82 protein-coding genes and 1 other RNA gene (1 of these 83 only partly in view) are annotated in these 115,343 nt (G+C 54.1%); 29 read left to right on the forward strand and 54 right to left on the reverse strand.

The features are described 5' to 3' along the window. From K239x_RS09605 to K239x_RS09615, 3 genes are all read left to right on the forward strand, one after another. Window positions 1-261, forward strand: partial view of an ABC transporter ATP-binding protein gene (locus K239x_RS09605; protein WP_145417606.1) — the end only. Its footprint begins 519 nt before the window's first position; only the last 261 of its 780 coding nucleotides appear in the window; the start codon falls outside the window, past its left edge; the stop codon is at window positions 259-261. A 165-nt stretch (window positions 262-426) separates the two neighbouring features. Next, window positions 427-3,339, forward strand: coding sequence for a Gldg family protein (locus tag K239x_RS09610; RefSeq protein ID WP_145417607.1), 2,913 nt, complete (start codon window positions 427-429; stop codon window positions 3,337-3,339). Window positions 3,340-3,475: 136 nt separating this feature from the next. Further along, entirely contained in the window at window positions 3,476-5,614 is a 2,139-nt protein-coding gene (locus tag K239x_RS09615; RefSeq protein ID WP_145417608.1) for a DUF4340 domain-containing protein, read from the forward strand. A gap of 197 nt (window positions 5,615-5,811) precedes the next feature. Here K239x_RS09615 and K239x_RS09620 read toward each other — a convergent pair whose 3' ends face one another. After that, the gene (locus tag K239x_RS09620) at window positions 5,812-7,356 is read right to left on the reverse strand and encodes a UxaA family hydrolase (RefSeq protein ID WP_145417609.1); all 1,545 of its coding nucleotides are present in this window, start codon (window positions 7,354-7,356) and stop codon (window positions 5,812-5,814) included. Between the two features lie 135 nt (window positions 7,357-7,491). Here K239x_RS09620 and sucC point away from each other — a divergent pair, with 135 nt between their 5' ends. Then, the gene (gene sucC, locus K239x_RS09625) at window positions 7,492-8,676 is read left to right on the forward strand and encodes an ADP-forming succinate--CoA ligase subunit beta (RefSeq protein ID WP_145417610.1); all 1,185 of its coding nucleotides are present in this window, start codon (window positions 7,492-7,494) and stop codon (window positions 8,674-8,676) included. A 73-nt stretch (window positions 8,677-8,749) separates the two neighbouring features. Then, the gene (gene sucD / locus K239x_RS09630; RefSeq protein WP_145417611.1) at window positions 8,750-9,622 is read left to right on the forward strand and encodes a succinate--CoA ligase subunit alpha; all 873 of its coding nucleotides are present in this window, start codon (window positions 8,750-8,752) and stop codon (window positions 9,620-9,622) included. 78 nt (window positions 9,623-9,700) lie between these two features. Here sucD and K239x_RS09635 read toward each other — a convergent pair whose 3' ends face one another. The 4 genes from K239x_RS09635 to K239x_RS09650 all read right to left on the reverse strand — a co-directional run bounded on the left by K239x_RS09635 (window position 9,701) and on the right by K239x_RS09650 (window position 14,338). Continuing rightward, window positions 9,701-10,321, reverse strand: a complete 621-nt coding sequence (locus K239x_RS09635) for a hypothetical protein (protein ID WP_145417612.1) — start codon at window positions 10,319-10,321, stop codon at window positions 9,701-9,703. A 186-nt stretch (window positions 10,322-10,507) separates the two neighbouring features. Continuing rightward, window positions 10,508-12,904: an ABC transporter permease gene (locus K239x_RS09640; RefSeq protein ID WP_145417613.1), complete on the reverse strand. Its 2,397-nt coding sequence runs from the start codon at window positions 12,902-12,904 to the stop codon at window positions 10,508-10,510. A gap of 14 nt (window positions 12,905-12,918) precedes the next feature. Then, a complete protein-coding gene (locus K239x_RS09645) occupies window positions 12,919-13,857 on the reverse strand; it encodes an ABC transporter ATP-binding protein (RefSeq protein WP_145417614.1) in 939 nt (312 codons plus the stop codon). 52 nt (window positions 13,858-13,909) lie between these two features. Continuing rightward, window positions 13,910-14,338 (reverse strand): GntR family transcriptional regulator, encoded by a 429-nt coding sequence (locus K239x_RS09650; protein ID WP_145417615.1) that lies wholly within the window; start codon window positions 14,336-14,338, stop codon window positions 13,910-13,912. A gap of 174 nt (window positions 14,339-14,512) precedes the next feature. Here K239x_RS09650 and K239x_RS09655 point away from each other — a divergent pair, with 174 nt between their 5' ends. From K239x_RS09655 to lexA, 4 genes are all read left to right on the forward strand, one after another. After that, a complete protein-coding gene (locus tag K239x_RS09655; protein ID WP_419189879.1) occupies window positions 14,513-16,075 on the forward strand; it encodes a lipopolysaccharide biosynthesis protein in 1,563 nt (520 codons plus the stop codon). Between the two features lie 548 nt (window positions 16,076-16,623). After that, window positions 16,624-17,718 (forward strand): DUF368 domain-containing protein, encoded by a 1,095-nt coding sequence (locus K239x_RS09660; RefSeq protein ID WP_145417616.1) that lies wholly within the window; start codon window positions 16,624-16,626, stop codon window positions 17,716-17,718. Between the two features lie 196 nt (window positions 17,719-17,914). Continuing rightward, window positions 17,915-18,730, forward strand: a complete 816-nt coding sequence (locus tag K239x_RS09665) for an undecaprenyl-diphosphate phosphatase (protein ID WP_145417617.1) — start codon at window positions 17,915-17,917, stop codon at window positions 18,728-18,730. A gap of 126 nt (window positions 18,731-18,856) precedes the next feature. After that, window positions 18,857-19,456: a transcriptional repressor LexA gene (lexA, locus tag K239x_RS09670; RefSeq protein WP_145417618.1), complete on the forward strand. Its 600-nt coding sequence runs from the start codon at window positions 18,857-18,859 to the stop codon at window positions 19,454-19,456. On the opposite strand, the gene K239x_RS09675 is transcribed toward lexA, so the two are convergent. Continuing rightward, complete coding sequence (locus K239x_RS09675; RefSeq protein WP_419189880.1) at window positions 19,416-21,251, reverse strand: ATP-binding protein; 1,836 nt, start codon at window positions 21,249-21,251, stop codon at window positions 19,416-19,418. The genes lexA and K239x_RS09675 overlap by 41 nt on opposite strands. Further along, window positions 21,251-21,466, reverse strand: a complete 216-nt coding sequence (locus tag K239x_RS28410; protein WP_419189881.1) for a hypothetical protein — start codon at window positions 21,464-21,466, stop codon at window positions 21,251-21,253. The genes K239x_RS09675 and K239x_RS28410 overlap by 1 nt, the downstream gene beginning before the upstream one ends. Before the next feature lie 620 nt (window positions 21,467-22,086). Between K239x_RS28410 and fhcD the strand changes: the two genes are divergently transcribed. The 4 genes from fhcD to K239x_RS09695 all read left to right on the forward strand — a co-directional run bounded on the left by fhcD (window position 22,087) and on the right by K239x_RS09695 (window position 28,618). Further along, window positions 22,087-22,971, forward strand: coding sequence for a formylmethanofuran--tetrahydromethanopterin N-formyltransferase (gene fhcD, locus K239x_RS09680; RefSeq protein WP_419189882.1), 885 nt, complete (start codon window positions 22,087-22,089; stop codon window positions 22,969-22,971). Window positions 22,972-23,128: 157 nt separating this feature from the next. Continuing rightward, a complete protein-coding gene (locus K239x_RS09685) occupies window positions 23,129-23,887 on the forward strand; it encodes an exodeoxyribonuclease III (protein WP_145417621.1) in 759 nt (252 codons plus the stop codon). Window positions 23,888-24,031: 144 nt separating this feature from the next. After that, the gene (locus K239x_RS09690) at window positions 24,032-27,202 is read left to right on the forward strand and encodes a PSD1 and planctomycete cytochrome C domain-containing protein (RefSeq protein WP_145417622.1); all 3,171 of its coding nucleotides are present in this window, start codon (window positions 24,032-24,034) and stop codon (window positions 27,200-27,202) included. A 3-nt stretch (window positions 27,203-27,205) separates the two neighbouring features. Next, window positions 27,206-28,618: a DUF1501 domain-containing protein gene (locus tag K239x_RS09695; RefSeq protein ID WP_419189883.1), complete on the forward strand. Its 1,413-nt coding sequence runs from the start codon at window positions 27,206-27,208 to the stop codon at window positions 28,616-28,618. 25 nt (window positions 28,619-28,643) lie between these two features. Here the strand turns inward: K239x_RS09695 and K239x_RS09700 are convergent, their stop codons facing one another. Both K239x_RS09700 and uvrA read right to left on the reverse strand, forming a co-directional pair. After that, window positions 28,644-29,330 (reverse strand): orotidine 5'-phosphate decarboxylase / HUMPS family protein, encoded by a 687-nt coding sequence (locus K239x_RS09700; RefSeq protein ID WP_145417623.1) that lies wholly within the window; start codon window positions 29,328-29,330, stop codon window positions 28,644-28,646. A gap of 177 nt (window positions 29,331-29,507) precedes the next feature. Continuing rightward, window positions 29,508-35,963: an excinuclease ABC subunit UvrA gene (gene uvrA / locus K239x_RS09705; RefSeq protein WP_145417624.1), complete on the reverse strand. Its 6,456-nt coding sequence runs from the start codon at window positions 35,961-35,963 to the stop codon at window positions 29,508-29,510. A 240-nt stretch (window positions 35,964-36,203) separates the two neighbouring features. Here uvrA and K239x_RS09710 point away from each other — a divergent pair, with 240 nt between their 5' ends. Both K239x_RS09710 and polA read left to right on the forward strand, forming a co-directional pair. Continuing rightward, complete coding sequence (locus tag K239x_RS09710; protein WP_145417625.1) at window positions 36,204-37,814, forward strand: outer membrane protein assembly factor BamB family protein; 1,611 nt, start codon at window positions 36,204-36,206, stop codon at window positions 37,812-37,814. 102 nt (window positions 37,815-37,916) lie between these two features. Beyond that, complete coding sequence (gene polA / locus K239x_RS09715) at window positions 37,917-40,763, forward strand: DNA polymerase I (protein ID WP_145417626.1); 2,847 nt, start codon at window positions 37,917-37,919, stop codon at window positions 40,761-40,763. Between the two features lie 37 nt (window positions 40,764-40,800). Here the strand turns inward: polA and K239x_RS09720 are convergent, their stop codons facing one another. Then, window positions 40,801-41,934, reverse strand: a complete 1,134-nt coding sequence (locus K239x_RS09720; RefSeq protein ID WP_145417627.1) for a trypsin-like serine peptidase — start codon at window positions 41,932-41,934, stop codon at window positions 40,801-40,803. Between the two features lie 234 nt (window positions 41,935-42,168). Between K239x_RS09720 and K239x_RS09725 the strand changes: the two genes are divergently transcribed. Beyond that, window positions 42,169-43,437 (forward strand): nucleoside monophosphate kinase, encoded by a 1,269-nt coding sequence (locus K239x_RS09725; RefSeq protein ID WP_145417628.1) that lies wholly within the window; start codon window positions 42,169-42,171, stop codon window positions 43,435-43,437. A gap of 4 nt (window positions 43,438-43,441) precedes the next feature. After that, complete coding sequence (locus K239x_RS09730; RefSeq protein ID WP_145417629.1) at window positions 43,442-43,744, forward strand: P-II family nitrogen regulator; 303 nt, start codon at window positions 43,442-43,444, stop codon at window positions 43,742-43,744. Here K239x_RS09730 and K239x_RS09735 read toward each other — a convergent pair. From K239x_RS09735 to K239x_RS09765, 6 genes are all read right to left on the reverse strand, one after another. Further along, on the reverse strand, window positions 43,741-44,121 hold the full coding sequence (locus K239x_RS09735; RefSeq protein WP_145417630.1) for a VOC family protein: 381 nt from the start codon (window positions 44,119-44,121) through the stop codon (window positions 43,741-43,743). The genes K239x_RS09730 and K239x_RS09735 overlap by 4 nt on opposite strands. Before the next feature lie 160 nt (window positions 44,122-44,281). Then, on the reverse strand, window positions 44,282-45,130 hold the full coding sequence (locus tag K239x_RS28415; RefSeq protein ID WP_419189884.1) for a hypothetical protein: 849 nt from the start codon (window positions 45,128-45,130) through the stop codon (window positions 44,282-44,284). A 483-nt stretch (window positions 45,131-45,613) separates the two neighbouring features. Further along, window positions 45,614-47,407 carry an aspartate kinase gene (locus K239x_RS09750; protein WP_145417632.1) on the reverse strand — a complete coding sequence of 598 codons (1,794 nt, stop codon included), beginning with the start codon at window positions 47,405-47,407 and terminating at the stop codon, window positions 45,614-45,616. 82 nt (window positions 47,408-47,489) lie between these two features. Next, the gene (locus K239x_RS09755; protein ID WP_145422277.1) at window positions 47,490-48,710 is read right to left on the reverse strand and encodes a cofactor-independent phosphoglycerate mutase; all 1,221 of its coding nucleotides are present in this window, start codon (window positions 48,708-48,710) and stop codon (window positions 47,490-47,492) included. A gap of 187 nt (window positions 48,711-48,897) precedes the next feature. Further along, on the reverse strand, window positions 48,898-50,472 hold the full coding sequence (locus K239x_RS09760) for an RNA polymerase sigma factor RpoD/SigA (protein ID WP_145417633.1): 1,575 nt from the start codon (window positions 50,470-50,472) through the stop codon (window positions 48,898-48,900). A gap of 644 nt (window positions 50,473-51,116) precedes the next feature. Further along, a complete protein-coding gene (locus K239x_RS09765) occupies window positions 51,117-52,541 on the reverse strand; it encodes a class II fumarate hydratase (RefSeq protein WP_145417634.1) in 1,425 nt (474 codons plus the stop codon). Between the two features lie 108 nt (window positions 52,542-52,649). On the opposite strand from K239x_RS09765, the gene K239x_RS09770 reads away from it, so the two are divergent. Then, window positions 52,650-52,928 carry a hypothetical protein gene (locus tag K239x_RS09770; RefSeq protein ID WP_145417635.1) on the forward strand — a complete coding sequence of 93 codons (279 nt, stop codon included), beginning with the start codon at window positions 52,650-52,652 and terminating at the stop codon, window positions 52,926-52,928. Between the two features lie 142 nt (window positions 52,929-53,070). Then, window positions 53,071-54,075 carry an AAA family ATPase gene (locus tag K239x_RS09775; RefSeq protein ID WP_145417636.1) on the forward strand — a complete coding sequence of 335 codons (1,005 nt, stop codon included), beginning with the start codon at window positions 53,071-53,073 and terminating at the stop codon, window positions 54,073-54,075. Window positions 54,076-54,101: 26 nt separating this feature from the next. On the opposite strand, the gene K239x_RS09780 is transcribed toward K239x_RS09775, so the two are convergent. The 19 genes from K239x_RS09780 to K239x_RS09870 all read right to left on the reverse strand — a co-directional run bounded on the left by K239x_RS09780 (window position 54,102) and on the right by K239x_RS09870 (window position 82,707). Further along, window positions 54,102-55,448, reverse strand: a complete 1,347-nt coding sequence (locus K239x_RS09780) for an ATPase, T2SS/T4P/T4SS family (protein WP_145417637.1) — start codon at window positions 55,446-55,448, stop codon at window positions 54,102-54,104. Between the two features lie 63 nt (window positions 55,449-55,511). Continuing rightward, the gene (locus K239x_RS09785) at window positions 55,512-56,714 is read right to left on the reverse strand and encodes a type IV pilus twitching motility protein PilT (RefSeq protein WP_145417638.1); all 1,203 of its coding nucleotides are present in this window, start codon (window positions 56,712-56,714) and stop codon (window positions 55,512-55,514) included. 320 nt (window positions 56,715-57,034) lie between these two features. Continuing rightward, a complete protein-coding gene (locus tag K239x_RS09790; RefSeq protein ID WP_419189885.1) occupies window positions 57,035-58,426 on the reverse strand; it encodes a polysaccharide biosynthesis/export family protein in 1,392 nt (463 codons plus the stop codon). 240 nt (window positions 58,427-58,666) lie between these two features. Then, on the reverse strand, window positions 58,667-59,896 hold the full coding sequence (locus tag K239x_RS09795; protein WP_145417639.1) for a hypothetical protein: 1,230 nt from the start codon (window positions 59,894-59,896) through the stop codon (window positions 58,667-58,669). A 330-nt stretch (window positions 59,897-60,226) separates the two neighbouring features. Continuing rightward, window positions 60,227-61,492 (reverse strand): glycosyltransferase family 4 protein, encoded by a 1,266-nt coding sequence (locus tag K239x_RS09800; RefSeq protein WP_145417640.1) that lies wholly within the window; start codon window positions 61,490-61,492, stop codon window positions 60,227-60,229. A gap of 7 nt (window positions 61,493-61,499) precedes the next feature. Further along, window positions 61,500-62,636: a non-hydrolyzing UDP-N-acetylglucosamine 2-epimerase gene (gene wecB, locus K239x_RS09805; protein WP_145417641.1), complete on the reverse strand. Its 1,137-nt coding sequence runs from the start codon at window positions 62,634-62,636 to the stop codon at window positions 61,500-61,502. 61 nt (window positions 62,637-62,697) lie between these two features. Then, window positions 62,698-63,822 carry a polysaccharide biosynthesis C-terminal domain-containing protein gene (locus K239x_RS09810; RefSeq protein ID WP_145417642.1) on the reverse strand — a complete coding sequence of 375 codons (1,125 nt, stop codon included), beginning with the start codon at window positions 63,820-63,822 and terminating at the stop codon, window positions 62,698-62,700. A 48-nt stretch (window positions 63,823-63,870) separates the two neighbouring features. Continuing rightward, window positions 63,871-64,917, reverse strand: a complete 1,047-nt coding sequence (locus K239x_RS09815; protein WP_145417643.1) for an SDR family NAD(P)-dependent oxidoreductase — start codon at window positions 64,915-64,917, stop codon at window positions 63,871-63,873. A gap of 267 nt (window positions 64,918-65,184) precedes the next feature. Continuing rightward, complete coding sequence (locus tag K239x_RS09820; RefSeq protein WP_145417644.1) at window positions 65,185-67,155, reverse strand: hybrid nucleoside-diphosphate sugar epimerase/sugar transferase; 1,971 nt, start codon at window positions 67,153-67,155, stop codon at window positions 65,185-65,187. Window positions 67,156-67,157: 2 nt separating this feature from the next. Continuing rightward, window positions 67,158-68,111: a sulfotransferase domain-containing protein gene (locus tag K239x_RS09825; RefSeq protein WP_145417645.1), complete on the reverse strand. Its 954-nt coding sequence runs from the start codon at window positions 68,109-68,111 to the stop codon at window positions 67,158-67,160. Window positions 68,112-68,197: 86 nt separating this feature from the next. Beyond that, window positions 68,198-69,034 (reverse strand): sulfotransferase domain-containing protein, encoded by an 837-nt coding sequence (locus K239x_RS09830; RefSeq protein ID WP_145417646.1) that lies wholly within the window; start codon window positions 69,032-69,034, stop codon window positions 68,198-68,200. A gap of 64 nt (window positions 69,035-69,098) precedes the next feature. Further along, on the reverse strand, window positions 69,099-70,649 hold the full coding sequence (locus tag K239x_RS09835; RefSeq protein ID WP_145417647.1) for an O-antigen polymerase: 1,551 nt from the start codon (window positions 70,647-70,649) through the stop codon (window positions 69,099-69,101). Continuing rightward, on the reverse strand, window positions 70,646-72,154 hold the full coding sequence (locus K239x_RS09840; RefSeq protein WP_419189886.1) for a lipopolysaccharide biosynthesis protein: 1,509 nt from the start codon (window positions 72,152-72,154) through the stop codon (window positions 70,646-70,648). Before K239x_RS09840 ends, K239x_RS09835 begins: the two co-directional genes overlap by 4 nt. A gap of 49 nt (window positions 72,155-72,203) precedes the next feature. Next, window positions 72,204-74,147 (reverse strand): polysaccharide biosynthesis protein, encoded by a 1,944-nt coding sequence (locus K239x_RS09845; RefSeq protein ID WP_145417649.1) that lies wholly within the window; start codon window positions 74,145-74,147, stop codon window positions 72,204-72,206. A gap of 42 nt (window positions 74,148-74,189) precedes the next feature. Further along, window positions 74,190-76,595, reverse strand: coding sequence for a GumC family protein (locus tag K239x_RS09850; RefSeq protein ID WP_145417650.1), 2,406 nt, complete (start codon window positions 76,593-76,595; stop codon window positions 74,190-74,192). After that, the gene (locus K239x_RS09855; RefSeq protein ID WP_145417651.1) at window positions 76,567-79,311 is read right to left on the reverse strand and encodes an O-antigen ligase family protein; all 2,745 of its coding nucleotides are present in this window, start codon (window positions 79,309-79,311) and stop codon (window positions 76,567-76,569) included. The genes K239x_RS09850 and K239x_RS09855 overlap by 29 nt, the downstream gene beginning before the upstream one ends. A gap of 259 nt (window positions 79,312-79,570) precedes the next feature. Beyond that, window positions 79,571-80,170: a hypothetical protein gene (locus K239x_RS28420; RefSeq protein WP_419189887.1), complete on the reverse strand. Its 600-nt coding sequence runs from the start codon at window positions 80,168-80,170 to the stop codon at window positions 79,571-79,573. Window positions 80,171-80,581: 411 nt separating this feature from the next. Continuing rightward, on the reverse strand, window positions 80,582-81,187 hold the full coding sequence (locus K239x_RS09865; protein WP_145417652.1) for a hypothetical protein: 606 nt from the start codon (window positions 81,185-81,187) through the stop codon (window positions 80,582-80,584). A gap of 254 nt (window positions 81,188-81,441) precedes the next feature. Then, a complete protein-coding gene (locus K239x_RS09870; RefSeq protein ID WP_145417653.1) occupies window positions 81,442-82,707 on the reverse strand; it encodes a MerR family transcriptional regulator in 1,266 nt (421 codons plus the stop codon). Between the two features lie 181 nt (window positions 82,708-82,888). On the opposite strand from K239x_RS09870, the gene rnpB reads away from it, so the two are divergent. Further along, an RNA gene (gene rnpB / locus K239x_RS09875) (RNase P RNA component class A) lies at window positions 82,889-83,337 on the forward strand. Window positions 83,338-83,456: 119 nt separating this feature from the next. On the opposite strand, the gene rfbA is transcribed toward rnpB, so the two are convergent. Genes rfbA through K239x_RS09890 form a run of 3 tightly spaced genes read right to left on the reverse strand, consistent with a single transcriptional unit; the run spans window position 83,457 to window position 86,770 of the window. Then, window positions 83,457-84,320 carry a glucose-1-phosphate thymidylyltransferase RfbA gene (gene rfbA, locus K239x_RS09880; RefSeq protein WP_419189888.1) on the reverse strand — a complete coding sequence of 288 codons (864 nt, stop codon included), beginning with the start codon at window positions 84,318-84,320 and terminating at the stop codon, window positions 83,457-83,459. After that, window positions 84,317-85,402, reverse strand: a complete 1,086-nt coding sequence (gene rfbB / locus K239x_RS09885) for a dTDP-glucose 4,6-dehydratase (RefSeq protein WP_145417654.1) — start codon at window positions 85,400-85,402, stop codon at window positions 84,317-84,319. Before rfbB ends, rfbA begins: the two co-directional genes overlap by 4 nt. Window positions 85,403-85,462: 60 nt before the next feature. Then, window positions 85,463-86,770, reverse strand: coding sequence for a prolipoprotein diacylglyceryl transferase (locus K239x_RS09890; protein ID WP_145417655.1), 1,308 nt, complete (start codon window positions 86,768-86,770; stop codon window positions 85,463-85,465). A 283-nt stretch (window positions 86,771-87,053) separates the two neighbouring features. Here K239x_RS09890 and K239x_RS09895 point away from each other — a divergent pair, with 283 nt between their 5' ends. Beyond that, window positions 87,054-87,809, forward strand: coding sequence for a hypothetical protein (locus K239x_RS09895; RefSeq protein WP_145417656.1), 756 nt, complete (start codon window positions 87,054-87,056; stop codon window positions 87,807-87,809). Between the two features lie 14 nt (window positions 87,810-87,823). On the opposite strand, the gene K239x_RS09900 is transcribed toward K239x_RS09895, so the two are convergent. Further along, complete coding sequence (locus K239x_RS09900; protein WP_145417657.1) at window positions 87,824-88,633, reverse strand: 3-keto-disaccharide hydrolase; 810 nt, start codon at window positions 88,631-88,633, stop codon at window positions 87,824-87,826. 754 nt (window positions 88,634-89,387) lie between these two features. Here K239x_RS09900 and K239x_RS09905 point away from each other — a divergent pair. The 3 genes from K239x_RS09905 to K239x_RS09915 are packed head-to-tail and all read left to right on the forward strand — an operon-like array spanning window position 89,388 to window position 93,921. Further along, on the forward strand, window positions 89,388-90,353 hold the full coding sequence (locus K239x_RS09905) for an AAA family ATPase (protein WP_145417658.1): 966 nt from the start codon (window positions 89,388-89,390) through the stop codon (window positions 90,351-90,353). Further along, on the forward strand, window positions 90,350-91,720 hold the full coding sequence (locus tag K239x_RS09910) for a DUF58 domain-containing protein (RefSeq protein WP_145417659.1): 1,371 nt from the start codon (window positions 90,350-90,352) through the stop codon (window positions 91,718-91,720). Before K239x_RS09905 ends, K239x_RS09910 begins: the two co-directional genes overlap by 4 nt. After that, entirely contained in the window at window positions 91,717-93,921 is a 2,205-nt protein-coding gene (locus tag K239x_RS09915; protein ID WP_145417660.1) for a transglutaminase-like domain-containing protein, read from the forward strand. The genes K239x_RS09910 and K239x_RS09915 overlap by 4 nt, the downstream gene beginning before the upstream one ends. Before the next feature lie 18 nt (window positions 93,922-93,939). Here the strand turns inward: K239x_RS09915 and K239x_RS09920 are convergent, their stop codons facing one another. After that, a complete protein-coding gene (locus tag K239x_RS09920) occupies window positions 93,940-94,449 on the reverse strand; it encodes a PilZ domain-containing protein (protein WP_419189889.1) in 510 nt (169 codons plus the stop codon). Between the two features lie 299 nt (window positions 94,450-94,748). Here K239x_RS09920 and K239x_RS09925 point away from each other — a divergent pair, with 299 nt between their 5' ends. After that, entirely contained in the window at window positions 94,749-95,720 is a 972-nt protein-coding gene (locus K239x_RS09925) for a lysophospholipid acyltransferase family protein (protein ID WP_145417662.1), read from the forward strand. A 55-nt stretch (window positions 95,721-95,775) separates the two neighbouring features. On the opposite strand, the gene K239x_RS09930 is transcribed toward K239x_RS09925, so the two are convergent. Together K239x_RS09930 and K239x_RS09935 are read right to left on the reverse strand one after the other, a co-directional pair. Then, window positions 95,776-96,954 (reverse strand): 3-dehydroquinate synthase, encoded by a 1,179-nt coding sequence (locus tag K239x_RS09930; RefSeq protein ID WP_145417663.1) that lies wholly within the window; start codon window positions 96,952-96,954, stop codon window positions 95,776-95,778. Window positions 96,955-96,971: 17 nt separating this feature from the next. Beyond that, window positions 96,972-97,901, reverse strand: coding sequence for an alpha/beta hydrolase (locus tag K239x_RS09935; protein WP_419189890.1), 930 nt, complete (start codon window positions 97,899-97,901; stop codon window positions 96,972-96,974). A 331-nt stretch (window positions 97,902-98,232) separates the two neighbouring features. Between K239x_RS09935 and K239x_RS09940 the strand changes: the two genes are divergently transcribed. Together K239x_RS09940 and K239x_RS09945 are read left to right on the forward strand one after the other, a co-directional pair. After that, the gene (locus K239x_RS09940; RefSeq protein WP_145417664.1) at window positions 98,233-99,270 is read left to right on the forward strand and encodes an aldo/keto reductase; all 1,038 of its coding nucleotides are present in this window, start codon (window positions 98,233-98,235) and stop codon (window positions 99,268-99,270) included. A gap of 330 nt (window positions 99,271-99,600) precedes the next feature. Beyond that, entirely contained in the window at window positions 99,601-99,789 is a 189-nt protein-coding gene (locus K239x_RS09945) for a hypothetical protein (RefSeq protein WP_145417665.1), read from the forward strand. Between the two features lie 235 nt (window positions 99,790-100,024). Here the strand turns inward: K239x_RS09945 and K239x_RS09950 are convergent, their stop codons facing one another. From K239x_RS09950 to K239x_RS09960, 3 genes are all read right to left on the reverse strand, one after another. Then, window positions 100,025-101,278 (reverse strand): DUF1559 domain-containing protein, encoded by a 1,254-nt coding sequence (locus K239x_RS09950; RefSeq protein ID WP_145417666.1) that lies wholly within the window; start codon window positions 101,276-101,278, stop codon window positions 100,025-100,027. A gap of 417 nt (window positions 101,279-101,695) precedes the next feature. After that, on the reverse strand, window positions 101,696-102,199 hold the full coding sequence (gene coaD, locus K239x_RS09955) for a pantetheine-phosphate adenylyltransferase (RefSeq protein WP_145417667.1): 504 nt from the start codon (window positions 102,197-102,199) through the stop codon (window positions 101,696-101,698). Window positions 102,200-102,247: 48 nt separating this feature from the next. Next, entirely contained in the window at window positions 102,248-103,474 is a 1,227-nt protein-coding gene (locus tag K239x_RS09960; protein WP_419189891.1) for an aminotransferase class V-fold PLP-dependent enzyme, read from the reverse strand. 171 nt (window positions 103,475-103,645) lie between these two features. On the opposite strand from K239x_RS09960, the gene K239x_RS09965 reads away from it, so the two are divergent. After that, window positions 103,646-103,849, forward strand: a complete 204-nt coding sequence (locus K239x_RS09965; protein WP_145417668.1) for a hypothetical protein — start codon at window positions 103,646-103,648, stop codon at window positions 103,847-103,849. A gap of 77 nt (window positions 103,850-103,926) precedes the next feature. Beyond that, complete coding sequence (locus tag K239x_RS09970; protein WP_145417669.1) at window positions 103,927-105,249, forward strand: hypothetical protein; 1,323 nt, start codon at window positions 103,927-103,929, stop codon at window positions 105,247-105,249. Between the two features lie 38 nt (window positions 105,250-105,287). Here the strand turns inward: K239x_RS09970 and K239x_RS09975 are convergent, their stop codons facing one another. The 9 genes from K239x_RS09975 to K239x_RS10015 form a co-directional block, all read right to left on the reverse strand. Then, window positions 105,288-106,805: a peptidase associated/transthyretin-like domain-containing protein gene (locus K239x_RS09975; RefSeq protein WP_145417670.1), complete on the reverse strand. Its 1,518-nt coding sequence runs from the start codon at window positions 106,803-106,805 to the stop codon at window positions 105,288-105,290. A 4-nt stretch (window positions 106,806-106,809) separates the two neighbouring features. Then, the gene (locus tag K239x_RS09980; RefSeq protein ID WP_145417671.1) at window positions 106,810-107,094 is read right to left on the reverse strand and encodes a hypothetical protein; all 285 of its coding nucleotides are present in this window, start codon (window positions 107,092-107,094) and stop codon (window positions 106,810-106,812) included. 276 nt (window positions 107,095-107,370) lie between these two features. After that, the gene (locus K239x_RS09985; protein ID WP_419189892.1) at window positions 107,371-108,660 is read right to left on the reverse strand and encodes an FAD:protein FMN transferase; all 1,290 of its coding nucleotides are present in this window, start codon (window positions 108,658-108,660) and stop codon (window positions 107,371-107,373) included. A gap of 47 nt (window positions 108,661-108,707) precedes the next feature. Continuing rightward, window positions 108,708-109,931: an NADH:ubiquinone reductase (Na(+)-transporting) subunit F gene (nqrF, locus tag K239x_RS09990; protein WP_145417672.1), complete on the reverse strand. Its 1,224-nt coding sequence runs from the start codon at window positions 109,929-109,931 to the stop codon at window positions 108,708-108,710. Between the two features lie 157 nt (window positions 109,932-110,088). After that, complete coding sequence (gene nqrE / locus K239x_RS09995) at window positions 110,089-110,730, reverse strand: NADH:ubiquinone reductase (Na(+)-transporting) subunit E (RefSeq protein ID WP_145417673.1); 642 nt, start codon at window positions 110,728-110,730, stop codon at window positions 110,089-110,091. Window positions 110,731-110,733: 3 nt separating this feature from the next. Continuing rightward, window positions 110,734-111,339 carry an NADH:ubiquinone reductase (Na(+)-transporting) subunit D gene (locus tag K239x_RS10000; RefSeq protein WP_145417674.1) on the reverse strand — a complete coding sequence of 202 codons (606 nt, stop codon included), beginning with the start codon at window positions 111,337-111,339 and terminating at the stop codon, window positions 110,734-110,736. Window position 111,340: 1 nt separating this feature from the next. Further along, the gene (locus K239x_RS10005) at window positions 111,341-112,156 is read right to left on the reverse strand and encodes a Na(+)-translocating NADH-quinone reductase subunit C (protein WP_145417675.1); all 816 of its coding nucleotides are present in this window, start codon (window positions 112,154-112,156) and stop codon (window positions 111,341-111,343) included. Next, window positions 112,146-113,417, reverse strand: coding sequence for an NADH:ubiquinone reductase (Na(+)-transporting) subunit B (locus K239x_RS10010; protein ID WP_145417676.1), 1,272 nt, complete (start codon window positions 113,415-113,417; stop codon window positions 112,146-112,148). The genes K239x_RS10005 and K239x_RS10010 overlap by 11 nt, the downstream gene beginning before the upstream one ends. Window positions 113,418-113,569: 152 nt before the next feature. Then, the gene (locus K239x_RS10015) at window positions 113,570-114,913 is read right to left on the reverse strand and encodes a Na(+)-translocating NADH-quinone reductase subunit A (RefSeq protein ID WP_145417677.1); all 1,344 of its coding nucleotides are present in this window, start codon (window positions 114,911-114,913) and stop codon (window positions 113,570-113,572) included. Window positions 114,914-115,343 lie beyond the last annotated feature (430 nt).

The raw sequence follows: 115,343 nt of genomic DNA on the forward strand, positions 1-115,343 counted from the left end.
CTGATCATGGACGAACCGACTGCGGGATTGGATCCAAACCAAGTTCGGGGCGTTCGCAAAACGATGCGAAAACTTTCCGAAACCAAAACGATTCTCTTGAGCACGCACATCCTGCAAGAAGTCGAAGCGATGGCCAGTCGCGTTGTCATGATTAACGAAGGACGTTTGGTCTACGACGGCGATGTCGCTGGACTACGACAAAAAGGCGACGTCACCTTGGACGACGCTTTTCACACGTTGACCAAGGGCGCTCACATTTAGTGGCGATCATCAAGCGGGAGAAGCAGCCAGCGGGTTGTTTTGATTTAACAACTTAAACGCCTCTCCCGCCTATAGTTCCGCAAGCAAGAAATCTGTTTGCCTGGAATTCTCGACGACATCGTCTCAACCTATCCTCAGCACTCGTAACCACACACTAAAAACACCATGACGCTCAACAACGTCGTTTTTGCACTGCTGAACCTGCTCGTTCTGGACGCCATTTTCCTGTGTGCGTTGGTCGCCATCGTCGCTGTGTTGGCAGGCACCAAACGTGCCGCCTTTGCGGTGATGAAACGCAACTTCTTTGCGTATTTCAGCAACCCGACTGGATACGTGTTTTTGTGTATCTTTGTCTTCCTGACTTCGCTGGCGGCGTTCTGGCCTTACGAATTTTTCAACCAGAATCTGGCGACCTTGGACCAGCTGAACTATTGGTATCCATGGATCATGCTGGTGTTCATTCCAGCGATCACCATGAGTATCTGGGCCGAGGAAAAACGTCAGGGCACGGACGAGTTGTTGCTGACACTACCGGCCGATGACTTTGACATCGTGATCGGTAAATACATGTCCGCGGCGGCGATCTTCACTTCGTCGCTTTTGTTTAGCCAACTAAGCACATTCATCACGCTGGCGATTTTGACCGAAGGCGGGTTGGACACGGGGCTAATCTTTACGACTTACTTGGGCTATTGGTTTGTCGGGTTGACCATGATCGCGATCGGTATGGTTGCATCATTCTTGACGGGCAACTTAACAGTCGGATTTATTCTGGGTGCCCTATTCAACGCTCCGCTTGCCTTCGCTGCCTTGTCGGATTCGGTGATCCCCGAACGGGAAATTTGGGGCATCAACTTTGCCGAGTTGGTCAAGAATAGCGGCATCGCGAGAACGTTCGATGACTTTGGCCGAGGTGTGATCAGTATTTCGTCGGTGGTCTATTTTGTCTTGGTCACCGCGGTCGCGCTCTATGCCTGCATGGTGTTGATCGGCCGACGTCACTGGACCGGTGGGAAGGACGGCAACACGATGGCTTGGCATTACCTAAGCCGAATTTTGGCGTTGGTGTTGGTGACGGGATCCGCCGTGGTGATTTTTCGCAACTGGGATGTCGTGCGTAGTGACATGACCGAAGGAAAAGTCAGTTCGTTGTCGGGTGCGACGGTGCGAATGATCGAAAACTTGGAATCCGATCGCCCCATCAAGATCGATGCGTTTATCAGCAGCGACATGCCCGAGCAGTACGCTCGGACTCGCTACGAATTGATCAACTTGCTGAAAGAATTTAGCAGCAAAGCATCCAGCAAAGGTCGCGATATCGAAGTCAACTTGCACGACAATATCGAACTGTTCAGCGAAGACGCGCAGCTGGCATCCGAACGATTTGGAATCGAGCCGGTGACACGAATGGTTCGTGAACAAGGATCAGACAAGCAGCGGCAAGTCATCTTGGGAGCAGCGTTCCGAGCAGGTTTGGAAAAAGTGACCGTGCCCATCTTTGAATATGGCATTCCGGTCGAATACGAACTGGTTCGTTCGATCAACACAGTCGCACGAGGCACTCGAAAAAGAATCGGGATTGTCAAAACCGACGCCAACATGATGGGCGGTTCGGTGATGCAAGGCATGTCGTTTCAGCAGATTCCCAAAGATCCGATCGTGGACGAGTTGGCGAAACAATACGAAGTCGAAGAAGTCGATTTGATGGCCCCGGTCAAACCAGGCATGTACGACGCTTTGGTCGTTTCGCAGCCTTCGTCATTGGCTCCGCCGCAGTTCGATCGCTTTGTCGAAGCCGTCAAAGCCGGTGTTCCCGTCGCGGTCTTTGAAGACCCATTGCCGTACGCACGCCAAGACATTCCAGGTACAGGCGCTCCCAAGCAAGCCGGTGGTATGGCTGCGATGATGGGCGGTGGCGGTGGACCGCAACCCAAAGGCGATATTCGCCAGTTGTGGGATGTCTTGGAACTGAAATCACCCGGCAAACCTGGCATGCAAGGTTTCTACGAACCAGCTCTGGTTTGGCAGGACTACAACCCCTATCCGAACTTGGAAATGAGCGTCGATCCAATGTGGGTCTTCGTGGATCAAAATGCGCCGGGGGTCGAAAACAACGAAGCCGTCAGTATGGACAGCGAAATCACGTCTGGCCTGAGCCAAGTGATGATGCTTTACGCCGGTGCGATCGAGGCAAAGGAAGACGCCACGCTGAAGCACACGCCGTTGCTGACCACGGGCGAAATGAGCGGCACGTTGGGCATGGATAAAGTCCGCAACGTGTTGGCGGGTCAAGGCACCGTGATGTCCGAGATCAAGGGCATTCAGCCGCGGCAAGTTTTGGCGATGACGATCGAAGGCGAAGCGAGCAAGGCTGCCGCTAGCGAAGACGACGAGGACAAAGAAGCCGCCGATTCAACGCCGGGTATCAAAGTCGTTTATGCGGCTGACACCGATATGATGTTGCCAGTCTTTTTGCAGATCCGTGCCGACCCCAATCGTGCCGCCGACATGCGATTGCAGTTTCAGAATGTGACCTTTTTGCTTAATGCGATCGATTGGTTGACCGGCGAAAACGAATTTATCGAAGTTCGCAAGCATGAGCCGCACTTCGAGAGCTTGCGAATGATCGATTCGGTCAAAGAGGAAGCCAGCACCGCGGTCCGCAAACGTTCGCAGCAGTTCCAAACGGAATTTGACGAAGCAATGCGTGAGGCACAAGAAGACATGGACGCGTCGCTGAAAACGTTGCGAGTCGAAGTCGAAGATTTGCAAAAGGAAAGCCAAGACGGCAGCATTTCACCGCAGTTGCTCCGTGCGAAGATGACGGAGTTTCAAACGATCACTCAACAAAAACAGCGGATGCTGGATGTGAAGCGTGCAAAGTTTGAACGTGAACGCGAACGAAATGTGCAGTCGATTCAACGGGACGCGGATCAGAAAGTGACCACGATCCAGAACAAGGTCAAAGGATTTGCGGTCGCGCTGCCGTGTATTCCCCCTTTGATTGTCGGCATCATTGTGTTTGCATCGCGTCGACTGCGTGAACGCGAAAATATCAGCAAATCGCGGTTGAAATAACGCTGCCCGCGGCGCCGTCACTGGACGGTTCGCCTCGGCTGGGTGGTGACTGCCGCCATTGAAAACAAACGCCGCCGCAAGGCGGTATCCCCACAAGACAACCTTCAAAAAACGTAAACGCAACAAGAGAAATCTGGTGAACGAACTCAAGAAAACCGGCATCTTCTGGGCAGTCACGGCTGTCATGTTGTTAATCGCCACCGTCATCGCTTGGCCGACGTCGGACAACGCAGATCCAAATAGCTTGAGCGAGCTGGTGGGCGAACCACTGATTCCGAAGTTCAAGGATCCGCTGACGGTCGCGAGCATGAAAATCGTCAGCTTTGACGAAGCCGAAGGCACGCTCAGCAACTTTGAAGTCGCCAAGGACACCGAGTCAGGCGACTGGACCATCGTTAGCCGCAAAGGCTACCCGGCCGACGCGGTGGAACAGGTCACCAATGCTGCTAACTCGCTGATCTCGCTGAAAGTGCTGGACGTCGTCCCATGTACTCGCGAAGACCACGATGATTTGGGAGTGGTTGAACCGAAGTTGGAAGAACTGAATGTCGGCGATGAAGGTGTCGGCCGTTTGGTGACGTTCCGCGACACTGACAAGAAAGTTGTCGCTTCGCTGATCATCGGTGACTCCGTGAAGGACGCTCCAGAGCAAATCAATGTTCGCATCCCGGGCCAAGACCCTGTTTACATCGTGGCGCTCGACGACAAACCATTGACGACCCGGTTTCAGGATTGGATCGAAGAAGATCTGCTGAAACTGAGCAGCATCGATGTGGATGCCATGCAAGTGAAGGACTACTCCGCTTCGCTGGGCCAAGGTGGTCAGATCTCGCTGCAACGCAATTATTCAGCGGAGTTTGAAAAAGATGGAGCACAGTGGACGCTGGCAAAACTGCAAGAGTATGACCCCAAACGTCCTACCGCGCCTCCCAAAGATGTCGAGGTGAAAGCTGATCAAAAACTTGATACGGCAAAACTGAATGAAATCCAGAACGCACTGGACGATTTGAAAATCGTCAACGTTTTGCGTAAGCCGGACGGCATGAGTGCAAACTTGCGTGCAAGTGAAGACTTTTTGTCTGATCAAAAGGCCGTGGCTTCGTTGGCTGGTCGCGGGTTTTACCCCGTTCAACTGACACAGGAGAGCGGGACAGAGATCTTGTCTGCCAATGGTGAGTTGTCGGTGGGATTGAAAGACGGAGTCGAGTATGTCCTGCGTTTTGGAAACATCGCAGGGCTCTCCCAAGAAGACCCCGATGCGGAAGCCGAAGTAGGCGAGGAAGGCAAGAAAAGTGTGACGGGTGTGAATCGTTATTTGTTGGTCACGACTCGCGTCAACGAAGAAAAGTTTCCGGTGCCAGTGCTGAAGGAAGTACCACAAGACTTCAAAGACTTGCAGAAACTTGACGACGCCGAAGCAGCAAAGAATCAACTGCCCGTTGAATTGGAGCCCGTCGAACCGGAGTCAGTCAAAGCAGAACCTGCCAAAACGGAGCCCGTCGCCGAAGAGAAGCCAGCTGACGCCGCTAAGAGTGACGATGTGGCTGCGGATAAGGCAGATGCCAGCGAAGAGATGAAGGATGCAAAGCAGCCCGAATCGACCGAAGGTGATAAGGCTGGTGACAAGCCGGCCGATGCCAAAGAAACCAAGAGCGCTGTCGACGGAGAACCAAAATCCGACGATGCGAGCAAGGGCGATGACGCCGAGCCAGCGGTAGACGCAAAGGCCGACGAAAAAACGGGCGAATCGGAAGCCGAAGGTTCGGAATCTGCAACGGCCACCGGCCAGGCTTTTCAGGAAGCTGACGAAGATGACAAGTCAGACGAGAAAGCTGAGGAGCCTGCTGCTGAGGATAAGAAAGAAATAAAGGAAGAGGCGAAGCCAGCCGCAGATGAGAAGGCTGCAGAGAAACCAGCTGCGGGTGAGCCAGCCGCAGAGAAGCCCGCGGATGAAGAACCTGCCGAAGAGCTGGAAGAAACCGAAGAGGAGAAGCAGGAGCGACTCGAGGCGACTCAGGAGAAGATCACGAAAGAAAACCAGCGCAAGATGGATGAGCGAAAAGACAGTTTGTCCAAGGCTCAAAAGCGTGTGCGTGAGCTGAACGCTCGTTTTGCCGATTGGTACTACGTGATTCCCGAAGAAACTTACACCAAGCTGACAATCAAACGCAGCGAGTTATTTGAAAAAGAAGGAGCTGCTTCCGCACCCAATCCCGGAGCTGGCGGCCCCAGTTTTCAAGCTCCTGGTGGTCTACCGTTCGGTCCTGGCAACTAAGCGAACTGGCTTCAGTTTGTAGTTGAAGCCCTGCGACGCCGTTCGCACGGCATTACACTTTGCGTAGTCCTGCGACGCCGTTCGCAGGACTTTACTTTGGTTGCTTGAAAGCACGTTCGATACGTTGCGATTTCTCTTGCGACAGTGTTTCAAGATCAAAGCCAAGCAACGTCTCAGGGCTACAGCGTCGGGCCAGGCTACAGCGTCGGGCCAACCGTCCACGGAATAAACTCATGGTCGCCGACGCCCAGTCGTTCGCTGGCGGTTGTTTCGCCACTGGCAACTTTCAGTGTGAAATCGAAGAAGCGATCTCCGACCGTCTGCAGGTCTTCGCCGTCGATGACGCTGCCCGCGTTGAGGTCCATGTCTTCACGCATGGTTTCGTACATCGGCGAATTCGTAGCGATCTTGATCACCGGTGACGGTTTGCATCCAAAGCAACTTCCGCGACCTGTCGTAAATAGGACCAAGTTGGCGCCGCCGGCGACTTTGCCTGTCACGCTTGCGGGGTCAAATCCGGGAGTATCCATCACACACAATCCTTTCGTGTCGACTCGTTCGGCGTACTTATAAACGGCTTCCAATGCCGTCGAGCCGCTTTTGGAAACGGCGCCCAAGGATTTTTCGGTGATCGTGGTCAGTCCGCCCGCTTTGTTGCCAACCGATGGATTGTTGTCGATTTTGCCGCCGTACATCGCGACGTGTTTTTTCCACCAATCGATTCGGTCAAGTAGTGATTGGCCCACCGTTTCATTGCGGCTGCGCGCGACCAAAAGATGTTCGGCGCCGTAGAGTTCGGTGGTTTCAGAAATGATCGACGTGCCTCCGCAGGCGATGATGCGATCCGAGACGACGCCAACGGCAGGGTTGGCGGTCAAACCTGAGTAACCGTCGCTGCCACCGCATTCCATGGCCAACATCAAATGCGAAGCGTCGGCCGTTTCACGCGTAAATTGATTGGCCTGATCCAGCACTTGTTCAAGCAGCACTTCCGCTTTTTTGATCGTCGCCCGCGTGCCTCCTTCGGTTTGCATGGTCAAAATCGGCACACCGTCGTCGCGGGTCAACTGCTCGCCACCGGGGCCGTAAAGCGAGACCATTTTGTGATGATCGGTCAGGTATCCCGACGTCGTTTGTTCGCATCCGAGCCCGATGACCAATACGCCGCCGACGTTGGGATGCTGTGCGTAGCCAGCCAGTGTCCGGCCAAGCATCTGGTGTTTGATCCCGTTGTATTGCAGGGCACAGCCGGTGGTGTGTGTCGCGGCGAACACACCATCGACGTTGGGCCAACGCTTCATACGTTCTTCGTCGAAAAGCTGGGCCACGCGATGACAGACTGTCGCACTGCAGTTCACGGTCGACAGCAGCAAAACGTAGTTGCGAGTTCCAACGCGACCATCGGGGCGATGGAATCCTAAGAAATCCCGACGGATCGGTGTGGGCGAATCCGGGGGCGAGATAACGCTCAAATCCGACGAAACGACATGTTGGTCGTCGCAATTGTGGCTGTGTACATGTTGGCCAGCACGAATATCGATCGCGGCGACCCCAATGGGCTGGCCGTACTTGGTGATGTTTTCGCCCGCGTGAATATCGCAGAGGGCGACTTTGTGGCCGGGCTGGATGGCATCGATTGCCACGACACGGCACGTTGGCAGCGACATTTCGATTCCCGCCGAGATCGCCCGAGTTGCCACCGCTACGTTGTCACTGGCGGCTAATTGAATCAGCGATGTCATCAAGCGGTTAATCCTTGAATGTTGAGTGTGGTTTCGCGACACGGGCGCCGGGCGTATATTCCCAATTCTACGACGTGAAACGTTTTCTTCCTCGCCGCACGCAAGTGCATCGCAACAAAGGCATCGTCAGAACCGATGAAGATTCACGAATATCAAGGCAAAGAACTGTTCCGCCAAGCAGGCGTGCCTGTGTTGGAAGGAATTGTAGCGTCAAGCGCCGGCGAGGCTGTCGCCGCGTACGAAAAATTGGGCGGCAAGATCGCAGTCGTCAAGTCGCAGATTCATGCGGGTGGACGCGGTAAGGGCACTGTCAAAGACAACCCGGACCAACGCGGCGTGGTCGTGTGCAAGAGTGCTGATGAAGTCAAAGCGGCCGCCGAAGGTTTGCTGGGCAAGACATTGGTCACGATTCAAACCGGCGAAGAAGGCAAAACGGTCAACAAGGTTTTTGTCGAAGCCGGTTGCGATATCGCTCGTGAACTGTACCTCGGCGTCGTGCTTGATCGCGCCGCTGCCAAACCTGTTCTGATGGTCAGCACCGAAGGCGGTGTCGAAATCGAGACGGTTGCGGAAGAAACACCTGAACTAATTTTTAAAGAACATTTCGACCCAGCCATCGGCTTGGAAGCGTTTCAGGTTCGCAAGATCTGCAAGAAAATGGGCATCTCGGGAGCGGCTGCCAAAGCTGCCTTCAAATTTTTGCCAGCGATGTGTCGTTTCTTTGTCGATTACGACTGCGAGATGGCCGAAGTCAATCCGCTCGTGATCACGGGCGACGACCAGATGATCGCGTTGGACGCAAAAATTTCGTTCGACGGCAATGCGCTGTTCCGGCACAAGAATCTGCTCGAGTACCGCGATTTAACCGAAGAAGAGCCCAGCGAAGTACGAGCTAACGACGCCGGCCTGAGCTACGTCAAACTGGACGGCAACATTGGCTGTTTGGTTAACGGCGCGGGACTTGCGATGTCGACCATGGACATCATCAAGTACCACGGTGGCGAACCGGCCAACTTCTTGGACGTCGGCGGAAGCGCCAGTGCCGAACAAGTGGCCGAAGCGTTTGAGATCATTTTGTCGGATCCGAATTGCAAAGGCATCTTGGTCAACATCTTTGGCGGCATTGCCCGCTGCACGACGATCGCGGGAGCGTTGATCGAAGCGAGCAAAAAAATCGGCTTTGATGTTCCGCTTGTCGTTCGCTTGGAAGGAACCGAGGTCGAAGAAGGCCGCAAAATGCTTGAGGAAAGCGACGTTGCCGTCATCAATGCGGTCGACATCACCGACGCAGCTAAAAAGATCGTCGAAGCGGCAGGCTAACACCTCGCGTCGATTCCAATCTGTCATCAACATTCAATTTCAATACGACTGAATTAGTCACGAGCATTCTGCCATGAGCATTCTGGTTGACGAAAACACTAAAGTCATCTGCCAAGGGATTACCGGTAACGCAGGCACATTTCACTCGTTGAAGTGTCGCGAATACGGCACGGCGATGGTCGGAGGCGTGACGCCTGGCAAAGGTGGCCAAGACGTCGAAGGTATGCCGGTATTTGATACCGTCGAAGAAGCCGTCAGTGAAACCGGTGCAAACGCCACGATGATTTTCGTGCCGCCACCGTTCACTGCCGATGCAATCTTAGAAGCGGTCGATGCCGGTATCGGTGTCATTGCGGCGATTACCGAAGGTGTCCCGGTTGTCGACATGGTGCGCGTTTATGAGAAAGTCAAAGCGAGCGACAGCATTTTGATTGGGCCAAACTGTCCCGGTCTAATCACGCCGGGATCTTGCAAGATCGGCATTATGCCCGGCTACATTCACAACGTCGGCAAAGTCGGCGTGATGAGCCGCAGTGGTACGTTGACTTACGAAGCCGTTTGGCAAACCAGCAATCTTGGTCTGGGGCAAAGCACTTGCGTTGGCCTTGGCGGTGATCCCATCGTCGGAACCAGCTTTATCGATCTGTTCAAACTTTATGAACAAGACGATCAAACTGAAGCGATTTTAATGATCGGCGAAATCGGTGGCACGGCGGAAGAGGAAGCTGCTGCGTACGTCAAAGAACACGTCACCAAACCTGTCGCAGCCTTTATCGCCGGTCGCACCGCGCCCCCAGGGAAGCGCATGGGGCATGCTGGTGCAATCATTAGCGGAGGCAAAGGAACGGCCACCGAAAAAGTCGCAGCTTTGGAAGACGCCGGAATCGTCGTCGCTCCCACGCCAGCGGACATGGGTGACGCCGTCGTAAAAGCGATGGCCAAATAAGTGCTGGCCGCGTGCTAAGTCGCTTCAGCATGATGTGCGTGGGGCCCGTGGCTAGCGCCAGCGGCTGATTAGCGATAGCTACTTTTTTTCCGACCGCTTTGCTCGCATTCTTGCTCCGCCTTGGGTTAGCACGCTGATGTCCGGGACTTCTCCGCCTCCGGTGGCGTCGACGATTGCCTTCATGATCTTGGGCCCGTCGACTTGGAGTTGCGGTTGGACGATGGCAAAGTTACCGGTCACCTTGCCTTGGTCGCCGACCAGAACGGTCAGTTGTACGTTGCGATTGAGTCCGTACTTGCCAGGACCTTCTTTCCCATCGGGCGAGAACGCGTAAGTTGTATTGGGCGAGAAATGCTTGGCGACGTTCTTGGTCCACTTTCGCATTTCGGTCGGGTCCTCGGTCAAGAAAACGACTGCCGATTTGATGGCCGGATCTTTTCGAGTGTTGGCAAATTTGGCGATTGCGTTGGTCAGCCCAAACGCGGGCCGAGTCCGTTCGTGAAAAAACACGATCATCATGGGCCCGTCACTAACTTCTTTTATGAAGTCCACCATTTCACCGCGGTTCTTGCCGGACACGGATTCGGCGGAGAAAGCAGGCAGTGGCTCGCCAATTTGCGGGCCCGAAAAAATCGGACGCTCGGCTTGAGACGTCGAAACGAAGGTTGCGATCGTCAGAAGAGTGACGTAGCGAAGCATGACGCGGTTCCTTTTGGATGAGGGCAAGCGCTCCGCGGTCGGTGCAATAACTTTCCAACGGCGGGGCTTTGGCCAGATTGAATGCGGCGTTTACGTTCCGCTCGATCATTGTGGCCTGACTCCTATTGTTGCCGATCCATGGACCCGATGGGGCAGAGTCACGAGAATTGCATCGTATTGAGCTGATCAATCGGCAGTCGTGACCTGTGTGTGTCGTTTTCGCAATTCCTGAAGGTCCATTTCGTGGTTCTTAGTCCAGCCTTGAAGCGTCGATGCTCTCCACCAGTAGCCATAGTACGGAGCGTGGGCTTGTTTCCAAAGCTCGGTGCGGTGTTTGAATTCGGCGGTTCCCGACATCGGCAGTCCATTGTCGAGTTGGTTCCAGGCGACGCGGACGAATTCATCGAGGTAACGATCGGAGCGGCGTCCTTCCACGCCGAGCATTCGGGAGTCAGACAAGAGGATGCCGGCAAAGGTACGAGGAGCAAAGAAGCCAGTTGGGACTTTCATCGCTCGCCGATAGTCAGGTTGGTACCGGCGCCATTCTGACAGGAGGGCAGCGATGCGTGATTCTCGCCGCAATTCGACGGGTGAAATCATGTCGACCAGTTCCGCGACCGATTCGTCGTCGCCAAAGAGTTCTGGCTGATTGCTAAGTAACGCAACGACGCTTAGTTCGGGTATTTCGGCACGAGCTTGGAGGTCGTCCAGGTCAGCTTCGTACTGGATGGCCGCTTCGCGCACGTGTTGAATTCGTTGGAGCACAAGTTCCACCGTCATGTACCGAAGCTCGGCGTGTTCTGCTGGCGACATTTCCCAGCCGGCTTTGTTCGGGTCGAAAATCATCGCGATGTCATCGTTCGTAATCGAACTGGAATAAAGGTCATCCATGTCGTCGCGAATTTTCTTTTGGAGGTCAGCCAAAGAATCGTAGTTTTGCTCCAGGTCAAACACGCCTGATTCTTGTCCCCATTGAAAGCCATACCCAGACGTGTGCCTGAAACTGTAGACCGTTGTTGACTTCGAATTACCTATTCCAGCCGTCGCAGCCATCGCTTTGGCTCGCCAATTGTTGTTCAGTGCAGGCGTGGTTGCGATCCGATGGCCCAGGACGCAGACCATCGGCAGGAGCACGGCGGCAATGCTGATCGCGATCATTCGGACATGAAAGCCGGTGTCGACTTTTCCTTCCAGCCAGCGCCGGCAAATCCACCACGTGGCAAATAGCAGGACTGGTACTAACAGGATCGCGGTCCACGCATAGTCTTGGTAAGCATCGAAAAACAACGACAGCGGAACTGCGCAGAGCATGCCAAACACGGGGGCACCGAATAAGCCAAGGACTGGACGTGAAGCCCACATCGAAACGACTTGTCCGCAGGCAAATGCAATCGGCAGGAACACCCAGAGATATCGCGAGCCTCTCTCGTCATAGAGCAGAACGACAGCCAGCATCGTGAGCACCAGCATGGCAGCAAGCGGTGACAGTATCCGCGTCCACCAAACTTGATTGGGCGATATTCCACGATCCCCAAAAAACGCGCGGCGGTGGTTCAAGTTGTCGCCGTAAAATACGAGAGCGCCCAATCCAACCGCCGCGACTAGTAACGCAAGACCGGCCAAGGGAGTCAACGCGTTGATGGAATTTGTCGCTTCCTCCCAGCGGATCATCAGCAATGCGATCACTCCCATGGTTGTCAGTCCTGCCAATGGCCACCTTGCTTGGCGTAGCTGTTGCCAATGCAAGGCGCGGATCGGCGAGGGGCGTTCGCGACTGGCGATCATCGGCGGGCGGTAAGGTTCTTGGATGCTTTGGGAGATCGATGCGGGCAGCGACATCGCGCCGGCCGGACGAGTTAGCCGGCGTTTGCCCAGCCATCGCTGCGTCACCCACAGTGCAACGAGCAAACTGATTGCCAGTCCGGTCACGAAGATCCACATCGCGGTCGATGCCGGTTCGGAGTAACTCTCTAGTCGCCCCAGAATATCTCGTCGGAACTGATAGCTGAGCAGATACTCGCCTAGGTTCATCGCAAAGAGATAAATGATCGTGATCGATGGAACGAGAGCGAGCAACGCCGTGATGGGGGATCGAAACGTGTAGGCGCACGCAAAGCTAACCGCCAGAAGCAGCCCGCTGAAAAACAGCAGTTTGCTGATCCCTAACACCATCGTCAGCTCAAGGTAGTCGCCTCGCAGTCGAACGACGCCCGACGCCACTAGCAATGCGATCGCCAATGATGCCGCCAGCCAAGTTGCAATCACAGCGACTGCGGAAACTGCAAATTTTGCGTCGACGATGTTCTGCCAGCGAACCGGCAAGGTGCGAAGCCACGCAAGTGTTCCGCTCTCTTCTTCGCCGCCGACCAATAGCGCAGGCGCTCCCAATGCCACCAAGTTGGGCATCAGCACCCAAATCATGATGTAGCCGTCCGCGCGAAGTGGGCTGCCAGCTACGAGGCTTCCGACAAAAACCAGCAGATTGAAAACGACGATGCCAGCACCGGCCATGATCACCAGCGGCATCACTGCTTTGGCGTCCTTCCAGCAAAGGCTGCGAAAAACTGAAATTGGATTGCTCATCAAACGGGCTCCTTTCAAAACAGTTGCGGTTCGGGACGACTGGTTTCTTCATGATCGACCGGGCGAGTCGCTCGGCGATCACAAACGGCGACGAAAATATCTTCCAACGTGGCCGATTCCGATTTCAAATCCTCCACGCCGCTTTCGCAGCTGTACGTTGTCTGCCAGTTGTCCGGCATGTCTTGAACGATCCAACGCATCTGCCGGCCGTTGCGAGACTCGGTCAACACATTGCCCGGCGGCAAAGCGATCGTCGCTGAAGCATCGTCCATCGTGGCCGTCACGATTCGCGTTGACTGTTTTAATGCGTCCAGCGGCTGCACCAATTTCAATTGTCCTTGGTGCATGATCCCCACCCAATCGGCAACCCGTTCGACTTCGCTGATCTGGTGGCTGCTCAACAAAACGGTTCGGCCCAGCGCTGCGCGATCGACCATTGACTCCAAAAACTGCCGGCGAACCATGGGGTCCAATCCGCTAGTCGGTTCATCCAAAATCAACAGCTGCGGATCGTGCGCGGTTGCCAATGCCAGGGCGACTTTGGCACGTTGCCCCTTGCTCATGCTTTTGATGCGAGTGCCCGACGGAATATCGAAGGCGGCCAACAATTCCAGGTACCGATTGGAAAACGCTTCGTCGTAAAACGCTGACGTAAACCATCCAATTTCGTCGGCAGTCATCCAGTCGTAGAGGGCGGGGGCGTCGGAGACGTAGCCAATTTCGCGGCGAATCTCCATCCCGCCTTTGACGCAGTCGTGTCGCAGTACCGTAGCGGTTCCCGAATCAGGCGTTTGAAAGCCCGTCAGGATGCGGATCATGGTCGTTTTGCCCGCGCCATTTTCGCCGAGCAAAGCGAATACGATCCCAGGAGGAATCTCCAAATTGACATCGTCCAATGCCTGTGTGCGACCGAATCGCTTGGAGACATTATGAAGAGTGATCACGGATGACATGCGGTAGTTCCTGATCGGCTGGCGGAAAAGGATGTCTGGGGGAAGAACGCGGCTACGTGGACGTGCCGTTTTCGGAGGCGTTGGCCTGGTTGGACTGAATCAACTGAGACTGCCGGGACAATTCAGCCTCGAACAATTCGCGAAGCTCGTCGGGGGACATGCCACCTGCCAAAGCGTCGGCCAGTGCACGACTAACACCGTCGGCAACAATCGAATTGCGTGCCTTGGTGCAGCGTTTGATCGCGTCGCGTCGTACAACCATTCCGCGTCCACGAAGCGGTTCCAAAACCAAATCGGATTGCAGTTGTTGGTACGCACGAGCGATCGTGTTGGGATTGATTGCCAGTTCGCCGGCAAGCTGGCGAACGCTGGCCACCATTTGGCCACCTACCAGCACTTCGTCGGCGACGGCCAATTTGATTTGCCGAACAATCTGTTCGTAAATCGGGACATCGCCGTTGGGGTCGATGGAAAAGAACATCGGAAACCTCGATGGAAAATCGAATTCGGTCCTGTGTACTGGTGTGATAGTACACCGAGTTCTCTGGGCTGTCAAGCTTGTGATTGGGGCTTTTGTCCGCAGATTCGGAATGACCGGTAAGCGCTTCCAGCGGCGGCAAGTTTTGTTCAGGTGTGAACACGAAACTGAATCAGCGTGCCAATTGCCAAGCAATGGTTGGTTGGTACCTCTTTATCTGTGACTGGAATTCTTCAGCCTGTGGCTCATCTCAGCGAAAAATCGTCAGGCGAAGGAGCTTCTCAGAGCTTTGCCGCCGACTCACTTGCGATGGGCATGTTGGTCATGCTGGCGATGACGATCATCCAGCGTGGCGTGGGGTTCTTTCGCGGCATTTGGATCTGCCGAATGCTGGACGACAGTGTCGTCGGCCAATGGGCGATGGCGTTGGGTTTCATCTTGCTGATCACCCCGGTGATGATGCTTGGGATTCCCGGATCACTGCCGCGTTACACCGAACACTTCCGACTGCGCGGCCACCTCAAAGCGTTCGTTCGCCGACTAGCGATGCTGACGGCGGGCTTTACGGCCCTCTTTTTTGTCGCCGTCGCATTTGTCCCGTCAAAGCTGGCGTGGTTCATATTTCTGGAACCACAAGACACGCAGCTAGTGTATTGCGTAGCCGCGGCGGTCGGCGCTATATCGGCGTTCTACTTTGTCAACGAATTGTTGTCCGGTTTGCGACAGGTTCGAGTCGTTTCGTTGATGCAATTTGTGCAAAGTCTTTCGTTTACTGCGATCGCCTTAGCGGTGTTGTATGGCGGCTACGGATTGCACGCTGTAATTCTTAGTTTTGCGGTTGCGACATCCATTGCACTGATACCCGGACTGTGGGTGTTGTGTCGCGGATGGAGCGGGGTGCCCGTATCCGAAGAACCTTTCAAGGCACCTTCGATGTGGCGCCGTCTGCTGCCGTTTGCCGCGGCACTGTGGGCAGTCAATTTGCTGGGAAACGTCTTTGACCTTTCGGATCGCTACATGATCTTGCATTTCACTCCTGGCGGCGAAGTCATCGGGCAAGCTGCGGTGGGGCAGTACCACAGCGGTCGCATCGTTCCTGTGTTGCTAATCAGTTTGGGCATGTTGATCAGCGGTGTGCTGATGCCGTACCTGTCGGCTGATTGGGAAAATGGCAATCGACAAGCCGTGCGTGATCGGATGCGGCGTGTCCTATTGGCGATGTCCGCCGTGTTCACATTGGGCGGCGCATTTTCATTGTTGATTGCTCCCTGGATGTTCGGCACGCTGTTGCAAGGGCGCTATAACGACGGGCTGACACTGATGCCGATGGCGTTTGTCTTTTGCACTTGGGCTGCGATGGTCATCGTCGCAAACGGTTACCTGTTGGTAATCGAAAAAGGAAAACTGGTCGCCTTGGCAACCGGAATCGGACTGACGGCCAACATTGTGCTCAATGCACTCTTGCTTCCGGTTTGGGGATTGCACGGCGCGGTCGTATCGACGCTCTGTTCGCATGGCATTGTCATGCTGGGCGTCTGGGTCGCGATGTCGCGAACGGACTTTCGTTTTGACCGCACACTGCTGTACGTCAGCATGATGCCTGCGACGTTGCTGGCGGGACCTTGGGTGGCTGCGGCATCGGTTTTGATCTGCATGGCGGCTAGCGAACACGCCAGAGAATGGACACGTGAAGCCATTGATTTAGTTTTGGCAAAACGCCAGCAGCGATCGCTGGCTTAAGGGCTGATACAGGGGTGGCTAAATGTCGACTTGAACCGGCCGCGGCGATTTGATTGCTAAAACACGGGCGTTTTGCTCGGTCGCGAACCTTTCTGCCGCGTTTTCGTCCTTTCTGGCGAGCAGATATCTCTTGCCGGGCACTAGCCGGGCAACGATAATGTTCACGTCGGGTCGCAATGACGCGTTGCGACGGACTGTTTACGCACGTTTCAAGAACTCGCTCTGGTTGGCACCTGAGTTCATGAAGCGTCTAACCAAGAACGAAAGGAAGGTGATCAAAGTGGATTATTGCTGTACTGCCAACGGGGTCGTAACCCGTAGCTGAAAGTCGGCGGGCTGGAGCTTCGGCACTGGCGACCCCCACTCGCGATCATCTTGATAGATATCGTCGAGACATTTGCCCGCTCGTTGAGTTCACCTTGTACTCAGCGAGTGGGTTTTTTTATGCCTGTACTTCCCAGAATCAATCGGGCAATTAGTTTGGCAGCTTCCGAGGAAGTGTACGAACCCTCGCTCAGTATCCGCTCCCTCTGCATCCGAAGCTCAGCGTGAACAACGAAACGAATTCTCATTCCGACGACGCCGATCATTCGCAACCATATGCGGCGGCAAAGCCCGTCGATGAAAGCGGCGCAGTTGACGCTGCGTCTGAGCCCGGCGGTATCCCCGTTGCGCCGAGCGGGCTAGTCACGCGATCGCTTTTTGGCGGTTTTTTGATGGGATTGGCAAATTTGGTGCCTGGCATCAGTGGCGGCACCATGCTGCTGGCGGCAGGTGTTTATCCCCGGTTTATCGAAGCGGTCGCTGACGTGACGCGTTTCCGATTTCGGTTTCGTTCGCTGTTAGTGCTTGGCTGTGTTGTGGGGGCTGCTGGAATCGGAATTCTGCTGCTTGCTGGGACATTAAAAGACCTGGTCGTCGACCACCGCTGGATCATGTACAGCCTTTTCATCGGGCTGACACTCGGCGGGCTGCCTGTTGTTTGGAAGCTCGCACGGCCGATGTCAAAACGTCTGGTCATCGCCGCTGTCGTCTCGTTTGCCGTGATGGTTGCGTTAGCGGTGTTGCAGGCCAAGGGCTACACCGGAAGCGGTGGGTCGAATTTTGTGATGCTATTCGTGGGCGGGCTCGCCGGAGCAAGTGCCATGATTCTGCCTGGAATATCGGGCGGTTACTTGTTGCTGTTGCTGGGCCAGTACGTGCCGATTTTGCGCGGCGTGGATGAATTCAAAGCAGGTTTGAAAGCACGCGACTTTGAAATGCTGATCGAACCCGCACTAACGGTGGTCTTGCCCGTCGGATTGGGGGTCGTGATCGGCGTGGCTTTGGTTGGTAACTTGCTGCAGTGGTTACTGCGTCATCATCGCAAGGCGACGTTGGGAGCTTTGATCGGATTGCTGCTGGGGTCGACTGTTGGGCTATGGCCTTTTCAACAAGCGATTGCGCCAAAGGTTGGCGATGTGATCAAAGGCAGCGAACTGACAGAGAAGACGATCGGCAACGTCGAAACCGATGATTGGCCGACGGTTTACTTTCGCCCAGATCTGTTGACGGTGGCTTCATCGATCGCACTGATTGGTTTGGGGTTTGGAATCACAATGGGAATCGCGCGGATTGGCGGCCAAGATGACGACGCCGCTTAATCCGAATATTCGGCCTGACGCGAACATCCCAATGTAAATCGGCAAACGTTGGTGATAACAACCGTCGTCCGCTTTACGCACCGTCACCAACAACCAAACTGAACACTTCGTCACTCGGTTCCGACTGACGTTCGCTCGAATTGTTGGGCCCAATTGCCTGCGGTTCACGTCCCTTCTCTCGTAAATTCAACTGCACGTGATCAGCGTCGTTATCCTGGCAATCGTACAAGGAATCGCCGAGTTCCTTCCCATCAGTTCTTCGGGGCACTTGGTTATTCTCGGTGCCGTCTTAGACAATATTCCGGCACTCAGTGGACAAACAGCGGCCGTCCAGAGTGACGAACCAACGCTGGAGATCATTCTTCACGCAGGTACCTTGGGTTCGATCCTGTTGATCTATTGGCGAAAGATTCTGGATCTGCTGACACGCGACCGACGTGTGATTTGGATGCTGGTCGTTGGTACGATTCCAGCGGCCATTGTCGGGCTAACGATCAAAAAGAAGTTTCCCGAGATCATGCACAATCCGTTGCTCGCCGGATCAATGTTGCTAGTCACCGGCACACTGCTGATCGTGTTGGGAAGATTGAAGCCTCGCGATGGCGAATACCAATCAATGTCGTTGGTGGGTGCGTTTTGCGTGGGGTGTTTTCAAGCAGTCGCAGTGCTGCCTGGAATCAGTCGGAGCGGTTCCACGATCCTGGGCGGTCGTTTGCTGGGCCTAAAAAATGAAGATTCTGTCACATTTTCTTTTCTTTTGGCCATTCCGGCGATCCTGGGAGCGACCGTGTTGGCTGTCAAAGATCTGGTTGACCAAGTTCAAGACGGAGTTCCGCAAAAACACTCGTTCACCGAACTAGGCGTCGGTGCCTTTTTGGCGTTTATTGTGGGCATATTTGCTCTCAAATGGCTGATTGGATGGAGTCGACAAGACCGTCTGCACCTGTTCGCCTGGTGGTGCATCCCAGTGGGTATACTTACGATCACGTTGGTACTGAAAAACGTCCTTTAGCTTGCGACCCATGCTTTTGGGTGGTCAGTAGCCTCCAATGGTTGTGGACGCACGTTTAGGCTTTGGTACAATCAGAGCAGTTGGATACTGAAACGTGAAAAATTAAAAGGCTAAGAAGGGCTCGCTATGGCACCCGCACAACTGACTGACCGTCAGCAAAACGTATACGACATGATTCGCGAACTGATTGTTGGACGTGGATACGGGCCAACCGTTCGCGAGATCGGCGAGCACTTTGGGATCAAGAGTCCTAACGGCGTGATGTGTCACTTGCGAGCATTGGAACGCAAAGGATTGATCCGCCGGAGTCCCAATAAATCTCGAGCGATCGAATTGACGCAGGTCGCTGACCGAAATGGCAACAGCCTGCCGCTCGCCGGCATGGTTGCAGCAGGCCCTACTTCGCTGGCGTTTGCGAAGAACAATCGCGTTGATTTTAGCGAGATGTTCTTTCAGGATGATCGCTTCATCCTGAGAGTCTCGGGTGATTCGATGATCGATGCGCACATCACCGATGGTGACTATGTGATCATCCAAAAGCAGGAGAAAGCTGATCCCGGCCAATTAGTCGTTGCGCAAACTCCAACTGGCGAAACACTTAAGTATTGGCATCCCGAAGGCGATCGTATCCGATTGCAGCCAGCCAACAAATTGATGGAACCGATCTACGTCAAAGACGCGAAGGTCATCGGCATCGCCGTTGGCGTTGTGCGATCGGGAATGTAGTCTCGCTATTGCCGTTCGGCATCGCTATTGCAAGGCAGGTGCGTTGCCGCAAATGGAATGGCCGGACAGTGTGTTCGCGGAGTGAATCGTTGTCTGCGTGCGTCCGTGGCAGCTGGTAGCGAAGCGGATCGAGTTCGTTCCCGGCTAAGGTGTCAGCAGCTGTTTCTTGCGGATGGCGTCTTGAGCTTTCCGGCGCAGAATCTTTAACCGTTGGCAGTTTCAAGCTGAACATCGCGCCCTTGCCTACCCCGTCGCTGTCGACAGACAGGGACCCGCCCAGTTTCTGTGCCGCTATCGCACACGAGTGCAAGCCAAAGCCGTGCCCGTCTTGCTTGGTGGTAAACCCATGCTGAAACAGCTTGCTTAAGTTCTCCGGTGGAATTCCGACTCCAGTATCCACTACGTCCATACGCAAACTGTCCTGGTCAGACGAAATCATCAGTCGAATCGATTTCCGGTCGGCATTCGAACTCTGTAAAGCTTGCTTGGCATTGCCGATCAGATTTACCAAGATTTGCAGCACATCATGTTTCTGAGTTTGAATCGGAGGCACCGCAGCAAAGTCTGTTTCGATGATGATTCCAACGTTGTCTAAATCCGAGTCGGCCATTCGCAATGCATCTTCAAACAGTTCCTTGGGTTCCACCGCCAACGCTTCAATTTTGGGTAGCGATGGATCCAAGTCCAAATCAATCGTTGCGACATATCTCCACTCGCTGGTCGAAATCGAAACCGCATTTTCCAATAGATGATTGACATCCACCAAGGCCTTTTCGCTCTGGCCGGGATGGGCAAATTCTTTCATCGCGCGGACGATTGTCGAGACATGCCGCACGCCGTCACGCGAATCACCGATTGCTTCCAGTACTTTTGTCAGTACCAAATTGTTTTGCAGGTCCGAAACGCCAGCAAGCACGTCTTTGATCTTTGCTTGCGTGATCTCAGTCTCAGTATCAATATCAGTATCGCAATTCTCTATTCGGCGAAGCGAGTCGACCATTGTTTCGAGGCTGCCGATCTGGTCGCGGATGTAATCCGGGTTGTCACCGATGTATTGCATCGGCGTGTTGATCTCGTGTGCCACTCCGGCTGCCAACTGTCCGACCGACTCTAGCTTTTGCGCCCATTGCAAATGAGCTTCGAGTGCCCGCGTCTCCGTTAGATCAGCTCCCAAGATCAGCAAGCCGTTGCGATTGGCACCGTTCATCACCGGATAGTTCGACAACCCAATTATTCGTCGGTTGCCGTCTTGGTCGATGAATGACGTTTCCAATCGTTTGGACGTTGAGTCGAGGAAAATGCGTCGATCAAAAGACTTGCACCACTTGATGGGGAGCTCGGACATTTTGCGACCAGCCACTTCTTCCCAAGTCAGTCCATACAATTCGGCAGCTCTTCGGTTCCATCTTGAAACCTGTCCATCTTCGTTGAGTCCGATCAGCATGGTGTCGATCGCGGACAGCAGATGTTGCGATTCGTCTTTTGCTTGTTGCCAATGCTGCGTTCTTTCTTCCACTAGTAGCTTGAGAGCTTCGGTTTGTTCCTTGGCTAGTTTTGATAAATGTCGTTTCTCGGTCATGGCCGTCGCGACCTGCGAGACTTCTGCACTGTCAAACGGTTTTTTCAATATGAGTAGTCGGTCGGATGCGCCGAGCGATTGTCGGATTTTTGACCACGATTGATCGGAGTAGGCCGAGCAGATGACGACCTGCAGTTCCGGGTCGACTTTCCAAAGCTCGGCGATCGTTTTGAGCCCGTCCCAGCCGGGCGGCATTCGCATATCGACGAAGGCCATCACAACGGTTGGCCATTCGCTAGGGCGTTGCAAACCATGTCGCGTCCTTCTTTGCCTTGGCTTGCACATTGCAAATCAACATCCAGCCTGATGCGTTGATCGTGTGAATCACCGAAGAACGCCGCGGCGACATTGTCCAGCTTTAATTGCCGATCATCGGCAACCAGAATTTTGCGGAAATCACGGTGAATGGCCGGGTTGTCATCGATGACCAAGACTCGGCGATTGCGGTCTGCTTGTAAAGCATCCTTTGTCAGCGCACTGCCCCTAAACTGAAATTCAATCGCCTAGTCGCCCTATGCAATTGGCGCTGCTGTGATGATCCCCTTCACGCGACCAGCAAGGCTTGCCAAACCGCGATAGCTAAGTCGCATCAGAGCTCTAGGTCGCGAAATCGACTGCGGCAGAACCTTCTTGCTTTTTTTGCATTCGGATTTCCTTGGCAAATCCATCCTCGACGGTCGGGATTCTGCTGTGAGATCGATGTTTCGGCGAAATTTCCGTAAGCCGCTAGCTGAATGGCTGCAGCGCGGCCTCGCTGTGAAGAACTGATTGGAACGCCAAGTGATGGAGCGATCTGGCTCCACGATGCGGTGCATTTCACGCAAAATTGTTTCTGCTATGTTTTGCGTAGAGTTTTTGTTTGGTTTCTTCTTCCGAGTGGGCTGCATAACGCACTGCCGCGGACTCAGGTTCTTTGGGCCTCGCGAATCTGGATGGACAGACAGCGGCAACTAAACGACTCGAAGGCTTGCGTGTGATGACGGACACGCAAGCGAACGAGCCACAGCTTGGCTTGACTCATCACCTAAAACGATCTTGCGGTGTTAACGATATGACGATCATTGAAGATACTTTTGCCGAAGCGTTTCCAATGCGAGGAACGCGATTGATCATCACGGCTTTGGATTCTGAACTGGCGATGATTGCGGCCACTGAATTTTGTGGCAATGCGTCCAGCGTGATCGGCTGTGACGCCGAGGCGGGCATCGAACGTGTGATCGACGAATCGGAGACGCCTGACGGACGACCGGGAGTCAGCGTGCTCGCATTTGCCTTTGACCGCAAATCACTCGAAGCTGCCGTAACCGCTCGAGTTGGTCAAAACGTGCTCACCTGCCCGACGACGGCATGCTACGCGGGCATTGCATCGGAGAGCAAAGATGATCGCATCAAAGTCGGTGCGCAATTGCGTTTCTTTGGTGACGGCTATCAGTTCAGCAAGAAACTGGATGATCGACGGTTTTGGCGAATCCCGGTCATGGATGGCGAATTTGTTTGTGAAGATGTCGTTGGAACCGTCAAAGGTATCGGCGGTGGCAACTTGATTCTTTGCGGCACCAATCAGGCCACGGCATTGGCGGCGACTCGCGCGGCTGTGGCGGCGATTCGATTGGTGCCCGATGTGATCATGCCTTTTCCAGGTGGAATGGTGCGAAGTGGATCGAAAGTAGGATCCAAATACGCTGCACTGAAAGCCAGTACGAACCACAAGTGGTGTCCTACTTTGATCGGACAAGCCGAAACGTCACTGAGTGATTCCGAAGGCGCTGTGTATGAAATCGTGATTGACGGGCTTTCTGAATCAGCAATCGCCGCTGCGATGCTAGCCGGAATCGGCGCAGCGAAGCTTTGTGAAGGTGTCGTCCGCGTTTCTGCCGGCAACTATGGCGGAAAGCTCGGGAAACATCATTTCCATCTACTCAAGTTAGTCGGCTAAAAAGTCGACGGGGCCGTTTCGCGATTGGCGTGAGCGAATGATTGCGCAGTCTTTTGCTGCGGCCGCGTCCGCCGTTTCTTAACCCACGCGGTTCGGCCGACCTTTCCATCCAAGTAGTTTTTGCAGCGATCAATTCGAGCCACGGAAAACCAATCAGATGAAACTTGTTTCTTGGAACGTCAACGGAATTCGAGCGGCGATGGGAAAGGGCTTCCGCGACTATATCGAATCCGATCAACCTGAAATCGTCTGCCTACAAGAAACCAAAGCAGAACCCGAGCAAGTTGACACACAATGGGCAGTCGATTTGGGATACGAGCAAGTGTGGAACTGTGCGACCAAAAGGGGCTACAGTGGCACAACAATCTGGAGCAAGCTGCCGATTAAAAAGGAATCCAGTGGCATTGGAATCAGTGAGCATGACGACGAAGGGCGAGTGATCACCACGACGTTCGACGATTTTCATCTCGTCACGGTGTATACGCCCAACTCCAAACGCGGGCTGCTGCGTTTGGACTACCGCCAAGAATGGGACAAGGATTTCTTGGCGTATGTCAAGAAGCTCAATCGTCGCAAACCGGTGATCTTTTGCGGCGATCTGAACTGTGCACATAAAGAAATTGATTTAGCAAATCCAAAAGCAAACCGGCGGAATGCTGGCTTCACTCAGGAAGAGCGTGAAGGGGTCGATCGTATGGTGGATGCTGGTTTCATCGACTCATTTCGTCACTTTTGTGATGAACCGGACAACTACAGTTGGTGGACCTACCGAAGCAACGCTCGCGAGCGAAACATTGGCTGGCGATTGGACTACTTTTTTGTCTCGCAAAAGTTCGCCGATCGGGTTACCGATGCCGTGATTCGAGACGACATTCATGGATCGGACCACTGCCCGGTCGAGTTGATGATCAAGTAGTGTCTGGCGGTTCCGCGGTTCGCGAATCGTTTTGTGATAATTGCCCAAGTCGATCAGCATCTTTCACGCTCTTCGATGTTGTTTCATTTATCATAGTAGGCAACGATGCCGCACCGCCCGGAACCAATTTGATCGCTGCAATCGATGCACTCCAATCGTCATTTTTTTGTCGTCGCAATTGTCTGCCTGTGTCACGCATCGCCGTTGGCCGCCCAGGGTGACATTCAGTTCAATCGCGACATCCGTCCGATTCTGAGTCAGAATTGTTTTTACTGTCACGGACTGGATCAGAATCACCGCGAAGCAGGCTTGCGTCTGGACACGCGGGACGCGGCGATCGAAGACCTAGGTGGTTACCAAGCAATCGTTCCGGGCAACGCGTCCGAATCGGAGTTGCTGGTGCGGATTTTGTCGGACGATCCCGACACATTGATGCCGCCTCCCGAATCAGAGCGAACCATCACGCCTGCGCAGCGTGAACTGATCGCGCGATGGATTGACCAAGGTGCTGAATACCAGGATCACTGGGCGTGGCAGAATCTAGAGTTGCCAAAAGTGCCTGGGACAATCAAATCGCAGACGATTGAAGGCGCTGCCGCGATCGATGCCTTTTTGCAGCAAAGATGGGCCGACGAAGACGTGAAGCCGGTTTCGCCAGCTAGTGCGCGCGAGCAAATGAGACGTTTGAGTTTTGATTTGCGTGGTCTGCCGCCAACGCTTAAGGAAGTAACTGACTTTCAGGCGGATCCTTCGCAGAGCCACTATGCGGAGATTCGTGATCGGTGGATGAACGAACTGGCTTATGCCGAACACCAAGCCGTCCGCTGGTTGGACTTGGTGCGTTGGGCAGACACGAGCGGGTTTGTCAGTGATGAACCGATTGCGTCGGGAGCATACCGGGCTTGGATTATCAAAGCGTATGCCAACAACATGCCCTTTGATCAATTCTCCAGGATGCAATTGGCTGGCGATCTGATCGAAAATCCGACCGACGATTCGTTGGTCGCGTCCGGTTACAACCGAATCGTCAACACCAATTGTGAAGCGGGCGCGATCGAAGAAGAGCAGCTGTACAAACTAAAAGGTGAACATGTCCGTGCGGTTGGCACGGTTTGGATGGGACTGACCACCGGTTGTGCGGAGTGTCACGATCATAAATTTGATCCGATTTCGGCGAAGGACTACTACAGCCTGGCAGCTTTTTGGGATGACTTAGTCGAAGCAGGCGTGTACACCCCGGGAGACCGTCGCGTGCCGCTTCATTATGTGCACGACGACTCGGCTGACTCGGCTCGCGATGCCGTTTTGACAGCGGAAATCAGCGCGTTCAAGTCTCAAATCATCGGCGACATTTCAGCAGCGGATGCTGAAGTGTTGCAGTGGGAGCAGGAGACGATCGCGAAACTGAAGGACAAAGAAACGAGAGTTGATTTTGCGTGGATTCCAGCGCAGTTGCCGGGGCCGAGAGTTGTTGAAGGAGAATTTGATTCGATCAAGATTGACGACACTTTCGCACGCGAAACCCGAGCCGATGCGAATTCGTTTTATCGCCATCATGCTTCGGATCTGATGACGGGGTACATCTACGAAAGGTCGCAGAAAACGGACGCTGAGAAAGACGCTTGGTTTGTCGATGTTTGGATCGACCGGGATGACAGGCCGCAGATGCTAGGCATTCAGGTTTCTCACGGTGACTACGGGCGACTCGGCTGGAAAACAGCTAATTACGAGACTTACCTTTGGGGCGAGGATACTTCTGGCACGTTAGTTCAGTCTCATTCGTGGAGCGATCCAGAACGCGTCAAGCGAATTGGAGATCTACCATCGGAATCGGGTTGGGTGCGCTTGCGTGTTCCGTCGAGTCAGTGGATTTCGCCGGTGGGCGGCCAATCCTTTGAAGCGACGGGGATGGCTTGGCTACAAACCGGAGGGCACGTTCGCTGGGCCGACAGTGGAATGGAGTTACGCACGGACAAAGCAACTGCCCTGCAGCTTGGTGAGACAGCGATTCGAAAGTGGTATGAAACGCCCTGGAATCGTCAGGTGTATCAATCGCGACTCGAGTACGTCAGCAAAGCGTTGTTGACGAAGTCCGATCAGCGCAGTGATCTGCAGCGAGAGATTGTGCGCGAAGCGTTTTGTGAGCAATCGCATCCCGAGCTACTCGATCGACTTCGCAGCCTCGAAAGCGAGCTCTACGTTCGACGCAGTCAAGCGATGCCGGTATTGGTTTCGCGTTCCAGTAGCCAGCGTAAGACGACTCGGCTGTTAGGACGTGGAGACTTTTCAGATAAAACAGGTCCCTTGGTCGAATCGGCTGTTCCCGAATTTCTTGGCGCGATCGAGGCGGACGCTGGAGTTGCCAATCGACTTCATCTGGCCAATTGGCTGTTTGATCAAGGAGCCTCGCTCACGGCCCGCGTGTATGTCAATCGCTTGTGGCACCAATTCTACGGTCGCGGTTTGAGCGAAACTCTGGAAGACTCTGGCACGCAGGGTGATTGGCCATCGCACCTGGATCTGCTGAATTGGTTGGCAGTCGAATTTCGCGATAGCGGATGGAACCGTGATCACATGGTTCGCTTGTTGACATCGACAACGGCGTATCGCCTGAGCAGTGTGCCACAGAGCTCGGACCCCGGCAATCGATTGCACGCACGGCAGGGGCGTTTTCGTTTGCCAGCTGAAGCGATCCGCGATTCGGCGCTGACCGCCGCTGGGCTGCTGATGCAAACCTCGGATATTCCACTGGAGAGCTTTTATCCGTATCAGCCGCTGAATTACTGGGAGCGTTCCAGCAAAGTCATGTTCGGTAGCCGGCACTTGGATTGGAATACAAGTCGAACGGCCAGCCAATATCACCGCAGCATGTACACGTTTTGGAAGCGACAAAATATCCATCCAACCATGTTGGCTTTTGACGCGCCCACGCGACAGGAATGCACTGCGAAGCGAAATATCACGAATACACCAGGCCAGGCGTTGGCCTTGTTGAATGATCCGATGTTTGTCGAAGCGGCCCGTGTGATGGCAATCCGAATCATGCAAACAGACGCCAGCAGCGACCAAGAGCGTATCGATTCGGCCTATCGTTTCGCTTTGCAACGAAAGCCATCGGCGAGAGAAACGACCACATTGCTCAGTTTGCTCGATCAGCAACGCGAGCTTTTTGGACGACAGACCGACGCAGCGGTATCACTGATTTCCATTGGGCAGTCTCCTACCCCCGATGATATTGACGCCTGCGAGTTGGCAGCATGGACTGTGTTGGCCCGCACGCTGTTGAATCTCCACGAGTTTTTGAATCGGTCGTAACGAATGTCGTCACAAAAAATGAATTCGATCTTCACTAGAATGCGCGACGTCACGCGTCGACATTTCTTTTCGTCCACTGCGACCGGCCTGGGCGCAGCGGCTCTTCATTCGTTGCTGGCCCGTGACGCGGCGGCCGCAACAACGTTTCCAAATTTCGCACCGAAAGCCAAACGAGTCATTTACTTATACATGGCGGGCGGGCCAAGTCAGTTTGAAACGTTCGACGACAAGCCCATGTTGCGGAAGCTGCATGGACAGCCGATTCCCAAGTCGCTGACCGAAGGAGTCAAGCTGGCATTTTTGCAGTACGAAGCGCATAAATGTTTTGGTACGGACGTTGGTTTTAAGAAGTGTGGTCAGTCGGGGCAGAATATTTCCAATCTTCTGCCCAATTTGCAGAACGTTGCCGACGAATTGTGCGTGGTTCGGACTTTGATGACGGACCAAGTCAATCACGATCCTGCGCATACGTTTATGAACACGGGGTTCAGCATCGCGGGTCGCCCCAGCATGGGATCGTGGGTTTCGTATGGACTGGGAAATGATTCGCAAAATCTCCCCAGCTTTGTGGTCATGCGATCTGGTCCAGAAGGTCAGCCAATTCCAACGACGGCATGGCACAATGGGTTTCTACCGGGCAAGCACCAGGGAGTCGAGTTTTATGGCAGCGAGCAACCGCTGAACTACCTGCAGTCGCCCGCGGGCATTGGCCGCAAAACGCAAAGTGATACCATTGATGCGATCAACGAACTGAACCGTTTCTATCAACAGACGGCTCACGACAAAGAGATTACGACACGGATCAATCAGTACGAACTAGCGTTTCAGATGCAGACCAGTGTGCCAGAATTGGCCGATTTTTCGTCGGAGTCTCTCACGACGCGTGAGTCATACGGTGTCGGCGACAAGCCCGATGGTAGCTTTGGTTCCAATTGCTTGATGGCTCGGAGAATGGCCGAACGCGGCATTCGATTTATTCAGCTCTACCATACAGGCTGGGATCATCATGGGCAGGTCGTGAAGGGGGTTACGTCGCGTGCAAAAGAAACTGATCAAGGCGCGGCGGCATTGATTGCCGATTTGAAACAGCGCGGCATGCTGGACGACACGCTCGTAATCTGGGGCGGCGAATTTGGACGCACGCCGATGTCGCAAGGCGGTAGTGGACGCGACCACCATACCAAGAGCGGTGCACTGTTCATGGCTGGTGCTGGAGTAAACGCAGGGGCAAGCTACGGCGAAACCGATGACTTTGGATTTGCGCCGTCGATCGACCCGTTTCATGTGCACGATTTCCATGCGACGGTATTGCATCTGCTAGGCATCAATCACAAACGGCTGACCTATCGATTCAAAGGCTTTGATTTCCGGCTGACCAACGTCCATGGGCACGTGATCAAAGACATTCTGGCTTAATTCGCAGCCGTCGAATTCACGCTGATCAAGCTTGCTCGTGAATCGCTTTGCAAATCATTCGTAGCGAGCTTTCTATATCACCATCGGCAGTTTTGAAGCTGTCGGCATCGATTGTCAGCGGTGCCCCCAAAACGACAAGCGGTGCTCCGTGCTTGGGGCACTCGATAGCTTGTTCCAAAGACAAACCGCCCACGGCTTGAACAGGAACGTCAACTGCTTGAACGACTTCACGTAGCTGATCCATTGGGCTCGGCATCGGGTGTCCCGCCGCCGCAATGCCACGTCGTTCGTCGTATCCAATGTGGTGAATGACAAAGTCGCAGCCGTGGTCTTCTAAGAACTTGGCACCGGCGACCATGTCTTCGCAGACCATGTTGTCACCCATCACCTGGCAGCCAAAATCGGCACCCGCTTTGACGACGCACTTGATCGTTTCGCTGTGGGCGCGAGCCATCACAACCACGTGCGTGGCGCCCGCTTTGGCCATCATCTCCGCTTCCAGATAGCCGCCATCCATCGTCTTCAGGTCAGCCACGATCGGTGTATCGGGAAACGCTTCACGCAATTTTCGGACGCCATGCAATCCTTCGGCCAAGATCAATGGTGTGCCGGCTTCTAGCCAGTCCACGCCTGCTCGCATGGCCAGAGCGGCGGTTTCGAGGGCTTCGTCAATGTTGGTCAGGTCGAGCGATATTTGGACGATGGGTTTCACTGGCGCATCCCTTATTCAAGTGCGTCGTTTAAATGCCGAATTGGAGTGCCTAGTTTAGAAGGTTGTGGTCGTCGAGAACACAAACAGATGCTGAAGGCACCTGATTAGCGAAAACTAAACGAAGATCACTCCGTGCGCAAGTTCCTTTATCGCCCGGAAGACTCTGACTGCGTCTCGCTATTTCGCAAACGCGAGTGCCAGATGGTCTTTCAGGAACATGCGTATTTTGCGACTGCGGACATGTTTCAGTTCCGTCAGGTTCAAAGTGACATGCACTTGGTCGTCACGTGACGCGTCGATCGGCGCGTCAATATCCAGGGTTGCCAAGCGGTCCGGGTCGACACTGCCGGTTGGTCCCGACAAAGTCACCTTCAATGATTCAGGCTCTTTTGTCTCGACCGCAGCCCACAGTTCTCCTTTTCCAAACGGTCGCACGTGGACTCGCGTTGGATCATCAAAGGCCAGCGAGTCATCGCCAGCGATCTGCTGCATTAGCGTCAACACGCGCTCCGCCATTTCAAGCGGCCACTGCGGATCGGTGCCTTCAGGGAAACCCTTGCTAAGCGAGTGCCAGCGGCGGCCCAATACGTGCCACGGATCGTTTGCGTTTTTGCGTTTGGGGGCTGTTGATTTGGCCACCGCGTCGGCAGCCGATTGGGTGGCTGTTGTCGCGTTCGCTCGTTTGTTCGTGGCGGCTTTGCGTCGCGGCTTTGGTTTGCGGGGCGATTCGACTTGTGGTGTATCGCCCAAGGTCTCCTGGCCCTGCGTGCCCAGCACGGGAGCAAGGAAATCGGCGGTCGATATTGCTTTGGTGCGATGTGCTTTCGTCGTTCTGGGATACTTCGCGGTGGCGGCCAACTCTTCTGGCGTTCCTGCGAAAACAATCTCGCCACCATGAACGCCAGCGCCCGGACCCATGTCGACAACCCAGTCAGCGCACTTGATGACGTCCAAATTGTGCTCGATCACCACGACAGTGTTACCAAGTTCGACCAGCCGCTGCAAAACATTCAACAGCTTGGCGATGTCATTGAAATGCAGTCCTGTCGTCGGTTCGTCCAGCAGATACAGCGTGTTGCCTGTTACGGGGCGTGCCAGTTCGGCGGCCAGTTTGACTCGTTGTGCTTCACCACCAGACAGAGTCGGCGCTGATTGCCCTAGCGTGACGTATTCCAAGCCGACGTCACAAAGTGTCTGCAGAATCCCGCGGATCTTGGTGTGATCAGAAAACAACTCGACTGCTTCACCGCATTGCATTGCGAGCACATCGGCGATCGACTGGCCGTGGAATTTGACTTCCAAAACATCGTCGTTGTAGCGCTGGCTATCGCATTCTTCGCACGGAACCCACACGTCCGGCAGGAAGTGCATTTCGATCTTGCGTTGACCACTGCCTTCGCAAGTTTCGCAGCGTCCGCCCGGGACGTTGAAGCTAAACGTACGCTGTGTAAAACGCCGCTCGGCTGCTTCGGGAATCGAAGCGAACAAGTTGCGAATGAGGTCAAACGCTCCGGTGTAGGTAGCAGGATTGCTGCTTGGCGAATTGCCGAGCGGCGATTGGTCGACGCGGATGACTTTGTCGATATACCGAACGCCTTCGAGTTTTTCGTGTCGTCCAGGTTTTGCGTTGGCGCGATGCAATCGGCGCGCAAGTGCGGGATAAAGAATTCCGTTGATCAGCGAACTCTTTCCGCTGCCACTTGGGCCAGTGACGGCCGTGAAAACGCCAAGTGGCAATTCGAAGTCCACGTTCTGCAGATTGTTTTCTGCTGCCCCGGCGACTTTCAGGAAATTGACGTACGGCTGACCTTTGCGTCCGATCACAGGTCGGCGCGACGACGGAATCGGGATTTCTTTTTCGCCGGTGATGTACCCGGCCGTGACCGATGCTTCGGCAGGTTCGATTGCTGGCGGGACACCTTCGGCGACAATTCGCCCCCCGCCGCGACCGGCCCCGGGGCCGAAGTCACAGAGGTAATCGCTGCCGGCAATCACGTCGCGGTCATGTTCGACGACAAGCAACGTGTTGCCTTGATCACGCAGGCGATGCATCGCGCCGAGCAATCGTTGGTTGTCGCGTGGGTGAAGTCCAATCGTCGGTTCATCCAAAACGTACAGGACACCGCAAAGTCCGCTTCCTAGCTGGGCAGCCAATCGGATCCGCTGGGCCTCGCCGCCCGAAAGTGTCGCTGCACCCCGATGCAGAGTCAGGTAGTCCAGGCCCACGTCCAACAAAAAGCGGACTCTTGATTCGACTTCGCGCACCAGTTCGCCCGCGATCTTTCGTTCGCGCTGCGTGAGTTTCCATTGCTGGACGTTGGTGCTCAGTCGATCCAATGGCATCGTGACCAAGTCAGCAATCGTCAAGTCGCGAAATCGGCAAGACGCGGCGTCTTCGTGCAATCGAGATCCGTCGCACGATGAACAATCGATTTCGTCAACAAATTTCTGCAGTTTCCCACGTAGACCGGGTGTCAGTCGTGACGCCTCTTCCAGGGCGGGATAGAAACCTTTGAACTGAAACCGAAACAAGACCGTCTGTGCTTTGGCCGTCGGTTTGGTGTCGCTCTGACGAACTTCGATCCAGGTGTTTCCCAGCCCGTGGAAAAGGATGCGTCGGTGGGCGACGGACAATTGGTCAAACGCCAAGTCGATTGGAATCCCGGTTTGGCGCGAGAGTGCATTGAGCATCCATGTTGATACCGCTTGGTCAACGGAGGGCCAAAGCAGTGAAGCTCCGTCGGAGAGCGTCGCCGTGGGGGAACTAATCAGTGCTGCGGGATTGGTGCCCGTCTGGGTTCCCAGGCCTTCGCATTGCGGACACCAGCCGATCGCGGAGTTGAACGAAAAGTGGTGCGGCGAGAGTTGATTGAAGGAACGTCCGCAGTCGCCGCAGACCAAATGCTGGCTATGACGATGCGTAGTCCATTCGGGCTCTTCACGTTCCGGGTCCGCTTCAGCAACTTCGATGACACCAACGCCCAGCGATAGTGCTTGTTCGATACTGTCGCTGATTCGTGTTCGTTCATCAGGGTCGATCGCAATCCGGTCGACGACAACCTGCACCGTTTGTTTGCGACGTGGGTCCAGCTTGGGTGCATCGTCGAGTGCGACGGTTGTCCCATCAATCCGGACCCGCTGGTAGCCTTGGCTACGAAGCGATTGCCACGTGTCTTTGGATGCGTCACCGGCGACTACATCGATCGGGGCCATCAGCAATGCGCGGGTGCCTTCGGGCATCGCTAGTATTTTGTCGACGATTTGATCGGGTGTTTGAGTTCCCACGGCGCACTGACAATCCGGGCAGTGCATTGTGCCCAGGCGTGCCATCAAAATGCGCAAGTAATCGTAGATCTCTGTTACCGTGCCGACGGTACTGCGAGGCGAATGCCCGAGGTTCTTCTGCTCCAAGGCCACGGCGGGTGATAGGCCTTCGATTCGCTCGACTTTGGGCTTTTGGACCTGCCCGATAAACTGCCGTGCATACGACGAGAGCGATTCGACGTATCGCCGTTGACCTTCGGCATAAATCGTGTCCATTGCCAGCGAACTTTTGCCGCTTCCACTGGGACCACAGAACACGGTCATCGCATCGCGCGGCACATTGACGCTGACGGATTTTAAGTTGTGTTCGCTTGCCGATTCGACCACGACGTGTGTCCGCGCGGCGGGTGGCGGAGCGATGATGTCACGGATTGCCGCAGCAGGTTGTTTAGCGGCTTTGCGTTTGATTCCCAGCATTTTGGCGAGCGCTTCGCCGGTGTAGCTCTTTGCTGCTTTGGCGACTTTTTCCGGCCGACCCTCGGCAACGACCACGCCACCGCCTTCACCGCCCTCGGGGCCCAAATCGATCACCCAGTCAGCCGTTTTGATAACGTCCAAGTTGTGTTCGACGATCACGATCGTATTGCCGCGATCGGCCAGGCCGTGGATGACCTTCAAGAGCATTTCGATGTCAGCAAAATGCAATCCCGTCGTCGGCTCATCCAAAACGTAGAGAGTTTTGCCGGTTTCGCGTTTGCTTAGTTCACGCGATAGTTTGATGCGCTGCGCCTCGCCGCCGGACAGCGTGGGCGAAGGTTGTCCGAGTTTCAAATACTCCAATCCAACGTCGACAAGCGTTTGGAGTTTTTCGGCCACTTTGGGGATGTTTGCAAACAAGTCCAATGCCTGCGAAATGTCCATGTTCAAGACATCTGCGATCGACTGATCCTTGAATTTTACCGACAGTGTTTCGCGGTTGTAGCGTTCGCCTTGGCAGACAGGGCATTGAACCCAGATGTCGGCCAAGAAATCCATCTCCAATTTGGAAGCACCGTTGCCGTCACAAGCACTGCAGCGACCGCCATCGACGTTGAAACTGAATCGACTGGCCGTGTATCCGCGAGTTTTTGCTTCAGGGAGTTTTGCGAAAAGACTACGGATTTCGTCAAAGACTTTCACATACGTCGCCGGATTACTACGCGGTGTCCGGCCAATGGGTGATTGGTCGATCGCGATTGTTTTGTCCAGATGTTCCAGTCCGGAGATCGAATCGTGTTCGCCCGGTTCTGTTTCGGCGCCGTTGAGTTCGTTGCGCAAGGCCGGTTCGACGATGCCGCCAATCAGTGAACTTTTGCCACTTCCAGAAACACCAGTCACGCACGTCACGGTCCCCAGCGGGATGGAAACGTCGATGTCTTTTAGATTGTGGAACCGAGCTCCATGCACGGTCAGCAGTGTGTCTTTATTGACGGTTCGTGGATTCGTAGGGACGGCGATGGTGCGTCGACCACTTAGGAATTGCCCCGTCACGCTGTGTTCGGATTTCAACACCGTGTCCAGGTTTCCAATCGCAACGATTTCGCCCCCCTTCACGCCAGGGCCCGGGCCGAAGTCGACGATCATGTCGGCCGCCCGCATCGTGTCTTCATCGTGCTCCACTACGATCAATGTGTTGCCGGCGTCACGCAGTCGTAGCAACGTGGCGATTAGCCGGTCGTTGTCACGCGGGTGCAGTCCGATCGACGGTTCATCCAAGATGTAAAGAACGCCACAGAGCCCGCTGCCGATTTGTCCAGCCAGGCGAATTCGTTGCGATTCGCCGCCGGAAAGCGTTGGCGCGGTGCGTCCAAGCGTTAGGTAATTCAGTCCGACGCCGAGTAAAAATCCGAGCCGTGTACGAATTTCCTTCAAGGCTTCGGTTGCAATCGTCGCGTCGATTTCGCTGAGCACGATGTCCGAGAAAAAATCGTACAAACGATCGATCGACAAATCACAAAGCTGCGGAAGCGTCAGGTCGCTTTGCTCTGCAAAAGATTTCGCACCGGAGCGAATGGTGACCGCCGCTGCTTGTGGGTTCAGCCGTGCTCCGTCGCAATCCACACAGTGGATCGTGTTCATGTATTTTTCGAACTGCGCGAGCTGCATTTTGTTTCGCGAAGTGCGATAGCGTTCGAGCAGTTCTGGAATGAACCCTTCGAACGAACCGGAGTACTTGCGTGAACCTTGATCGCCCCGCCACGTAAATTCCATGGATTCATCGGTTCCCCAGAGCCAGACATGTTTGGCTTCGTCGGGCAGATCTTCCCACTTGCCCTCCAACATGGTGCCAGCTTCGAGATCAAACGCTTTGTCCATCGCTTCGGCTGCACCAACATATACATGGCGGCGATAGCGACCAAGGTCTCCCCACTTGCCCAGCAGATCGATCGCACCTTTGCGAATCGATTTCCCTTCGTCGGGAATCAGCAGCTCTGGCACAAAGGTGTAAAACTGGCCAAGCCCATCGCAACACGGGCACATGCCTTGCGGGCTATTGAAACTGAAAAGTTGTGGTGTCGGCGGCTTAAAACTTTTGCCGCAGGAGCCACAGGAGTACTTTGACGAATAGAGGATGTCGTCCTTGGCTTTACCAGCGAAATCATCGTGTTCATCACTCAGGGACACGATCACTGTAAAATCGGCCAGCTTCAGAGCCGTTTCGATCGCTTCGTCGATGCGGCCGCGATCGCGATCATCCGGTGCGATGCGGTCGATGACAAGTTCGATGTCGTGACGTTTCTGTCGATCCAGTGGTGGAGGATCGGATAGCCGGATGGTTTCGCCGTCGACACGCGCCCGCGAATAACCCTGTTTGCGAAGATCCTCGAACAGCTCTTTGAATTCGCCTTTCTGTCCGCGCACCAGCGGAGCCATCAGCCAAAGCGTCGCATCGATCGGCAACGCCAAGATCCGCGTCGCGATCGCATCCTGGGTTTGCGCTGTGATCTCGACTTGGCAATTCGGACAGCGTCCGGTGCCAACCCGAGCGAAAAGCACTCGCAAGAAGTCGTAGATTTCGGTGATCGTGCCAACGGTACTGCGTGGGTTCTTGCCGGTGGACTTTTGGCTGATCGAAATTGACGGACTCAGTCCACTGACAAAATCGACGTCGGGTTTGGGCATTTGCCCCATAAACTGGCGCGCGTAGTTGCTGAGCGATTCGACATACCGTCGCTGCCCTTCAGCGTACAGCGTGTCGAATGCCAACGACGATTTGCCGCTTCCGGAAACTCCGGAAAAGCAGACCAATTGGCCACGCGGGATTATTAGATCAACATCGCGAAGATTGTGCTCGCGGGCACCTTTGACTTGAATTTCCGTAGTCGTCATCGATTAAATTTTCCAGCCTCCGCTGGGGTCAGCGCTGCGTTGCTTGGGAGTTGCAAAGCGTCTTTTTGGGGTGGCCCGTTCTGGCTTTGGAAAAAGCCACGAAACCACCCAAACACTCTATTGGGTTCTAAGCGATTGGCAACCGCTCTGGCGGGAAACGGTGGCGTAGGGCGGGATAGCTTCCTGATACAATGGCGGCTGCCGCGTTCGCCCGTTTTTGCCCTTGATTGGTTGCTCCAAATGCGTTTCACGTTTGTCCTTGTATTCGCCTTGATGTTCGCAAGTGGTGCGCGATCGGCTGATCCAATCGAAACCCGCTCGAATTGGCCCCAAGGAAGTGGCCCCGAGGGGAGTTTTGAGGTCGCCGATGGCACAGCACCGACGCAATGGAGCGTCGTGCGGGGCGATTCGATTCGGTGGAGAAAGCCGCTTCCCGAAACAGGCCAAAGCACCGTGGTTGTGTGGGGAAAGCGATTGTTTTTTACCACCATGGAGCCGGTCACAAAAGACAGCGAATTGGGGCAAAACATCGTTGCCTGGTGCTGCGACACGGAGACTGGCGACACAGTCTGGAAACGGGAAGTCGCGGGTCATTTTCCGCTTCGGCTATCTGGCTGTTTCAGCGACAGTTCGTCGCCACCGCCAGTGACCGATGGCCAGCGGATTTGTTTCTTCAATGCGTCGGGCCGAATCGCCTGCTTTGATTTCGATGGCGATTTAATCTGGCAAAACACCATGATGCCGGTAGGCCGTTCTCAGCCGTTCTTGGTGGACGGCAATGTGGTGTTTATCAAGCAATCTTACATGCCCGACGAACACGGACACTTTACTCATGAGCACAAAGACGCGCCGTTGTCAAAATGGACCCAGTTGCAAGCGTTGGATCTGGAGACAGGCAAGCCCCGTTGGGCGACGACGTGCGGTGTCAACATGGGCAGCGTGTCGTTGCCAATGGAGTTCTCTGATGGCCGAAAAGTGATTGTCGTGGGACGGGGCGGTGGACATTCCCCACCCGAAAAGCCCGAAGGAATTTCGCTGGTGAGTGCTGACGATGGCAGCACACTTTGGACGCTGCCACTGAAGGGGTTTATGAGCACTCAATCGTTTCACACGATCGGCCGTGACGTCGTGCTTTTCCACGCAGACGAACATCTTTGGGTCGAAGGCAAAACGGGAAAGATCAAGCTACGCGCCTCGATCGTCGCCGACGTTCCAATTCGCAAACACAATGACGACGACAGTTGGTCCGACGAAATCGTGTCGGTCGATTTGGGAAAGAAAACACGCGGGCTTATTCAGCAGTCCAACGTTTTGGCGGGCCGATACCATTATTTTCGCGCGTACACCCAGCCTTGGTTGGGACGCGTCGATTTGATGATGGGAAACGTCAGCTACTTGCAGTTTCCGGTTCAGCTTCGTCGCTTGCCTGGCACACAGAATGACGACCTGCTTTGGGATTGGCATGGAATGTCCGATGAGACGATTGCGGCGCAGAAAACGTCGCAGCGAAAACCACCCCAAACACTGCCGGTCCAACTGTGGGCGTTTGCCCCCAATTCTTGCCAGAACGCAATGGGACACGTGGTGATGGGCGACGATCGGTCTCGCGGAAACGGGTGGGGGCACCACGCCTCCCAAGTCCCGACGGTTGTCGGCAAGCATTTGTATGTACCAACCATGTCGGGCACCGTTTACGTCATCGATACGACCGCCCAAGCGTTTGACGAAGGGGCGATCGTCGCGATCAATGACCTTGGCAGTGTGGGCGATTCGTTCACTCGGGCCAGCCTGAGCTTTGCTGGCGGCCGACTGTACGCACATACGATCAACGAAATCATCTGTATCGAGTAGAAATCGGGGCGGATCGATCCGTGATCTTGACGGCTAAACAATACGGGGCTGGCCCGGTAAATTGTTTCGCTCTGCTCGTTCTTTTTTTGCCTGGATGCTTCGATGCCTGATACTGCTGATGATCTCTTTGCTCACGGCAAGCGACTCTATTTGCTTGACGGCATGGCGTTGACCTACCGAGCTCATTTTGCGTTGGTGCGAAGCCCGCGGTTTACTTCCAGTGGGCTATGTACGTCGGCGGTGTTCGGCATGATCAACGCTGTTTCGGACATCATCAAGCGTGAAAAACCAACTCATTTGATGGTCGCATTCGATACGTCCGAACCGACGCAGCGACACATCGAGTTTCCTGAGTACAAGGCTCAGCGTGACGCGATGCCCGAAGACATCTCGAAGCAGTTGCCGTACATCGATCGGCTTTTCGATGCCTTCAAGATTAAAACCGTTCGCATGCCAGGCTACGAAGCCGATGACATTATCGGCACCGTCGCGATGCAGGCCGACCAAGCGGGCTTCGAGACCTGGATGGTAACGCCCGACAAGGACTATCACCAATTGGTGCGTCCCAACGTCCACGTCTACAAACCTGGGCGACAAGGCGGCGATTCAGAAATCCTGGATATCCCAGCCGTCTTGAAGAAATGGGAGATCGAGCGGGTCGACCAAGTCATCGATATTCTGGGGCTAATGGGAGATAGTAGCGACAATATCCCGGGAATTCCTGGGATCGGTCCCAAGACGGCTCAAAAACTGATCGCCAAATACGGCACCGTCGAAAACTTGCTCGCCCACGCAGAAGAACTAAAGGGCAAGCAGAAAGAACGTGTCATCGAGAACCATGATCAAGCCTTGCTGTCCAAACGCCTGGTTACGATTCAGTTGGATGTGCCGGTCGAAATCGACTTGGATTCGTTGGCGTGGACCGCCTACGATGATGACAAGCTGAAAGAGCTTTTCATGGAGTTGGAGTTCGATACGCTGGGCAAACGATTGTTCGGTAAGTCGTTTTCGTCCGCGTCGGTGCGAGCTGACGTGATCCGTGAAAAACGCGAAACCGAAATCCAGGCGACACTCTTCGACGAACCGGCAGACGAGAAGACAATCGCTGACGTCAAGCATGTCTATCAGACGGTGGATACGGCGGAGGGCCGATCGGAATTGATTGCCAAGTTGAAACAGCAGCAGCGGTTCTGTTTTGACACCGAGACCACGGGTTTGGATGCCCGCCGTGCATTGCCGCTTGGTTTGGCAGTCTCGTTTAAGAATCACGAAGCCTACTACGTCGTCATCACGCCGACAGGTGAAAGCAATGTCCAATCGAACTGGGATGAGAAAGCGGAACGCGAAAACGCGATCGCGATCTTGTCTGAGTTCGCCGATGTCATGGGGGACGAATCGATTCAGAAAGTCGGCCATAACTTGAAATACGACATCACGCTGTTGAAGTGGCATGGCGTCCAAGTTCGCGGTCCGCTGATGGACACGATGCTGGCGCACAGCATGAAAGAGCCCGAGATGCGGCACGGGCTGGATTACTTGGCATCGCTGTATCTGAACTACAGACCGATTCCGACAAGCGATCTGATTGGCCCCAAGGGCGACGATCAAAAAAACATGCGTGACGTTGATCTGGCCACTTTGTCGGAATACGCATGCGAAGATGCTGATATCACGCTGCAGTTAGCCGATGCGATCGCGCCGGACATCAAGGAACGCGGTGTCGCAGAGGTTTGCTATGACGTTGAATGCCCCCTGATTCCCGTTTTGGTCGAAATGGAATTTGAAGGGATCAATTTGAATGTCCCGTCGCTTAATGCGTACTCGGTGAAATTGGGCAAGGAAATCGAAGACTTGCAGAGCCGGATATTCGCAGCAGCGGGCCACGAGTTCAACGTAGATTCGCCCAAGCAGCTGGGAGTCGTGTTGTATGACGAACTCAAGGTCGAAGACAAACCGAAAAAGACAGCCACCGGACAGTACTCGACGCGTGAAGCGGAACTAGAACGATTGGCACCCCGACACGAAATCATTCGTGACGTTTTGGAGTATCGCAATGCACGCAAGCTGAAATCAGTCTACGTCGATCAATTACCCGAATCGGTCAATCCACAAACTGGACGGCTGCATACGCACTACAGCCAAGCGTGGACGTCGACCGGACGAATGCAATCGAACAATCCGAACTTGCAAACGATCCCAATTCGTAAGGAACGCGGTCGCGACATTCGCGCAGCGTTTGTTGCCAGGGACGAAGACCACCAACTATTGTCGGCAGATTACTCGCAAATTGAACTGCGAGTGATGGCGGAATTGAGTGGTGATGAGGGCATGATGGATGCATTCGTCTCTGGTGAAGACATCCACCGAGTGACGGCGTCGAAGGTCTACAAAGTCGACCTTGATGATGTGACGCGAGAAATGCGTGACAAAGCCAAGACAGTAAACTTTGGGATCATCTACGGGATATCCGCGTTCGGATTGCAGCAGCGGCTAAACATTCCCAGGGGCGAGGCCAAGGAGCTAATCGACAACTATTTCGAGAAGTATCCGGGCGTCCAAGAATACATCGACCGCACGATTGCGTTTGCAAAAGAAAACGGCTACGTCGCGACGGGCACCGGACGCAGGCGTTACCTCCGAGACATCAATTCCAAAAGCAAAACGGTCGTCAACGCTGCGGAGCGTTTAGCCATGAACAGCCCGATTCAGGGAACGGCGGCCGACATGTTGAAATTAGCGATGATCAAAGTCCATTGCGCTCTTCGCGAAGGTGACTTCAAAACCAAGATGTTGCTGACTGTTCATGACGAACTGGTTTTTGACATGCCCAAGGACGAAGCGGACACCGTCATGCCGGTCATCGAAGACGCCATGAAAACGGCGATGCCAATGAATGTTCCGATCGTGGTCGAAATGGGGACCGGCGACAATTGGTTGGAAGCACACTGAACCGTGAACCCAAAGTCTTCAACAATCGCAGAGCTGCCTAAGCTGTTTCAAATTCATGAAAAACATGGTCGTGGCTTAAACTATCGAACAGTTTGGGACCAAAGTACGGCGAGATCAGTGACATCAAATTTGGTTCGCCTTTGCCGTACCTCAATTTTGCATGTGCTGACGTAACGCCGATGCTGACCAGCTTGTTCGTTTTGGAATCTTGGATCAACCACGGACAGCCGCTGGATCCGCCTCCGAAATTGGTAGCCATGACGGGCGAATAATCATCGCCAGGGCCATTGCTGCGTCCAAAAAGATAGTCGCCACGGGAACGCCACATTTGTTTTCCAAAATCAAATCCGCTCCCGGCTGGATATCCGACAATCGTGACGGGAGTGCCATCAAACAGATCGTTGCTGTCCACGGGCCGCATCGGGATTTCTGCTCCGACAATGTCGCCGATGTTCTTGTCGACAAAACAGACCGCGATGTCATGGTTGGTAGTCGGGTTCTGCAGGTAGCCCTTGGGGATACAGCACGACGTGACACGGCAAGTCGGAAGCTCTTTTTGCGAGTAGTAATCGAATCCCGGATGGAACTCGACTCCGGTGGACCAATTGCCCGTCGAAAATTCGTACAGGTTGTGCGCGCTGGTGACGATCAAACTTGGGCCTGCGATCCAAGCGGAACCGGTCGCTGGCTCGCGTGACCGGTCGGGAGAGACCTGAATCAATAACTTACCAATCGCCCGCAAAGCCGTTGCTTGAGGATCCGCGACAAGGCTTGATTCGTAGTGCGACGTCATTGGCATGCTGTCGAGCACGGATGGATCGGGGAACTTACGTGCCGGCAATATGTTTTGAAGCTCCGCTTCGGGCGGAAACCCAAAATTGCTTGCGGACGAAATGGGTTTGCCATCGATTACCGCAGGAGGACCCACCTGCGAATAAATCGGATTGCCAAATGCGTCGAATTGCCCGGTAGGTAATAGACCGGGAATGGGGGTACCGCCGGGTGGATTGGTAATCGCGCTAATCTGGGGAACTGGCCGACCGTAAGAGTCGATTTCGTACGACGGATAATTTGGAAACGCAACCGGCACGGAATTCATGACGCGTTTGCGGTCTCGCATGATGCGATAACCATTGGGCGTCAAAAACGGATGTTCGTCATCAGTGGGCATGCTGTGGGCAGATCATAAAGCAGAGTGTGTAGATTGATTTCGACTGTCAGCGACGTTGCTACGGTGTGAGCAATAAAAACTACCGCGGATTGCGTCCGTCCTGACCGCAAAAAACCTGATCCTTTGATAGACAACAAACCCCTCATTTCGTGTCTTCGCAAAGATTAGCAGAGATGATGGCTGAATTGAATCAATTTGTCGCACACACGCCGAAATGCACGGACTGTTCTGCCAATGTCAGAAGTGCAACAATTGGGCTCTAACATTTCTTGCCGCTTCCCGGATGTCACGCCCGTGGACCCAGATCTCAATAAAGCCTCCGACAAGTCCGCCGAGCCAGCCGATTTGGAGGTCAAGGACGCGCAGCTGATTTTCACCTCCGTGTGGAAGAGATTGGAAACGGAGTGTGATCGAGCGAGCCTGCGTTTTCCCAAGGAGCTGATCCTTTTGGGGGGGGCTCCCGGTGCAGGTAAGGGCACCAATACAGATTACATCCGCGAAGTTCGCGACATCACGGGAAAGCCGGTCGTGGTCAGCGAGTTGCTCAGCACGCCGGAGATGAAAGCAGTCAAAGCGCGGGGGCAAATGGTAGGCGACCGCGAAGTTGTCAATCTAGTGTTCCGCGAATTGCTAAAACCGGAATACCAAGCCGGTGCGATACTGGATGGATTTCCACGCACCAAAGTCCAAGTCGAATGCTTGAAAATGCTCTTCGACAAAATGATCTCGTTGCGCCGCGAATTTTCGCACGCTCCCGAGTCAGTTCATTTAAAACAGCCAACGTTTCATATCATGGTGTTGTTTGTCGATGAAGCGGAAAGTATCGCCAGGCAACTCAAACGTGGTCGTCAAACGATTGCGCACAACGAAGAAGTAACCCGCAGCGGAATCGGTGAACTCTGGGAAGAACGCCCCACCGACTTCAACGAGGCGTTGGCTCGGAATCGATACCGTACGTTCAAGGAAAAGACGTACGACGCGTTGGTATCGTTGAAACAGATCTTTCACTTTCACTTTATCAATGCTCAAGCTCCGCCGGATGTCGTCAAAGACAACATTCTTCGCGAGCTTGAATATCAGAGTTCGCTGGAACTAGATCCGCGGACTTTCTTGGCGATGCAGAAATTGCCCGTCGCCAGCGATATCGTGATGCATGCTCGGCGCGATCTGGTGGCGCGATTGGATGCGTATGAGATCGAGGATCCCGAACTGTTTCATGATGTGATCCAGCTGATCAACGAACGGCTGATTCCGATCATCATCTGCCACGCTATTTCCGGTCGATCCACGATTCGGTCAGAAGATCCCTTGCTGGATAATCCGAAGACTCTGGCAATGTTGATCGACGTTTTCTCTGAACGAGGTTTTCACGCGACCGTCGAATTGCGACGCAGCGAGATCCCGGAGCGAATTGATTTAGAGACAGGCGAAGTATTCTGTCGGCAAAAAACGGTGTACCGAATCACGGTTCACTTCAAAGGTTCCGAAATCCGGCGGGGTTAATCCCTTGAAACAAATCATCACTGTCGTTCGCCCACATTTAGCCGAAAACGTGCTGGGGGCATTGCGCCGCGCACCCTTAGAGGGCCTGACCGTAACGGAAGTGAAAGGTTACGGTCGACAGAAGAGCTATTTGGACGAGTATCAAGACACCGAGTACTCGACCGCATTTCTACCGAAAGTCGAGATCAAGATCTGGGTCGAGGAATCTCGTTGCGATGAGATCTTGGAAAAGATCGTTGCAGTATCGCGAAGCGGCCGAATCGGCGATGGCAAGATCTTTGTCTCCAGCGTCGATTGCTTCTTTTAGCCGTTCGCGGATTTTGGCGGAACGCACAATTCGATCCAGTGTCCGTCGGGGTCCTGCACGAACGTTTGCAATGCACCGTCCGGGCGCGTCTTGCGCTCCAGTCGGATGGCACCGTATTGGTCCAGGTGTTGTTCCCATGAATCCAATTCCGTGACGACCAACGCAAAATGGCCGCCGCGATGATGAGAGTGGACGGGCTGCTCACGGTCGCCGATCAAATGCAATTCCTGAGTTTGTCCCAGGCGAAACCAGGCACCAGGAAAGTCAAACGCTGGTCGATCCAGGACGGACAGGCAAAGCCCATCGCGATAGAATGCAACGCTAGCGGCGACATCTTGGACATGAATGGCGACGTGGTTTAATTCGCAGACTTGCATGAAAGGGTTTGCCGGTAAAAGAGTTGTTTAAGCCGTGGGGTTTGGCGATGTACCAATCGGAGTGACTGGGGCTATCGCTGTAGATGTAAAAAAAGCCGCGACGTGTAACACGCCGCGGCTTTGTATATGAATTGCTTCGTTGTTTGAGAAGCCTTCGCGATTAGCCTTCCGACTTGTAGTCGGATTCGCTTGGGTTAGCAGCTTTGCGTTCCTCGGCAATTCGTTTGGATTCGTTTACGACAGCGACCGCGGTACGTAGTTCAAAGACTGAGAACCACCGAACATTGCCAGTGTACTTGGATTCGACGCGATTCTTCTTAGCCAAGAAATCCCAAGACAGGTCGTCCAGCATGTGCCAGGCAGCAGCTTGGGCAGTATTCTGCGTGACCAACCCGTTGCCGAGTGCTTCGCACAAAACGCGAACGTTTTCGTCTTTTGTGAACTTTTCCAGAGGCACAATTTTGTAGGCCATTTTTGGATTGGGATCGGGTTTGCCGTGCTCTAGGCAGACCGTCGTGACTTGCATCTTCTTCATACGCTCGGGGGGGACTCGCATGAATCCACCACCGCCGCCCATGCCTCCGCCGCCCATTCCGCCGCCGCCCATGCCACCGCCGCCCATTCCACCGCCGGCAGCTTGACCACCGCCACCGCCTCCGCCGCCCATTCCGCCGCCACCCATGCCTCCGCCGCCCATACCGCCCATGCCTTGAGCTTGGATGGGGACTCCGGCAAACGCGGCTGGTAGTTGGATGTGAAGTGGCTTGTCAGTCAGGTTCTTAACTAACACGTTTGCTTGTGTTGCGTCACGCGGGATGAACTTTACATCGATCTGCCCAGCGTCCATGGCGGCAAAGAACTCGGCGTTGACCGTTTCGTCTTGTCCCGCGCGTCCTTCGGCATTCGCGTCGAGCGAAACTGTCGACAGGGCAATCGCAGCTAGGGCGATCGAGAGCGTGTGAAAGTGGCGACGAGCCATGCGTTTTGAAAAGATTGTCGTGCTGATCACTTACGTGTTCCTTGAAATGGATTGTTGCCTCGTTTGGTCGAGGCCTCGATCAATGTGCAAGCTCTCGCTAAATCACAAAATCAGACGCAGCAAATCAGGCGCGGCGCCGTTTGAAAAGTTGGGCTCTGATAGTTTTGATCGAGTGGATTGAAACGGAGAATCCACTACATCACCGATCATCGTCGAAGAAACAATGACCAACGGCGCGGTGAAACCGACATCAACGGACGAGGCGGATCAATCGACATCCAACGCGGCGGGCAAAATGCAGCTGCCACGATTCCCCAGGATCACGATCGATCTCCGTTCACTGCCTCAATCATACTTCGCCGGTGGGCGCCAACCAAGCGGAAGTTGGGCAGATGAGCGCGTCCTGGTGCAGTTCCGTGCCGTTCGATTCGGACGTGGGGGCAGGGGTAGCACCCCCGGTGATGGAAAAACCTGCAAAATCCGCAAAAACGTGGGCTCGAACGCGGTGTGACCTCAGCAGCCGCCGAGTGAATCCGCGAAGACTTTTTCGAGACCCTTCTGAGCTTTTGCAGCATGAGTCTCGTCGATCACTGCGTTGACCTGCAATTCGCTGGTCCCAATCATTTCGACATTTACGTTTGACTGAGCCAGTTCTTGAAACAGCACCAATGCGACGGAGGTGTGGCTGCGAAGCCCGATTCCGCTGACCGTGACTTTGGCGACACTGCCTCCGCCTTGAACGTCACGCATTCCATGTCGTTTGGCAATCTCTTCGGCGACGGTCAGGCTTTCAGGCAAATTCTCGGCCGCGACCGTGAAGCTGACGCTGGTTGAACCGTCGTGGCCATCGAATCCTTGCACGATCATGTCGACCATGATCCCGGCGGCGCCGATTGTCTCAAAAATATCCGCTGCGATTCCTTGGTTATCCGGGACGCCAAATAGTGTCACGCGGGCCTGTCGGTCCAGCACACTGATTCCGGTTAGCGTTAGTGCTTCCAAGGCATCGTCACGCAGACGCTGGACCATCATTGCGACATCATCGCTGGGCTGGCGATCAGCCTTGATTTCGTCCCAAGATTTTGCGTCGGCGGGCCGTTCGTGCAACAAGAAAGCTTGGTGAACTGCACGCAGAGCGTCGGAAGCTTGGCTGCGAGGCACGAGCGCCGAAATTTTGATCTCACTGGTTGTGATCATCTGGATGTTGACGCCCGCGTCCGCCAACGCGCGAAACATCTTTGACGCCACTCCCGTTTGGCTGGCCATATTGCTGCCGACGACGGACACTTTTGATACGTCTTCGTCGTGTGTCACGCCGCTCGCACCGACTTGTTCGATGACACCGTTGATGGCTTCAAGCGTCGTGGTCAGTTCGTCTCGCGGCACTGTAAATGAAACGTCCGCGCGGCCTTCGCTACCGACATTTTGAACGACCATGTCGACGGCGATCTTCTTGTCACCGATGGCTGAAAAAAGTTGCAGGCTTTTGCCGGGGACATCCGGGACACCCAGAACCGTCACACGAGCTTCGTCGGGGGTCATCGCAGCACCACCAACCGGTGCGGACGTCGACTCCGACTCCGTCACGATCATGGTTCCTTCCGCGTCCGAAAAGCTGCTTCGAACATGAATCGGTACGCCAAACTTTTTGGCAAACTCGATGCTGCGATTGTGCATCACGCCGGCACCTAGACTGGCCAATTCCAACATTTCGTCGTAGCTGATCACATCGACCCGGCGTGCTTCGGGCAGCAGGCGTGGGTCGGTCGTGTAAACGCCGTCGACGTCGGTATAGATCTCGCACGCATCGGCTTTCAACACCGCTGCCAGAGCGACCGCCGTGGTGTCACTGCCGCCGCGCCCCAGCGTGGTGATGTTTAAATCGTCATCGATGCCCTGGAAACCCGCTGCCACGACAATTTTTCCATCGTTCAGCAAACGCTCGATTCGCTCGGTCGAAATCGACTGGATGCGTGCCTTGCTAAAACTGCTGTCGGTGTGCATTCCGATCTGCCCGCCAGTCAGGCTTACCGCTTCGGAACCCAATTCATTGATTGCCATGGCAACCAGTGCCACGCTGACTTGCTCGCCCGTGCTGAGCAACATGTCCATTTCGCGAGCCGAAGGAGTCTTGCTAACTTCACCAGCCAGTTTCAACAGTCGATCCGTGTTTTTGCCCATCGCGCTGACCACCATTACAACCTGGTGACCTTGGCGTTGGGCACGAATCGCTTTGCGAGCTGCTGAACGAATTTTTTCGACGTCAGCGACACTCGTGCCGCCGAATTTTTGTACGATCAATGACATGAAACTTTAAGCAAGCTTTCTATAGTATCGAGCGGAAAATGGGGGTCCGAAGTTTGTTTCGCGTGCGAAACGGTTGGGAGAACTATTGGCTGACAAACGTGTCCATCAAATCCCAGCCCTTGTCAAATCGGCGGCCACTGGCCGCCGCAGCGACTTCGTCGTACGTCGACTGATTGTCGGCGTCGATTCCCGAACCAGCCATGACAAGTGGCACCATCCCGTGGGCGTGCTTTTTGGTGCGGCAAAAAGTGGGGTGATCAGGCGTGACCAAAATGCGGTACTCGCCGTGCTTTTCGAGGGCTTCGACAATGGGGGAGACAATGTGCGTGTCGATTTGCTGCATCGCTTGGATCTTTGCGTCGTGGCGTCCTTCGTGTGACGCTTCATCGGGCGCTTCAACGTGGACGCAAACCAAATCGTATTCGTCCAGGGCTTTGACCGCCGCCTGGCCTTTGCCGGCGTAGTTGGTGTCCAAGTATCCTGTCGCGCCGTCGACTTCGATGCGCGGCCAACCGGCTAGTGCCGCGATTCCACGGAGCAAATCAACTGCCGTAATCATTGCTCCCTGAACGCCAAAACGTTCTTGAAACGTCGGCATGTTGGGGGCGCCGCCCAGGCCCCAGAGCCATACGTTGGTGGCGATTCCCTTGCCTGCTGCTTCGCGTTTTTGGTTGACCGGATGGTTAGCGAAAAGATCGGCTGAACCGTTCATCAATCGCACCAGAGTGTCACTGCCGGGGCCGCGAGGAAAATCGTCGCCCACTGGCAGGTCAGTCAAGTCGTGCGGAGCGCTGGTTCGCGTTTCGCTGTTAAACGGTGCGGGGGCGTCCGGTGCGCCGCGGTAAAGCAGCAAATTGCGATAGCTGACACCGGGGACGAACTCCAGTCGCGAATCGAAATCGCTGTCACCCAAAAGCTCTTTTTGCAGCGCCGCAAGCAATTCGGTCGCTTCATCGGTGCTAATGTGATCGGCCGTAAAATCGACCATGATCTGGTCGACAATGGTGACCAGATTGCAGCGAACCGCGAAATCATGCGGGGCCAGTTCGATGCCTTGTGCGGCGGCCTCCAACGGCGCTCGCCCGGTGAAGTATTTGTCAGGGTCGTACCCGAACAAGCACAGATTGGCCACTTCGCTCCCGGCGGGAAGGTGCGACGGAGTGTTGTTGGCGAGTGCCAGAGAACCGCGTTGTGCCAGCGCATCCATGGCAGGCAGGTTGGCGGCTTGTAGCGCAGTCTTGCCGCCAGTCGCTTCCAATGGTTCGTCGGCACATCCGTCGGGAATCACAATCACATATTTCATCGGCGCATCCTCCGCCCAGCGGTAGTCGTCATTTAGCACGAAAGCCCGTCATTTTCGACAACTAGCAACGTTTGCGAAAGGGGACGACTACGCAGCTCCAGGAGAGCGGTTGGCCATGAAAGTGATCTGCTAAGTCGGCTGTTTCAGCAGGACAGCCGCTCTCAACGCGGAACATGGTGCTCTGTGCCTAGAGAGCCTCGCTGCCCTCCAGCATCGATAGCTCAGCACCATCCAGGAAGCTGACGAGCGATTTAGCTCGATAAGGCTGCTGTAGCTTGCGAACCGCCTTGCTTTCGATCTGGCGAACACGTTCACGTGTGACCTGAAAAATGCGACCAACTTCTTCCAGCGTGTAGGTGTATCCGTCAGCCAGGCCATATCGCAGGCGAAGAATTTCTCGTTCACGGTAGTTCAGAGTTTCCATCGCCATCTCGATCTGGGCTTTCAGGGCCTCGCGATTCGTTTCCTGCAAAGGATCATCGTCGCGATGATCTTCCAAGAATTCGCCAAATACGCTGTCCTCGTGGTCGCCAATGGGCTGATCCAACGACAATGGCTGCCGGCTCATTTTTAAAATCACGCGTGTATCGTCGATGGAAAGACCGCAGCGGGCACTGACTTCTTCTGCGGTTGGCTCGCGGCCAAACTCTTGGACCAAATCACGCGTGACCTGGCGCACTTTGTTCATGGTGTCGATCATGTGAACCGGCACGCGAATCGTTCGGCTTTGATCGGCGATTGCTCGCGTGATCGCTTGGCGAATCCACCACGTCGCGTAAGTGCTGAATTTGTAGCCTCGAGCGTGCTCGAATTTGTCCACGGCTCGCATCAAACCCGTGTTTCCCTCTTGAATCAAATCCAAAAACGACAAGCCGCGGTTGCGATACTTCTTGGCGATCGAAACGACCAATCGCAGGTTGCCCGCTGATAGAACGCGTTTGGCGGCATCGTAGTCTTCGCGGTATCCGTCACACTTCGTCACGCGACGAGCAAGCGTTATAGGTGTCTCGTAGGTCAATCGCATCAAGTAATGCAGTTCGCCGCGCAGTTCTTCGGTCGTTGGCATGCCCGGGCGGTTCAGTGCGTCGGGTTCGGAGAGCAATTGACGAATCTCGACCATGCGGTCGGATGCTTTGCGTACCTTTTCAAAAACTGGCTGTAGTTTGCCGGTCCGCAGGTTCATTTCTTCGACCAGGCGAACGGCCTTGTTGCGTCGAATAACCAGGTTGCGCCACGCTGCGCGACGTTGTCGCATTGGCAATCTTTTGTTGATTGCAGCCAGATAGTCGGCGTTGTTTTGATCTAGCAATGCTTTGAGCGTTCGACAGTTCGGAACGATTCGCTGCATGATCGCTTTCTTTTCGACAGCGTTGGTCACACTCACTTCGATTGTCCGGTCAAGGCGAAGCTTTTTGTCGCGAACTTGCTCGAGCAGTTTCAGCGATCCCTGGAGCATGAAGTCCGTCGCCAGCATCCAGTGGCGATAGCGGTCGCGGGTGCGTTCGATCTGTTTTGCGGCCGATACTTCTTGTGCTCGCGTCAGCAAAGGAATCTGTCCCATTTGCATCAAGTACATTCGCACGGGGTCTTCGGTGGGGTCAGCGATCGAATCGTCGCGACGTCGGCGGTCGTCAGCCGGGGCATCAACTGTGGAAGGGGCATCGGCAAAATCTTGGCCCATGACTCGTGAGCGGCGACTGATGGATTCTTCCGCACTGAATGCGTCGTCTTGTAAACTTCGGCGGCTGAACTTCTTTCCCATCAACTTCTCCTTAAGACCCACGAACAATTAAGCGATTGCTTCAGGGGTGGCTTAAGAGCAGTTGAGGTGCCAACCGTAAAAAGAATGACGTGGAATCACCGCAAGCTGTTGGCTGCATGCAACTTAGAGAAAAAGCCGCAGAGTGGCGGAGAACGCGGTTGTTGCGTTTGCTCCACAAAACGCGTTGCTAAAGCACCACATCAGTCGCGTGATGCAAACAACGTTTTAGAAAGTCGCGTGGTGATGCACCGGAGCCAAGCAGGCAGAGTTGTCATCACAAAACCGATTCTATTTACAAGTCAAACCGGATCAAGCTTTTTTTGTCTCGCAAAATGCGGCATTCCGGTTGTTAGGGATGCGCCGGTTGCGCGACTGGCGTGGATTCGTCATTGAGCGGACGAAGTTATGCATCGCGCTGCATGCGGCTCTTTGATCACGACTGGCCACAGCTCATTCGCAGACAAGGAAGATCGAAAGCGACGCTACTTGCTCAGCTGCATGGCAATGATCTGTTGGCATCGATCTGTTGCCATGCATCATTCATCGCAACGAAGCAAGTCGACGCCGTGATGTGCGCTAAGTCGCGTGGACTCCGCTGCATGAAACGCCCTGGTCAACGAAGCAAGGTTCGATGATCGGCTGCACTATGCTTGGGGTTCAGTCATGCTCCACGGATCGAGCGCCTCGGTCAGCGTGTCCTCTGGCAAGATCTTTTTCTCCAAGCACAGTTCGCGGATCGTTTGTCCTGACGCAAATGCCTCTTTGGCAAGCTTCGCGGCTTGTTCGTATCCGATCAGCGGATTCAAACTGGTGCACATCGATAGACTCTGTTCGACAGCCGCTTCGCAGGCCTGTTCGTTGGGTTCCATGTCATCGACACAGAATTCACAAAACGATTCGGTGCCGCTGGCCAGTAGGTGAATCGATTCCAAGATGGTGTGCGCCATCATTGGCATCATGATGTTTAGCTGGAAATTTCCACCACTGGCGCCCGCCATGGTCAGTGCCGTATCGTTGCCGATCACTCGAGCGGTCAACTGCATCATTGATTCGCACATAACGGGATTCACTTTGCCGGGCATAATCGAACTGCCTGGTTGCCGTGTAGGGAGTTTGACTTCGTAGAATCCGCAGCGAGGTCCGCTACCGAGCCATCGAATGTTATTTGCGACGTTGAAAAGCGTCTGAGCGATACACTTCAGTTCGCCGTGCGACTGCACCAAAGCGTCACGCTGCGCATTGGCCTCGAAGTGGTTGACGGCGTCAATGAATTGAATGCCCGTGTTTTTGGCAAGTTCAGCTGAAACTCGTGCACCAAATTCAGGGTGCGTATTGATTCCGCTGCCCACTGCGGTGCCGCCGACGGGAAGTTCCAAGACGGCGTCGCGTGCGATTTCTGCTCGCGAGATCGACAGTTCCAGTTGTCGTGCAAATCCGCTGAACTCTTGTCCCAAACGCAGCGGAGTGGCGTCCATCAAGTGGGTGCGACCAATCTTGATGATCTTGTCCCAGTCGGCAGCTTTCTTGGACAGCGATGCGTGCATGCGGCGCAGTGCTGGCAGCAAAACTGTATCGATCTGAACGGCGGTCGCGACGTGAATCGCGGTGGGGAAAGTATCATTGGTACTTTGTCCCATGTTGACGTGATCGTTGGGGTGAATCGATTTTGTTTCGTCCGTGCGGTCACCGCCGGCGATTTCGATCGCACGATTGCTGATCACTTCGTTGACATTCATGTTGCTGCTGGTACCACTTCCCGTTTGAAATACATCAATGGGAAATTGTGCGGCCAATTTACCATCGGCGACTTCTTGAGCAGCCTGCAGCATCGCGTCGACCTGATCGCTGGAAAGTGGGTTCTTTCCGCTCTCGGTCAATTTCTTCAGGTCACGGTTTGCTACGCCGCAAGCGAATTTGACCATTCCCATGGCGCTGATCATGGAGGCAGGAAGTTGCCAGCCGCTAATTGGGAAGTTGTCGACAGCACGCTGCGTTTGGGCGCCGTAATAGGCATCGGCAGGAACTTGCACTTCGCCCATCGAATCGCGTTCGGTACGAAAGTCAGTCATGGTTTGGTAGGTTATCGAGGACAGTTGAACGGGGGTTGTTGCATGATAAAGCGACAACGGGTTCCATGGGAGTAGGCGGAATCGGCCGCCGCAATTGCAACGCCAGCTATGTCAGATCCGCACAGCCGCAAACGAACTCTCCATGGTTTGGCCATACCAGCAGGCTGTTTGTTTGCAACGTTCTCCGCACTGATCACCTGCGGACTTTTATTCATCAATGGAGCGTTGGTTTTGGCGGTGCTGAGGGCGTTCTCCCGGTCCGGTGCCGACTGGGCTCGAGACGTCCGGTTGATGCAGTTCCTGCTCTTGCTGGTTCCGGTGATATTGGTCGTGCTGCAATGGAAATTGCTGGACTACTTGCGATATCGGTTTCGACGCACGCGATAAAAAAACGACAATCATCGAAATCGGCTGTTTTCGATCTCGCCCCATCCGATTCCACTTCAGCAGACACGTTCGCTGTGTTTTCGGCTATTATCTGTGCTGGTTTCAAATCGGTCTTTCTCCACTTTATCACGCGCGGATATCAATGAGTTCCACGGTTGAATCGATGCAGGCTCAGGCCGACGAATTTCGAGATCGCTACGAATCGGTCCGCGAAATGATTGGCCGAGTCATTGTCGGTCATGACGACATCGTTCATGGCGTGCTGACCGCGATGCTTTGCGGCGGCCACTGCTTGCTGGAAGGCGTGCCCGGATTGGGAAAAACCATGTTGGTCCGAACGCTTTCGGAAGTAATGAGTTTACAGTTCAGCCGCATTCAGTTCACGCCTGATTTGATGCCAGCCGACATCTTGGGCACCAACATGATCGTGGAAGATGACACGGGAAAACGGAAGTTCGAATTCCAGCGTGGTCCTGTGTTCACTCAGATCTTATTGGCTGACGAGATCAACCGAGCGACGCCGAAGACGCAGTCGGCGATGTTGGAAACCATGCAGGAAGGTACGGTGACGGCGGCCGGCACACGGTTCATGCTGGATCAGCCGTTTTTTGTGCTCGCCACGCAAAACCCAATCGAACAAGAAGGAACGTATCCTTTGCCAGAAGCGCAGATGGATCGTTTTATGTTCAAACTGGTCGTGGGCTACAGCAGCCGCGAGGATTTGAACATGATCGTCGACCGCACAACACGCGGCGAGACGGCCAAGCTAGAAAAGGTCATGGATGGCAGCGAGATCATCAAATGGCAATCGCTTGTTCGTGAAGTTATCCTGGCGCCACACGTTCAGGATTACCTGGTCCGTCTGACCTTGGCGACTCACCCCGATGGCCCACACAGCGTGGCGGCCACCAATGACTACGTCCGATGGGGAAGTAGTCCGCGGGGGGCGCAAACTTTGGCGTTGGCATCAAAAGTTCGCGCGTTGTTGGAAGGTCGGTACAACGTCAGTTTCGAGGACATTCGCCGGGTGTATCTCCCGACGATGCGGCACCGTGTCTTGCTGAACTTTGAAGCACAGGCCGAAGGTGTCGATCCGGATCAAGTCCTGCTCGACATATTGGAAAAAGTGCCTGAGAAAGGCGAGTAGGCTTCTGGCGGCGGTGATGCCGGAGTTTACTTTTTGGCAAACAGTTTCTTTAGTTCGTCCAAGCCGGTTAGGCCGCGAGCAACTGTTAGCACTGCTTCGGTCTGCAAGCTGCGATGCCCTTCGGATTTGGCAATGGCATTGAGCTGAGCAACGTCTTTGGTTTTCAGCAACGCGTCGCGAAGTTTTTCGCCGGGGGCGAGCAGTTCAAAGATTGCGATTCGGCCGTAGTAGCCGCGGCCATTGCAAACGTGACAAGGCGTAATCGGCGCCGGGTTTCCGTTTTCGTCGACCTGCTGTTCGATCGGCGGAAGCAGAAAAGGCTGGTACAGCATGGCGACACGACCTGCTGGGATGCCCAGTTGTTTCAGCAGCTGTGGCGGTGGTTCAAATCCAACCTTGCAATTGTCACACAGTCGACGGATCAGACGCTGGCCGATGACGGCCCTGATTTTTGCAGCGATTCGCGGAGCTAGCTCAGGGTACTTTGCCAGCAGCATGACCAGGCCTTCCGTCGCTGTTCGCGCGACGGTTCGCGTCATGATCTGCTTGTCATTCTTTTCGACTTGATTCAGTGCCATGTCCATCGATTCACTAAGCGGAAGCTCGGGAAACAACAGGACGTCGGGTTCTTTCAGGCAGGCGCTTTTGACCACTGCTTCTTGGCTCTTACCGGTTTCGCCGCCGTAATAGTTCGGGCTGATGTTGATGATGTCGGGCTCGCCAGAACCTTCTTCCTCGAACGACTGAAAGTCACGAATCAATCGGTCGGCGGTATTGAGCGAAAGAACCCAACTGGTCGTCAGTCCTTCGCTTTTGGGGGCGGTCACCAGAACGATGGTGCCATCGGAGTTCAAATGATCTTTGTAGGCTTCCAGCATTTTGTCGCGCATGCCCAGATCAGTCATTCGATCAAAAGCAATCTTTTCGGCTTCTAGCTTGACCAGCACGCGTTCGCCTGTGGGCACGCCCTGCGACTGCACCTTGACTTCATACTTGTCTTTGACGCACTTGATATCGATCGATCCCGTCTGTTGGCTTCGTCGATCCGCTGGATTCATTAGGCAAAGCTGTTTGATTGCGTACAGCATTGCGTCGGCGGTTTCGCGTTCAAGTGGCGGCACCTGTTCCCAATTACCATCGATCTGATACCGGATCGCGCATCCCCGTTGCGAAAAATCCAACAACAGATGCGTCGAACGTGACTGAATCGCATGCCCCAGCAAGCCGCTGGCCACTTCATAGCCGGCACCTTGGCGAGCGAGGACCAGCAGCGATTGTGCTTCGGTTCGCTCTTTGATCTTGGGAGAAAATTCGACTTGGGTGCCCGTCTGCCAGACGTGCTGCTCATCGGACGCTGCTGATTGCTTTGCCATCGTGGCCGTTTCGCTTTGTTGTAGATCGAGTGGAATGGAGGAGAGGAATAAGTCGACGAGGCGTTAGATGATACCGGGAGCTTTGACGTCGATGCCTTTCAAGGCCATCTTCAGCGAATCCTTGTTCGGTGCCACTGCGAATGCGGTGGGCCGGTCGATCAATTCATCGTCAATCAATTGCTTCAGGCTCATCGTAAAGTCCTGCATCCCGTCGTCGGCGCCGATACGGATCGCGTCGGGTAGCTTATTGTCTTGGCCTTCGAGCACCAGTTTTTTGATCATCGGTGTGAACGTCATGACTTCAACCGTCGGTACTCGCGACACATCCGGGCGAATGCTCTTAAGCAGCTTTTGCGCGACGATGCCTTTCATGTTAAACGCGATCGCGGCGCGAATCGCATTGTGCATTTCTTCGGGGAACAAGTCCAGAATACGACCGATGCACGTCGAAGCACTCGCTGCGTGAATTGTTCCAAAAACGAGGTGCCCTGTTTCTGCAGCGTGGATCGCCGTCATAAACGTTTCTTCGTCACGAAGTTCGCCCACCAGAATGATGTCGGGGTCTTCACGCACCGCATGTTTCATCCCGATCTCAAAGTCTTTGACGTCTTGGCCGATCTCCCTTTGGTTGATCAGGCACTTGTCTTCGGTATAGATGAATTCGATCGGATCTTCGAGCGTCAAAATGTGTTTGCGATAGATGCTGTTGATGTAGTTGAGCATCGATCCGATCGTCGTACTTTTTCCGGATCCTGTCACACCTGCCAGTAGAACCATGCCTTGTTCAAAGTGACACAGTTCTTCCATCGAATCAGGCAGAAAGAGACCTTTGAAATCGGGGATCCAATTGCTAATTCGACGAGCAACCAGGCCGATGTTGCCCAGGGACATCAGCATGTTGATTCGGAATCGCCAAGTGGTTCCGTCGACTTCGCACGTGTAAGAAAAGTCAGCTCCTCCTTCTTCTTCAAAGATAACTAGGTTTCGGTCGTCCATCATCGGCACCAACAGGTCAACCGCCTCTTCTCTGCCCAGTGGGCCACGGTTGAGCGGTTTGAGTTCTCCGCCGACGCGGACCATGGGCGGCTGCCCCACTTTCATGTGAAGGTCAGAGCCTTCGAGTTTGACCAACGCACGGAAAATCTTGTCGACCGGCAGCTCTTTTCGGTCACCCATCAACGACTGACGTAGGCGAGCCTTGACTGCCTCAGGACTGGTGTCCATGTTTGCCGTTTTTGAGCCAGATGATTTTTTGCCGTGAGCCATATTGATCGTCTACAAAAGGGATTGCTGTTGTCAATGTTTACCCATCGCGTGGTAGCCAAACCTGCGGAGGGCATCTTCGTGTGCTTCGATGATCGTGTGATCACTGCCGAAAAATCACGTGTCGGTGACGCTGCACCATTCTAAGCAAAGTCCGCAAAGACTCAACGCGATCCGGGGCGGTTCGGCGGTTTGAAGCGAGGGGGATTGCGGCTGGAAGGGCGATGGAATGACGGAAAGACGAAAAATGCCGCCAGTGAACCATGAATTTGCATTCTGGCTCTCTGGCGGCAAGCGGATGATCAAACAATCGGTGGAATCGATTAATTGACCAATTCGCGGATTCCAAAGGTGAAGAACGCGACCAAGCCGAAGTTGATCAGCTCTTCGTGCGGTTTGTATCGCAGGATCAACGAGTCACCGGGCTGAATCAAGATCCGCATCGATGGATCATTCAACGCCTGCTGAAGATCAATCGCGATGTTGAATTCCCGGCCGCATTTGGATTTGCGAATCACATAGAGTTGCGTTGGAACCGATCCACCGAAGCCAGCTCCAAGAATTGAACCAGCAGCTCCGCCACCACTTCGCTGCGACGATCCGCCCAGGCCCGTTCCGGCGATTGACATGGCCGAAATGACGTCCAAGTCATAGTCACGTGGAATTGGATACTGACCACCTGGAAGCAATCCACCTGTGTAGAAGACTTCTGTGTCGCGTGATTCGATCAGCACGATGTCGCCTTCCTCCAGGACAACGTCCGCAGGATCAATTTGTGGCATCTCGCCTGGACGAACTCGCAATGGGATCGTGATCGAAAACGGGTCTTCGATCAAATGCTCGTGACAGCACAGAGCACAAGGATCTTGATATGGGGCAGCTTGATTGAACAGCTGCATCATCATCTCTTCGCGACGGTCGTTGGGAATGCGCGACGCCTTCATGATTTTGACTTCGTTCTTGGCATTCAGTCCTGGCAAACCGCCAGTGTCAGCCAAAGCGTGCATCAAGTCATTCTTGTAGGCAGGCATGTCCAGAGTAAATCCGGCACCCTGACGAGTCGTGCCACTGACGACTTCGGCGGTATTACCACGTGTGTTGGTGCCACCAGAGATGGCCAGTTCTTGGTCGGATCCGTCTTCGCGAATCACGATCACGCGACTTGTGCGTTCACGCATCAGCGAAACCAAAATACGGTCGCGTCCGGGGCGAAGAATCTTTTCGACTTCGACATAGGCTTCGCGAATCAATTCTTCTGCTTCGGCAACCGTTTTGCCTTCGACATAGATTGGTTCGACCAAAGGCAATGGAAGCGTTCCGTCGTCCCGTACGGGGATCGGGAATCCGACGCTAGGCGGCAAATCGCTGCCCGGTTCGGGAAAGTGAACCGGCGGCGCGGCAGCCACTTGGTCTTCGTTTGCTTTGGGCGGCATGACGCCTTCGATGTAGATGCCCAAGATGTCGCCTTCGGCAAGCACATACTCTTCAGGCTTCTGCATCCGCATCAGTGCCAACGGCACTTGGATTAGATTGTTCTTGGATTGCCCCAGCAGTTCGGCAGGCAGGCTTTTGACCGGCACGCCACTCATTGGGGACATCACTGAAGTGCAACCGCTAGCAGTCACAAGCATCGTGAGCGCAACGACTGCGTAAATTGTTTTGCACGTCGATGAACTGGAATCGTTCATGGCGTGATTTGATAGTTTGTTTGTCATCGTATTTTCCACTGTTTGCGATCATCCGTGATCTAAATTGCCGGGGCAGGGTGTTTGAAGACCTGCGCCAACGTTTCCGCTATTCATTTTGAAGTTGATTGAGTTATTCAATGTCGCTTGCGCTGCCCGTGTTTGATCAGGCAGCGCGACAACTACATGTGTCTCGATAGACATCCTGTCCAGCGAAGACACTTTCCTTGGACAAGCCGCGTCCTTGCAGCTTGTCCTCCCAAGAGGTTTCTACTGCGAAAGCGGAACTTGGAATTCCTGTGACAGCACTGCTTGAGCGATGTCGACTTCACCGAACAGCCAATCAACACCGTCCATATCAAAGCTGACTTGAATGTTGGGTAGTTGGACCGGTTCACCGACAACGGGTGTCGATGTTTGGGCGTCGCTCGTTGGTACTGCTACTGGAACGGGTGGTGCGTTGGCATCCGCTGCCTCCGCTGCAGTTTCAATTGCCGATTCCATGGCTGGCATGGTGATCGGGCCGCCAGCGACGGGCGTTTGCTGAACAGGACTCGCAACTGGGATGGGTTCCGAAGACGCCAGCACCTGTATTTGCTGATCAGCAGATGCTGCAGCATTGGTCAGGTCGTCATTTCGTTGGATCGGTTCAATGGCAGCGGGCGGAACGATACTTCGGTCCGACGGGCTGCCCGCTTCGGACTCTTCGTCCATCGCTTCAGCGGACGGTTCATCGACTGCTTCGCCTTTGGGGGCGTCGATCGATTCGCCTTCATTGTTGAAGCCCCGCTCAGCATCCTCCGTCATTTCCAAATTCTCAGCAGCTTCGTCTGAAGTCGATGTTGATGCATCGTCTGCTGGAGTTGGGAAATCTTGTTGGATCTGTGCGTTGGGATCGTCGATGATCGGATCCGCATAAACGTCCATTGGCACGGGCGGTGCATTGAACTGATCGTGGACCATTCCGTTGTGCATCACGCCGGCGTTCTGAGCGCACGGTACGCATCCGGGCGTGCATTGATCGGTCGCCATGCAAGCAGCAAGGTCGGGGCTGATCGCCATTTTGCACCAGTTGCACGCTCCAGAGGATTGTGCCGCTGCGACACCGAGCGGATATCCTTGGAACCAGCATTTTGCATTCAGCCGTTTTCCTAGACCGCAGTAGCAGGTCGGTGGAACAAGTGGCGTGCAGCCGCTGCCGCCTTGAGCCGTCGCAACGAATCCGTCGACAAAGCCTTTGCGGATGTCTTTGGAGTTCGCTGCATTGCCGTAGCAGTGAGCGTACTGTTCGCTCCAAAGAACACGTGCGGTGGCTTTGGCACGGAGGTCGGTACAAAGCCGGCATCCTGACTGGCCGTAGGGGGCCATCATGCCTTGACTCATGGAGGAGCAGCCGACGGTCGTCAGCAAGCACCCGATGGCCAAAGCGGGGATCAATCCGCAGAGGATTTGGCGTTTGTGAGTCCACCAGCCCGTCGGCTTGTGTGGTTGAATCTTCATTTCGTTGTCCCTTCCGTGGGATTGACGCGACGTTTTGTGGATAAAGCGTCCACGCTGGACGATCCCGTCAACCCTGATGGCTCGCTACAACGTGCGAGTTCGGATCAGCGGGAGCAACCATCGTGGACGGTCTTATCGCACTGAATCGTCTAACCATCCGGCAAATGAGCAACAGAAACAGAATGGGGGCTACGAGCCGAACAACCCACAAAACCGGCTAACCGTCAAAGTTTGCCAGACACGCACGGTTCACCTCGCATGGCGCGTCGTGGATCTTTTGCCGCGTATCGTTCACCGCGAAGTTTGCTTGGCAACCGTCGGTGCGCGGCTTTAACCCAACACGCGCTGCAGCAATTGCGTCCACTGAGGCATCACTTGGTCGCGAGAGAAATGCGACGAAAAGAATTCACCCGCGCTAACTCGCATTCCAGCAACTTCGTCGGGATGGCCAATCGCGTATTGGATCTGCTCCAGAATGTCGGCCACAGGAGATTGGTTGCAGGATAATCCAAATCCAAATTCTATCGGCAGCCGACTCAATTCACTGTCACTTTCGCAAACCACCAAAACGGCTGTTCCGAGTGAAAGATAGGAAGCCAGTTTGCTAGGGAACGCGTATCGATACACTTTGGGCTCCAAGCTGACCACACAGAGATCGGCATCAGCCATCAGCGGCTCGGCCATGGAGAGCGGCTGGCGATCGATGAATTTGATTCGGTCGTCATTGGCTGCAATGGCCTTTTCCCGAAGTTCTTCTTTTGCTTTTCCATCACCCATCAAGACAAATTCAAACGGGGTTTTGTCTGGCACTTGCAAGCAGGCATCGACGATCGAGTCCAAGTTTTGGAATCGACCAATGTTCCCGGCAAACATCATGCGAAAAACGCCGGGAGTCTTCATCCACTCCTCAGGCGGCGACTTGAGATCGTCAAACCGAGGGAGATTGAAATTCGGAATGACTTCGATCTTGTCCTTAATTCCAGCGACACGATCCATCATGGAATCTCGCATGTCTTCAGACAACAACACAATGCGGTCCGCACGTTGGACGGTGCGGACATCAATTTTCTGAAGTAGCTTCATCAGAAAGGAATGCCGCACATGTCCCGTTTCGCAAACCACTTCGGGGTGAATGTCCTGAAGGTGGTAGATGAATTTCGCTCCCACTCGTCGGGCCGCCCATCCCGCGGCAGCGGCACCGATGACGGGAGGTTGGGTACTGCACATCACCACTTGGGGCTTTTTGCGTAGTACAAACCAGATGATTCCGATGCAGAAAATCAGATCGTTGATTGCTCGAAAGATCGGGCGAAACCGACGCTGCGACAATAGCTTAACGCGTTTTACAGTTAAGTGTTCGCCCAAATCTTGGGACAGCTGAACCGATTGCGACGCATCGGATTCCTTGGAATACGTCGGCTGGCCGGTGAACACGCTGACCTGATTGCCTTCGGAAGCCAAGTGCTCAGCGATCTTGCGGAGCAGAATTCCATACGGCGACGTGTCCGGCCAAAAATAGCGATGGATCAGCGTGATTCGAGTCGGCGCGATCTGGGACTCGGTTTTGTTTTCAGGCATCGCTGGATGATCAGGCATAGCGGGGTTAGGCCTGTGTCTCGATACCCATCCAGCGATGAGTCAGATTTGCAGTGCCGAGAACAAGCCGCACAACTCGCTGAGAACAGTTCGCGATCGAGTAGTCGGCGGGCACGGGCGGGAATCCTGCGGTGTCCGTCGTGACCAGTCGAACGCAGTCGACGATTCGTCCAGGATCAGTGCCTGTGATGACGATGCTACCAGTGTCGAGAGCTTCGGGCCGTTCAATGGCATTTCGAATCGTGACGGCTGGAAAACCCAACAGACTGGATTCTTCGCTGATGGTTCCGCTATCGGATATGACGCAGAATGCATCTTTCTGGAGCCGGTTGTAATCGCAGAAACCAAACGGCTTCATGAATCGCACTTGATCATGCGTGTCTAGCAGATTTCCTTCGTCAAGCCGTTTCTTGGTGCGTGGGTGGGTTGAAACGATGACGGGAAATCCGTGTTCATCGGCCAACTGGGATAGACCCGCTAGCAGATTGGATAGTTGAACCGGATTGTCGACGTTTTCTTCGCGGTGCATGCTGACGAGCAAGTACTGCTGCGGTTTGAGCCCCAGGTCGGCGAGCGCATTGGACGCGTCGATTTTGTCAGCGTAGTGTTCGAGCACTTCCCGCATCGGCGATCCGGTGACGTAGATCCGTCGATGCGGAAAACCTTCGGCCAGTAGATGGCGGCGGGCGTGTTCGGTGTAAACCAAATTGAAGTCACTGATGTGATCGATGATGCGCCGATTCGTTTCTTCGGGGACATTCATGTCAAAGCAACGGTTGCCGGCTTCCATGTGATAAAGCGGAATCTTCAACCGTCGAGCCATGATGCCAGCCAACGCACTGTTGGTGTCACCCAAGATTACGACCGCATCGGGTTTCTCCGAACGCAGTACTTTTTCGCTTTCGATCAACGTTCCGCCCAGAACATTGCCCAGCGACGACGTGTCGACGCCAAGGAAATGATCGGGTTTTCGGATCTCTAGATCATCGAAAAAAATCTGGTTCAACTCGTAGTCGTAATTTTGCCCCGTGTGGACGATCACGTGATCGGCGTGCTGGTCCAACGCATTCATGACGCGCGCCAATCGGATGATCTCCGGTCGCGTACCAAGGATGGTCATGATCTTCAGACGATTCGTTCTCATTATTTGATTCGACTTTCTCTGTCGCTCAAGTGGATTGAATTGGATGGTTGCGAAAGACGCACTAAGCGTTGGATGCTTGTGGTAAATCGACTTCTAAAAAATAAGTGTCGGGAGCATCCGGATTGAAAAGCTCGGCAGACCAGAATAACGTCAGCAGCGGTTCGTCCCCGACGTTGGTGATGTTGTGCGTGTGAAGGGTTGGGATATCAATCGCTTGCGGAACCTCACCGTCAACATCGAAGACATGTGTTTCGTTGGTGAGCACTTTTCGTAATCGAATCTTGGCTTTGCCTTGGACCACCAAAAAGCGTTCGACTTTGTGCAGATGAAAATGGTTTCCTCGCGTGATTCCCGGCTTGGTCGTCGACAAAAACGTTTGGCCTTGTCCATCAGACCGAATCGCTTCGAACAATGATCCGCGTGGATCAGAATGCAGTGTCAGGTCGACGGGGCGTTTCGCATGCGGAATGTATGAGCGATACGTATTGAACATCTGTAGGTGGAGCAGGTTGTCCAGATTCGGTACTGTCCCGCTGGCGTAACGAGAGGCCAAGTGTTGGAGCAGTTCGGCCAGTTCCGTTACTTTTAGTGGCGTTCCGTCTGGTCGCAAGTCGCCGTCGTAACGATCTTGGGCAGCTTTCCAGGCGATCTTGGCAACGTCACCGGTGTGTAGCAGCGAAAGCTGGCCATCTCCGGTCACGCTAGGTGTTTCGCCGTTGGCGATCTGATGCGCAAACGTGGAAACCGCCGAGTTGTAGAATGGTTTTCCGTGCTCGCCAAAAACGTGTGGCAAAATCAGGTTGGTGCAAGTGCTGTCCGTTTCCGCCGCGTTTTTCGCAAGGATTTCGCCAGCAACGCGTTTGGATTCGCCATATCGCGTCGGACCGTCAATGTGCGTCGACGAACTGTAAATCACGTGCGGCTTGTTGCCCGATGATTTGCAGGACAACGCCAAGCGTTCGGCTAAAGCAACGTTGGTCGCGTAGATTTCGTCCTCTTCACCTCGGTTCATGCCGGCGAAGTGAACGATCACATCTGCGTTGCGAACCGCTTCGCTTAAGTAGTCGTCGTCTGCAAACTGTGAACGGTTGCAGGACGTGACATTGACGTCTTCAAGCGTCGATAAAAAACAGCGAAAGTGCCAGCCGATCAGGCCGTCGCTTCCTGTGACCAAAACAGTTGTCATCACATTTACTCGATTGAGATTGAATAGGTTCGTTTGCGGGTGCCAGGGCTAGACCAATAGTCCATCTTGACGCAAATCTGCTTGAATCTCAGGCAATGACAGCAGCAAATCCTTCATCTGTTGAACCGATAGCTGCTCGGTCGAATCAGACGAGTAGTCCTGTAGTTTGGTATCGCTCTTTTGACCTTTGGTAAAGAAGTTCGAGTAGTTCAAGTCGCGGTCATCCATTGGAATGCGTAGGAAGTCGCCCATGTCTTCGCTGCGACGAATCTCAGCCACGCTGGCGAGAGCTTCGTGCATCTTTTCGCCATGTCGTTCGCCAATGGATTTAATCTCGCTGTTGGATTCAAACAACTGCAACATCGCTTGAGCGAGTGTCATCAAAGAACAGGCGGCTGCTTTCTTGATGAAGACGTCGCCTTGCTGAGCATTTTCAAAAGCAAACTCAACTAATGAGACTGAATCACGCAGTGGCAGCATGAATCGGGTCATCTCGGGATCCGTCAATGTCAGCGGATTGCCTTCGCGAATCTGACGAACGAACAATGGAATCACGGATCCACGCGAACACATGACGTTGCCATAGCGAACACTGCAGACGCGCGTCTCGTGGTCGTCCAGTCTTCTGGCGACGGACTGAGCCACTTTTTCCATGACCGCTTTAGTCATGCCCATCGTATTGACGGGGTAAACGGCTTTGTCCGTTCCCAAGCAAACCACGCACTCGACTTTGGCTTTGACAGCCGATTCCAAAACGTTGTTGCTGCCGATGATGTTGGTCGCGACGGCTTCCATCGGAAAGAATTCACAGGAAGGCACTTGTTTCAACGCCGCAGCGTGAAAGACCAAGTCCACGCCTTCCATGGCGGCATCCACGCTTTCGCGATTTCGGATGTCGCCAATGTAGAATTTCAATCGCGGTTCACTCATCTGAACACGCATTTCTTCCTGCTTGCATTCGTCTCGGCTGAAGATCCGAATCTCTTCGTAGCCACGTGAGAGCAAGTGCTTGACCATCGTTTTTCCGAACGATCCGGTACCGCCCGTGATCAGTACCGTTTTGCCATCAGGTTTAAATTTGGGGGATGATCCCATGAGTCGCGTCCGAATGAAAAGTGAAGTTCAAGTGCTAAAAGTTGATCTGCGGCGTGTCGCTTTTCGCTACAAACATTACTGTAATCTTGTTCCGGTATTGAGCTACCGCAGAGTGTGCATCGCTGTGTGTATTTTTTTTTGTGTTCCGATTATGCCGGTCATCATGGCGTCGCCACCAATTTGACTAAACGAAATCGCCTTGTGAAAGCGACTGATCCGGAGCGTCAAATTCCAGCTTGCTCAGCAACTGGCTGCGACGTTGTACGGCTAAGATCCCTTGCCGCTTTGGTCGTTGCTCAGAATCTGTTCGGCATTTTGCAAAAGTTCATGTTTCACGGAATCGTCGGAATTCAGCGACGGCAGTTGGATGTGCTGCAACGTTTGGCCGCTAGAAAGTTCTTTGCCAATCATGTCAAAAACCATCAACGCTTCGCTCTCCGAATCCTTGCGGCTGACGAATATTATTTGAGGCGTGTTTCCGGTTGCGGAAGCGATGTCCGAGGAAGCGATCTGGCCGGACGGGCGTAGAGAAACAAAACGCGAATCGCTCCACTTGCGGTCGTCCGTGGCGAAGCACCCGGCTGCAACCGCATCAGTAGTGCAAATAAGAGTTCGCTCCGAGCCTTCGGTCAACACGATATAGGGTTCGCCGCCTTCGTCATCTGCTTGCTTGATACCATCGCTTTTGAACACCGCAAATGCCGTACGGAAAATGATCTGCATATCAAACCAGAAGCTTTGCCGCTGGAGATACTGAGAATCAAATGCGACTTTTTCCGCACAGTGCAGTTCGTCGCGGCCATTGATCGCGGCCCATCCGGTGATGCCGGGTTTTAACTGCGATACACCGAACACGTCGCGCAGTTGATTGACTTCGTCTTGACTGGGCAGTGATGGGCGAGGACCAACGAACGACATGTGGCCGCCTAGGATGTTGATCAGCTGCGGTAATTCATCCAAACTCGTTTTGCGTAGGATCGCTCCCAGCGGTGTGATGTAGCTTTTGGAATCGTTCAGCAAATGCGTTGCCACTTCAGGCGTGTCGGTCCGCATCGTGCGGAACTTTGCCATCGGAAAGGTGGATCCAGCCCTGCCCGCTCGGCGCGACCAATAGATGATCGGACCTTTGGAAGTCACTTTGACCAGCACGGCGATGATCGTCATAGGGATCGCGAAGACCATTAGAAGGAACAAGCCCAGCGAATAGTCGAACACTGTCTTTGCCATCGAGGGGCGCCGTGTGTTGCTGTGTTTCGTTCGGTAGTGTTTGACCTGGCTGGCGATGCCGTCGGTGATTGATAGTTGAGGCGTGAAGCGAAAGACCTGGCGGAATTTCGTGCCGTCAAACGTGTCGCTGCGGGTCCATTTTTCAATCGTCGAATGAATTCTTGCAATGGGACCGCGCCCCAAGCACAAAACGGAAAGAGCTTTGGCGCCAAATAATGCCAGTCCAGACGGTACGGTTACCAGTACTTTCTTTCCCAAGTGCGACTGAAGTTCCCGAATGACGGAACTCATTTTCGTTGGTTCAATGGCGACGTTGTAGATGGCGTTTGGCGGAGTCGACGATCGATTCGCTGCAAGAAGTGTTGCGCGAGCGGCGTCGCTGACGTGAAGCAAGTTTTTTTCGTTCGAACCATCGCCAATGTTGACGAACTTTCCGCTGTCGATCGCTTTCATCAATCGGTCGACATTTCCGCGGTCACCGGGGCCATAGAGCGTCGTCATGCGAAGGATCGTCAGATGCATCGCTGTGTTTTCGATCGCATCAGTCGCTGCCTTTTCGCCAGCGTATTTGCTTTCGGCGTAGGATCCGACGGGGGCGCATTCGTCTCCTTCGTTGCAATGTTCGCGAGCTGCACCGTAGACGCCGCTGCTACTTATAAGCACAAAGTGTGACACTCTCTGCTTCGATGCGGCGCTGGCGATCTTGGCCACCGCATCGGCGTTCACTCTCTGAAACGCATCGTGATCATCGCCTTGTTTTCCGAATTGGTGTGCCAGTCCAGCAACATGAATCACGGTGTCGATGTTGTCGAATAGCGACGCAGGAATTTCGTCTTTGCCGAAATCGATCTGACGATAATCGCATTCGCTCTCAACGCCGGAAAGCTCGCTTCGTCGACCAGTGCATCGAAAAGCAAGTCCTTGCTGTTGGCATTGTCTTACGATCTCGGAGCCCAGGAAGCCGCTCGCTCCAGTGATCAAGAAATTTTGCGGGGACGTTTGACTACTCACGGCTACGTTCCTGCACTTGCCGTGGGGGCATGCAAATTGGGTGTCGACTCCGCCAGCAATCTGGTCCACCACGGTTCCAGGGACGGATGAAGCTGGATCATTCGTCGGATTTCTTCGTTCAGTACGTCGCAGTCCTGATCATCCAGTACCTCACGCGGATTCACTTTGACGCTTTGTTTCAGGGCAGTGTCCGAATAGAAGACCTTTTTGACCAAACGTGATTTGTGCAGACGCGAAAGCAGGCCGTACATGCCCATGCGTCGGAGCAAGTACGACACTTGCGTCGCGAGACGGGCGACTGACTTTGACTTTGGCGTGATCGACGCGTTGACGACTTCGTTTGCAGCGGGTGGTTGGTAGTTGCTATCAACCCCGATGAAGTCGTAGATCTCGGCTAGCACCTGCTCCTGTTCCGTTTTCAGTCGTTCGTAGACGAACAGGTAGATTTGGTCGCGAGGAAAGGTCTCGAAGAACGATTGAAGCCGTACAGACAGTAGCACGGATTCCTGCAGTGAAATCGTGTCGCCTTCGGTCAATTGGTTGCGTCGCTGTCGATACTGGTATCCACTGCCCATCAGTTTGCCGATGTGTTCGCCCAGCGAATCTTGCAGCGGCCCCAGGGGCAGTCCGCGACGGACCCCGAACTGATGAAAAGACTGCATCAACGAATGCGGGTCACGCACATTGATCATGATCTTCATCTTCGGATTGTATTGAAAAATCCTTTTCGCGACTTCCGGGTCGGTGTAGTAGCAGTTCGAGATTTCACCCGAGGCAGTTTTGCCTTCGTCTGCGAAGTGATCTTCGTACCATTTGTCGCCCAAGTGGAAGTTACTGTTAAAATACTCCGTCTCTTTGACGCTGGCCATCGTCACATCGGGATGCGCCAGCAGTATCTCGTGCAGCCAAGACGTGGCGCATCGACCAGGGCCAATGTTGATGAATGTGGGAGACATTTCGAGAGACTCTCTTCAGTAGACTTAAATGTGTTGAACGAGACCGATCGATTGGAGTTGATGCGATCCGGCGGGCTTAGTTTTTCTTAGGCGTCGACGACTTCTTTAGCCGCCCCCGTGGTCGCGGTCACCCAAGAGTCGTCCGTTTCGTAGCCTGCGATTTGAAGAGCGTCACCCGCATGAACATGAAATCGCTCGCGAGCCAATGGCGAGAACGAATTGATCCAATCCCCGGCGATGCCTTTGCGCATAAACGAACTGGAATCGGTTTGGCCCCTGGCCCGTCCGCTCATTTTTTTGAACGTGAATTGATCGGCAACGTTCTGGCAATGCTCTAAATCAACGTCGTCAAATCCGAACCAGCGTGCCGATCGGAGCAACTCTTCGGCCGGTTGTACTAGCAAGTCTTCGTAGCGGACTTCTAGTCGATCTTTATCGTGCCAATCCATGATGTATTCGGTCCAACTAAAACGCTTTCCGCCTTGGTTGAACACCGTAAACATGTAGTCGATAAAGGCTGGTAGATTGGACTGGATGTTGTCGTAATCGTCGAACGGCAATGCCTTGCGAGTCCGGTTCACTCCGTAATTTGAGTTAACTTCGTTTCGAAAAAGAAAGTGGTAGTACGCCGAAACGATCGCGTCACGTCCGTCGCGAATCACGGAAACGGGACGGTGGAAGTGTGGTGAAAATAAGTGGTGCCCGTGAATAATGGATTGACCAAAAATGGGCTTGCTGCTGTTCCGCGAAAACGGTTGATCCAAAACCTTGGACAGCATTTGGCAATACCAAGTGCCACCACACTTGGGAAACTCAGTGACAGGATACAGTGGCAATCGCTTGGTGCAGCAGTGCCACAAGAACAGTCGCTGAACGGCTCGATAATAGATCGTCGCTCGGCTAAGCGACTTGGGACTGGACACGATCGTTACCTGTCGTAGATTCGTCGGAGTGGTTGGTCAGTGGGGCTTCGAGCAGGCGGCGAACTTACGTCGCCTGCGCGGAGGGCGTGTTAGGGGCAGCTGTAGTTGCTGAGGTTTCGATTGGCGGGATTTCATCTCGGTACTCCAGGCCATAACCGCCATACAGTGGGCTGCCCTTGCGTTTGGCGACGATGAAGATAAACACCATCAACGGCAGCAAATCTAACGTGGTTTTGACGATGCCCGTGCCTAGGTCATTTCCGAATGAAAAGAGGACCAAGCGATTGAGTATAATTGCGTATATCAAAACGGCAGTTTGGCGGTCGCGGTATGCATTGAAACCTTTGAAGAGCAAGTGGATTGCTACGCCCATGACAAACATGCCGATAATGACGCCGTACCACCCAAGGTTCCAATAAAGTTCGGCAACCAAACCTGGTGGCACGCCTCCATATCCCAGCATGTCGCCGTACACCGCATGCATCAGATACGTCCCACGTTCGCTCCACATTGGTTTGCCAGGCCATACCGAACGAGGGATCGGAGCGGCGAGCCATCCCCAGAGCGTTTCGCCGTAGCGATATTCCAATCGTTCGGGGACGGCTTGAACGATGTGCGCCGTCTTGGTGATGTCCATCAAGTCGCGGCCACCGAGCGTTTCTTCAACGATCGCTTCGACCGTCAACGTTTGATCATCGCCTTTTCGGGCAGCTAACAAGACGAAGAAGCCTGCGAAGATGACGAGGCCACCCAGCACGCACGCTGGAATCACTAGCTTGGGTCGCAGGAAGTACAGGATCACAATCGCATCAAGAATCAGCAGTGCAAATCCGGCGCGGTTGTTAAGGAACAGCGGGATCATGGCTGAGAGCAATCCCGATCCGATCATCAACATGCCTTGGAGCGATATCCAGCTCCTTCGTCGGGCGAGCAAATCCACAAACAGCAGGTAGAACGCAAACTTTACAAATGCAGCCAACCGATAGTAGTAGTAGCTCATGTCGAACATTCGATTGCCGCTTCCGGTGCCCTCTTCGACGAATCGTTTCGCCGACAACTGGTCACCGATGCGAAACCCAATCGATTGCACAAACAACGCGAAAAACACCAGACCAAACAGACAGAGCAAAAGCGAGATGGCGATCAGGCGTCCGTTGTGCCACGAGTGGCTGTCCGCCATCAGCAAGTGTTTCAAACGAAAATTAGGCGTCCGTATCAGATAGCCAAGCGAGAAAGCGCCCAGCGCAATCACCATCACAACGAGACCGTCAAACAACACCGATGTGTCGTTGCCCAGCAGCAGACGTTTTTGGATATGAGAACTGGTGTTGTCAAAAGCAAAAATCATCCAGATCTTTGCGGTCACGCTAAAGAGCACAACGCTGAGCACCACCGTCGCAGGTTCAAACGCGCAGTACTTGCGTTTGACCAGCATCGGCATCACTGCCAGCACAGCGCAGAAAGACGCCATCGCACCCATCACTGCTTCCATGGTCGTTTCGACGGAAAAAGCGATGCCGCACGTCAGGAAGATGATGAACAGAATGAACGCAGGGCGAAGCAAATCGTTTGGATGAATGCTTCGTCTAGTGGTCAAGGCGACGGGAGCACTCATTGAATCTCTCCTGGGGTCTCCGGCGCGGTGAAGAACGCGATTTCGGATTCTGAATCTCTAGTCCAACGGAACCACGCAAAGACGATCCCTAGCAGCACGAGGCAGCAAACGCATCGAACTGCCGCATAGGCGACACTGCTCTGACTGCCCAGCGGTGTTGTGATTGTGATCACCCAGAAGAGAATTGACGCCCCCAGAATGCCAAAATAATTCCAAGGAACACGATAGGTCTGATGCACAATCCCGATCATCGCAAAAAACATCACTGCGTAGGCTGCAGCAGTCGCCCAGGCGGCACCCATGGTTCCCATACTGGGAGCCAGATACAGGACGAAGACGACATTCACGGCGACTCCCAGTCCGGAGACACAAGCCAGCGTCAATGTTCGGCCGGTGAAAAATAGCGGTTGTGCGAACGCCATGAAGAAACACTGAAAGAGTGTTCCGATCAGGATAATGCGACTTAGCGAAGCGGCACCGGCATACTCTGCTCGTCCGCCCGTGAGAATCACGATGAAGTCAGACGACAGAATGCTGAGCGAAATGGCACAGCCGATCACGCAACAAAAGAACAGGTCTGCGGTCCGCGCAAAGCGTTTGGGGCCTGTTTCATCATCCGCGGTGCGGAAAAAATCGGGCAGCCATGCAGAATTGATTGACGTCGCGACCACGATCAGCAACGACGCGAACATGTAGGCAATTTCGTAGACGCCCAAGGCGCTGTTGTCCACGTATCGCTGAAGTAACAGTCGATCGAGCGTGACTAGCATCCACAGAAACGACGCGTGAAAAATGATCGGAAGGCTGTATCGAAAAATCAACTGCAGTGACTGAGACGCCGCTTCCGGTTCTGCCACGCGTGACGTTGCTTTGTGGGGAGAGAGTGCAAGGTAACCAGCAATAAAGCACCAAACGGCAGCTCCGATAAGTTCGCCAATGATTGCACCATAGACGCCTTGGTCAAAAAGAACGACTAAGCCCAAGACCAACGCGGTGGTGCTCAGGAATCGGAAGAACGTAAAGGTTCGGTACGTGACGGGTTCTTCGCGGATGATGTACCACGATTCAACAACATCCGTGCCAGCACGCAGATAGCCCGTCAGAATAGCCATCAGCACCCATGTGATTGGCATCGCTGTAAAGAACTTGGCGCCGAAAAACCAAGCCAAGCACGCCACAGCACTGATCGGGATACTGGCCACAAAAAGGCGAATCAGCCACAAGCGGCCGATCAGGAGTTCGTCGGTTCGACCATCGCCGTTGCGATAAAAACGCCGCACAGCAGCACCAAATCCCAGGGTCGCGATTGCCCAGCAAATCATCGACACGGCTTGGAAAATACCCAGCATCCCTACTTCCTGGACCGTTAGTACGGCCACAAAAATAGGAAAGGTGATGTACTTGGCACCTTTGGTCAGTAGGTCACCGAATGCGAAAATCGCAGAGCGAGAAAGAAGCCTTCGCGCACCCGCTGATTTTTTTGGCTGACCTAGATTGGTAGACACGAGACTTGAGCCACGGTGGATTGGGAGGTTGTGTTGGGTGCAGTGAGAACTAACGAGAACCATTCACTGAAACCAACTCGCTCTTTTGCGATGTCGGTTCCGTGTGCTCGTGGTACTCAGGCACCAAACGCGAAATCAATCCCCGTAGCGTCGCTTCGTCAGCCTCCAAGTTCTCCACCACTTCGAAGATCAATCGATCGTCCGGCGTGCCTTCATGGAGTCGATGGTACGCCGCTTTTACTTTCCGATGCTCCGTTTCCAACGTCGCTTCGTCATCAAAATAAAGTTCCTCGTAGAGTTTCTCACCCTCGCGGATTCCGGTTTCTTTGATTTCGATCGTCCCTGGTTTCAGCCCAGAAAGTTGGACCAAGTCTTCGGCCAGTTGCATGATCTCGACTGGTTCGCCCATGTCGAGCACAAAAATCTCGCCGCCCTTTGCCATGCTTCCTGCTTGCAGTACCAATTGAGCAGCTTCCGGAATGGACATGAAGTAACGCGTCATCCGAGCGTCGGTGACGGTGATTGGACCGCCAGCACGAATCTGCTTTTGAAACAACGGCACGACACTTCCGGCCGAACCCAAAACGTTGCCGAATCGCACCACGCAAAAATGCGTCTTGCTGTTTACGGACATCGCATGAACCACTCGCTCGGCAATGTTCTTGGTTGCACCCATGATACTGGTTGGGTTGACCGCTTTGTCGGTGCTGACCATGACAAAGTTGCTACACCGAAATTCATCGGCCAGTTTGGCAACCACGTTGGTTCCGACGACATTGTTCAGCAGTGCTTCGCGAATATGGAGTTCCATTAGCGGAACATGTTTGTGCGCGGCTGCATGAAACACAATCTCAGGACGATGGGTTTCAAAGGCACGACGCATCGAATTTTCTTCGGTGATATTAGCGATCACACGTTTCAGTTTGACGCCGTGTTCATCAGCGGCGGTACCGAGGTCGCGATGGATGGTGTAAATGCGATTCTCGCCGCGGCCCAGCAAGATGATTTCTGCTGGTTCAAATTCCATCAACTGGCGACAAATTTCGCTGCCGATGCTACCGCCAGCACCGGTCACCATCACGCGTTTGCCTTTGACCAACGAATCGATCCGTTTGGTATCCAGTTTGACAGGATCACGTTTAAGCAAATCGTCGATGTCGACTTCGCGAAGCGGTATGTCTGAACTTCCCGCTAGAGCGTCCTCGAATCTCGGCAAGACGCGAACCGTCAGTCCAGCACGGTTGCAGTTGGCGATCAAGTCGCGAATTTGAGTTCCACCCAGCGAGTCGCAGGGGATGAACACGTGCTTGGCGTTGTAGCGAGCACCTACGGCGGAGATTTGATCGATCGAACCGGTGACTGGAATGCCGGCGTAGACTCTGCGACGTGGACTTGGTTGAGTCGAAACCAATGCGCGAATCCGGAAAGGCATTTCGCGATTGGAATTGATCTGACTGGCAAGGATACCAGCACGATGATCTGTACCGATCAGCAGTGCCGGTTCGGTAGCCACACGTTTGAACTGGATGCCAAAGTGTTCGTCAGCAAAACGCCACAGGCAGCGAAGACCTCCCAGCAAAATGATCGTCAGCAGTGTGTCAAAGACGATGACGGCGCGAGGAATCTTGTAGTAGTGATAGCTGAAAAAGTAATCGGCAAACCCGATCACGACCATGGCAATGAAGGCCGCCCGGATGAGCGATTTGATGTCTGCGAATGTGACGTACCGCCACCAGCCATGAAAGTGCGACGAAAGATAAAACGCCGCAATCTTGATCAACAAAACGAACGGCGCTGTCGCCAGCATCAATCGTTTTGCATGCGGTGGCAAGCTAAAGTCGTAGCGTGCTGAGTAACTGATCGCGTAGATCGCGTAAAACAAAACAGCATGCAGGATCAGCAGCACGCCGACGCGCGATGATGGATGCAGAAGCGGATCCATTAGTCGTGCAACAGCAGCCTTGCGACTGGTGATCGGTTCGTTGGTATCCAAGGAACTTGCCTGAAAAGATTGTGTGGGGATTTTGCGAAGCGATTAGACGCGGCTGCCAGCAGCTACGGGCGCTTCTTCCGCATCTCGCGAAGACACTTTGACTGTCTCGGCTGTTGCATCTGCCGAGCGGTAGTAACCGCCGCTGGTCGGACCGTAGCCGTAGCCATAGGAATCGCTGTCGTATTTTTCGATGTAGCCATAGTTCTTGTTGGAGCTCTGGTAGCCGTTGATGACCAATCCGACAACGTTGGCGTCGTGCTGTCTTAGCAACGTGATTGCGCGATGCGCGATTCGCCGACCGTTTTTGACGATGCGTAAAGCCAAAAGCGTTACATCACATTTTTGACTGATAATGGCGGCGTCCGATACTGCCAATACGGGTGGTGAGTCAACAATTACGTAGTCAAACTCCTCTGCCCAGTGCTTCAGCAGGCTCGCAAAATCTTCAGATTGGAGCAATTCAGCTGGATTTGCGGGAACCGCACCGGATCCGACGGCCCACAGATTGTCGACGACGGTATCGGAAATCACATCGGCAGCGTCCGCGAGACCGCCGATGGCCTCACTCAAGCCGAGTGTGTTTTCTAGTCGGAACAATTTTGCGACGCGTGGTTTACGCAAGTCAGCGTCAATCAGCAACACTCGCTTGCCAGCTTGGGCGAATGCCACTGCCAAGTTTGCGCTGGTTGTACTTTTGCCGTCACCTGGAAGCGGACCAGTGACTTGAATGATGCGTTGGTCTTTGGCCTTGGCCGACATCAGCATGCTGGTTCGGATCACCCGGTAGATTTCGGCCTCGGGGCTACGTGGTCGATGAAAGGCGTAAACTGAGGAATCGATCTCGAAGGCGGGTTCATTTCGTTTACGGCGAATCGGTGCGAACCGATTGACATGAGCAAGCACCGGAGCACCGAGGGTCTTTTCGACGTCTTCTGGATCCGCAAACGTGGTGTCGCAAAGGTCGGCGATGAACGCCAGCATCACACCCAGAGCCAAACCGGCGATCATTCCTAGCGGCAGCACAATTTTGGGGTCGGGCCAAGATGACTGTTCTTGAATGTCTGCGTCGCCAATGACGTCGGTGTCGAAACCAGCGTAGTCGCGAACAAAGTTCAATTCACTCAGCGTGTCGCTCATCTTTTCGTACAGAGCTTGTTTGCGAACCAGTTCCAGCTTCAAAGATTCAGCCATCATCTCTTCTTCTTCAAGCTTCTTTGCTGATACCAGTTCAGCCTCGCTTCTGCGGACCAGGACTTCGCGTTCGCGTTGCAATCCGGCCAGGTCGTTCTCCAGAAGCCCCACGTAAGTTTGGAGCATTTCATCGGGTTTCATTTTTTCGATGACGGCTCCGTCTCCCACTTCCGCGGCTTTATCGTCAATGAATTTTCGCATCATTGTGATCTGCTCGCGAATCGAAACCACGGTGGGGTGGTCGTCGCCGAAGTTTTCGGTGAGCTTCTTTTCACGCATCACCAAGTTGAGATAATCGTTGTACTCGGCCTTGGCAGTCTCTTGCCGGATCGGATTGTCTTGAACAAATGCTTCGCTCATCGTGTCCCCGCGGGTGACATCGAAGAGAACTTTCAAGCGATTGACTTCTTTCTCGCTGAGCAATGCCAAGCGATCAAAGTCGGAAACTTTTTCGGGATCCGCGTTCTCTACAAAGTCAGAGATGACTGCGAGCCGGGATTCGATATGGGCTTCGTTCTCGGTCAATTCCAGCAGGTCGATCTCGATCGATTCAAGCCGCTTTTTGTAGATGTTGGTTGTCTTGCTGCCGTCCCACATGACTTTGCTAGATGCAAGGTGCTTGGTCAGGTTTTGCTCTGCCTCGCGAACTTCGTCAGCCGTGTCGTTGGCAAGTTGGCTGAGCAAATCGATCGCTTGCGAACTGTTGCTGGAAAAGTGTTCTTTCAAATAGACGTCGTAGGCGTCAAAAATCGCTCGTAGTACAACAGCACAATCCTCAGGCGATGGATCGTCATACGTGGCTTGCAGCGTATGAGCATCTTTGGCGACACCTAAACCACCTTTAGTGACGTGCAGGTGGTCGCGAATGTATTCCAGTGGATTTTTGCCTTCGTCGATTGCATTTGAGACACTGGCAATGTCGGTCAACTCATGGTCCGCGATCGCCTTTTTCAGAATGCGACGGCTGGTCATCAACTGAATGTGAGTGGAGAGCACATCGCCGTCTGTGTTGGCACCTTCGACTGATGTGTTCGAGCTGGCACCGTTGACCATGTCGGCCGATTTTTGGCCCACCAAGATTTCCATCTCGGCACGGTAGGTCGGCGTTGTTAGCAGGAGGTACAGGCCGGCGGCGATCAAACCAAGCGTCACGCCCAGCACGATGAAACCGATTCGACGTCGCAAGACGCCGATCAGATCGAGCGCTTCGGAATCGTCTGCAGTTTGATTATTCAGGTTGGGATCGACTTGAGTCATTCAACAGTTGTGAGTTGGAGTATTGCTGACGATGCAATTTGGTTGCTTGCTGAAAGAATTTTCTGTATTCAGCATTTTTAGGTTCTAGATCTTTTGCACGACGCGCCTGCTGCACAGCATGTTTTGCGTCACCCTGACGGTAAAGTGCGACAGCAGCCAGATGCCGCAAATGAGCGTTGCCGGGGTTGGACTTTATCGCTTTGTCATAATGTTCTGATGCTGCCGATAAGTCATCACGCGCTGTAGCGATCATTCCCAGCGTTTTGTAGAGCGAGCTAGGCTCCGCGATCGACGCCTCGGCAATCTCTTCGGATCTTCGAAGCAATTTTTCACGCACTTCATCGGTGCCCTCTTGTTGACGCAGTAGCTGCGAGAGCCGAAAGGGCACGACCCAACGTTTGGGCATGAGATCTTTCACGATTGCATCTTCGTTCAAACGAACTTTGGCCAACTGGTAGATCAGCTCGATGGAATCGGTGTTGGTTGATAAATTTTGCTTCCACTGTTGGATCATCGATTGTTTGTCGTTTGCGGCCCACGCAAGCAATCCGTTGCCCAAAGTTTGGTCGGTATTAACGACCGAAAGCTTCATGGAACGATCGAACGGTTCTCGCCAAGATCGTCCCGTCGCTGCGGCTAGCAGCGCGATTTGCAAATGCGTTCGCGGCTGAATTGGATTCAGCACCAGCGAATTTTGAAGGCCGTCCCATGCCTCCCTCAATTGCGCACTATTCTTCATCTGGTCGCGAATTTGCTGCTTCGTATTCTCGTCAGCGCTACCAGGAGAGTCATCGAATAGTCGTGCAATGACTACTTGCAAAGAGGTCGAATTCCAGGCCACGATTGCATCGAGTTGTTGGGCGTCCGGATCCTCGCTTGTACGAATCTGATCATAGACCTGTCGCCGGGCGTGGTGTGTTTCCAATCGGATAATTCGCCTTTGAACGGGCTCAAAGGCAGGCCAACGTTGGAGTTCGCCCCTTAGTGCTGCAATCTTTTCCTGCGACACTTGGGTGGTCGGGGACGGAGTCTGCATTGCGAAGGATGTGCGTTTAAGCACACGTGTTGAACTGACGTGGCGGCCTTGTTGCCACAGGGCAGCGCAAAGGGCGAGCAAGACTATGACCCCCATTGTGGTCGGCGAAAGCAAACGCCCAAGCGGCGGTAGTCCCTTCGACGGGAGCTTGGTGGCTGGGTCGCTGCTTGCTGGATCACTCTCTGCTGTCGCCGCAGTCACAGATCGAAGTTGACGTTTCTTTCGCGGAGTTCGTTTGTCGACCGCGGCACATGCGGCTCCAACCAGTGCTGCGAGGACAATCAAGTTTCCAGGCATCATCAGCCCGAAGTCCGTCAGCGCATGAAACGCATGAAGTACGATCGCCGACATGGCGGCAACACCCAGAGCTTGTTTACTGACACTGCGTTCGTTACTGCACAGTGACAGGCAGCTGTGCAGAGCAACGTACAGCCCCAAGAACACCAGGATGATTCCCGGCAGTCCTGCTTCAACGAGTACTTCGAGATACTGGTTGTGAGCGTGTGTAAACCAGCGACTCTCTGGCTCCGGTTCAAACGGTAGGTACGCATAGCCGTAGGTTCCCATCCCGGAACCCAACGGCAGGAAATGTTGTACGGCGGGAATCGCTTCTGCCCAATGATCGAACCGAGGATCAGCGATCACTTTTTCGACATCTAAATCGTCAACACGGTTGCTGATCTGGTCGCCAAAACCGAAAAGTTGCAACGAGAAGAACACGACCGTTGTTGCGATTATCGCAGCGATGACCGGCATCACGCGGCGCTTCTTACCGGCGCGTTTCCAACACAGTGAGACGACGCACGCTGCAACAAAGGCAGACACCCATCCACCGCGAGACATCGAAAGAGCCAAGCCAAGCATCAGGCAAAGTACGCCCAAGGAAATCGCGAGCGTTAGAGGACTGGCGATCATCGATTGAATTTGACCGGTGACTCCGTAGCCTGTTCGCCATTGCTGTGCCTTGGAAAGCGAACGAGCCCGGAAAACTCCCAGCGAACAAGCCAGCGCAACTGCGATGAAATCCGCGGCATGATTGCGATTCAAAAAAGTGCCAAACGGCACACTTCCAGGCGATGGATTTTCGACGCCGTAAAAAATCATATCGGGGTAAGTCGTCAGTTGCGCGATGCCCCAGAGCACTTGACCGACGCCGCAGATTGCAATCGAAACGAGCAGAAAGATGCGTGATCGGTCATCGTTAAACAGTTGCGAACCGAGAAAGAATGCAGCAAAGCCAATCACGGCCATCGCCAACCAGCTTTGCGTCATCCAGGGGACCAAAGACTGCGTCAGTCCGGCATCGGACGGATCGGCTCCGAAGCGAATTTGCATGTCGCGTACACCCGACCATTCCATCAACGAAAAGGCGGACTGCGGCATCAGCTGGATCAGCCCCAGTAGCAATCCAGAGACAATGATCAGTGACAGCGCGGCTAAATTTCGCGGGCTTGTTTCTACTTTGGGGCCACCCAAAAATACGAGCGCGGCAGCGGCACTGAGGAGTGCAAGCGTTACGAAACGCGCGGTGGGATAGTAACCGCCAATCCCCCAGACAGCGACGAAGATTGCAGCGATCAACAGTAGTCGAGCAGCATCCAAAATCCTCAGCGATACCCACTGAGAATTGGGAGCGATTTGCGGCTCGCTTCGCCGATTTGATTTCGCTGAAAAAGACATAGGATGGGATGCGGTTATCGGCGACCGATCCCTGGTCTAAATGTGAACATCACCTGTTTTGAGACAAGAACAGTGTTCATGCTCGCCGAAACGAATAGCCCCCACGGCGGGTGGTGTAGCATATCAGGTGCTCTAACCAAGCATAGTATGAATTCGCAGGCTGCCTACCCAAATCGCCTCCCGGCCGCGCACGAAAAAAGGCTGACAGTCTTACAACCGTCAGCCTTCGTAGTCATTTAAGGGGAGGGGTATGCGGCTATTAACCTTCCGTACCCATCGAAGCGACTTCGTCGTCGTCGTCGCCACCGGCTGTCACTGCGACAACTGTGCCAGCGATTGCACCGATGCCAAGTGGGCTGGTTAGGAAGCTGATCAAGCCGCCTCCGCCACCGATTGCACCGCCTCCGCCAATTGCACCACCACCGAACGATCCGCCACCTGAATACGACCCGACAGATCCACCGCTAAAGAGTGGAGTTTCGCTGATCAAGGTGTCAGAGATGATGTTGCCGTCGCCGATAGCGATTTCGGTTTGCGTGCCTTCTGTTTCGGACAAGTCCAATCGCATGTCAACCAATGCATCGCGAAGATCCAAAAGATCGCCCTCGTTGGCTGGTTCGCTGTCCAGGAGACTGTCGATTTCGTCGATCACTTGGTTGATCTGAGTAAGTGCATCTGCATTCGTCAGCGATGAATCAGCAATCTTCGTAGCGATGGCTTCGATCTTATCCATCAACAAAGTGGAATCTTCGCTAGCAGCCTGCGTTTCCTGATGATTCACGAATGCGTGAACTTGAACCCCAGCAAAAGCAAGGAATGCGACAAGGGTGGCTTTGGATAGCAGACTTTTGATGTTCATGATTCTTGTTGGCCTCTGTTCAGGTGGGCAGTTCGTAGCCATCGCTTCGCGGTCGTCTTGCGAACCCTAACTTGGGTGGCTGGCTGTCAAGAAAATATCCGGGCAATACGAGCAGTGCAACTCCCTGGGCGTCATAAAACGCAGAAAGTTCCCAAGTCCCCCGTTTGCTCTATGCGGTGTAGTGTCCCTTGTGTGCGATGGAGTTATCGCAAGTGCAATGATAGCAAGGCATTGCGGCTGAAAGGGACGCTTTAGGGATCCAAAGTGCCGATTCGCGAGGTGACCGTGAATTCTCGAAAGATCGTGCCGTTTAGGACTCTTTCGTAAGCGAGATTGCATAAAAAAAGCCACTAACGCGACTGCGTTAGCGGCTCAAACTCATTTGGTCTCGAGGTCAGACGCCCAAGAGAACTAATTGCCACCGTCAGTAGCACCCATCGATGCGACCACGTCGTCGTCGTCGCCACCGGCTGTGACCGCCACGATTGTTCCGGCGATAGCACCGATTCCAAGAGGGCTAGTCAGAAAGCTAGCAAGTCCGCCGCCTCCGATAGCACCGCCGCCACCGACAGCGAATCCACCGCCACCGCCACCGAGGATGCTGCCACCACCAATTGGTCCGCCACTAAGGATCGATCCACCAGCAGCTGGTGCTGTTCCGCAACTAGTACAAGCGCCAACGGCTTGCTCTTGAGTTGCATCTTGGCCGGAGATTTCCAATCGCATGTCGACCAGGGCATCTCGCAAATCAAGCAATTCGCCTTCGTTTGCTGGCTCGGTGTCAAGCAGACCGTCGATCTCGTCGATGATCTCGTTGATCTTTACCAGTGCTTCGTCCGAAGTCAGGCTTTCGTCGCCAATAGCCGTTGCGATCGAGTCAATGCGATCGATCAGTGCCGATGAATCTTCAGAAACAGCGACGGTTTCGGAGGTATTCACGAACGCGTGAACTTGAGCGACTGCAAACGAAAGGAATGCGATTGCGGCAAGCTTGGAGATCCAGTGTTTCTTTTTCATGATGTAAATTCTTGTTAGTAAATGCGAATGAGCGTATTTGACTTTTCGTGGTGGACAAAGTTCCACGGAATTTGTGTTTTCGCAAAAGGCGTCAGAAAATTGATACTAGATGCGAAATTTGTTTACGCAAGTGAAATGGTCGGCAAAACCGGCAAAATAAGTCGCAAATTATGAGGGGACCAATGCGGCTCCGTTGGGTGGGGCGGGGATTTAGCCCCGGTCAAACCGCGTTGCCGTAGTGTGTTGTCGCAGGATTAAGTCAGTCGAATGCGGGCTTCGGCTGCCCACGGGCTGTGTGGCGACAGTTCGATGACCTCTTTCCAGTACACGTCGGCCTGCTCCGCTTCGCCGAGCTTGTCGAGCAGTTTGGCGATGCCAAAATGGGCTTCGACATAACCAGGATGCAGCGAAATCGCACCTCGGTAGGCCGCCAGCGACAGCTCGCCTTGACCGGTTTCGGCCAACACGTTTCCCAAACTCGCGCGGGCTTCGACAAAACGGGGGTCGATTTCGATCGCTGCGTAGTATCGCTCGCGGGCTGCGATCAGCTCTCCAGAGCGATAAAGCAATTCTGCCAACTGAAAACTGATCTCGGCTCGGGCACCGTCGCGAGCAAGAATCGCGTGGCAAAAATCGATCGCCGTGTCCAGATCGTCTGCGTCTTCGGCATCGTACGCACCCTGCAAAAGGTCGTCGACTTCGGGTTCGCTGGGGCGATTTTCACTGCTGGCATGACCGAGTTGTGCATCTGCAAACGAAATGACTTGCGGGCTGTCGTCGTCGTCGTGAACACTGGGCTGATGCGATAAGACGCGTTCAGCAGTTTGATCTACATGAACGGCGTCAAAATCGAACCTTAGTTGACCGCCCAGTTCAAGCAGGCCGGCGCCTTGTCGGAGCAGCAATTGTTTGCCTTCGACCAGAATCGATAGCTGATCCAGCGGACGTTGGATGTTGGGCAGGACTTCGACGAGTTCGACCAGACGCTGCTCGATCGCTTTGGGGCTTGCTCCCGACGCGATCCAGTGAGCCAATCGCCTTGCCGTCGCGACTTCTTGAAAATCAAAGTAGGGCAACCGGTGCAATGTTTGCACGGGCGTGATCAGCCCTCGGCGATGCCACCGGCGAATCACGCCGACGGAGACTTTCAATAGGTCGGCCAACATGGCGGGGGTGTATAGCTGACGATCGTTGTGGCGATCGTCCACCAAGCCAAGTCGAGGCCAAAGATCGCTTTCGCTGATGATCTCAAGCTCTCCAGCGGCAGCTTTGGACAAGATCGAATCGCTCAACAACTCTGTCTCCGAAAGCGGTGGTTCGTCGGCTCCGATGACAACGCAATCGATCGGTTCGGTGTTGATTCCGACGACGGACGCTCCGAACGAACCGATCAAATTTCGCGCTTCGCGACGGTTCATGCCGCCCAGTTGCCCTACAAATGCAAAGCGTTTGCCGCCCATCGATGCAGCAAAATTGGGATCGATCGGCGTGTCGGGATCTCGAAAGGAAGAGGCGGTCACGTCCGGATGGATCTGTTGGCAAGGGTGGGCCGAGCGATGTTGCCTGAACGGCGTTGCAGAGGGGACTCTGCCAGCATTATCCACATTCTACGGTTTCTTGCGAGCGATCGACTGGGTTTCGACAAGGCAAGAGCTGCCGAACCTTGTTGCAAACACACGCGTCGATCATGCTGGTGCCGCTGCGTGAGGGCGGGGCGATCGCTGGTTGCGCTTGCGTGACTGGAGGAAAGTCCGGGCTCCACAGGACAGGATGGTCGATAACGTCGACCGGCCGAGAGGTTAGGGATAGTGCAACAGAGAATAGACCGCCGAACGGTCGGCTGACTGATTCATTTCAGCTAGTCGATGCGTGGTAAGGCTGAAACGGTGCGGTAAGAGCGCACCAGCGGCCAAGGTGACTTGGTCGGCTTGGTAAACCCCATCCGGAGCTAGACCAAACAGATTGCAGTGGCCGTGTTTCGAGAGAAACGGCGTTTCGCAAGAAGCGTGGGTCACACGGGGCTGTCCGCCGCGTTACGACAATCGGGTAGGTTGCGATTGAGGCGACGAGCAATCGTCGTGCACAGATAAATGATCGTCGGCGAAACTTCGGTTTCGTCACAGAACCCGGCTTACATGCCCTCCGCAGCTTTTGGCATTCAGCACGCGTTTTGCTTGGTGAGTCTCTGCTCTGCTCTGACCGTGAAGCAAGTGAGACGAAAATCATCGGACTGGAGCTTTGCGATAAAGTTCCCCGCTAGCCTAACGCGCTACGTTTGACTGCCGCAGAAGTCGCTGGAGGTATTCGCCGTACTGGCACGAGGCATACTTTGTTGCAGCTGTTCGCGATCGATCCAATCTTGCCGAAACGCGATTTCCTCGGGGCAAGAAACCTTGAGGCCGGTCCGTTTTTCGATCGCTCCTACAAAGCTGCTCGCGTCGTGCAGATTTTCGTGAGTACCTGTGTCAAGCCACGCAGTCCCGCGCCCAAACACTTCGATATTCAACGACCCTTCGTTCAAATAGATTTGATTCAGGTCGGTGATCTCGAATTCACCACGTATTGATGGAGTCAGTGTTTTGGCAAATTCACTGACGCGGTGGTCGTAAAAATACAGCCCCGGTACCACGAAATTGGATTTCGGCTTGGACGGTTTTTCTTCCAGCGAAATCACTTTGCCGGACGTGTCAAATTCGACGACACCGTAGGCGCTCGGGTCGCTTACTTCGTATGCAAAAATCTTTGCGCCCGATGTCAATTCGGCTGACCGGCGAAACAGCTGAATCAAACCCTGGCCGTAGAACAGGTTGTCACCCAAGGTCAAACAACACGCATTGCCATCGATAAATTTTTCACCCAAGGCAAAGGCCTGCGCCAAGCCTTCGGGCCGGGGTTGCACTTTGTATTGGATGTCGATTCCCCATTGGCTGCCGTCGCCCAACAGCGATTCGAATAACGCTGTATGACCGGGGGTCGAGATCACCAACACCTCTCGGATGCCTGCCAGCATCAGCGTTGACAAGGGGTAGTAGATCATCGGTTTGTCGTACACCGGCAATAGCTGTTTGCTGACTGCCGTGGTCAGTGGTGCAAGTCGGCTGCCGCTGCCGCCGGCCAGGATGATGCCCTTCATGATTGATCTCCTGAAGCGGTTTCTCCGAGTCGCTGAAGCTGATACGTGTCATCGAGTATCGCTTTCCACCACGGTTCGTTTTCGACGTACCAACGCACGGCGTTTTTCAGGCCTGTTTCAATCGAATGCTGTGGTTGCCAATGAAGATCGCGTTTGATTTTGCTGGCGTCGATTGCATAGCGAAAATCATGGCCGGGGCGGTCGGTCACAAATTCGATTCGCGATGAATGAGATTCGCCGCTCGCTGACGGATAGATCTCGTCCATGATCCCGCACACGCGCTGAACCAGTTCCAGGTTAGACAATTGGCAGTCGCCGCCGATGTTGTACGTTTCGCCTGCCACGCCAGCGCTAAGCACTCGCAGCAGCGCGTCGACGTGGTCTTGCACATGCAACCAGTCGCGTACGTTTTGGCCCGTTCCATAAACTGGCAGCGATTCGCCTGCGATGCATTTGATGATCATCAACGGCAGCAGTTTTTCGGGGAACTGGTAGGGCCCGTAATTGTTGGAACAATTGGTCACGATGACGGGCACACCGTAAGTGGTGTGCCAGGCGCGAGCCAAATGGTCCGACGCAGCCTTGGTCGCTGAATAAGGCGAGTGAGGATCGTAGGCGGTTGTTTCGGCAAACAAACCGGTCTCGCCAAGCGATCCGTAAACTTCATCGGTCGAAACATGCAAGAAACGAAATGCCGAGGCGTCCGCGGGCGACAAGCTGCGGAGATGTTCTCTGGTTGCTTCGAGCAAATTAAACGTGCCGACAACGTTCGTTTGAACAAACTGCGCCGGCCCATCGATGCTGCGATCAACATGGGATTCAGCTGCCAAGTGAATCACGCCATCGGGTGAATGCGTGCGAAAAGCCTCGGTCACAAACTGTTTTTCAGCGATGTCGCCGCGAACCAATTGGTAGCGATTCAATGCTTCTGCGCTCAGCGTTGCTTCCATGTGCAGCGAATTGGGATTGGCCGCATAAGTGAGTGCATCAAGATTGATGATCTCGTAATGATCCGACTGCAACAGCCGGCGTATCAGATTCGTGCCGATGAAACCGCATCCGCCTGTAACGAGAAGTTTCATGCGGGCCACTGGCAAGGGAGAAGTTGTGACGAGTCGAGACGGCCAATTGTACAGTGTATGTCAGGCTGAAACTTCGTCGTGCGGTTCGCCGGACGCAGGGCGGTTTTCGCTGGAAACACTCGCGGGCAATTCGCGGCGAATGACCCAGATCAAACCAATGATCGCGGCGGAGCCGACAAAGACGCTGACCCATTGAGAGATCGACAATGCGGTTCCGAATTGTCCTGCCTCGTCGACTCGGACCATTTCCAACACAAATCGAAGCCCAGCGTAGCTGCCCAATCCGATCATCATGATGGCACCTTCGCGGCGTATCCAAAGCGACAGGCCGCAAAGGAGTCCGCATAGAACCAGCGAGGATCCGCTACTGATCAACTGCGCCGCTTGCACTGGCAAAGCACGGTCCGGCAATTCTGCCGGCGGCCAATAGTGTTCGTCCGTCAAATTAACGCGGGCAATCACCCCTGGCAGCACGTCTTCGCGGGGCAGGTCCGCCATGCCCTCGATGGTCGGGGCAGGCGCGAAAGTGATTTCGCTGAGTTCGTCGCCTTTGGAGATGCCTTTTTGGTCCGCCAGACTGCTGGGGTCGACGCTAGTGACCAAGTGCTTTTTCTGGTTGACTTTCATGCCCAACAATTCGCCGCTGATCAGCTGTTCGTTGTACACAGCGCTGCCGGCGGGAAAACGAACGGAGTTCCAATTCGGTTCGCACCGTCCTCCGTAGCAACAGCCGTTCATGAAGCACCCGATGCGTCCCAGGCACACGCCCAAAAACATGCACGGCACGATCGCATCGCCAAGCCGCAGTAACGGCAGTTTATTGCGAGCGATGAACAGCGACCCCGCTAGGAACCCGCCAATGAAGGATCCGTAGACGACCAAGCCGCCTTCGGTAAACGCGAACAGGTTTTTGAGATAGGCGACGGGCGAATCCCAGATGAATCGGTCGTGGTACTGGATCAGATAAAAAATGCGTGCACCGGCGATGCCGCCGACAAACACCCAGGGCGCAAGCGAATAGATGACTTCGGGATCGATGCCGCGGTTCTTGGCACGAACGGCGGCCAGTCCGACGGCAGCAACCACCGCGGTCAGCAGCATCACGCCGTAGCCGCGAATTGCCATTCCGACGGGTTCGTCCATTACGTTGGTCAGTTCGACGGCCGGCAACACAAAGGCGACGGCTGCCGCTGCAATCGCCCACATGATGCCTTCGTTGGCGACTAACTGGCCGACATTTTGACCGGTTTTTTTGGCGAACACCACGCGGGCAATCGCAGCGACGATGATCGCACCGAGGATCCAGCCAAACCCGAAGACGGGCAAGCCAGCGATTTCGTGGGGAATCAGTAATAGGGTGCGACGCATGGTCAGTTCTGAGCGAGGGAGAGCCGTTTGCCAGCGAAATGCCAGTGAAATGGCTGCGGCATGCAAGCGAATTCACATTGATCTGGACGTCAGCGACAGTCGTTTCTTACGTTCCAAACACCATTTCTACGCTTTCGGCATTGGAAAGGTCTAGGTCGCTCGCTTGTTTTGAGGCATTGCGTCAGGTATTCGCCTTGATTTAGCGACCGACATTTAGTCGACGCGTCGAAACACACACGCCGAAACTCACACAACGCCTGGTTGCCTCAAGCTTAGCTGCATCATGCACGTTCACCCTGCCACGCCGTCCCCTTTGTTGATCGCTATGTGTATCGCCTACTGCGCCGCGACTGTCGGATTGTCAGAGAGCAAAGCGGATGAACCGCAATCGCCAGCTTCGTTTGTAGTGACGACCACCAACTACGCCGTCGGAAACGAACAACCCATTGATCGGCACCGGGTCGTTTTTGACCAAAGCGTCGTCTATGACTTTGATGAACTGACGCCAGGATCGATCACCGTCTACGATCCGAATCGGAAACGAATCGTTTTGCTTAATTCGCAGAGCAAATCTCGCTGCGTCGTCAACACCGATCAGCTGACCAAGATGACGGCGGAGATGCGAGTCAGCGCCGACACGAACAAGAAAAAAGATCAATACGGCATCTCGGCGACGGTGAATAGCGACGCGGATGATCGGCTCAGTATCCAGTTCGGCAACGTCAAATACACTACATCGACTCAGCCCGCCGCCAACCAAAACGCTGCCAGCCAGTTTGCTCAGTTCGCAGATTGGGCGCTGCGATTGAACATGGCTCGAAAACAAGGCCTGCCGCCATTTGGACGCATGAGCTTGAATCGGGCGATCGCAACCAAAGGCCACATCCCATCAGAATTGATGCTGGATGTGAAAGTGGCGCAGTACAAATCGGTGCACGCGATCACGCCCAAGCTAACAAACGAAGACCGCAAACGAATTGACGAAGCCAGCGGTATGATCGCTCTGTACAGCGAAATTCCGCTGAGTGATTTCCGGTAACGCCGTCGCTCTACCTACTTTGCTTTTTCCTTGGTCGCTTTCTTTTGCTTTGCGTTGCGACGCGCGACGATGCCTGCCAGTTTTTCGGCTTCGGCTTTCAGCATTGCATCGGTAAGCGGTTGAGGTGTGACCGGCGAGCGATCGATTTCATCGTCCTCGCCCAGTTCGCGAATCCGAATATTGCGAAACCAAACCGGATCTCCATGGTCTTGAAGTTTGATGTGAGCACCGCGCGCCTCCAAGTCGCCTCCTCGTTGCTTTAGCATCTCTACATTGAAACGCCATTTCGGGTCGTTGTAGTCAAAGCCGACGACCTTTTTTCCGTTCAACCAGTGCTGGATCACACTGCCTTTGCAAACGACGCGGCCCTCATTCCATTGGCCGACAGGACGCGTAGCATCTTCGGATGGCTGCATGCAAAAGTACAACGAGGCCGCGCTGCTTCGCGGGTTCTTTCCATCGCGATGAACCCCGTTGTCCAAGATTTGGTATTCGTACTGAGTCGGCCGGTAGTACAGGCCGCTGTTGCTGCCTTGACCGACTTTCCAATCAAAACGCAACTCGAAGTCATCGGGAACCTTGGCCGCTTCGTAGACCAACGAGTCACCCTTTCCGCTGCGGGTGATCACTCCATCTTCTACACGCCAGTTTCCAGAGTGTTTCCACCCATCAAGATCCTGACCACTGAAAAGTGAAACAAACCCCTGTTTCGTTTCTTCACTGGTTAAGCCACTCGTCGAGTCGCCGGTCGAAGCGCTGGGGGGATCCGCCAGGCCGATGGTTGCAAACAGAACGGCAATCGTTGTCAGCGTGATTCTTTGCATGGATCTGATTCATGTAAGGCGATAAAATTTGCTCGCTATTGTAGGGCAAAGATGGTTCGGCAATGGCATCGCTCAGGGCCAGAGTGAAATCTTCACATATGGTCAAGCTATTTGTTTCTCAAGACGATTTGACGGCGGAGATGGGGATTCCCACCGTCGTTTGATTTGCGATTTACAAGGGGTTGTTCCAGGAATATGCCGAACAGGAACCGGCGTTTCGTCGTTTTGAAAGAGGGCGAGCACGAATGAGCGTCGCCTGATTTTACCAAACTCGTTGATCGGATCTTGAGTGGAGTTATCAGGACCCGTCGATATCCGATAGATTAGGAGGATACGAGATTTGCGACGGGCCACCTCAGTCGTCTTGCAACCCAGACGCGACGATTGCCGCAACCCGTCGACTCGCGACAAATCAAACGCACATTGCTGCCTTGTGTCAGTTCAGGAAACACTCACCAATACTTGTCTAATCGTTGGTGAGATGGAAAACCGACCCGAAGCTTCGACGGCTTGAGCGAACTTTGCTTGAGTGGAACATTGTTCAATACCCATGCCTTCCCTGCTGGCTGCATTGACGCAAATGATTTTTGCGTGCGGACCGCGGGAGTTCAGAACAGGAGTTAACAAAGTGTTCACACGCGACAACTCATCCAGCGATAACGAAAATTCGGATCGTACGCCGCCGCATGATTCGGGAGCCGATGCGTTTCGCTCTCCGCCATTATCTGGGCAACAGTCTCCTAATTCAAATGCTATGCCAGAAACACGCCCCAGCGAAAACGCAAGTCGAACGGAATTGATGAAGGGCATCGAGTTGGTGCGATCCGAATTGCAGCGAGTGATCCGCGGCAAAGCTGATGTCATCGATCAAGTATTGACGGCGGTCTTGGCAGAAGGATCGGTGCTTTTGGAGGACGTTCCTGGGGTTGGCAAAACCACGTTGGCAAAGTCGTTGGCGTCGCTGTTTGATCTCCAGTTTCAACGCGTTCAATGTACGCCCGACTTGTTGCCGGCAGACATTCTGGGCAGTTCAATTTTTCAGCCCGCGACGGGCGAATTTCAATTTCGGCCCGGTCCGATTTTTTGCGATTTGTTGATCGCCGATGAAATCAATCGGGCTTCGCCACGGACGCAGAGCGCGTTGTTGGAAGCGATGGCCGAAGCACAGGTCACCATTGACGGCACACGCTATCCCTTGACGCTGCCTTTTATCGTCATTGCGACTCAGAACCCAACTGGTTTTGAAGGGACGTTTCCGTTGCCGGAATCGCAGCTCGATCGCTTCCTTTTTCGCATGTCGATGAAATATCCCGATGTCGAAAGCGAGATCGCTTTGTTAATCGATCAGGCAAGTGCAGAGCCGTCTGATTCGCTTAAGCCTGTCATGTCACGCAATGATCTGGTGTTGTTGCAGCAGCAGGTTCGCGACATCTCGTTTGATCGCAAAGTAGCCGAATATTTGGTCAGTTTGGTGGGCGCCACACGTCGTGATTCGCGACTACGCGTTGGCTGTAGCCCGCGAGGATCCAAGATGTTGCTTCGCGCCGCACAGGCACGCGCTGTTTTGCAGAAGCGTGATTATGTGTTGCCCGATGACATCCAAGCGGTCGCCGTTGATGTGCTGTCGCACAGGGTTGCCAGTCGCAATCTTTCGGCGACGTCCGAAGAGTCGGCACAGATTGTTCGTGAATTGGTTAATCAAATGGAGGTGCCCGTTTGAATGAACTGCCCAAACGCCGTCACGGCAAACGTCCGATCAGGTTCTTGCTGCGAATTTTGATAAGTGTGCTGACCGCACCTTGGCGCATTTTTGTCGCGACCAAACACAGTTTGACGTCAGCATCGGTCACACTGATGTTGATCATGTTGATGGCGTTTAACATCATCTGGGGTTACCCGTGGACGGGAATGTTGGCCGCGTGTTTTGCGTTGCTGATGGTCGGCCTGCTTGCCAATTGGCTGACCAGAGCGAAATTGTCCGTCGGCTGCAATCTGCCTCGGAGTGTGCCGGCAGGCCAGTCGTTTCGCGTCACAGCGCACTTGACCAGCACAAATCGGCTGCCAGCCTTGGACACATTGGTAGGCTGGGCGACGCTGCCCAAAAGACCGCCTAAGAAAAGCAAGCAGACTCCGCCCGTTGTAGAAACATCCGAGCCGGAATTTTATCCTCTGCTACGCGCTGGCGAGCCGGCCGAATATGTATCGCTGGTCAAATTCGATCGTCGCGGTTTGCAGAGCTTGCCGAAACTGATGGTGCAGTCGGCGTTTCCGTTTTATCTCTTTCGATCCACGTCGTTGATCGACGTCAAAACACAAATCGCCGTTACGCCAAGGCCTTTGGCAGGACAGGACGAACTGGATGCTCGACGCGTTCTTTTTTCGATCGGCGATTGGGCAAGGCGTCTGTTGATGGGCGACGCCAGCGAATATGCAGGCAGCCGCGAATACACGACCGGAATGCCGGTGCGGCGTTGGGATTTTGCCTCCTGGGCTCGACTCGGAAAACCGATTGTGCGTGAATTCAAATCGCCCTCGGTGCGGTCCATGAACTTGATTGTTGATACATCGGATCTTTCATCGAACGAACACGTTCAGTCTGTCAGAGATCTGGATGAATCGTTTGAGTATTTGATGTCGATGTCAGTGAGCGTCCTGAACCTGCTTTCCACTTCGTCGGCCACCGTGGCCATGTTCTTGTCGGACGAGTGTGTTGATCCGGTTGATAATTCAGTGATTCGGTCGACACCCGGAAGCTTGAATTTGGTGGGTGAAATTCGCTGTGGTGATCGTAGTTCGCAGTTGATGCGTCTCGCGATGTCGCAACCGATCGATTCCAAAACCGCGGATGACAATATCCGTCAAGCGATTGAGCGGATCGGACGTGAACCGACGTTGCTGCTGACTCGCCGCAAGGAATCTGAGTTTGCGTATCTGAGCGGAAATGTTTCTGTGATGGCCGTTGGTCCTGAAAGCACCTCAGCTCAGACAAACGCGGCGTCTCCTGGCGGGAATATCACGAAACCCTCTCGCGAATCAGTGGCGCAACATTCACAAGAGCAGAACATTGATCACGAGGCGGTATCATGAAGAATCGAAGCCAATGGTTCTTGCCTGCGCTGCTGCTGATGGAATGCATTTTCCTGGGCACGACTTTTGGCACGTTTAGCGTGTCGTTCTTGTTGTTTGTGGTGCTCAGTGGTGTCGCTTTGAAGCGTGCGAACGAGATCCAAGAATCGACTGCGGACCAAGTGCAACCGTCCAAGCTGTTTTCACGCAACTTGGCTTGGGGACTTCTGTTGCTGATGGCGTCGGTGATCGTTTCGTTGTGGCGATTCCAAACTCACTATAGCGATACGTTTAATCCGGTCGCGTTTTTCGTCGATGCTTTTGCCCATGTTTGCTTCGTATTGAGTTTGCTGTTTTACGTCAAACGGCCTTTGTTTGGGCATCCGGTTTTGTTGGGGCTGGGGCTGTTGGTCGTGATGCTTTCTGCGGCATCAGGGGCCGCCTCTCAATCGCTGACTAGCCAGGTGACGGTCGCCATTCTGGCGTGCATGGCGTTTCTGTTCGCATCCCGCTACATTTTGCACGCCTGGTACCAGGACCAGCGATCGCTGCGATTGCAACGCAGTGGCAGCAGGTTTCTTCCGCGTCAATCTTCGGCGATCAACTCCTCTGCCACGTCGCAAAAAACACAGGCGACGAACGATCAATTGAAAATCGGTTGGCTTGTTTCGGCCGTGGTGCTTTCCATCTTTCTGATGGCCACTAGTTTGGTTGCCAACGTAACGAGTTCGGTGCTGCCAGAATTGCAGCGTGTTGTACACGATCAGCTGAAATCCTCCTTCGACACCGTGACGCAAGATATCAGTGCAGCGAATTCGCACTACGTACGCGGCAGCCGACTCGGTTCGCTTCGGCGTCACATGATCGTTGATCCAACGGAAATTGCGTTTCGGGCGCATTCGGATACCAACCCGGGATACTTGCGCGGGAGTGCTTTTGACGCCTATTCAGATGGTCGTTGGGATGAAGTCAGTGACCTATCGCGAGGACGCGTGAGCGATACCGAATCGTTTGATCGCAAGGTCATTGATCCGACCGGCAAAGCCACGACGAAAGGATATCGATCCAATCTGTCGAATCTGAAACGGTTTGATTTTTTTGAAAAAGACGACGCGCGAATCGCGACGGTGCAGATTGAAAACGATCCGCTCAAGGGACACGTGTTTTTCAGTCCGCTTTCGACGAGATGGGTTGAAGCGAGGGCGCGACGAATTTATTTGAGCAACCATGGTGTGATCGAACACGGCATCAACGCCCGTTTTCCTTATATCGTCGGCGTTGGTTCTCAGCCGGTTACCGAGTCCCTGGCTCCTGCTCGACGGGCCGTTCTGACCCACGTCGACGAATCGATAGCAGATACCGTTCGCGCTGTTGCCCAAGAAGTCTGCGGCGATCAATTGACCAACACTGCGTGTGCCATCGCGATCCGAAACTATTTTAACGCGGAGTACGAGTATTCTTTGCAAGGCGTGCCGGTGCCTGGTCGCGACGATCCATTAGCGTACTTTCTACGAACAAAACACCCGGCGAACTGCGAGCTGTTTGCTTCGGCGACGGTGCTCTTGCTGCGGAGCGTCGACGTGCCGGCTCGCTACGTGACCGGCTACATCGCCGATGAACGAAGTGCGGAAGAAGAATGCTGGGTCGCGAGAAACCGCGATGCCCATGCGTGGGTTGAAGCCTACGACGATGTCACCGAGACATGGTTTGCGGTCGAATCGACGCCCGGTCGGACCTATCTGACACTCACGCCCGATGGAAATCAGAGTGCCTCGCTTGCCGATTCTTTGAATCAGTTAGAAAGCGACGCGAGCGACGGAACGTCAATTGTTGGCCGATTCATTGGTTGGTTGCTGTCCAACCGTGCGACGGATCCGCTGACGCTGTTGATTCAGGTCGGACAATGGCCCGTCTTGATGCTGGGGATCTTTTTGCTGTGGCGACGATTGCGACATGGCGGCGACGATCGCTTTAGTCCCGATGACGTCAAAAGCCACCGTATGCTGGCCAGTGTGGATCGGAAGCTTCGCAAGTTTTCGCTCGCACGATCGCCGAGCGAAACGCTTCATCAATTTGCCAGTCGTTTGGAACGACAGGCGATACAGAAAGACGACAGCAGCGATCACGCGGGCGATCTATTGCCAGCCTATGCGGATTGGTACCGTAAGTTCGCCGAAGCCCGATATCAAGGCCAGCTTCCGGAAGCTTTTTCGCCGAACTGATCAACGGCAGTAAGAAAGTTAGTTGCCGCGAGAAACCCACTCGCGTTGGAGCTTCATGACGATGCGTGCAATGTCCGCTGGCGGATCAACTTGTCCTAAGCTGGTCGCATCCAGGAATGCGATTCCGTAGCCGTCGTTGGAAATCCGTTTGATAAGACCGACATGAGAATGCTGGGCTCCCTCAAATTGCAGGACGACTTCGACTTCATCCTCCAGCTCCGCGTCCACTTGGTTGGCGGGCGACACAGCCAGAAAGATCCCGGTCATGCTGATGCTGGTTGGACGGCCTTGGATCTGTGTTTCACCGCTCCGGACTCTGACTTCCAGTTGGCTCGATTCGAACAGCGGGACTCGAAAGGCTTCGCGCCGATTGAATTCGGATTGCGTTTGTGCGGTCAGGAATCGCACCAATTCTAGAACTTGTTCTGCTGTAAAAACGAAGGAAAGGCTTTCGTCCTCGACGTGTCGCATCGTCAGCAAGCCTTTGTTGGACACTAATATCGCATCGCCGATCGTAGTTTCTTGCATGTCAAAATTGGCTGTTGTTGGACAGTGGACGAACGCATCGGCATCACGCGCCATTTTCGTCCAAACGCCTCTTTGACTTGAGGCAAAACGGAGGGCAACTGCAAATCGTTTGAAATTCGTTTGGTTTCACGCTGGCGTCATCGTAGCAATCGGAAAAACGAGACAATTGCAAGCGAAATCGACAATTACCTCATTTAGACGGCGGTTCGGTCGAGCCGATAGGTAAAGAGGGTTTCGACGGCGCAAATCAGTGTCATCGTTTCATTTTGCCGGCCAATTTCTAAATGTGACAGCCGTTCATGAGCGTCTCACCGTCGACTAGCGAACAAGTGACGCCGCGCCTGTCACGTCGCTTGATTGCATCGACGCTTTGTGTTGCGATTCGGCTGTTGAGCTTCACGTTCTTACGTGTCAATCATTTCTATGGTGCGTGTGTCGGGCGCGTATTGTCCGTTGTAGCCAGTGACATGAAACACGTGGCAGAGACCAATCTGCGGATTGCGTTTCCAAATCAGACCGAAGGTCAGCGTCGAACTTTGCTCCGCGATTACCTTGCCGAAATGGGCAAGACGATGACTGAGTTGGGGCCGCTTTGGAGTTGGAACCGACGCCGGATATCGAATCTGATCACGGAAATCCGCGGGAAAGAGCACGTCACCGAGGCACTCAGTCATGGGAAAGGTGTCATCGTGTTGGTGCCACATTTCGGTGCTTGGGAACTGAGCGGCTTGCACCTTTCGCTCGAGTACCAAGTCGTCAGCCTCTACCGTCCTCCTCGTCTAAGCGGTTTGGCAGCGTTCGTTAAAAATGCTCGAGAGCGATTCGGTGCTGTGCTAGTTCCGACCAATGTCTCGGGCGTTCGCGCTCTGCGCAAATCGCTCAAGCTGAATCAGATGACTGGTATTTTGCCAGATCAAGATCCTGGCGACGAAGGCAGCGTTCGTGCTCCGTTCTTTGGCTATTCGGCGCGTACGATGGTGCTGGTTTCGCGTTTGGCGGCCAAGTCACAGTCTAAAGTGGTTTACTTGGCGGCAGAACGTTTGCCGCGTGGTGCAGGCTATCGACTGCACTATCTACCGGCGCATCCGGACATAGCATCGACGGATGAATTGGTCGCCGCGTCGGCATTGAATCAGGGCGTGGAGGATGTTATCAAGATCGCGCCGCCGCAATATCTTTGGGGATACAAACGATTTCGCGGCCGCATCGCTGGGAAAATCGATCCCTACAAACAGGCCAAGCAAGCCGCATCGAAACGCCGAGCTGCGTAAGACGTGCGTTACGATCGCTCACTGAGTTGAGCGATGATTTACCGCGACGACTGCATCAAACGTCGACAAGTTTCGACTGAAGGTCGGCGGCAACGCCCTGAAGTTGCTTGATGGCGTCTTTCATTGCCAGCGTGTCAATCTCGTGGACATTGATCGCTTCGCCGACACCACTAAGCATCGTGATCGTCAGTCGACCCCCGAGGTGCTGCCGGAACTCTTCCAGTCCCTGCATCAATCGATCGACGGGATTTAGTTCGTCGTGCCAGAGCCGCATTCCCATGCGAGTCAAACATTCACAGACTTTGATGGCGTCTGATTTGGGAAGCCCATGCTTCATCGATGAATACAGGCAGTCGATCGCGACTCCGATCGCGACCGCTTCACCATGGCGAATGCCATAGTTTGTCAGCGGTTCCAGTTTGTGGGCCGACCAATGACCAAAATCCAAAGGTCTGGCCTCCAGCATTTCAAACGGATCGCCGCCCTCGGTGATGTGCAGCAGATGCAACATGCAAGACCGATGAATCGCTCGGGCCGCAATTTGCATGTCGCGTTGCCGAATGGCGTCGGCGTGCTCGCAGAGCCAGTCAAATTCGCCTCGATCTTTTAGCAGCGATACTTTGACCGATTCGCTGAATCCACTTTGGAAATCACGGTCCGATAGCGTGGTCAGCAAACCGGCATCGTTGATGACTGCCCAGGGAACCGCGAATGTACCCACCCAGTTTTTTTTGCCGAAATAGTTGATCGCGTTTTTGACGCCAACTCCCGAGTCACCCTGGGCCAATGTCGTGGTGGGTAAACGAACCAGTCGGACGCCGCGATGAGCAACTGCGGCTGCGTAGCCGACTGCGTCAAGCATGGCACCGCCACCGATGGCGATGATGTAGCTGCGACGATCCAAGTCAAAATGGTTGATCGCGCCGAGTACCTGTTTGACGACTTCGGTCGAATTCTTGACCGCTTCTCCGCCGTCGACCAACAGGGGCAACGATACGAGATTGACGGACGCGTCAGCTAGCAGGTTTTGGTGAATTTGTTCAACGCGATCACTTGACTGCGCGACAGGCATTTCGGCGACGACCAGCACTTTGGCCGGTCCGCTTCCGCCAGGCTGCAAGACGTCAAGCAACTGCGCAAAGTCAGCGCCAGCGACATCCTTGGTCACTCTTAAACGATGCACCAGTGGCACCGAAAAGTTGATGTCGATCGATTTACTTTTGCCGTCGGCCATAGTTCAAAAAGAAAGGGTTACGGAGTTTCGTTTTTCCAACCACGCCACAGCCAGCGCAACGAGTCTGGGAAGATGGCGCCGCCATGTTTGCCATTGTGGGCTTCGGTCCCAAACACAAATTTGTAGTCGTAGTCTTTAAACGCCAGCGACTTGGCCAGTTGCTGATTCGCTAGCGGCCAGTTGCCATGTTCGTTGTCTAAATCGTTTTCACCATCCTGCAAAAACACTCTCAGCGATTTCTTGTCGGTCTTGCGAATCATGGCAGCGTAGTTGTGACCGCCGCGAATATTCGTGAAGCTGCCGATGTGGCTTAGTACTTTGTGAAAGCTGTCGGGCCGAAACCAAGCGACGCTGAACGCACAGATGCCACCCGAGCTGTTGCCGCAGATCGCACGCAGTTCGGGGTTTTCCGAAATTTTGAAGTCCTTGGTGATCTCGGGCAAAATTTCGTTCAGCAAGAACTCAGCGTAATCGCCCGAAACACTGTCGTACTCAAAACTTCGGTTCGCAGGTCGTGGACGCCAGCCCCGTTTTTCGGGGAGTTCGCCTTTGTGGCCTGGATCGATCATGACGGCAATTGTGATAGGCATGTCCCCTTTGGCGATCAAGTTGTCAAAAACCGTCGGCAAACGAAAGTCGCCCGTCAGGCCTTCAAACGCATGACCGTCCTGAAACACCATCAACGCAGCTGGCTCGGAACCGTCGTACTGCGCCGGCACATAAACACTGTAGCGCCGTTTGGTCCCGGGAAAAATTTTGCTTTCCAAATCGACGTGTTGAGTGACTTTTCCCTTGGGGACGCCGTCCTGCACTTGCGAATCAGGCCCGTGTCGGTATTCCTGGGCCGCTTTCTCTTTCCGCGGGGGGGGATCCTGAGCGGAGCCAGTGTTGCAAAGAACTAGCATGGCCAATGTCAACGAAAACAACGGCGCAAAATACTGGGGCATGGGCGGGAATGTCGACAGGAGGAGGGAAGCGAGGTGGGGGAACTGTATCTTAGCAGAACATGGTCCATTGTGAGCAGGAGCCCCCCATTCCAATTCGCCGCGGCGGCCGCCGCGCTCATCAATGAGTTCGTCCTTGGCAAGTGAATTCCGGGCTCACTACCGACTTGCACCATCGAAAGTGGTGTTGGATTGAGGGGGCAGAACCTGGGCTTTGCGATGCAGCTGATCCATTTGGTCAGGGGAAAGACGTCGGCGATCCAGCCGCTATGATATCGCTTCAATAACCCAAGTTTAGGTCGATGAACGAGTTCTCCGAGCAGGAAATTACGACATGCAACAAAGACGTTTAGGCAGCAGTGGTTTGGTCGTCAGCGACATCTGCATGGGAACGATGACCTTCGGCCAGCAATGTGACGAACCGCTCAGTCATCAGATCTGTGATCTTGCTTGGGAATCCGGAATCGATTTTTTCGACGCGGCGGAAGTGTATCCCGTTCCTCCATCGGCGGAGAAGTTCGGTTTGACAGAAGAGATCTTTGGCCGTTGGTTGAAAACGAAGCCGCGCGAAGCCGTTGTTGTCGCGACCAAGGTGACCGGCCCCGGGCACGGATGGTTTACACCGCCAGTTCGGCACGGAAAAACGGCGCTCGATCGACGTCAGATTGTCAAAGCGTGCGAGGATTCTTTGCGACGGTTGGGCACGGATTACATCGATCTCTACCAGACGCATTGGCCCGATCACGGCATGCCCTACGAAGAAGTGCTGGGAGTGCTGACAGAACTAAGAGACGAAGGCAAAGTTCGAGTCATCGGAGCCAGCAACGAAACCAGTTGGGGAATGATGAAAGCGTGTTGGGCGGCTGACGTCTGCGGAGTGGATCGATACGAAACGGTGCAAAACAATTTCAGTCTGATCAATCGTCGTTGTGAAAGTGAATTGGCACAGGTTTGTCGCCAGGAGGGAATCAGCCTGCTGCCTTACTCGCCGCTCGGGGGCGGTGTCCTGACGGGTAAGTACCAAGACGAACTACCCGATGGCGCGCGCTTCACCGCTTACCTGAAGACTGGAGAGGATCGTCAAAAGCGAATGGCGCAACGATTCGTCAACGAACGCAGCTTGGAGACAACGCGTCGATTGACTGAGATCGCCAAATCGATTGGCACGACGGTGACGGCCTTGTCGGTTGCTTGGAGTCGGCAGCATGATTTTGTTGCGTCGACGATCATCGGTGCGACGACGTTGGAACAACTCGGTCAGTCGCTTGCCGCAAAGGACCTGGTACTTGATGACCAAACCATGGCCAGAATCGATAGCGTCGATGTCGACATACCGACGCCCATGACAGAAGACGGATTGCGAAGGCTGTAAGTGAGGGTGCCTATAAACGAGGGTGCCTGTCGAGCAGGACGCATGTAGTCCGGGGTGCTGCTTGGGACCTGGTGTCCGATTGGGCAGTGTGATTCGGTTCGGCAGTGCTGTGCGGTTAGATCGAGATAGGCGACTAGACAACGTGATTGGGTTGCATCGGACCCTAGCCGAAAAAGCCACCGTGATTTATCGGAATGTCGATTCGACCGCGTTGTTACCGTTTGACCATGTCTAATGCTGCTGTTTACAATTTATGGGTGGTTTGCTCCTCGTCACTTTTCTAAGACGACCGCGAACTGAAATTACACCATTTGTCAAAGAGAGATTTCGATGAAAAAACTGGCCCTATTGTGTGCGTTCGCTTGTTGTTTTTCGGTGTGCGCTATCAGCGGCTGTGGCGGAGGTGGCACTGAAGTCATTGCTGTCCCAGAAGATGCAGGTGAAGAGCAGACTGCAATGGAAGGCATGAGCGACGAAGAGTACAACAAAGCGATGGAAGAATCGATGAAGCAGCAGTAGTTGAGTTTTGTGTCGCTTGCACGATCGGATTTCACCGTTCGTCGATCGGCTTTGCAAATCTGCAATGTGCGACTGGCGTACGGTTGGATCGATCCAACGAAGTCGCGCGACACGCTGCGGAATACCTGCCAACTTTTGCGGCACGGATTTCAACGCGTTCTCTCAATTATCAGCGTACAAAAAAACCTCGCACATCAAAGATGTGCGAGGTTTTTTTTTGCATTGACCGAGCTTACTACTGGTTAAGTTGCTCTTCGATCGTTTCGCCGTTGGCCTTGGTTCCTAAAGCACCCCACAAACCGTACGGGCTGCGTGAACCTGGGTTTCGTGCAGCACCGCCGTTGAGCCGGATGGCACCAGCGCGACGATCTCCAGCTTCCACCGAATCAGTCATGAAGATAACGGCTCCGTCACCCATCAGAACGTGTGCACCACCTTGGTGGCGGCTTGCAACTGCCATGGTTCCCGGAGAGTCGATCCAGACACCCACGCACAATTCGCTGTTGGGTGGCAGGATGGTGAAGACTTGCGTGGTCATGCCACGGAAGTTCGCCCAGTTGGCGCCACGAGCTTCGTGATTGTTTGAACTGAGTACCGTGGGGTTCGTGCAACCTGTTCCGCCATTGCACCAGAACTGAGGACGCTCGGGGTCAATCTGACCCGCATCAGCACAAAGGGACGGGTTGTTGTTGACGCTTTGTCCGCCGCGTCGTTCCCAAGATGCAGTTGAACGAATGTCCCGGTCACCCAGGTCAGTGATCATTTCGCCCATGGCGATGGTGTTGGAAAGCCCGTCCAGGACGTCCCGGAACTTGGCTTCTTTACGAGTCGCAAAGAATCCGCGTGCGACTGAGTTGAACGCTCGTGCGTTCCAGTTGGTAGCAGGACTAAGATTTCCACCCATTGCACGATTGTGGAAGATTCCCGGTGAATCACCCATTGCCAACCCGTAGTTGGTTCGGCCCAGAGCGGGCAGTCCCAGCCCAGGATCACTTGGGCAACGGAAGGTTGGAACCTCGGTCGACCACGGAATGTAGCCTGGGTTTCGCGAGTAGTTTCGCGGGTTGGGGCCCATCGCAGGCCAAGCACCTGGGATCCCGGTCGTCGCCGGGGGAGCAGCTCCTGTCACGGTGCGTGTGTTGGGATTAGAGATTGAGCTCCAAAGCCCCTGCTGTTCGATAAACGAAGTCATTCCTACCAATGCACTCAAGCAGCGGTGGTCGGCGTCGTTTCCTGTTTGCCACCAGCGATTGTTCTGCAATCCAATCCCGGTGCCACCACCGTGGTCAGGGATTTGTTTGAACGCGGAGTGGTAGTTGTGAATGGCCAAACCGATGTTTTTGAAGTTGTTACTACAACTCATTCGGCGTGCGGCTTCACGTGCGGCTTGGACTGCTGGAAGTAACAATCCAACCAAAATGCCAATGATCGCAATCACGACCAGCAGCTCGACAAGCGTAAAGCCTGCCCTAAGGGAACGGGATTTCATCTTCATCGGATCCTCATAAAATGACGAGAGAGGGTAGAATCGCCGCATAGAAGCGGCGTAAAGACAACAAATGTGCCGAACGCAGAATACCCGTTTGAAGGGGGGGGCACAAATGGAATTTCGGGCTCCGAATCGACCGTAGCCCATCGAATGAGAGCAGTGGAGCACCCAAAACGGTGTCGCAGCGTGGAGATTGCTGCCGCAGTATTTTCGGTCAGATCGCGATTGAAGCCGTTTTTCGCGAAACTTTTTCGGATTCCGTTAAGCGAAATCTATTTCGCAGAAGAGCGGTGAGAGTCGACCGGAGACACGTTTCACTGCTGCGAAAAAAAGTTCTAGATTGAGAACTTTTTTTCGCGATCGTGCTGTTCCGAGCGAAGATTAGCCGCTCGGGAGTAAATTGGCCCTGAGCATGAACTAACGACGAGCGCGCAATTGTTCTCTTAGGGGCGCGATGATTTCGCGAGGAACAAACTTGGCGAGCTGTTCGTCATCATCGCTGAGCGAAGCGATCTGTTTTAGCAGCGAACTACTGACATGCGCGAAACGTTCGTCAGCCATCAGAAAAACGGTTTCCACCCCCGGATCTAACTGATGGTTGGCCATCATCATGGTGAATTCTCCGGCGATGTCGGTCAGCGGGCGAATGCCACGTACCATGATGCTGGCGTCCAGAGATCGTACGAAATCAACCGCCAATCCGGAGAACACTCGCACGCGAACGTTGCCGATTTCCTGAGTGACCCGCTGGACCAAGTCGACTCGTTGCTCGGGATCAAACAAAGCCCGCTTGTCGGCGTTGAATCCGATGCCGATGACCAAATCATCAAACAGCGTGGAGGCGCGTTCGATCACATGCAAATGCCCCAACGTCACGGGGTCAAATGATCCTGTGTAGACCGCGGTGCGAGGTCGAGTCATCAAAATGCGTTTGGTTCGGTTGGAAACTGATAAAGAAACGAGACAAGACTAGCGAGTGGCTTGGGCGACCACATCGACCAGTCGATCCAAGTCGCTGTGGTTATTGTAGGCATGAATACTGGCTCGGATGCCACCGCCGCGGCAGCTGACGACAATCTGCTGATCCAATCCACGCTGACGAACTTCGGCTGGATCAACGCCATCGACATCAAACGTCACGATGCCGCTTTGATGTTGGCGTTTTTCGGGCAACCGTGAAGTGATTCCGATGGTCAGCAACCGTTCGTGAAGGTAGTTGGCCAAGTCGATGATCCGGTCTCCAATCGCCGACGCTCCTAGCTGATCACGCACGGTAAGGAACAATTCCAAGTTGGCCGAAAGTGCGGCGATACCGACCATGTTGGCTGAGCCGGGTTCGAAACGAGCCGCGGTGTCTCGTAGGTTGAATTCCGGCGAATTGTAATTGAAGGAATTCTTGACGCTGCCCCAGCCGACATTGCCACATCGCAGTTGGTTCAGATGCTGACGCCGAATCATCGCGATGCCCGCTCCTTCGGGGCCCAGCAACCATTTGTGACCGTCCGCCGCCAAAAAATCGACGGGCGTTTGGGCCAAATCCAGCGGATAAATCCCGAGACCTTGGATCGCGTCGAGAAAAACCAGGACATTTTTTTCGTGGGCTCGTTGCACCAGTTCGTCCACATCGATCCGGTAACCACTGGCGTAGCCAACCCAGCTGACCGCGATCATTCGGGTCGATTGGTCGACGTGCGAAATCACGTCGTCGATGCACACCTGTTCGCCTCGACGCGGCACGGTTCGGAGCTGAACGCCGCGAGTTTGCTGATTCATCCAAGGAAACAAATTGCTGGGGAATTCGCCCTCAGGCACCACAACATTGTCGCCTTCTTGCCAGGGAAAGCCTTCGGCGACCAGATTGATTCCGGTACTGGTATTGGGCACCATGCAGATCTCGTCCGCGTCGGCGCCGACCAGAATTGCCGCGTTTTTGCGGAGTTTTTCGATTTTTGCTGCCCACTGCGGCCAGACCGTATCGCCTTGCTGGGACGCCTGATCGGCAAATTCGTGGATCGCCGCCGCGGCAACCGATGGCAGCGGTCCGACGGCTGCGTGGTCCAGATAAGCCCATTTTTGGGCGATTGGCATCTGCTGCCGCCACTGCAACCAAGGATCACTGGCAGAATTCAGTGAGAAATTTGCGGCCGAGTAATTAGGCTGTGCGGGGGCTTGAGCTGTCTGATTCGTTGCCGACATCCTGGTATCCTTGGATTAATCCTTACAAACCGCTTGGGCTTCGAGAAAACGGTAATCTAGCGACCAAGCGTAGGCTTGGGAAACAGGCCTGCTAGCAACTATACTGCCAATCCGATTCGACGCTCTTTCAATACAGCTCTTCCCCCCCATCTACTTTTCTGAGGTTCATTGATGCCCAAGGCTCTCTGTCTGATTAGCCTTGTCGCGTCGATTCTGATCGTCGTGCTTTTCTTGGCCGACGCGATCATGGGGATGGCTGGAATGACGGACATTGCTCCGCTCCAGTCAGCCAGCATCATGATGGACATAACGTTCGCCGTGCTGGGCGGAATCATGGTTTTCATGAGTTGGAAAACTTACCGCGAACAGCGGTAGCATCCCGCAGCATGAACGTGGGCTGGGCGATATCTTCTAAGCATTCCGTTCTTGCCTGTTTGCTGGAGTGATCTGCAATGCGTTTTGGTCGTCGACAATTTTGCCAAGTTTCTTCTGCAGCGGTTCTGTCCGCTGGAGCATCTTCGGCCTGGGCCGAACAAAACCCGCCTACTCAAAAAGCGAACGCGTCCGAAACCGGACCACTCGAAACGTTCGTACCCTGCCGCGCGATCACTAGTGGCCAGCAGAACCACTGGTTCGGCTACTACGACAAACGCGAATTCGATCCGACCAGCAAACTGGTCCTCGCCAACCAGCTTTCTTTTGAAGGACGCAGTCCGACTGGCGACGATCAAATCAAGGTTGGTTATGTCGACACTGCCGACAACGATACTTGGCATGCTATCGGATCCAGCAACGCATGGGGTTGGCAGCAAGGTTGCATGTTGCAGTGGATGGGCAATGACGGCAAACAGGTGTTGTGGAACGACCGTGACGGCGACTCGTTTGTTTGTCGAATCTACAACGTCGCCGATCAATCCGTTCGTACGATCCCCAAACCGATCTACACGATTTCCGCCGACGGCAAGACAGGTTTGTCAGTCGATTTTCGGCGCATCGATAACTTGCGTCCCGGGTACGGTTACGACGGCCTGGCAGATCCCAATGTGGCGGTGCGTGCTCCGGCAGATTCAGGCATCTGGCGAGTTGATTTGGAGACTGGCAAAGACGAACTGATTATTTCTCTGGCCGACGTCGCTGCGATCGCTTGGCCCGATGGCGACAAACACTCTTCGGCGTGGCATTATTTTAACCACTTGCTGATCAATCCAAGTGGAACGCGGTTCACCGTGTTGCATCGCTACCGACCAGGATTTGATCCCAAAACGCTGCAGTACAAAGGTGGCTTCGTCACGCGAATGATCACCGCGAACATGGACGGTAGCGATCGATACATTCTGGATCCTTCCGGGTACACGTCGCACTTCATCTGGAAAGATGATGACGAGGTCACGATGTGGACCAAGCCCGCTGGTCAGAAAAATGGGTTTTACGAGTTCACCGATCGGACGCGAAAAGTGGTTGCGGTCGGCCAAGACAAAATGCCAACCAACGGGCACAACACCTATTTGCCAGCGCCGTACGGCGACTGGATTTTGAATGACACGTATCCAAACAAGAAAACGTCGCGGCAAACCGTGTTTCTGTATCACGTTCCCAGCGGCAGACGGTTCGACCTAGGACACTTTCCCTCGCCCAAGGCTTATCGAGGTGAATGGCGTTGTGATACGCATCCACGCTCCAGCAACGACGGGCACCTCATCGCCATCGACAGTCCGCACGACGGGGGGCGGCAGGTTTACGTGATGGATGTCAGAGAGATATTGGCGAAGGCCTAGTGCCCGTCTTGGGCATTTCGATTGGCCAAATCGCGGCCTTAGTTTTCTGCGTTTTCCGCCGCTGCATCACTGGTCAGCACAAGCGGAATTTTGGACACGACTCTTAGCGGATCGCTACCTCCACCGACAGCAACAATTTTGTAGCTGTCCGCGACCGCGTTGGATGGAATGTCCACTGCAAACGTTCCATCGGGATTGAAAGTGCCGCGTTGGTTTCCCGAAGCGCCGGTGGGACTGGTCCAATCGACATGGATCCATCTGGCACGGCGTATCGCCAAGTCGACGTCCTGGATCGTACCGCGGATGGCTTTTGCTTTGTAAACAGAGGCCTTGAGTTTGGGCAGTTTCGTATCGCCCTTTGTTACGACGAAACGGTTTTCGCTGGTCATATTGATGACTTGACCCGCCGGCGATTTTGGAATGTTCCAGTTCCAGGTTCCCGGCGTCAGTGAAACGCTGATCTGGCCCTGTTCGTCCGCGACCACTTCGATCTGATCATATGGCGCCGATTCGTAGTTGGCCAACGTGATCGAGATGCCCGGAATCGGTTCGTTCGTATCCGTGTTAGTAACGTGTCCTGTTAACGCCTGCCCTGCTTGCCCGGCCGGCGGACGGATCGTCATATCGATCGAACTTGATTCAGGACTGCCATCGGGCACGATCGTTTGCGTGTCGCGGAGTTTCTTTTTGGGATCAATCACATAGATCACAATGGGGCGACGCAGCAGGGCATGCGGAATCGTCAGTTTGCCACTACTGTCGGACTTGCCTTGGAACTCCACGCCGACTGGCAAGATGTTTTTGTTGATCGGATTGTTGGCGGCCGCGTTATTGTTTCCGGCACCGAAGTTGTTTCCATCACTGGCGACCGCTACGATCCAGTCAACGGCTGGTTCGCCATCCAGCGTCAGTGTGACGTCGATGCTTGTCGTCTCCCAAAGTTGCAGAATGTGGAATCGCTCCTTCGATAAGTCGGCGGCGAACGTTTGGCTTCCATAGCCGTCGACCGTGACGGCGATCGATCCCACGTCGGTCGGGCGCGTGCTACGTAAGATCGCCCAGCCGTCTTCGCGACTGACGGCTTGTGTTGGCTTCGACAGCGAAGCGGGCACGTTGGAGATCAAGTGTTCGTCTTGAAAGTGAACCGAGGCCAGCGTCACGACCGCATTGGCAACCGGATTTTGTTTTTGATCGACAATCCGCAAGGCTACCGGTTTCATGGGCCAGACACGGGCACGCGCAGGCAGCCAATTCATGTTCAGCGCCGCGACGGCGTACCCCGGTTTGTGAATCACGACGTATTGATTGGATTCGGCCTTGGACTTTTCTAGCTCGAACACGCCTTTGTCGTTGGTGACCGCTGCAACTGGACCTTTTTCATCGCGCGAAAACCAATTCATCCAGGCGACTTGAGCTCCTTCGATCGGTTGATTTTCGCGATCTGTGACAACGCCCTGGATCAGCTTGGCGGCGTTGTCAGAAGTGTCTTGCCCATTGGCGGCGGGCGATGCCAGCGACCAGGAAAGGGCCAGCAGGCCAACGAAACAGTGCTTCATGGTCTTACCAACGCTTGCGTTTATTACCACGACGAATTGACCGATTGGGAAACATGAATGTGATGAACCAAACAGAGAACGCAAAAATGATGACGAAGGGGATGATCAGCAGCATTTCGTGCAGCCCTACATTGCGATGCACCCACGGCGCCCAGAATGGAAGCGTAAGCAATGACGTCGCGATCACGGCAAAGCGGCGCCACGAAAACCGGTACAACGGTTCGTCAACGCTCGGTTCTTCGGAAGGTTCGTCTTGGTCCATCATGGCATCCACCAATGTAGCTACCACGCGGCGCTTGATGGAGCGCGACCGCAATGTCCGTCATGAATAATGCGTCAGAATGTGCCGCGAGTTCGCGGCACGATGGACTGCGGAAGAGGTTGTCCGATTGAGTCGGTGGAAACGGGCGTTATTGGGAATTGGCGTCGTTGCCTCCAACGGGAAGCGTTGCACTAGCAGAGGGTTCCTTCCAGCAAATGTATCGCTCCAGCAAGCGTAGCGTTCTACGCCACTCTCTTTGCCAAGTGACATCACGTGCCCAGTATTTTGGATGGCGAGAGTGAGCTACTTTGCCATCTTTTCGCGAAGCTCTTGGCAAGCGTCCGAGGGGTTGCTGCACAGTGCGCAACTGCTGCTGCCGTCTTCGTTCTGTTTGTTGGCCAGCCCTCCACAGGATCCGCTGATGGACTTGCGGCCGAAGATGACTCCCACTGCCATGGCCATCACAATCAGTGCCATCACGACGGCGGACAGCAGAATTGTCGGCAACGCGTTTTGCTGACCCAACGCCATCGCAGCTTCGCCAGTGATGGAGGCCTTTTCGGTTGCGTATTGCGCGAGTGTTCCAGTTCCCATGCGTTCGTACTTACCTTCGTTGCGGTTGATTAACAGCACACTGATTAGTTCGGACTTTGCCAGTTCCAGCCCATCGTCAGGGCCGAGCACGTTGATTGCAGTAGCCCACGCGTCCGCCATCATGCAGGATTCCGTTACGACGGAAACCGACGCCAAGGTGTGACTGATTGGCTTGGCAGTGCGAGGATCTATTGTATGCGAATATCGTTTTTCTTCATCCACAAAAAAGTTGCGATAGTCACCCGAAGTGGCCATGGATTCGTCCTCGGAAATGCTCAGCGGATGGGCGATCATCGGAGTCACAGCGTCGGCGTCGGGAAGTTGAATTCCGACGGTCCAGGGTTTCCCCGTTTTGCTGCCGCTTACTCGCACCTCGCCTCCGATTTCGACAAACACGTCCGTCGCCCCGGCCTTGGCCAACAAGGCAACGATTCGATCGACGCCGTGGCCCTTGGCGATCGCCGAAAGATCGACTTTCAAAGTAGCAACGGACTTCTTCAGCGCCGGCGGATCGAGTCGGACTTGCAAGTGTTGGTAGCCGATCGATTTTTGCAATTCGTCTAAGACAGACTGATCGGGCGCTTTACCGGTTCTTTCGCCAGGCCCAAATCCCCACGCGTTGACCAGCGGACCGACAGTGACGTCGAAGGCCCCGTTCGTTTTCTTCGCGACTTCTTGCGCAAACGCAACGACACTAGCGGTGTCACTGCTGACGTCAAACCAATCGGTTGAAAGGCTCGCGTTAAAACGACTCAGTTCGGATGTCTTCAAGTACGTCGACATCTGATCGTTGACTTGCCGCAGTTCGGCATCGATGGCGATCCGGATGTCGTCGTCGACGTCCGAACTGCCAAAAATCTTGACCATGTAGGTCGTGCCCATGGTCTGTCCGCGGAAGGTGCGGAGTGGAGCCTGCGCAAACGCATCCGACACGTGAGCGGTTAGCGCAAGGAAAAACGCGACGAAGAGTACCGTTCGTCGCGTTCTTGAATTGGTCATGCTGTTGCTGCACTAGGTTTCGCTGCATGGCAGCATGGGGAACGACACTAGCCGCCGAAGTCATCAAAGGCGATGTTCTCGGGTTCAACACCCAAGTCATCCAGCATTTTGAAGACAGCTTGGTTCATCATTGGGGGGCCGCAGATGTAGTACTCGATGTCTTCAGGGGCCGGGTGCTTGCTGAGGTAGTTATCGAGCAAGACCTGGTGAATAAATCCGACGTGGCCACTCCAGTTGTCTTCAGGCAGTGGTTCCGACAACGCAATCTCGAACTTGAAGTTCGGGAACTTCTCTTCGATTTCACGGAAGTGATCGATGTAGAACAGCTCTCGCAGACTTCGGCCGCCGTACCAATAGGTAACCTTGCGGTCAGTCTCTCGGCGTTTAAACAACTCGAAGATATGACTTCGCAGCGGAGCCATTCCGGCACCACCACCGATGTAGACCATCTCGCTTTTGGTGTCTTTGATAAAGAATTCACCGTAAGGTCCACTAATGACCGCTTCGTCACCTGGCTTCAGATTGAAGATCCAGCTGCTCATCTGGCCTGGCGGAGTCCCTTCCGGGGCACGTGGCGGTGGCGATGCAACGCGAACGTTCAGCATGATGATGCCTTCTTCGCCCGGGTAGTTGGCCATCGAGTAGGCACGGACGACTTCTTCATCGACTTTGGACACATAGCGCCAAACGTCGTACTTGTCCCAGTCTTCGCGATACTCTTCTTCGATGTCAAAGTCTTTGTAATTGACAACGTGCGGCGGGCATTCGATTTGGATGTATCCACCCGCTTTGAAGCCAACTTCTTCGCCAGCTGGTAATTCCAGTACCAGCTCTTTGATAAAGGTCGCGACGTTGCGATTGCTACGAACTTTGCAGGTCCATTTCTTCGTGTCGAATGCTTCGGCGGGCACTTCAACCGTCATGTCTTGCTTGACCGCCACCTGGCAAGAAAGTCGTTCGCCCTCGGCGGCTTCCTTCTTGCTGATGTGGTCTTTTTCAGTCGCCAGAATCTCGCCGCCGCCTTCGTAGATTTTGACTTTGCATTGAGCGCATGTACCACCACCACCGCAGGCACTGGAGACGAACACTCCCGCGTCAGCGAGGGCACCCAGCAGTTTGCCGCCGGCAGGGATTTCGATCTCTTTTTGTTCGTTGATCATGATTTTGACCGGGCCAGTTGCCACCAATTGGCTTTTGGCTCCCAAAATCAAAAAGACCAGCGCGAGCACGACGATCGTAAACATCGCGACGCCAAGTAAAACGGTTCCCATCAGTAATCGCTCGTCAGGAAGTTGTTTGTTTGTGAGTATTTTTGTTCGCCGACAGTGTTGTCAGCAATCCCAAGTGAGCCGACGGCGCTAGCCGCGGGCAATCAGAGTGAGGAAGGCCCGTGGCTAGCGCCAGCGGCTCACAAGGGAGGCAATGTTCTTAAAGCTGGATACCGCTGAAGGACATGAAGGCCAAAGCCATCAAGCCAACCGTGATAAACGTAATTCCTAAACCGCGAAGCGGTGGGGGAACGTCACTGTATTTCATTTTCTCGCGAATGCCGGCCAGTGCCGCGATCGCCAGAGCCCAGCCAATTCCGCAACCAACTCCGTAGGTGATTGATTCACCGAAGTTGTAGTTGCGTTCTTGCATGAACAGGGATGCACCCAAGATGGCGCAGTTCACGGTGATCAGAGGCAGGAAAATGCCCAGGGTGTTGTAAAGAGCAGGGATGTACTTATCGAGGAACATTTCCAAAATCTGAACCATCGCGGCGATCACGCCGATGTAGCTGATGAAGCCCAGGAAGGTCAGGTCGACCGTGGAAAAGTCGATCGAACCGGTCGACACGCCCAGGTCGTTGACCCATCCCATGGCACCTTTCTTCAGGAACCACGAATAGATCACTTGGTTGGCCGGCACAGTAATCGCTTCGATCACGATCACCGCCATGCCAAGCTGAATGGCCGTCTTGACGTTTTTGCTGATCGCCAAAAACGTACACATGCCCAAGAAGAAGGACAGTGCGAGGTTTTCGACGAAGACCGCCTTCATGAAAATGCTGAGGTGTGTTTCTAACATGGTTTAAGCTTCCTCAATCTGAGCGGGTTTGATCGCGCGGATGATCCAGATTAGGAATCCGATCAAGAAGAACGCACTGGGTGGCAACAGCATCAAACCGTTGTTGGTGTAAGCGTCGGGCATGATCTGGATGCCAAACAATGTTCCGCTGCCAAACAGTTCGCGGAAGAAAGCAACAAACAGCAGAACTAGTCCATAGCCCAGTCCGTTTCCGATTCCGTCCAAGAAGCTCAAGAACGGATTGTTCTTCATCGCGAATCCTTCGGCACGTCCCATCACGATACAGTTGGTGATGATCAGTCCGACGAATACCGACAGCTGTTTGCTGATATCAAACAGGTAGGCTTTCAAAATTTGATCCACCACGATCACCAGCGATGCGATCACGGTCATCTGCACGATGATTCGGATGCTGCTGGGGATGAATTGGCGAATCGCACTGACGGCCAAGTTGCTAAATGCTGTCACCGCGATAACGGCGATCGACATTACAACCGATGTTTCCATCTTGGTTGTCACGGCCAGTGCCGAACAGATACCGAGGATCTGTAGGGCGATTGGATTGTTATCTACTAGCGGATCTAGCAGAACGTCTTTTGCTTTAGGCATATTATTTGTCCTCTGCTCCGCTACCTGATTTCATTTTGTCCAAGTACGGGCCAAATCCATCATCGCTGGCCCAGTAACGCAAAAAGTTTGTCACGCCACGACTGGTAATCGTTGCACCGGAAAGTCCATCGACGGCATACTCGTTGCCCGATGGTGCAGGTCCTTTCCACACGACTGCGGCGGGTTCGCCTTTGTCGTCGTAGAGTTTCTTGCCTTCCCACTGAGCTTTCCACGAAGGATTATCGACTTCACCGCCCAAGCCCGGAGTTTCACCGTGCTCGTAAAACGTCAATCCTTGAATCGTTTCGTAGTCACTCTTCAAAGCCATGTAGCCACGAAGTGTTGACCAAAGGCCTTTTCCGTAGACGGGCAACACGACTTGTCGAATGCCTTCTTCGCCGGGTTTTCTGACTAAGTAAACCTTCGAGACTTTCTCGCGGTACTTTTCGCCGGGATCGAACAACGGTTCTTGGCCGTTAATCGAAACGCCCTTCTCTTTGTTGGCGAATTCCTTGGCGTCGTATTTTTTGATGTCGAACTCGTCGGTGTATTCACCGGTCTCCAGGTCGACCAATCGAGGCTCGATCCACTGGCTGAGTTCTTCGATTTGTTCGCGACTGAGATCTTTGGCTTGTTTGCCATACTCTCCCGTCGACAATCCTGTGGCATCCAGAATGTTCTTCTGTTGATCCAGGATCTTGTTAGCTTCTTGTTTCGGACGCAGTGCCACTGCCGCGGCGCTCACCACCAGCGAGCAAACGACGCACAAAATTCCCGCGATCAACACGGTTCCGATGGTTGAATCTTTAGGCGGCATAACGGGCGACCCTCCGGCGTACGTTGGCTTGGACGACAAACCAGTCAATCAGCGGAGCAAAGACGTTGCCGAACAGAATCGCCAACATGATGCCTTCCGGGAAAGCTGGGTTAATACAACGAATCAAGATGGTCATGAATCCGATCAAGAATCCATAAATCCATTTTCCGGTTTCGGTCATCGACGCACTGACTGGGTCTGTCGCCATGAATACCAGGCCGAACGCCAGTCCACCGATCACCAAGTGCCAGTAGAAAGGAACGGCCAACATTGCATTGGTGTCCGAAGCGATACCGTTTAGCAATGATGCCGTCACAACGACGCCACCGATCACTCCGGCCATGATTTTCCAGGATCCAATGCCGGTGGCGATCAAGATCACGGCACCGACAAAGCAAAGCAATGCACTGGTTTCGCCAATGCAGCCTTGGATCGTTCCCAGGAAAGCATTCATCCAGGTAATCGGTTCGCCTTGACCCCAGACGTATTCGATGGTCGATAGCGACGCAATCGCTGGGTTTCCTTCGGCGACAGCAGGTGCACCAGCCATTTGGCCCAGTGCGGTGGCTCCGCTGAATCCATCGGCCGCAGTCCAGACTTTGTCACCGGAGATTTGACCGGCATAGGCAAAGTACAAAAACGCGCGACTAGTAAGAGCGACATTCAAGAAGTTACGACCGGTTCCGCCGAAGACTTCTTTGGCCACAACGACCCCAAACGTGATCCCGATAGCGACTTGCCACAGTGGGATCGTGGCTGGCAAGGTGAGCGGGAAAAGTAACCCCGTCACCAGGAAGCCTTCGTTGATTTCGTGACCTCGCAGCACACTGAAGACCGCTTCGACGTGTCCCCCGACAAACATGCAAACGATGTAGATCGGTAGGAAGTGAAGCAATCCGAGCGTGAAGTTGTCCGCAATACTACCAGGGTCGTTCTCGAACCCGATCATGTGATGAATGTCGTGGTGCCAATCACCATCGTGATCGATCCCCGCGTCTTTCATGCTTTGGATGGCTGTGTTCGCTTGGTATCCGGTGTTCCACATGCCGAACAACGTGACGGGGATCAACGCGAAGACGACCGTAATCATCATTCGTTTAAGGTCGATGCCATCCCGCACGTGTGTCGTGCCGTGAGTGATCTCACCCGGTGTGTACAGAAACGTATCAAGCGCTTCGTACATCGGATACGCGAATGCAAGCGGCCCGCCTTTGGCAACCAAAGGATGGACTTTGTCGAGTGCGTCGCGGAGTGCTTTCATGTGCCAAGCTTTCCGATTTCAGACTGGTCTAAATGGTGTGTAATTTGTATGGGTGAGCCGCTGGCGTTAGCAGCGTGCCCTTTGCCAAACCGATTCCATGTCGCAATCCCGCGGCGAGTGCCGTCGGTTCACGAGGAATGGATTTGACGCGTCTAACCTTCTCGCTGAATCGTCGTCAGATTGTCTCGTAGCAACGATCCGTATTCATATTTTCCAGGGCAGACAAACGTGCAAAGTGCGATGTCTTCTTCCTCTAACTCCAATGCGCCCAGACTTTGAGCTTGATCCGTGTCACGACAAATCAAGGCTCGCAGCAGTTGAGTCGGCAAGATGTCCAACGGCATGACTTTTTCGTAAGTTCCCATTGGTACCATCGCTCGTTCGCTGCCACCGGTCGTGGTGGTCATGTCGAACTTGGTGCCGGGCAAACCTGCCGAAGCGAAGATCTTTGTCGTGGAATACTTGTCAAAACCGGGTTTCTGCCAGCCCAGGAATTCGCGTTCGTCGCCTTCTTTTAAGACAGAAACTTGATTGTGAAAACGTCCCAAGAACTGATGCGGGGCGTTGGCCGTTCGGCCACAAAGCACACTGCCCGAAATCGGACGGAACTTGACGTCTTCGATTTCACCATCAATCAGTTGCGAGATGTCAGCCCCGATGCGTGTCTCTAGCAACCGAGGCTGGTTCACGATCGGACCGGCCAGCGAAATGATTCGGCGAGTGTCCAATACGCCGTGTGTCAGCAACGCCCCAATCGCGACCACGTCTTGATAATTGATGTACCAGACGGTTTTTGTCGGGCCGACGGGATCCAGCATATGGATGTGCGTGCCCGCCAAACCGGCTGGGTGTGGACCACTGAATGATTCGACTGAAACGCCATCGATGCCGACACCGGGGATTTCGCTGCCTTCGCCTTTGCAGACAAAAACCTTTCCATCGGTCAGCTGAGTCAGAGCTCGTAGCCCGAGGCTAAATTGATCTTTGCGGTCGGCCATCGCAACGACGGGGTCCGCACACAATGGATTGGTGTCGATTGCCTGAACGAAGATCGAACTCGGCACTGAACCGGGAGCTGGGATCTGGCCAAACGGACGAGTCCGGAGCGAGGTCCACAGACCGCTGGTGGTCAGTCGCTCGGTAACACCGTCGCGTCCGATCGCGCCGGGGTCGGAGCCTTTGGCACCTTCAAATTCGATTCGGTCATCGCCATCGACATCGATTACGATCGATTCGAACTTGCGTTTTTCACCGCGATTAACTTCGCTGACGGTTCCCGAGGCAGGCGAGGTGTAGACCACGCCTTCGGTTTTTTTGTCCGAGAAGAGTACCTGGCCGCATTTTACGCGGTCCCCAACTGTCACTTGCATGGTTGGTTTCATGCCGACGTAATCATCGCCGATCAAACCAACACGCGTGACGTGTTTAGCGGGTTCAATCCGCTGCTCAGGGCATCCAGTAATAGGAAGGTCTAGACCTTTTTTGATGACTGTCATCGTTTCGACGTGCTCATTGGCATGAATTTCGTGCATCAACCACAGCACACCGACAAACAAGCGGCACGGCATTTCATGCAGGAAACGAGCCGGAGGAAAAGCTTGTGAAATATTTCACAAAGTCATTCCGGGCAAAAGCCCGCCATATCGAGTCATCCGACTCAGCGGGCTTCCAATCAGGCTCATCTTGGCAGTCATCAAACGTTTGCAACGTCTGCGGCCGCACTCCATCGCATTGATTTGCCGTGTTTTTTAACGCATCAAAAAGATCGGGGCGGACATCTACTTCCTGCGAACCGCCATCGACCGATTCGGTGTGTCACCACATCGGCGTGCAAGGTTTGAAATATTACATAGCGAGTCAAAAGTCGCAACGGCATAGTGGCCGCATTGCCAGTCGAATTGCAACCATTTGCCTGTATCTGGTTGC

It is taken from the genome of Stieleria marina (assembly GCA_007741555.1).
Lineage (GTDB): Bacteria > Planctomycetota > Planctomycetia > Pirellulales > Pirellulaceae > K23-9.

What these genes read in the sequence shown, in the direction of transcription:
- K239x_RS09970 (WP_145417669.1), top strand. Translation starts at nt 103,927, where the DNA reads ATGCGTTTTGGTCGTCGACAATTTTGCCAAGTTTCTTCTGCAGCGGTT.
- K239x_RS09865 (WP_145417652.1), bottom strand. Translation starts at nt 81,187, where the DNA reads ATGAAAAAGAAACACTGGATCTCCAAGCTTGCCGCAATCGCATTCCTT.
- K239x_RS09775 (WP_145417636.1), top strand. Translation starts at nt 53,071, where the DNA reads ATGAGTTCCACGGTTGAATCGATGCAGGCTCAGGCCGACGAATTTCGA.
- K239x_RS09635 (WP_145417612.1), bottom strand. Translation starts at nt 10,321, where the DNA reads ATGCTTCGCTACGTCACTCTTCTGACGATCGCAACCTTCGTTTCGACG.
- rfbB (WP_145417654.1), bottom strand. Translation starts at nt 85,402, where the DNA reads ATGAAACTTCTCGTTACAGGCGGATGCGGTTTCATCGGCACGAATCTG.
- K239x_RS09690 (WP_145417622.1), top strand. Translation starts at nt 24,032, where the DNA reads ATGCACTCCAATCGTCATTTTTTTGTCGTCGCAATTGTCTGCCTGTGT.
- K239x_RS09765 (WP_145417634.1), bottom strand. Translation starts at nt 52,541, where the DNA reads ATGACTGACTTTCGTACCGAACGCGATTCGATGGGCGAAGTGCAAGTT.
- K239x_RS09695 (WP_419189883.1), top strand. Translation starts at nt 27,206, where the DNA reads ATGTCGTCACAAAAAATGAATTCGATCTTCACTAGAATGCGCGACGTC.
- K239x_RS09755 (WP_145422277.1), bottom strand. Translation starts at nt 48,710, where the DNA reads ATGAAATATGTGATTGTGATTCCCGACGGATGTGCCGACGAACCATTG.
- K239x_RS09815 (WP_145417643.1), bottom strand. Translation starts at nt 64,917, where the DNA reads ATGGGATCATCCCCCAAATTTAAACCTGATGGCAAAACGGTACTGATC.
- K239x_RS09620 (WP_145417609.1), bottom strand. Translation starts at nt 7,356, where the DNA reads ATGACATCGCTGATTCAATTAGCCGCCAGTGACAACGTAGCGGTGGCA.
- K239x_RS09850 (WP_145417650.1), bottom strand. Translation starts at nt 76,595, where the DNA reads ATGACTCAAGTCGATCCCAACCTGAATAATCAAACTGCAGACGATTCC.
- K239x_RS28420 (WP_419189887.1), bottom strand. Translation starts at nt 80,170, where the DNA reads ATGAACATCAAAAGTCTGCTATCCAAAGCCACCCTTGTCGCATTCCTT.
- K239x_RS10000 (WP_145417674.1), bottom strand. Translation starts at nt 111,339, where the DNA reads ATGCCTAAAGCAAAAGACGTTCTGCTAGATCCGCTAGTAGATAACAAT.
- K239x_RS09640 (WP_145417613.1), bottom strand. Translation starts at nt 12,904, where the DNA reads ATGAGCAATCCAATTTCAGTTTTTCGCAGCCTTTGCTGGAAGGACGCC.
- K239x_RS09785 (WP_145417638.1), bottom strand. Translation starts at nt 56,714, where the DNA reads ATGGCTCACGGCAAAAAATCATCTGGCTCAAAAACGGCAAACATGGAC.
- sucC (WP_145417610.1), top strand. Translation starts at nt 7,492, where the DNA reads ATGAAGATTCACGAATATCAAGGCAAAGAACTGTTCCGCCAAGCAGGC.
- coaD (WP_145417667.1), bottom strand. Translation starts at nt 102,199, where the DNA reads ATGACTCGACCTCGCACCGCGGTCTACACAGGATCATTTGACCCCGTG.
- K239x_RS09720 (WP_145417627.1), bottom strand. Translation starts at nt 41,934, where the DNA reads ATGCCCACTGATGACGAACATCCGTTTTTGACGCCCAATGGTTATCGC.
- K239x_RS09735 (WP_145417630.1), bottom strand. Translation starts at nt 44,121, where the DNA reads ATGCAAGTCTGCGAATTAAACCACGTCGCCATTCATGTCCAAGATGTC.
- K239x_RS09855 (WP_145417651.1), bottom strand. Translation starts at nt 79,311, where the DNA reads ATGTCTTTTTCAGCGAAATCAAATCGGCGAAGCGAGCCGCAAATCGCT.
- sucD (WP_145417611.1), top strand. Translation starts at nt 8,750, where the DNA reads ATGAGCATTCTGGTTGACGAAAACACTAAAGTCATCTGCCAAGGGATT.
- K239x_RS09945 (WP_145417665.1), top strand. Translation starts at nt 99,601, where the DNA reads ATGAAAAAACTGGCCCTATTGTGTGCGTTCGCTTGTTGTTTTTCGGTG.
- K239x_RS09890 (WP_145417655.1), bottom strand. Translation starts at nt 86,770, where the DNA reads ATGCGTCGCACCCTATTACTGATTCCCCACGAAATCGCTGGCTTGCCC.
- K239x_RS09905 (WP_145417658.1), top strand. Translation starts at nt 89,388, where the DNA reads ATGCCAGAAACACGCCCCAGCGAAAACGCAAGTCGAACGGAATTGATG.
- uvrA (WP_145417624.1), bottom strand. Translation starts at nt 35,963, where the DNA reads ATGACGACTACGGAAATTCAAGTCAAAGGTGCCCGCGAGCACAATCTT.
- K239x_RS09610 (WP_145417607.1), top strand. Translation starts at nt 427, where the DNA reads ATGACGCTCAACAACGTCGTTTTTGCACTGCTGAACCTGCTCGTTCTG.
- K239x_RS09940 (WP_145417664.1), top strand. Translation starts at nt 98,233, where the DNA reads ATGCAACAAAGACGTTTAGGCAGCAGTGGTTTGGTCGTCAGCGACATC.
- K239x_RS09685 (WP_145417621.1), top strand. Translation starts at nt 23,129, where the DNA reads ATGAAACTTGTTTCTTGGAACGTCAACGGAATTCGAGCGGCGATGGGA.
- K239x_RS09800 (WP_145417640.1), bottom strand. Translation starts at nt 61,492, where the DNA reads ATGCCTGATCATCCAGCGATGCCTGAAAACAAAACCGAGTCCCAGATC.
- K239x_RS09725 (WP_145417628.1), top strand. Translation starts at nt 42,169, where the DNA reads ATGTCAGAAGTGCAACAATTGGGCTCTAACATTTCTTGCCGCTTCCCG.
- K239x_RS09895 (WP_145417656.1), top strand. Translation starts at nt 87,054, where the DNA reads ATGCACGTTCACCCTGCCACGCCGTCCCCTTTGTTGATCGCTATGTGT.
- K239x_RS09750 (WP_145417632.1), bottom strand. Translation starts at nt 47,407, where the DNA reads ATGTCATTGATCGTACAAAAATTCGGCGGCACGAGTGTCGCTGACGTC.
- K239x_RS09810 (WP_145417642.1), bottom strand. Translation starts at nt 63,822, where the DNA reads ATGACAACTGTTTTGGTCACAGGAAGCGACGGCCTGATCGGCTGGCAC.
- K239x_RS09675 (WP_419189880.1), bottom strand. Translation starts at nt 21,251, where the DNA reads ATGGCCTTCGTCGATATGCGAATGCCGCCCGGCTGGGACGGGCTCAAA.
- K239x_RS09650 (WP_145417615.1), bottom strand. Translation starts at nt 14,338, where the DNA reads ATGTTCTTTTCCATCGACCCCAACGGCGATGTCCCGATTTACGAACAG.
- nqrE (WP_145417673.1), bottom strand. Translation starts at nt 110,730, where the DNA reads ATGTTAGAAACACACCTCAGCATTTTCATGAAGGCGGTCTTCGTCGAA.
- fhcD (WP_419189882.1), top strand. Translation starts at nt 22,087, where the DNA reads ATGACGATCATTGAAGATACTTTTGCCGAAGCGTTTCCAATGCGAGGA.
- K239x_RS09790 (WP_419189885.1), bottom strand. Translation starts at nt 58,426, where the DNA reads ATGACAAACAAACTATCAAATCACGCCATGAACGATTCCAGTTCATCG.
- K239x_RS09965 (WP_145417668.1), top strand. Translation starts at nt 103,646, where the DNA reads ATGCCCAAGGCTCTCTGTCTGATTAGCCTTGTCGCGTCGATTCTGATC.
- K239x_RS09760 (WP_145417633.1), bottom strand. Translation starts at nt 50,472, where the DNA reads ATGGGAAAGAAGTTCAGCCGCCGAAGTTTACAAGACGACGCATTCAGT.
- K239x_RS10005 (WP_145417675.1), bottom strand. Translation starts at nt 112,156, where the DNA reads ATGCCGCCTAAAGATTCAACCATCGGAACCGTGTTGATCGCGGGAATT.
- K239x_RS09835 (WP_145417647.1), bottom strand. Translation starts at nt 70,649, where the DNA reads ATGAGTGCTCCCGTCGCCTTGACCACTAGACGAAGCATTCATCCAAAC.
- wecB (WP_145417641.1), bottom strand. Translation starts at nt 62,636, where the DNA reads ATGAGAACGAATCGTCTGAAGATCATGACCATCCTTGGTACGCGACCG.
- K239x_RS09900 (WP_145417657.1), bottom strand. Translation starts at nt 88,633, where the DNA reads ATGCAAAGAATCACGCTGACAACGATTGCCGTTCTGTTTGCAACCATC.
- K239x_RS09770 (WP_145417635.1), top strand. Translation starts at nt 52,650, where the DNA reads ATGTCAGATCCGCACAGCCGCAAACGAACTCTCCATGGTTTGGCCATA.
- K239x_RS09985 (WP_419189892.1), bottom strand. Translation starts at nt 108,660, where the DNA reads ATGACCAATTCAAGAACGCGACGAACGGTACTCTTCGTCGCGTTTTTC.
- rfbA (WP_419189888.1), bottom strand. Translation starts at nt 84,320, where the DNA reads ATGAAGGGCATCATCCTGGCCGGCGGCAGCGGCAGCCGACTTGCACCA.
- K239x_RS09710 (WP_145417625.1), top strand. Translation starts at nt 36,204, where the DNA reads ATGCGTTTCACGTTTGTCCTTGTATTCGCCTTGATGTTCGCAAGTGGT.
- K239x_RS09960 (WP_419189891.1), bottom strand. Translation starts at nt 103,474, where the DNA reads ATGTCGGCAACGAATCAGACAGCTCAAGCCCCCGCACAGCCTAATTAC.
- polA (WP_145417626.1), top strand. Translation starts at nt 37,917, where the DNA reads ATGCCTGATACTGCTGATGATCTCTTTGCTCACGGCAAGCGACTCTAT.
- K239x_RS09925 (WP_145417662.1), top strand. Translation starts at nt 94,749, where the DNA reads ATGAGCGTCTCACCGTCGACTAGCGAACAAGTGACGCCGCGCCTGTCA.
- K239x_RS09950 (WP_145417666.1), bottom strand. Translation starts at nt 101,278, where the DNA reads ATGAAATCCCGTTCCCTTAGGGCAGGCTTTACGCTTGTCGAGCTGCTG.
- K239x_RS09920 (WP_419189889.1), bottom strand. Translation starts at nt 94,449, where the DNA reads ATGCAAGAAACTACGATCGGCGATGCGATATTAGTGTCCAACAAAGGC.
- K239x_RS09935 (WP_419189890.1), bottom strand. Translation starts at nt 97,901, where the DNA reads ATGCCCCAGTATTTTGCGCCGTTGTTTTCGTTGACATTGGCCATGCTA.
- lexA (WP_145417618.1), top strand. Translation starts at nt 18,857, where the DNA reads ATGGCACCCGCACAACTGACTGACCGTCAGCAAAACGTATACGACATG.
- K239x_RS09915 (WP_145417660.1), top strand. Translation starts at nt 91,717, where the DNA reads ATGAAGAATCGAAGCCAATGGTTCTTGCCTGCGCTGCTGCTGATGGAA.
- K239x_RS10015 (WP_145417677.1), bottom strand. Translation starts at nt 114,913, where the DNA reads ATGACAGTCATCAAAAAAGGTCTAGACCTTCCTATTACTGGATGCCCT.
- K239x_RS09780 (WP_145417637.1), bottom strand. Translation starts at nt 55,448, where the DNA reads ATGGCAAAGCAATCAGCAGCGTCCGATGAGCAGCACGTCTGGCAGACG.
- nqrF (WP_145417672.1), bottom strand. Translation starts at nt 109,931, where the DNA reads ATGGGAACCGTTTTACTTGGCGTCGCGATGTTTACGATCGTCGTGCTC.
- K239x_RS09930 (WP_145417663.1), bottom strand. Translation starts at nt 96,954, where the DNA reads ATGGCCGACGGCAAAAGTAAATCGATCGACATCAACTTTTCGGTGCCA.
- K239x_RS09795 (WP_145417639.1), bottom strand. Translation starts at nt 59,896, where the DNA reads ATGAAGATTCAACCACACAAGCCGACGGGCTGGTGGACTCACAAACGC.
- K239x_RS09645 (WP_145417614.1), bottom strand. Translation starts at nt 13,857, where the DNA reads ATGTCATCCGTGATCACTCTTCATAATGTCTCCAAGCGATTCGGTCGC.
- K239x_RS09825 (WP_145417645.1), bottom strand. Translation starts at nt 68,111, where the DNA reads ATGTCTCCCACATTCATCAACATTGGCCCTGGTCGATGCGCCACGTCT.
- K239x_RS09975 (WP_145417670.1), bottom strand. Translation starts at nt 106,805, where the DNA reads ATGAAGCACTGTTTCGTTGGCCTGCTGGCCCTTTCCTGGTCGCTGGCA.
- K239x_RS10010 (WP_145417676.1), bottom strand. Translation starts at nt 113,417, where the DNA reads ATGAAAGCACTCCGCGACGCACTCGACAAAGTCCATCCTTTGGTTGCC.